Origin of the sequence: Mongoliibacter ruber (genome assembly GCF_003003005.1) — a bacterium.
In the GTDB taxonomy this organism is placed as follows: domain Bacteria; phylum Bacteroidota; class Bacteroidia; order Cytophagales; family Cyclobacteriaceae; genus Mongoliibacter; species Mongoliibacter ruber.
The window spans coordinates 57,672-173,014 of record NZ_PVTR01000002.1; the positions used below are offsets into that span (position 1 = coordinate 57,672).

Annotated in this window: 89 protein-coding genes (2 of these 89 cut by a window edge); 54 read left to right on the plus strand and 35 right to left on the minus strand. The window is 39.6% G+C overall.

From position 1 onward, the window contains the following. A protein-coding gene (locus CLW00_RS03585; RefSeq protein WP_106132662.1) for a ribosome maturation factor RimP crosses the window boundary here: on the minus strand, positions 1 to 470 show its 5' portion. Its footprint begins 1 nt before the window's first position; 470 of the gene's 471 nt are visible here — the first part of the coding sequence; the start codon lies at positions 468 to 470; the stop codon is cut by the window's left edge — 2 of its three bases fall inside, at positions 1 to 2. 221 nt (positions 471 to 691) lie between these two features. On the opposite strand from CLW00_RS03585, the gene CLW00_RS03590 reads away from it, so the two are divergent. Genes CLW00_RS03590 through rodA form a run of 5 tightly spaced genes read left to right on the plus strand, consistent with a single transcriptional unit; the run spans position 692 to position 6,150 of the window. Next, on the plus strand, positions 692 to 1,720 hold the full coding sequence (locus CLW00_RS03590; protein WP_106132293.1) for a rod shape-determining protein: 1,029 nt from the start codon (positions 692 to 694) through the stop codon (positions 1,718 to 1,720). A gap of 7 nt (positions 1,721 to 1,727) precedes the next feature. Next, entirely contained in the window at positions 1,728 to 2,561 is an 834-nt protein-coding gene (gene mreC, locus CLW00_RS03595) for a rod shape-determining protein MreC (protein WP_106132294.1), read from the plus strand. Next, complete coding sequence (locus CLW00_RS03600) at positions 2,554 to 3,075, plus strand: rod shape-determining protein MreD (RefSeq protein WP_106132295.1); 522 nt, start codon at positions 2,554 to 2,556, stop codon at positions 3,073 to 3,075. Before mreC ends, CLW00_RS03600 begins: the two co-directional genes overlap by 8 nt. Next, a complete protein-coding gene (mrdA, locus tag CLW00_RS03605) occupies positions 3,075 to 4,874 on the plus strand; it encodes a penicillin-binding protein 2 (protein WP_106132296.1) in 1,800 nt (599 codons plus the stop codon). The genes CLW00_RS03600 and mrdA overlap by 1 nt, the downstream gene beginning before the upstream one ends. A gap of 1 nt (position 4,875) precedes the next feature. After that, positions 4,876 to 6,150, plus strand: a complete 1,275-nt coding sequence (rodA, locus tag CLW00_RS03610; RefSeq protein WP_106132297.1) for a rod shape-determining protein RodA — start codon at positions 4,876 to 4,878, stop codon at positions 6,148 to 6,150. Between the two features lie 158 nt (positions 6,151 to 6,308). On the opposite strand, the gene CLW00_RS03615 is transcribed toward rodA, so the two are convergent. Next, positions 6,309 to 7,436 (minus strand): hypothetical protein, encoded by a 1,128-nt coding sequence (locus tag CLW00_RS03615; protein WP_106132298.1) that lies wholly within the window; start codon positions 7,434 to 7,436, stop codon positions 6,309 to 6,311. Positions 7,437 to 7,474: 38 nt separating this feature from the next. Between CLW00_RS03615 and CLW00_RS03620 the strand changes: the two genes are divergently transcribed. The 6 genes from CLW00_RS03620 to CLW00_RS21330 all read left to right on the plus strand — a co-directional run bounded on the left by CLW00_RS03620 (position 7,475) and on the right by CLW00_RS21330 (position 15,186). Continuing rightward, the gene (locus CLW00_RS03620; RefSeq protein WP_106132299.1) at positions 7,475 to 7,801 is read left to right on the plus strand and encodes a 2Fe-2S iron-sulfur cluster-binding protein; all 327 of its coding nucleotides are present in this window, start codon (positions 7,475 to 7,477) and stop codon (positions 7,799 to 7,801) included. Between the two features lie 3 nt (positions 7,802 to 7,804). Further along, positions 7,805 to 8,392 carry a thymidine kinase gene (locus tag CLW00_RS03625; protein ID WP_106132300.1) on the plus strand — a complete coding sequence of 196 codons (588 nt, stop codon included), beginning with the start codon at positions 7,805 to 7,807 and terminating at the stop codon, positions 8,390 to 8,392. Positions 8,393 to 8,396: 4 nt separating this feature from the next. Further along, a complete protein-coding gene (locus CLW00_RS03630; protein WP_106132301.1) occupies positions 8,397 to 10,616 on the plus strand; it encodes a PorZ beta-propeller-like domain-containing protein in 2,220 nt (739 codons plus the stop codon). Then, a complete protein-coding gene (gene recO, locus CLW00_RS03635; protein ID WP_106132302.1) occupies positions 10,616 to 11,302 on the plus strand; it encodes a DNA repair protein RecO in 687 nt (228 codons plus the stop codon). The genes CLW00_RS03630 and recO overlap by 1 nt, the downstream gene beginning before the upstream one ends. A gap of 267 nt (positions 11,303 to 11,569) precedes the next feature. Then, positions 11,570 to 13,375: a transcription termination factor Rho gene (gene rho / locus CLW00_RS03640; RefSeq protein WP_106132303.1), complete on the plus strand. Its 1,806-nt coding sequence runs from the start codon at positions 11,570 to 11,572 to the stop codon at positions 13,373 to 13,375. A gap of 413 nt (positions 13,376 to 13,788) precedes the next feature. Further along, a complete protein-coding gene (locus CLW00_RS21330) occupies positions 13,789 to 15,186 on the plus strand; it encodes a glycine-rich domain-containing protein (protein ID WP_170073163.1) in 1,398 nt (465 codons plus the stop codon). Positions 15,187 to 15,237: 51 nt separating this feature from the next. On the opposite strand, the gene CLW00_RS03655 is transcribed toward CLW00_RS21330, so the two are convergent. Together CLW00_RS03655 and CLW00_RS03660 are read right to left on the minus strand one after the other, a co-directional pair. Beyond that, the gene (locus CLW00_RS03655; protein ID WP_106132305.1) at positions 15,238 to 16,761 is read right to left on the minus strand and encodes a P-loop NTPase family protein; all 1,524 of its coding nucleotides are present in this window, start codon (positions 16,759 to 16,761) and stop codon (positions 15,238 to 15,240) included. Between the two features lie 2 nt (positions 16,762 to 16,763). After that, positions 16,764 to 17,864, minus strand: a complete 1,101-nt coding sequence (locus tag CLW00_RS03660) for a vWA domain-containing protein (protein WP_106132306.1) — start codon at positions 17,862 to 17,864, stop codon at positions 16,764 to 16,766. A gap of 61 nt (positions 17,865 to 17,925) precedes the next feature. Between CLW00_RS03660 and CLW00_RS03665 the strand changes: the two genes are divergently transcribed. After that, entirely contained in the window at positions 17,926 to 18,132 is a 207-nt protein-coding gene (locus CLW00_RS03665; RefSeq protein WP_106132307.1) for a hypothetical protein, read from the plus strand. A gap of 160 nt (positions 18,133 to 18,292) precedes the next feature. Continuing rightward, a complete protein-coding gene (locus CLW00_RS03670; protein ID WP_106132308.1) occupies positions 18,293 to 18,559 on the plus strand; it encodes an acylphosphatase in 267 nt (88 codons plus the stop codon). 2 nt (positions 18,560 to 18,561) lie between these two features. Here the strand turns inward: CLW00_RS03670 and CLW00_RS03675 are convergent, their stop codons facing one another. Next, on the minus strand, positions 18,562 to 18,807 hold the full coding sequence (locus tag CLW00_RS03675) for a Kazal-type serine protease inhibitor family protein (RefSeq protein WP_106132309.1): 246 nt from the start codon (positions 18,805 to 18,807) through the stop codon (positions 18,562 to 18,564). Between the two features lie 135 nt (positions 18,808 to 18,942). On the opposite strand from CLW00_RS03675, the gene prfA reads away from it, so the two are divergent. Next, positions 18,943 to 20,019, plus strand: coding sequence for a peptide chain release factor 1 (gene prfA / locus CLW00_RS03680; RefSeq protein WP_106132310.1), 1,077 nt, complete (start codon positions 18,943 to 18,945; stop codon positions 20,017 to 20,019). Between the two features lie 82 nt (positions 20,020 to 20,101). Next, complete coding sequence (locus CLW00_RS03685; RefSeq protein WP_106132311.1) at positions 20,102 to 20,641, plus strand: GNAT family N-acetyltransferase; 540 nt, start codon at positions 20,102 to 20,104, stop codon at positions 20,639 to 20,641. 62 nt (positions 20,642 to 20,703) lie between these two features. Here CLW00_RS03685 and CLW00_RS03690 read toward each other — a convergent pair whose 3' ends face one another. Both CLW00_RS03690 and CLW00_RS03695 read right to left on the minus strand, forming a co-directional pair. Next, positions 20,704 to 21,954 carry a cystathionine gamma-synthase family protein gene (locus CLW00_RS03690; protein ID WP_106132312.1) on the minus strand — a complete coding sequence of 417 codons (1,251 nt, stop codon included), beginning with the start codon at positions 21,952 to 21,954 and terminating at the stop codon, positions 20,704 to 20,706. A 204-nt stretch (positions 21,955 to 22,158) separates the two neighbouring features. Further along, positions 22,159 to 24,966: a YCF48-related protein gene (locus tag CLW00_RS03695; RefSeq protein WP_106132313.1), complete on the minus strand. Its 2,808-nt coding sequence runs from the start codon at positions 24,964 to 24,966 to the stop codon at positions 22,159 to 22,161. Positions 24,967 to 25,142: 176 nt separating this feature from the next. On the opposite strand from CLW00_RS03695, the gene CLW00_RS03700 reads away from it, so the two are divergent. The 12 genes from CLW00_RS03700 (at position 25,143) to CLW00_RS03755 (ending at position 43,270) form a co-directional block, all read left to right on the plus strand. Continuing rightward, positions 25,143 to 25,799, plus strand: a complete 657-nt coding sequence (locus CLW00_RS03700) for a Tll0287-like domain-containing protein (RefSeq protein WP_106132314.1) — start codon at positions 25,143 to 25,145, stop codon at positions 25,797 to 25,799. A 249-nt stretch (positions 25,800 to 26,048) separates the two neighbouring features. After that, positions 26,049 to 26,684, plus strand: a complete 636-nt coding sequence (locus CLW00_RS03705; protein WP_106132315.1) for an RNA polymerase sigma factor — start codon at positions 26,049 to 26,051, stop codon at positions 26,682 to 26,684. A gap of 69 nt (positions 26,685 to 26,753) precedes the next feature. Continuing rightward, entirely contained in the window at positions 26,754 to 27,785 is a 1,032-nt protein-coding gene (locus tag CLW00_RS03710; RefSeq protein ID WP_106132316.1) for a FecR family protein, read from the plus strand. A gap of 542 nt (positions 27,786 to 28,327) precedes the next feature. Further along, entirely contained in the window at positions 28,328 to 31,429 is a 3,102-nt protein-coding gene (locus CLW00_RS03715) for a SusC/RagA family TonB-linked outer membrane protein (RefSeq protein ID WP_106132663.1), read from the plus strand. A 14-nt stretch (positions 31,430 to 31,443) separates the two neighbouring features. Next, on the plus strand, positions 31,444 to 33,300 hold the full coding sequence (locus tag CLW00_RS03720; protein WP_106132664.1) for a RagB/SusD family nutrient uptake outer membrane protein: 1,857 nt from the start codon (positions 31,444 to 31,446) through the stop codon (positions 33,298 to 33,300). A gap of 294 nt (positions 33,301 to 33,594) precedes the next feature. Further along, positions 33,595 to 36,729, plus strand: a complete 3,135-nt coding sequence (locus CLW00_RS03725) for a VCBS repeat-containing protein (protein ID WP_245917161.1) — start codon at positions 33,595 to 33,597, stop codon at positions 36,727 to 36,729. Continuing rightward, positions 36,719 to 38,074 (plus strand): vanadium-dependent haloperoxidase, encoded by a 1,356-nt coding sequence (locus CLW00_RS03730; protein ID WP_245917162.1) that lies wholly within the window; start codon positions 36,719 to 36,721, stop codon positions 38,072 to 38,074. The genes CLW00_RS03725 and CLW00_RS03730 overlap by 11 nt, the downstream gene beginning before the upstream one ends. Before the next feature lie 14 nt (positions 38,075 to 38,088). Beyond that, a complete protein-coding gene (locus CLW00_RS03735) occupies positions 38,089 to 39,060 on the plus strand; it encodes a formylglycine-generating enzyme family protein (protein WP_106132319.1) in 972 nt (323 codons plus the stop codon). Between the two features lie 18 nt (positions 39,061 to 39,078). Continuing rightward, on the plus strand, positions 39,079 to 40,398 hold the full coding sequence (locus CLW00_RS03740; RefSeq protein WP_106132320.1) for a Gfo/Idh/MocA family protein: 1,320 nt from the start codon (positions 39,079 to 39,081) through the stop codon (positions 40,396 to 40,398). Positions 40,399 to 40,400: 2 nt separating this feature from the next. After that, the gene (locus tag CLW00_RS03745) at positions 40,401 to 41,321 is read left to right on the plus strand and encodes a hydroxypyruvate isomerase family protein (RefSeq protein WP_106132321.1); all 921 of its coding nucleotides are present in this window, start codon (positions 40,401 to 40,403) and stop codon (positions 41,319 to 41,321) included. After that, positions 41,318 to 42,352 (plus strand): WD40/YVTN/BNR-like repeat-containing protein, encoded by a 1,035-nt coding sequence (locus CLW00_RS03750; RefSeq protein WP_106132322.1) that lies wholly within the window; start codon positions 41,318 to 41,320, stop codon positions 42,350 to 42,352. The genes CLW00_RS03745 and CLW00_RS03750 overlap by 4 nt, the downstream gene beginning before the upstream one ends. A gap of 177 nt (positions 42,353 to 42,529) precedes the next feature. Then, the gene (locus CLW00_RS03755) at positions 42,530 to 43,270 is read left to right on the plus strand and encodes a 1-(5-phosphoribosyl)-5-[(5-phosphoribosylamino)methylideneamino]imidazole-4-carboxamide isomerase (RefSeq protein ID WP_106132323.1); all 741 of its coding nucleotides are present in this window, start codon (positions 42,530 to 42,532) and stop codon (positions 43,268 to 43,270) included. Between the two features lie 60 nt (positions 43,271 to 43,330). On the opposite strand, the gene CLW00_RS03760 is transcribed toward CLW00_RS03755, so the two are convergent. The 4 genes from CLW00_RS03760 to aspS form a co-directional block, all read right to left on the minus strand. Continuing rightward, positions 43,331 to 44,593, minus strand: coding sequence for a serine hydrolase (locus CLW00_RS03760; protein ID WP_106132324.1), 1,263 nt, complete (start codon positions 44,591 to 44,593; stop codon positions 43,331 to 43,333). A gap of 19 nt (positions 44,594 to 44,612) precedes the next feature. Continuing rightward, positions 44,613 to 45,698 carry an aminotransferase class I/II-fold pyridoxal phosphate-dependent enzyme gene (locus CLW00_RS03765; RefSeq protein WP_106132325.1) on the minus strand — a complete coding sequence of 362 codons (1,086 nt, stop codon included), beginning with the start codon at positions 45,696 to 45,698 and terminating at the stop codon, positions 44,613 to 44,615. 342 nt (positions 45,699 to 46,040) lie between these two features. Further along, positions 46,041 to 48,896: a carboxypeptidase-like regulatory domain-containing protein gene (locus CLW00_RS03770; RefSeq protein ID WP_106132326.1), complete on the minus strand. Its 2,856-nt coding sequence runs from the start codon at positions 48,894 to 48,896 to the stop codon at positions 46,041 to 46,043. 280 nt (positions 48,897 to 49,176) lie between these two features. Then, positions 49,177 to 50,934 carry an aspartate--tRNA ligase gene (aspS, locus tag CLW00_RS03775; protein WP_106132327.1) on the minus strand — a complete coding sequence of 586 codons (1,758 nt, stop codon included), beginning with the start codon at positions 50,932 to 50,934 and terminating at the stop codon, positions 49,177 to 49,179. 314 nt (positions 50,935 to 51,248) lie between these two features. Between aspS and CLW00_RS03780 the strand changes: the two genes are divergently transcribed. After that, entirely contained in the window at positions 51,249 to 52,529 is a 1,281-nt protein-coding gene (locus CLW00_RS03780) for a peptidoglycan DD-metalloendopeptidase family protein (RefSeq protein ID WP_106132328.1), read from the plus strand. Between the two features lie 129 nt (positions 52,530 to 52,658). On the opposite strand, the gene CLW00_RS03785 is transcribed toward CLW00_RS03780, so the two are convergent. Both CLW00_RS03785 and CLW00_RS03790 read right to left on the minus strand, forming a co-directional pair. Further along, positions 52,659 to 53,627, minus strand: a complete 969-nt coding sequence (locus CLW00_RS03785; RefSeq protein ID WP_106132329.1) for a PorP/SprF family type IX secretion system membrane protein — start codon at positions 53,625 to 53,627, stop codon at positions 52,659 to 52,661. A gap of 12 nt (positions 53,628 to 53,639) precedes the next feature. Continuing rightward, complete coding sequence (locus CLW00_RS03790) at positions 53,640 to 55,661, minus strand: T9SS type B sorting domain-containing protein (protein ID WP_106132330.1); 2,022 nt, start codon at positions 55,659 to 55,661, stop codon at positions 53,640 to 53,642. A gap of 436 nt (positions 55,662 to 56,097) precedes the next feature. On the opposite strand from CLW00_RS03790, the gene CLW00_RS03795 reads away from it, so the two are divergent. The 5 genes from CLW00_RS03795 to CLW00_RS03815 all read left to right on the plus strand — a co-directional run bounded on the left by CLW00_RS03795 (position 56,098) and on the right by CLW00_RS03815 (position 64,402). Next, positions 56,098 to 57,531 carry an aldehyde dehydrogenase family protein gene (locus tag CLW00_RS03795; RefSeq protein WP_106132665.1) on the plus strand — a complete coding sequence of 478 codons (1,434 nt, stop codon included), beginning with the start codon at positions 56,098 to 56,100 and terminating at the stop codon, positions 57,529 to 57,531. A 144-nt stretch (positions 57,532 to 57,675) separates the two neighbouring features. Continuing rightward, positions 57,676 to 58,959 carry a TolC family protein gene (locus tag CLW00_RS03800; RefSeq protein ID WP_170073164.1) on the plus strand — a complete coding sequence of 428 codons (1,284 nt, stop codon included), beginning with the start codon at positions 57,676 to 57,678 and terminating at the stop codon, positions 58,957 to 58,959. Next, complete coding sequence (locus tag CLW00_RS03805; RefSeq protein ID WP_106132332.1) at positions 58,956 to 60,068, plus strand: efflux RND transporter periplasmic adaptor subunit; 1,113 nt, start codon at positions 58,956 to 58,958, stop codon at positions 60,066 to 60,068. The genes CLW00_RS03800 and CLW00_RS03805 overlap by 4 nt, the downstream gene beginning before the upstream one ends. Further along, a complete protein-coding gene (locus tag CLW00_RS03810) occupies positions 60,065 to 63,223 on the plus strand; it encodes an efflux RND transporter permease subunit (protein WP_106132333.1) in 3,159 nt (1,052 codons plus the stop codon). The genes CLW00_RS03805 and CLW00_RS03810 overlap by 4 nt, the downstream gene beginning before the upstream one ends. 36 nt (positions 63,224 to 63,259) lie before the next feature. Beyond that, positions 63,260 to 64,402 (plus strand): P1 family peptidase, encoded by a 1,143-nt coding sequence (locus tag CLW00_RS03815; protein ID WP_106132334.1) that lies wholly within the window; start codon positions 63,260 to 63,262, stop codon positions 64,400 to 64,402. A 3-nt stretch (positions 64,403 to 64,405) separates the two neighbouring features. Here CLW00_RS03815 and CLW00_RS03820 read toward each other — a convergent pair whose 3' ends face one another. From CLW00_RS03820 to lysA, 5 genes are all read right to left on the minus strand, one after another. Further along, complete coding sequence (locus CLW00_RS03820; protein WP_106132335.1) at positions 64,406 to 65,935, minus strand: cryptochrome/photolyase family protein; 1,530 nt, start codon at positions 65,933 to 65,935, stop codon at positions 64,406 to 64,408. A gap of 88 nt (positions 65,936 to 66,023) precedes the next feature. Beyond that, positions 66,024 to 67,052: a PorP/SprF family type IX secretion system membrane protein gene (locus tag CLW00_RS03825; protein ID WP_106132336.1), complete on the minus strand. Its 1,029-nt coding sequence runs from the start codon at positions 67,050 to 67,052 to the stop codon at positions 66,024 to 66,026. A 2-nt stretch (positions 67,053 to 67,054) separates the two neighbouring features. Continuing rightward, entirely contained in the window at positions 67,055 to 68,836 is a 1,782-nt protein-coding gene (locus tag CLW00_RS03830) for a T9SS type B sorting domain-containing protein (protein ID WP_170073165.1), read from the minus strand. A gap of 434 nt (positions 68,837 to 69,270) precedes the next feature. After that, on the minus strand, positions 69,271 to 70,317 hold the full coding sequence (locus CLW00_RS03835; protein ID WP_106132338.1) for a PorP/SprF family type IX secretion system membrane protein: 1,047 nt from the start codon (positions 70,315 to 70,317) through the stop codon (positions 69,271 to 69,273). Positions 70,318 to 70,713: 396 nt separating this feature from the next. Further along, entirely contained in the window at positions 70,714 to 71,946 is a 1,233-nt protein-coding gene (gene lysA, locus CLW00_RS03840; RefSeq protein ID WP_106132339.1) for a diaminopimelate decarboxylase, read from the minus strand. Between the two features lie 245 nt (positions 71,947 to 72,191). Between lysA and CLW00_RS03845 the strand changes: the two genes are divergently transcribed. From CLW00_RS03845 to CLW00_RS03855, 3 genes are read left to right on the plus strand one after another with little or no spacing between them, the layout of a single operon-like run. Then, positions 72,192 to 73,889, plus strand: a complete 1,698-nt coding sequence (locus CLW00_RS03845) for a sensor histidine kinase (RefSeq protein ID WP_106132340.1) — start codon at positions 72,192 to 72,194, stop codon at positions 73,887 to 73,889. Further along, positions 73,886 to 74,578 (plus strand): response regulator transcription factor, encoded by a 693-nt coding sequence (locus CLW00_RS03850; protein ID WP_106132341.1) that lies wholly within the window; start codon positions 73,886 to 73,888, stop codon positions 74,576 to 74,578. Before CLW00_RS03845 ends, CLW00_RS03850 begins: the two co-directional genes overlap by 4 nt. Next, the gene (locus CLW00_RS03855) at positions 74,575 to 75,804 is read left to right on the plus strand and encodes a sialidase family protein (RefSeq protein WP_106132342.1); all 1,230 of its coding nucleotides are present in this window, start codon (positions 74,575 to 74,577) and stop codon (positions 75,802 to 75,804) included. Before CLW00_RS03850 ends, CLW00_RS03855 begins: the two co-directional genes overlap by 4 nt. Here the strand turns inward: CLW00_RS03855 and CLW00_RS03860 are convergent. Continuing rightward, the gene (locus CLW00_RS03860) at positions 75,801 to 76,631 is read right to left on the minus strand and encodes a hypothetical protein (RefSeq protein ID WP_106132343.1); all 831 of its coding nucleotides are present in this window, start codon (positions 76,629 to 76,631) and stop codon (positions 75,801 to 75,803) included. The genes CLW00_RS03855 and CLW00_RS03860 overlap by 4 nt on opposite strands. 96 nt (positions 76,632 to 76,727) lie before the next feature. Then, positions 76,728 to 77,201, minus strand: coding sequence for a 23S rRNA (pseudouridine(1915)-N(3))-methyltransferase RlmH (rlmH, locus tag CLW00_RS03865; protein WP_106132344.1), 474 nt, complete (start codon positions 77,199 to 77,201; stop codon positions 76,728 to 76,730). 234 nt (positions 77,202 to 77,435) lie between these two features. Here rlmH and CLW00_RS03870 point away from each other — a divergent pair, with 234 nt between their 5' ends. The 4 genes from CLW00_RS03870 (at position 77,436) to recG (ending at position 81,547) form a co-directional block, all read left to right on the plus strand. After that, positions 77,436 to 77,936 carry a fasciclin domain-containing protein gene (locus CLW00_RS03870; RefSeq protein ID WP_106132345.1) on the plus strand — a complete coding sequence of 167 codons (501 nt, stop codon included), beginning with the start codon at positions 77,436 to 77,438 and terminating at the stop codon, positions 77,934 to 77,936. Between the two features lie 52 nt (positions 77,937 to 77,988). After that, entirely contained in the window at positions 77,989 to 78,177 is a 189-nt protein-coding gene (locus CLW00_RS03875; RefSeq protein ID WP_106132346.1) for a hypothetical protein, read from the plus strand. A gap of 243 nt (positions 78,178 to 78,420) precedes the next feature. Next, positions 78,421 to 79,290, plus strand: coding sequence for a histidinol-phosphatase (locus tag CLW00_RS03880; protein WP_106132347.1), 870 nt, complete (start codon positions 78,421 to 78,423; stop codon positions 79,288 to 79,290). 163 nt (positions 79,291 to 79,453) lie between these two features. Then, entirely contained in the window at positions 79,454 to 81,547 is a 2,094-nt protein-coding gene (gene recG, locus CLW00_RS03885) for an ATP-dependent DNA helicase RecG (RefSeq protein ID WP_106132348.1), read from the plus strand. Positions 81,548 to 81,750: 203 nt separating this feature from the next. Here the strand turns inward: recG and CLW00_RS03890 are convergent, their stop codons facing one another. Further along, the gene (locus tag CLW00_RS03890; RefSeq protein ID WP_342747897.1) at positions 81,751 to 82,128 is read right to left on the minus strand and encodes a GxxExxY protein; all 378 of its coding nucleotides are present in this window, start codon (positions 82,126 to 82,128) and stop codon (positions 81,751 to 81,753) included. 903 nt (positions 82,129 to 83,031) lie between these two features. Further along, positions 83,032 to 84,135 carry a Gfo/Idh/MocA family protein gene (locus tag CLW00_RS03900; protein ID WP_106132351.1) on the minus strand — a complete coding sequence of 368 codons (1,104 nt, stop codon included), beginning with the start codon at positions 84,133 to 84,135 and terminating at the stop codon, positions 83,032 to 83,034. A gap of 117 nt (positions 84,136 to 84,252) precedes the next feature. On the opposite strand from CLW00_RS03900, the gene CLW00_RS03905 reads away from it, so the two are divergent. The 3 genes from CLW00_RS03905 (at position 84,253) to CLW00_RS03915 (ending at position 86,862) form a co-directional block, all read left to right on the plus strand. After that, positions 84,253 to 84,714: a GlcG/HbpS family heme-binding protein gene (locus tag CLW00_RS03905; protein ID WP_106132352.1), complete on the plus strand. Its 462-nt coding sequence runs from the start codon at positions 84,253 to 84,255 to the stop codon at positions 84,712 to 84,714. 10 nt (positions 84,715 to 84,724) lie between these two features. Then, positions 84,725 to 85,678, plus strand: a complete 954-nt coding sequence (locus tag CLW00_RS03910; protein WP_106132353.1) for a proline iminopeptidase-family hydrolase — start codon at positions 84,725 to 84,727, stop codon at positions 85,676 to 85,678. A gap of 272 nt (positions 85,679 to 85,950) precedes the next feature. Next, the gene (locus CLW00_RS03915) at positions 85,951 to 86,862 is read left to right on the plus strand and encodes a sterol desaturase family protein (protein WP_106132354.1); all 912 of its coding nucleotides are present in this window, start codon (positions 85,951 to 85,953) and stop codon (positions 86,860 to 86,862) included. Between the two features lie 245 nt (positions 86,863 to 87,107). Here the strand turns inward: CLW00_RS03915 and CLW00_RS03920 are convergent, their stop codons facing one another. The 6 genes from CLW00_RS03920 to CLW00_RS03945 all read right to left on the minus strand — a co-directional run bounded on the left by CLW00_RS03920 (position 87,108) and on the right by CLW00_RS03945 (position 94,039). Continuing rightward, positions 87,108 to 87,530, minus strand: a complete 423-nt coding sequence (locus CLW00_RS03920; protein WP_106132355.1) for an Ohr family peroxiredoxin — start codon at positions 87,528 to 87,530, stop codon at positions 87,108 to 87,110. Positions 87,531 to 87,543: 13 nt separating this feature from the next. Further along, positions 87,544 to 87,960, minus strand: coding sequence for a MarR family winged helix-turn-helix transcriptional regulator (locus CLW00_RS03925; RefSeq protein WP_106132356.1), 417 nt, complete (start codon positions 87,958 to 87,960; stop codon positions 87,544 to 87,546). 312 nt (positions 87,961 to 88,272) lie between these two features. Further along, positions 88,273 to 89,472, minus strand: coding sequence for a redoxin domain-containing protein (locus CLW00_RS03930; RefSeq protein WP_106132357.1), 1,200 nt, complete (start codon positions 89,470 to 89,472; stop codon positions 88,273 to 88,275). An 11-nt stretch (positions 89,473 to 89,483) separates the two neighbouring features. Next, positions 89,484 to 91,856 (minus strand): alpha-L-rhamnosidase-related protein, encoded by a 2,373-nt coding sequence (locus tag CLW00_RS03935; RefSeq protein WP_106132358.1) that lies wholly within the window; start codon positions 91,854 to 91,856, stop codon positions 89,484 to 89,486. Positions 91,857 to 91,858: 2 nt separating this feature from the next. Continuing rightward, positions 91,859 to 92,719, minus strand: a complete 861-nt coding sequence (locus tag CLW00_RS03940; protein ID WP_106132359.1) for a TIM barrel protein — start codon at positions 92,717 to 92,719, stop codon at positions 91,859 to 91,861. 12 nt (positions 92,720 to 92,731) lie between these two features. Further along, complete coding sequence (locus CLW00_RS03945; RefSeq protein WP_106132360.1) at positions 92,732 to 94,039, minus strand: Gfo/Idh/MocA family protein; 1,308 nt, start codon at positions 94,037 to 94,039, stop codon at positions 92,732 to 92,734. A gap of 189 nt (positions 94,040 to 94,228) precedes the next feature. Between CLW00_RS03945 and rbsK the strand changes: the two genes are divergently transcribed. The 5 genes from rbsK to CLW00_RS03970 all read left to right on the plus strand — a co-directional run bounded on the left by rbsK (position 94,229) and on the right by CLW00_RS03970 (position 100,313). Beyond that, positions 94,229 to 95,137 (plus strand): ribokinase, encoded by a 909-nt coding sequence (gene rbsK / locus CLW00_RS03950; RefSeq protein WP_106132361.1) that lies wholly within the window; start codon positions 94,229 to 94,231, stop codon positions 95,135 to 95,137. Positions 95,138 to 95,171: 34 nt separating this feature from the next. Beyond that, positions 95,172 to 96,647 (plus strand): hypothetical protein, encoded by a 1,476-nt coding sequence (locus tag CLW00_RS03955; RefSeq protein WP_211300144.1) that lies wholly within the window; start codon positions 95,172 to 95,174, stop codon positions 96,645 to 96,647. 75 nt (positions 96,648 to 96,722) lie between these two features. Next, on the plus strand, positions 96,723 to 98,252 hold the full coding sequence (locus tag CLW00_RS03960) for a nucleoside hydrolase-like domain-containing protein (protein ID WP_106132666.1): 1,530 nt from the start codon (positions 96,723 to 96,725) through the stop codon (positions 98,250 to 98,252). A 27-nt stretch (positions 98,253 to 98,279) separates the two neighbouring features. Continuing rightward, complete coding sequence (locus CLW00_RS03965; RefSeq protein ID WP_106132362.1) at positions 98,280 to 99,311, plus strand: nucleoside hydrolase; 1,032 nt, start codon at positions 98,280 to 98,282, stop codon at positions 99,309 to 99,311. A 3-nt stretch (positions 99,312 to 99,314) separates the two neighbouring features. Beyond that, on the plus strand, positions 99,315 to 100,313 hold the full coding sequence (locus tag CLW00_RS03970) for a GRP family sugar transporter (RefSeq protein WP_106132363.1): 999 nt from the start codon (positions 99,315 to 99,317) through the stop codon (positions 100,311 to 100,313). Here CLW00_RS03970 and CLW00_RS03975 read toward each other — a convergent pair. The 3 genes from CLW00_RS03975 to CLW00_RS03985 form a co-directional block, all read right to left on the minus strand. Further along, positions 100,310 to 101,347 (minus strand): ABC transporter ATP-binding protein, encoded by a 1,038-nt coding sequence (locus CLW00_RS03975; protein WP_106132364.1) that lies wholly within the window; start codon positions 101,345 to 101,347, stop codon positions 100,310 to 100,312. The two genes, CLW00_RS03970 and CLW00_RS03975, sit on opposite strands and share 4 nt — an antisense overlap. A gap of 11 nt (positions 101,348 to 101,358) precedes the next feature. Beyond that, a complete protein-coding gene (locus CLW00_RS03980) occupies positions 101,359 to 102,942 on the minus strand; it encodes an ABC transporter permease (RefSeq protein WP_425437939.1) in 1,584 nt (527 codons plus the stop codon). A 61-nt stretch (positions 102,943 to 103,003) separates the two neighbouring features. Continuing rightward, on the minus strand, positions 103,004 to 104,068 hold the full coding sequence (locus CLW00_RS03985; RefSeq protein ID WP_106132366.1) for a Fe(3+) ABC transporter substrate-binding protein: 1,065 nt from the start codon (positions 104,066 to 104,068) through the stop codon (positions 103,004 to 103,006). Between the two features lie 102 nt (positions 104,069 to 104,170). On the opposite strand from CLW00_RS03985, the gene CLW00_RS03990 reads away from it, so the two are divergent. The 3 genes from CLW00_RS03990 (at position 104,171) to CLW00_RS04000 (ending at position 108,176) form a co-directional block, all read left to right on the plus strand. Next, on the plus strand, positions 104,171 to 105,103 hold the full coding sequence (locus CLW00_RS03990) for a hydrogen peroxide-inducible genes activator (RefSeq protein WP_106132367.1): 933 nt from the start codon (positions 104,171 to 104,173) through the stop codon (positions 105,101 to 105,103). 80 nt (positions 105,104 to 105,183) lie between these two features. Next, a complete protein-coding gene (locus CLW00_RS03995; RefSeq protein ID WP_106132368.1) occupies positions 105,184 to 106,314 on the plus strand; it encodes a BamA/TamA family outer membrane protein in 1,131 nt (376 codons plus the stop codon). A gap of 725 nt (positions 106,315 to 107,039) precedes the next feature. Further along, entirely contained in the window at positions 107,040 to 108,176 is a 1,137-nt protein-coding gene (locus CLW00_RS04000) for a DUF4221 family protein (protein ID WP_106132369.1), read from the plus strand. Between the two features lie 159 nt (positions 108,177 to 108,335). Here CLW00_RS04000 and CLW00_RS04005 read toward each other — a convergent pair whose 3' ends face one another. Continuing rightward, positions 108,336 to 109,346 carry a dipeptide epimerase gene (locus tag CLW00_RS04005; protein ID WP_106132370.1) on the minus strand — a complete coding sequence of 337 codons (1,011 nt, stop codon included), beginning with the start codon at positions 109,344 to 109,346 and terminating at the stop codon, positions 108,336 to 108,338. Between the two features lie 89 nt (positions 109,347 to 109,435). Here CLW00_RS04005 and CLW00_RS04010 point away from each other — a divergent pair, with 89 nt between their 5' ends. From CLW00_RS04010 to CLW00_RS04020, 3 genes are all read left to right on the plus strand, one after another. Further along, positions 109,436 to 110,908: a M14 family metallopeptidase gene (locus CLW00_RS04010; RefSeq protein WP_106132371.1), complete on the plus strand. Its 1,473-nt coding sequence runs from the start codon at positions 109,436 to 109,438 to the stop codon at positions 110,906 to 110,908. 185 nt (positions 110,909 to 111,093) lie between these two features. After that, the gene (locus CLW00_RS04015; protein WP_106132372.1) at positions 111,094 to 111,825 is read left to right on the plus strand and encodes an SIMPL domain-containing protein; all 732 of its coding nucleotides are present in this window, start codon (positions 111,094 to 111,096) and stop codon (positions 111,823 to 111,825) included. Positions 111,826 to 111,830: 5 nt separating this feature from the next. Continuing rightward, the gene (locus CLW00_RS04020) at positions 111,831 to 112,292 is read left to right on the plus strand and encodes a YehS family protein (RefSeq protein WP_106132373.1); all 462 of its coding nucleotides are present in this window, start codon (positions 111,831 to 111,833) and stop codon (positions 112,290 to 112,292) included. Between the two features lie 320 nt (positions 112,293 to 112,612). Here CLW00_RS04020 and CLW00_RS04025 read toward each other — a convergent pair whose 3' ends face one another. The 3 genes from CLW00_RS04025 to CLW00_RS04035 form a co-directional block, all read right to left on the minus strand. Then, complete coding sequence (locus CLW00_RS04025) at positions 112,613 to 114,184, minus strand: Rne/Rng family ribonuclease (RefSeq protein ID WP_106132374.1); 1,572 nt, start codon at positions 114,182 to 114,184, stop codon at positions 112,613 to 112,615. 184 nt (positions 114,185 to 114,368) lie between these two features. Continuing rightward, complete coding sequence (locus CLW00_RS04030; protein WP_106132375.1) at positions 114,369 to 115,187, minus strand: tetratricopeptide repeat protein; 819 nt, start codon at positions 115,185 to 115,187, stop codon at positions 114,369 to 114,371. Positions 115,188 to 115,207: 20 nt separating this feature from the next. Beyond that, on the minus strand, positions 115,208 to 115,343 hold the 3' portion of the coding sequence (locus CLW00_RS04035; protein ID WP_106132376.1) for an HU family DNA-binding protein. Its footprint extends 173 nt past the window's final position; only the last 136 of its 309 coding nucleotides appear in the window; its start codon lies off the right edge, out of view; its stop codon occupies positions 115,208 to 115,210.

Here is a 115,343-nt window from a genome sequence, read left to right on the forward strand (position 1 = left end):
TATTTAAAAGAGACTAACACAATTGATTTTTTAATCTGGTCAAAAGCTATTGAGAAGGTTTCTTCAGTAGCTTTCTTCCCTTTTCCTTTTACTTTAATCTTGAGCTGAATGGCTGTAGCTTCTACAGCTAATAGCTCTCCCTCAATATCCTTACCGTCTTCTAAACTTACCTTGATTTTTCTTCCAATATTTTTCTCATATTGCCTTCTGGAAGAAAGAGGGAAGTCCAGGCCCGGTGAGGAAACTTCCAGTATGTAAGCTTCATCCAATAATTCCTTGGCTTCTATTTCTTCAGCAACTTGCCGACTGACAATAGCACAAGTATCAATATTAAGCCCGGCATCAGCGTCTATAAGAATTTTTACTTGGGATTTAGCTCCCTTGTCTATAATCTGAACTTCTACAACAAAGTGACTTTCATCCGGTAGATGTTTTTCAACTATTTCTTCTATAACTTGCTTAGTACTCATAATGATATTAGGTAATAAACGAAAGAGGGGACTCATGTCCCCTCCCGTTACCTTGGATAATACAATGCAAAGGTAACAAAATTATTACCACAAAAAAAAACAGCATTCTTGTAATAAATTGACAATTAGATAATAATTTTGCCGACCCACGTTGAATGTTCTGCACATATTGTGCTAAGTTTGACCATTAATTCAAAGACAAATTCTATCAAAATACTATAATGGGATTATTCGATTTTTTTTCAAGTGATATTGCTATTGATTTAGGTACAGCCAACACGCTGATCATACATAAAGATAAAATAGTCGTGGATGAACCATCCATCATTGCAATAGACAGGACTACCAACAGGGTTCTGGCTGTAGGCAAAGATGCCATGAACATGCACGAAAAGACCCATGAAAACATCAAGACCATCCGACCTCTCAAGGACGGAGTGATTGCGGATTTTTATGCAGCTGAGCAAATGATCAGAGGACTGATCAAAATGATCCCAGGTCATAAGAAAAGCATGTTTCCCAAGTCTCACCGAATGGTGATCTGCATTCCTTCAGGTATTACTGAAGTGGAAAAAAGAGCAGTAAGGGATTCGGCTGAGCATGCAGGAGCCAAGGAGGTATATATGGTGTATGAACCAATCGCTGCTGCAATAGGTATCGGGATAGACATTGAGAAACCAATGGGATCAATGATAGTAGATATCGGTGGTGGTACAACTGAAATTGCCCTTATCGCGCTTTCAGGGATTGTAGCTGACCAGTCTATTCGCGTAGCTGGAGATACATTTACCAAGGATATTCTTGATTATATGAGAAGGCAACATAATCTTCTTATCGGTGAACGTTCTGCTGAAAAAGTGAAAATTGCCATCGGTTCTGCATTGACAGAACTAGATGATGCTCCTGAAGATTACGAAATCAGAGGAAGAGATTTGATGACAGGTATCCCTAAAGTCATCAAGGTATCTTACTCAGAAATCGCATTTGCTTTGGATAAGTCTGTATCCAAAATAGAAGAAGCAGTATTAAAAGCTTTGGAGATTGCACCACCGGAACTTTCTGCAGATATTTATGATAATGGAATACATCTAACCGGAGGAGGAGCATTACTTAAAGGTTTGGACAAAAGATTGCATCAAAAAACTAAACTGCCGATTCATATAGCAGAGGATCCATTGAGAGCTGTGGTGAGAGGTACTGGCACCGCATTGAAAAATATTCATAATTTCAGAACCGTTTTGATGACCTAATGTTTGAATGCAAAGCATTTTATTATTCCTATACAGGCTAAGAGCTTTCTTATTATTCATCTTTTTGGAGGCAATCGCCATATGGCTGATTGTCTCTTATAATTCGCAACAAGGTTCCGCTTTTTTCAATAGTGCCAATCAACTCAGTGGCTCTGTGCTTACCGCCCAAAATAATGTGGCGGAGTACTTTTCATTGGCTACTGTGAACAAGAATCTGGTGGAAAAAAATGCAGAACTCCTTGCTGAACTTGAAAAGTACCAAAAACCTGCAGATAGTGTTTTTATCGAACTGGATAGCGTTCTTCTCCATAGTTTCCAGTTTAAAGGTGCAAAAGTGATCAATAATTCGATCAACCTATCCCAGAACTTTATCACGCTTAATAAAGGTGCAAACCATGGCATCAAAGAAGGAATGGGCGTTTTTAACGAGGAGGGAGTAATTGGTAGGGTAAAAGGGGTTACGAGGAATTTTGCTTCGGTTATTTCAATTTTACATACTGACTTGTTGATTTCTTCTAAAATAGCTTCTACTGAAGTTTTTGGATCTACCAAATGGGATGGTAAAGATTCCAAGTACGCAAAACTCCTTTATGTTCCCAGGCATGTGAGTATTCAGAAAGGCGATCAGGTGGTTACTTCAGGATACAATGCTGTGTTTCCTGAGGGGATTCCCATAGGCCATGTTTCAGAAGTCAAACAAGGCTCTGACACTAACTATCTAGACATTACAATAGAGCTTACCGCAGACCTCAGTCGTGTCTCTTATGTTTATTTGGTAGAAAACAACCAAGAGGAAGAACTGAACGAACTCTATCAATCTAACGGAATCAGTAATGAGTAGCGGACGTTTATTTTTGTTGTCAATAGGCTTTATACTTTACCTAATCATCCAGGTGCTTCTGTTGAAAAACCTCGTTCTTTTTGGTACAGCGTTTTGCTTTTTGTACGTGCTTTATATTTTGCTTTTACCTGTAGATCTCAAAACTATTCCCTCTCTGCTGATTGCCTTTTTCTTGGGAATCGGTGTGGACTTGTTTTATGATACGCTAGGTATTCACACTGCCAGTATTTTAGCTGTAAGTTTTGTCAGAGCAGGATGGTTAAAAATTCTGACACCAACGGGCGGTTATGATGATGACCTACAGCCTTCTATGCTCAATATGGGCTTTGGGTGGTTTTTGACATACAGTTTGCCTTTATTTTTACTTCATCATTTTTTATTTTTTTATATCGAAAATTTAGGCACTAATTTATACTTACCTGTCGTTCAAAAAATTGTATTCAGTACTATTTTTGTCTTTATAATGAGTATTATTGTTCAGCTGTTATTTTACAGGAGAAGAAGGGGAATTTAATGAACGAACAGAGGCCGATTACCATCATTATTGCCATCATTTTGGTAGGTATGGTATTACTGACCAAATTATTCTTGATTCAGGTTGCAGACGATAGCTTCCTGAAGAGAGCGGAAAGAAATGCCATCCAAAGAGTAGTTGACCATCCTTACAGGGGACTGGTAAATGACCGTAATGGCAACATTATGGTTTACAACAACCCTATTTTTGACCTAATGGTCATCCCTAAAGAATTCAACATAAAAGATACTGTCAGATTCTGTGAAATTTTCCAAATTAGTAAGGAAGATCTTATTGAAGGCTATACCGCTGCCAGAAAGTATTCCAGTGTCAAACCATCTCCTCTGATCAAACAGATTTCAACATCTGAGTTTGCCAAAATACAGGATTACTTGATTGATTATCCGGGACTTTTTGTCATGACCCGAGCGGTCCGCTCTTATCCTCAACCGAGTGCAGCCAATGCTCTTGGGTACATTGGGGAAATAAGTGCCACACAACTAGAGCGCGACACTGTAAAATATTACCGTCAAGGAGACTATGTGGGACTTAGCGGTATTGAAGGTTTTTATGAAAGAGACTTGCGAGGTGTAAAAGGGGTCAAGTACAAAATGGTGAATGTAAGGGGTATAGACAAAGGATCCTTTAAAGGAGGTGAATTTGATACTGCTTCTGTAGCAGGAAAGAATTTAACGTCTACGATTGACATTGAACTCCAAAAATACGGCGAGATGCTGATGGAAGGAAAGAGAGGCTCTGTAGTAGCGATAGAGCCTAAAACTGGTGAAATCCTTTCTATGATTTCAGCACCAAGTTATGACCCAAATGTACTGACCGGTTCCAAATTCAGCAGCAATTACTTACTCCTAAATAGAGATGAAAGTAGGCCTCTTTTTAACCGACCCATAATGGCCATGTACCCTCCTGGGTCAATCTTTAAAATTGTGCAGTCATTGGTAGGGCTTCAAATGGGTGTTTTGACACCAAATACCACCTATGCCTGTAACCGGTCTCTAGTGGCATGTCACAACCACTCCAGCCCTGTCAACCTATTTGGTGCCATCCGAAATTCCTGCAACCCCTATTATCATCAGGCATATAGAGCCATGATCAATAGAGAGGTTTCCAGCAGCACTTTCAAGGATACCGAAATCGGTTTGAATGCATGGAGAGAATATGTTCTAAAATTTGGACTAGGAGGCCCTCTTGGGGTAGACTTGTTCAATGAAAAAGGTGGCTCAATACCTTCCAGTACCTTGTATGACAGGGTGTATGGATCAGGTAGGTGGAAGTACTCTACCATTTATTCCTTGTCTATTGGACAGGGAGAAATGCTAGTCACCCCACTTCAGATGGCGAACTTGGCAGCTATTTTTGCCAATAAAGGTTATTATTATGTCCCTCATCTAGTCAAAGCAATTGATGGAGACCCAAGAAGAATCCCTGAAAAGTACAGAACAAAAATGGATGTTGGTGTCGAATCTCATCACTTTGACCTGGTACAAGATGCCATGGCCGAGGCTATCTATGGCACAGCCGCCCGTGCTGCAATAAAAGATATCACCATTGCAGGGAAAACGGGTACCGCCCAAAACCCCCAAGGTGAAGACCATTCTGTATTTATTGCATTCGCTCCAAAAGAAGATCCCAAAATCGCCATAGCTGTATATGTAGAAAATGCAGGCTGGGGCGGTCGAGCCGCTGCAAGTACGGCCAGTCTAATGATCGAAAAATACCTGCGCGGTGAAATTACGCGCCCGTCCCTAGAAGAATACGTGTTGGCAGGAAAATTTATGTAAAGTGAGACAGGACGATTTATACATCAATAAAATTGATTGGATTACAATAGCTATCTATGCTGTATTGTTGCTTATTGGCTGGTTTAATATCTATGCTGCAGTATATGATGAGCAATTCCCAAAAAGTATTTTTGACTTATCGATTAACTCCGGCCAACAACTGGTTCGTATAGGTGTCGCAGTGCTAATAATCCTACTGATTATGGTAGCTGATTATAGATTATTTGAAAACCTCTCATGGATATTGTATTTCCTGTTTTTAGGTTTTCTGATCATAACTCCTTTTATAGGAAAAGAAGTGAACGGTCAAACCCTCTCAATCGGATTTGGATCTTTAAGGATTCAACCCGCTGAATTTGCTAAATTCACCACAGCTCTTGCTTTGGCCAAATTTATGGAAAGACCAAGCTTTGATCTCAGCCAAGTCAAACACCAACTACAAGCTTTGGCAATCATTATGTTGCCCGTCTTTTTCATCATGTTGCAACCTGATACCGGTACTGCTATGGTGTTTTCTGCGTTTTTTATAATGTTCTACAGGGAGGGTATGCCTCAAAGATACTATGTCCTAGGTCTGACTTTTATCGCCATTTCATTATTGGCATTGGGTATAGAAAACAATCTTTACTTGGTAGTAGGTGTAGCAGCAGTTATTTTCTTGCTTATTATGATAGGCAAAAAAAAGATATCCAGAATTATAAGTTTTGCAATCCTAGGAATCGTCATTATCGGCTACAGCTATAGCTTGGATTATGTAGTCTCTAAATTGCCCGAACATCAGCAAAACAGGATCATGGTCCTTTTCAACCCAGATCTTGACCCCTTAGGGGCGGGTTGGAATGTGACACAATCAAAGATTGCCATCGGTTCGGGAGGTTTTCTGGGAAAAGGATATCTTGAAGGTACTCAAACCAAATTTGACTTTGTGCCGGAACAACACACAGATTTTATCTTTTGTACATTAGGGGAAGAGTTTGGCTGGCTTGGAAGTCTTATAGTTGTTACGCTTTTCTGTGCACTACTTGTTCGATTAGTCATGCTGGCAGAGAGACAAAAAAACCGTTTTTCCAGAGTATATGGTTACTGTGTAATTTCGATTCTCTTTTTCCATTTTATGATCAATATCGCCATGACTATTGGCTTGTTTCCTGTGGTAGGTATCCCCCTTCCTTTCTTTAGTTATGGAGGATCCTCACTTTGGTCATTTACCATTTTACTGTTTATTTTCATCAAATTAGATTCGCACAGAATTCAATTGCTTGGAAGAATGGGCTAAATCATCCCAAAATAAAAAGCTATTTTCAAGATTCAAGTCATAAATTCTCTTCGATATACTCTTTTGCTCATGGCAAGTCCTTTTACAATTTTTAGGCTTCCATATATCGCTGTTGAAAAAAATTTCGATTGCATATTTGATATAAAAAAAGGGGTTTGTTAACCCCTTTGATCAAATTTCCGAAATACAACTTGAAGAAATTCATTTACAGGTTCTGAATCTTTATCCCAATTCAACTCCGAAACATAGCGCTGATTGATCACTTCTATTGCATCTACAAAATTTTCACACTTGTCAATAGACTTCAGTGCATGTTTTAACAAATCTGGGTTTCCTTCAAAAAGCTCCTTGGTGAACATGATCTTTTGATTGATACCCAAGCTTTCTGAAAGTTCTTTGATAGTACCTTTCATAATGCTGTACTCTTCATTTTCAAATCTAGCCCAAGCTTCAAGTGGGTCTATACTATCTGTTTGTTTATAGGAAGCAACTTTCATGGCTTGAGTTTCGATGACATTTACCTCTTTGACTACATCTTTCGTGTCCGATTCAATAATTTCTTTTTTGACGTCCGGTTGATGTACAACAACCTCTTTTGGTTTGGATACTTCTACATCTTCAATGGGAGTTAAAACATCATGTGATCTCTCTTTTTTCAATTCATCTCCAATTCTTAGCTTGGAAAAATCCAAAGGCAGGATATCATTCATCCCTTGAAGCAAAGATTCCGCTGATTCCAGGTTTTCTTCCTGTTGCTCAAAATTATGAGCTACTGCAGACTTGTAGGCCTTTACAGAATATCCTAATCCAGCTCTATCTACCAGGTCATTGACCAAAGAAGAATGCCATTTGAAATATTTCTTATTTTCTCGGATGTAATTGGGCAAATGCTGTTCAGGAGTTTTATCAAATTCTTCGCTGAAATATGCGACAGGATCAACTGCTAATAAAATTGAATATGCGGCTGCCTCTGCTAAAAGCGGTTCGAAATACTCTTTCTCTATCTTAATCGTTCGGGAAAGGACATTCATAAACTCCTTGAGCGCCTCGTGAACATTTTTATCTCTGTAATCAAAATAAGGATTGCTTTTAAGCTTCTCCAGCTCAAGCTGCCATGCCTCAAACAAGGTTTTGATTACAAAAAAATTAACCTGTGAAGAATTGGTCAGCTGCAGGATCTCCTGCCCTGTCATGTACTTTTTTTGAGAAAAATAACTATCACAGATTTTTTGTGAGTACTGTACTGCGTAGCTTTCTACGTATTGGCTGTTTAACTTAGCGTTCATTGCTTGAAGATAGTTTATACTAATCAGACACGAAAATAATGCCGAAAATTATTATAGAGAATCTTAATCACTTGGAAATTAACACCAATGAAAGGGAAAGTAATGTAATTGAATTGATTCACGGGAATTTTATAGACTGGATGCATGCCTGCGGCAAAAAGGGGCGATGTACTACTTGTAAAATGATTGTAGTCGAAGGGGCGGAAAATCTTTCAGCGCAAACAGAACGGGAGGAATTTTTCAGGTCGAAGGGCAGGTTAAACAATTCCGAAAGATTATCTTGCCAAGCTAAATTGAAAAAAGGAGAAATTACCATCCGTGTGGCTGACGAAAACAAGTTTCCACATATGGTTTACAGCGAATAATATATGTTTATTGAACCTTCCATAGGTAAATCCAACCCAAAAGATAAAAAAGGACATATTGAAGTAATATGTGGGTCTATGTTTTCGGGAAAAACAGAAGAGCTTATCCGTAGACTAAACCGGGCCTTGATTGCAAAACAAAAAGTAGAAATTTTCAAACCTTCCATTGATAAGAGATACCATGAATTTGATGTGGTTTCACACAATGAAAGCTCTATAAGGTCTACTCCTGTACAGTTTGCCGAGGATATTATTCTACTGGCAGGTAATTGTGAGGTAGTGGGAATAGATGAAGTACAGTTTTTTGACAACAGGATCGTGCATGTCGCAACAGTCCTGGCCAACTCAGGAAAAAGGGTAATTCTTGCCGGTTTGGATATGGACTTTGAAGGGAACGCATTTGAACCTATGCCACAGCTCCTTTCTATTGCTGAATATGTTACAAAAGTTCATGCTATTTGTATGAAATGTGGAGACCTGGCTTCTTATTCCTTCAGGTTAAGTGCCACCAAGGATAAGGTGCTTTTGGGGGAAAAAGAAAGCTACGAGGCCCGCTGCAGAAAATGCTTTTTTGAAGATAAAGACAAATAAGCTCATGGTAAAAAGCTGTCAAGTGGGTTGCTGTTTGTTTTTTGATAATTGCCGCTTTTGGGCATTAGCTTTAATCTCGACACTGACTTGCCAATTTTCATTTTCACAATCCAATATACCAGTTGGGACTTGGCAGATTCACAATTCATACCTTGACAGCGGAATACTTACAGGATCTGAAACATCCATATTTTCAATCACCGGCAATGCTGTTTTTTATTTGAATGTAAATACGAGAGAGGTAAATACTCTTACGGTGCTAGATGGGCTCTATGATCAAAACTTTACTACAGGCACTTTCGCTCCAAATTCAAAAAAACTTATCCTCTCTTATCCTGACGGTAGCATTCAACTGATAGGAGAAAGAGAAATCAGCACCATCACACCCTTAAGGGATAACCCCCAAATCAACCAAAAGAGGATCAATTCCATTAAAGTAAAAGGCAATTTGGCTTTATTATCCGGGGCTTTTGGGATGGCTGTGTTGAATGTTGGTAATGAAACTTTTGAGGCTTCGTTTACCAACTTGGGAAAAAACGGAGATGCCTTAGAAATTTTTGACCTGACAGAAGATCCGTCAAGATATTATTTGGCTACCGCAAATGGCCTTTTGATAGGAAATAAATCCCGCAACTTGAACGACTTCCGAAATTGGGAAAGAGTGGCTGAAACAGGAAATTCCCTAATTGAAACTGAAACAATAGGTAGCCAAGTATTTACGATTGACGAAAAAGGAACACTTTCCCTTTTTAATAGAGAAACCTTTGAGTTGGAGAATATCATCGGGATCAGTAAAGCTAAAAACTTACATTTTTTTGGAGAAAGGCTTTTTTTTCAAATGGATAATAGTGTCTATTCAATAAACGAGAATGGATCATGGAACCTTTATTATAATAATGAAGCCCAGAATATTTTTTCAGATTACTTCATTTCTAACTCCGGTTTTTTCCTTCAGATCAAAGGTGAAGGAATTGTCACAGGAGATGGCTCCACTTTTTCACCAAATGCACCACTTGCTCAGATCAAAAACTTCCTTCCAAGCAGGGAGGGTTCATTTGCCATCCCATATTTTCAAAACTTACAAGGAGAGATCAAATTGGCCAACAGACAAATCCTAAGTCGCCTTTTTCAAGGAAGGTGGGAGAAATTGGTATCTCCGGAAGAAATATTGACAATAGCTCAGATTGGATTTGACATTTACTTTGGAACAAATACTGGATTGTGGAAAAAGACAGGCAATAACCTCATAGGAGTTACACTGCCAGGATTGCAAGATCAACCTTCGGTAAGCAGTCTCCATGTAGACCAAAATGCAAATCTTTGGATTGGTCTAGGAAATGGTGATTCAAAGCTTTACAAATTGACTCTAAGAGGTGAATTGGAGCAAGTAAATGTTCCCGGTTTAGCAATCCCTTACAAAATCATTTCAGATCGGGCTTCAAATTTATGGATACTCCAGAGAAATCAGTCTGGCAATTCCAGTCTTCAGGTTTTCAATGAGAATTCAGGATTGAACAGAATGATCGGCACAGTCAATAGTACTGGCGGATTGGCTAATGCTAATCTTCTTGACATAGATATTGATTACAATCAGCGTGTTTGGATAGGAACAGAAAATGGTGTTGCTTACATTCCCAATGCCAATACCATCAGCAATAGCAGCACAGTCAATACGATAGTCCCCAATTATTTGGGGAGGCCATTATTGGCTGGGGTTATTGTTTCCCAGGTGAAAACAGCCCCGGATCAGACCAAATGGTTTGGTACAGAAAATGAAGGAATATGGAGGTTTTCGGAGTTTGGTGATGAGCTCATTGAGCAATTTGGAAGGAACAACAGTCCCTTGGTTTCAAACCGAGTGGAGAACTTGAATCTAGATCCGTCTTCCGGAGAATTGCTGATTGTTCAAGAGAATGCATCATTCTCCTACAGGACTTCTGCCATAGAGTCCTATGCATCATTGGAAGAACTCAAAATCTTCCCAAATCCGGTAAGGCCTGAATTTAATGGGCTCTTGAGTATTGAGGGACTCACTGATTTTGCTCAGGTAAAAGTAACCACCTCGGCAGGAAGAGTGGTTTATTCTGCGGAGATCAGAGGAGGGAAAGCAACTTGGAACCTACTGGCACTTCAGGGAGGCAGGGTGCAGCCTGGCGTGTACTTGGTATGGGTCATGGATGAATCGGGAAAAGAGCGGGTCTCAGGTAAATTTGTTGTTTTGTAATGCTAAAAAAAACTGACGGGATAGTTCTTTCCTACCTGAGGTATCAAGAAACCTCCATAATCACTAAGGTTTTTACACGAGATTTTGGGCTCAAAAGCTACATTATCAATGGTGTCCGAAGCAGCAAAGCCAAAAGTAAAATGGCCTTGTATCAACCTTTGACTATCTTAGAGATGGTGGTTTATGAAAAAGAAAACGCCAATATCAACAGAATTTCAGAAGCCAAACTTCGACAAGCATTTCAGACAATCCCATTTGATTTCTACAAATCGGGCATTGCTATGTTCATGGCTGAGGTGCTTTCAAAGTCAATTTATGAAAGTTACCAAAATGAAGACCTTTTTGATTTCCTTGTTCAAACCATTGCATTTTTGGATAGTGAAGAAGTATACCTGAGTCATTTTCCGATTGTTTTTTTATGGGAAACTTCCAAGTACTTGGGCTTTTCACCGGACAATGCAAGGGGGTTTTTTGAAGAAATACAGGAAAACATTACCAATCAAATGGATTGGGGAAAAGAAATGCAGTCCCTAAATATGATCATCGATCAGTCATTTGCTTGTCGGGAAAAGATTCCCTCCAAAACCCGAAGAGATCTTCTTGACCATATGCTATTACTTTACAGCAAGCATTTGGATTTCAATGGAGACTGGAAGTCAGTAAAAGTCTTGCGCCAACTGATGTAATAAGCGCCTTGATTTTGAGAATGTTCGGTCAAAAATCGATGATTTAAAGAAAACATTGTCAAGTAAACAGGTATTGGCAGTGATAAGGGAATAAAAACTTGCGTATTAAGTATTGAACAGTTAATATTGTGACATAACAGTATTTGAAGAATCCTCTCCCCGGGGATTTTAACTATCCTGAATTTCTTTTTACTTCAGTTAAATAGTAATCAATACATCATCATTTCAATTTACATCACAGTATTAATTTAATTTCGTAAGCTTTTTATGTATAACATAGAAGAATTAAGGATCAGACTTCTATCAGAGTTGAAGGAGATCGCCGAGGAGTTGGGAGTAAAAAACTTCAAAAATCTCAAAAAAGATGACCTTGTATATGCCATTCTGGACCAACAGGCCATCACTCCTGAACAAGCACTCCCAAAAAAGAAACCTTCTGTCACTGAAGACGAACCAAAGAAGGAAGAAAAAAAGACGGAGCCCAAAGCAAACTCACCCAAAGCTGAAGCTCCTGAAAACAAACCTGCTTTTAAAAGGCAAAATGTAACTGAACTTCCAAAGGATGCACCTAAAGAGGAGTCAAGACCGAAAAAATCTGAAGCTTCCAAACCTACACCAAAAAAAGTAGAGCATAAACCTAAAGGAGAATCAGCGCCTAAAAGGGAATCTCCTTCTAAAGCGGAATCAGCACCTAAGGCAGAGTCAGCGCCTAAAGTGGAGCCAACAAAAGAGGAAAAAAAACCTATTCCTCCACAACCGGAAGCTGATGAAAAGCCAAAGTTTATCCGACCTAGAAGAAAAGTGGTGGAAGTAGAACCTACACCAGCACCGGAAAAGCCACAAGAACAGGAAATAGAAATCCCTAGGAGAAAAAACATAAGGGATACAGAGGAAGCGCACATTCCAGCCGCTGAAGTCGTCTCTTCCAGAAAAAAACCATACGTAAGTCCGAAAGAATTTGAAGGTATTATAGAAAATGAAGGAGTACTGGAAATCATGTCCGAAGGATATGGCTTTATGAGGTCTCTTGATTACAATTACCTTGCTTCACCAGACGATATATACGTATCCCCATCTCAAATCAAACTTTTTGGACTGAAGACAGGAGATCATATCAAAGGCTCTATCAGACCTCCTAAAGAAGGCGAGAAGTATTTTGCCCTTCTTAAAGTAATTACCGTAAACGGGAAAACAACCGAAGAAATCAGAGATAGGATTCCTTTCGAATACCTCACTCCATTATTCCCGGAAGAAAGACTAAACCTTTCTACAAAGGCAGACCATTACTCTACCCGAATCCTAGATTTGTTTGCTCCAATCGGTAAAGGACAAAGAGGTATGATTGTAGCGCAGCCAAAGACAGGTAAAACTGTATTGTTGCAACAGATTGCCAATGCCATAGCGGAAAATCATCCTGAAGTACATTTGATGATTCTACTGGTAGATGAAAGACCTGAAGAGGTTACTGACATGGCACGTTCTGTAAAGGCGGAAGTAATATCTTCCACATTTGATGAACAAGCTGAACGACATGTAAAGGTTGCCACTATTGTACTCGAGAAGGCCAAAAGAATGGTAGAGTGCGGTCATGATGTAGTAATACTTCTTGACTCCATCACCAGACTTGCCAGGGCTTACAATACCGTAGTGCCATCATCAGGAAAAATCCTTTCCGGTGGTGTGGATGCCAATGCATTACACAAACCGAAGAGATTCTTTGGTGCGGCCCGTAATGTAGAAAATGGAGGTTCATTGACCATCATTGCTACAGCATTGGTAGAAACAGGTTCTAAAATGGACGAAGTGATCTTTGAAGAATTCAAAGGTACTGGCAACATGGAATTGGCACTGGACAGAAAACTATCCAACAGAAGAATCTATCCAGCCATCGATGTACCTGGTTCAGGTACAAGAAGAGAGGATTTGCTCATGGACAAAGAAGAAATGCAAAGGGTGTGGATCCTGCGCAAGCTTATGTCCGACATGACTTCTCAAGAAGCAATGGAGTTCCTATTGCAAAGAATGAAAGGCACAAGAGACAATACCGAGTTTTTGATATCCATGAATGGGTAACAGAAAGTCTCAGATAAAATAAAAAAGCCGGTCAAATGATCGGTTTTTTTTTTACCTGCTCCGGTCAGACATATTTCTTTATCCTTCTTTGAAAGTATTTTTTTTGTAATTAAGCCAATTCAGATGGCATAATTTAAACTATATCTCAATGATACCTACCCTAGATAGTTCTCATCATACAAATTAGAATGGCGTTTTTAGGGTCTATTTTTCCTACTAGAATAGGCATTTGAATAAGGTTGTTTTTTGAAACTAATCGAATCCCTAAAACTCTATTGTATTCGAAATACATAAAGTTTAATACAAAAAACATTATTTATTTTTTTATAAAAACTCTTTGACTTATTTTTGCGCTGTCAATCAGATTGATACGCCCCGAATATTTATGAACACTTTTATACTTTAATCATTTCATGGTTGAATTCAGGATAAACAATAGAATAGTATTTCTATTGGTTTTTACATTAGCTTATTTTGGATTAAGCAATAGTATTTTTGCTCAATTGTATAATTCCCCAGGAACATTTACTTACACCGTACCCACTTATTCAGGTCCAGATCCCGGACCGAATGAGATACTAGAACTTAGTATTCAAGTTACAATTGTTGGCGCTGGTGGTGGTGGAGGAAGAGGCAATGGCGCTGGAGGCGGCGGTGGAGGACAGGTTATCACAATTACAAGAATCGTAAATGAAGGTGATGTATTTAATGGTATTGTAGGTACCGGAGGAGCTGGTCGAACAGGCAGCAATGGAGTTGGACTAGCAGGCTCGAATTCTGTGTTTGATGGAATTGTCGCAGCAGGTGGGTCTGGAGGCGGTGGGGGAGATGCTGGAAATGGAGGAAATTCGGGAAATGGCAATTTAGGTGGAACTGCGGCTATACCTGTTTCAGGGAATGCATCTGATTCAAGAAATTCAGGCGGCGGTGGCGGTGGCGCAGCAGAAATAAATGGGAATGGAGCCAATGGCGTTTGGTCAGGAAATAACGCTAATGGTGGAAATGGCGGTGAAGGAATAGACGGATTTGGAGGAGGAGGAGGGGGAGCATCAAAAGGTCAAGGTAATGGAAGTAATGGTACAGGTGGCCAAGGGTTTGATGGAGGAACTGGTGGTTCCAGAGGTGTTGCAATAGATGCAACAAATGGAGGCGGTGGCGGCGGAGGCGGAAATGGCGGTGGTCGCGGTGGACACGGAGTTGTGATAATTACCTTTCAAGCAAGAATTCTTCCCGTAAAATATACATCTTTTCAAGCTACATACAACCTTGAAAACAGAGCTTCTGACATCACCTGGACTACAGCCAAAGAATGGGAAAACTCTCATTTTGAAATTGAAAGAGCTATAGGTCAGGTAAAGGATTTTGAACTTGTAGGCACAGTAGAAGGTATGGGCTTCTCTGATGAACCCATAGATTATGCCTTCTCAGATAAGAAATTACCATTGACAGGGGGTGTGGCCTATTATCGTCTGAAGCAGGTAGATTTTAACGGTAATTTCCAATACAGTGAAGTTTTAAGTGTAAGAATCCCATCTACTCAAGTACAATCGGGTGTCTGGAGGGCTTACCCTAATCCTTCCAAAGGGCAGAGGCTAAATCTAGATTTGGTCAACATACAGGAATATAACAATGAGCCTATAAGTGTAAGGATAATATCGCCATTGGCAGAAAACTTTATGATTGATGGAAGCAACATCAGAGATGTATCAGATAAATTGTCCGAAAAAATTCAAAGCTCAACGAATGGACTTTACATCCTAGAAGTCTATTGGGGTCAAAAGCGAGAATACATTAAAGTATTAAAAAATTAAATGCATTAGAAAAAAAGGGTCAACAATAAAACTGTTTGACCCTTTTTTCATTTACATATCATCATCCTCAAAATCTCCTTCATCTGGCGCTCCCATGTCAAACATACTGCTGAACAAATCCTTGAACTGTAACCCGGTATCAAGTAATTTTTTACTCAGTTGACTATACTCTGCAAGTCCATGCAACAAAAATTCCATGAAGAACTCCTTCTCTTTTTCTGGCAGATTTTTGACCATTTTGGTGACCAAGTCCTCCAGACCAGGTACTTGGTGTAGCATGGATTTATACTCTTTATCGGATTGGGAAGCTACGATGTCCAGCTCATTTCCTTCACCAAACCAAGACAATGGCAATACATATGGATTGCCTTCTTTTTCTTTTTTCTTTTGTTCAGGCGAAGGGAAATAATTCACAAATTGTGAGCGGATAGCCTTTCCGATCAAGTTGTAGGCTACCAGGCCGGCGCCTTCTTGTTCACCTTCATAGACGAGCTCTACTTTTCCGGTAATAGCAGGAATTACCCCTATCAAATCCGCTACCCTAGCTACTGTGTTTTCCTCTTGATTCAGGTACAACCTTCTTTCTGCAGCTGATACTAGGTTTTCATATGCAGAAATGGTTAATCTGGCAGACACTCCACTTTTTTCATCTACATATTCACTGCTTCTCGCTTCTACAGCGATCTGTTCTATCAGATCTTTGAGGAGCTCAGGAATATGAATTTTATCGACAGGCTTCCCTTTAAGTTTGGCTTCCTGTGCAGTGATTCTTTTTCCGATTTCAATAGACTTAGGATAATGTGTAATGATCTGGCTTTCTATCCTATCTTTCAATGGGGTCACGATCGAACCCCTGTTAGTATAATCTTCTGGGTTTGCGGTAAACACAAACTGTATATCCAATGGCAACCTCAACTTAAATCCACGAATCTGAATATCGCCTTCCTGAAGTATATTGAATAAGGCCACTTGAATTCTTGCCTGAAGATCAGGTAACTCGTTAATCACAAAAATAGACCTGTGAGACCTAGGCACTAGACCATAATGTATAACCCTTTCATCATTGTATGAAAGCTTCATTGTTGCAGCTTTGATCGGATCTACATCCCCTATCAAGTCAGCTACTGACACATCTGGAGTGGCAAGTTTTTCGGTATAGCGGTCTTCTCTATGCCACCAAGAGACAGGGGTCTGATCCCCTTTTGACGCTATCAAGTCATGGGCAAAAGAAGTCAATGGTTGCAAGGGATCATCATTTAGCTCTGAGCCTTCCACCACCGGTACATACTCATCCAAAAGCTTGGTCATCATCCTGGCTATTCTTGTTTTGGCCTGACCTCTTAACCCAAGCAAATTAATGTTGTGTCTTGAAAGTATCGCCCGCTCAATGTCAGGAATAACAGTATCCTCAAATCCCCAAATTCCTTCAAAGACATTAATTTTCTGATTGATTTTTTTTATCAGGTTTTGCCTGAGTTCTTCCTTAATGCTCTTGGCTTGGTATCCACTTGCTTTAAGTTCACCAAGGGTTTTTATTTTCAATAATTCGCTTGCTTTCAAATTTTCGTAATTCATTATCAAAATCTTTTAGTACGGTTTTTTCTGTAATCTTCAAAAATCAAATCTCCCAGACCTTTCAAGTTACTGTAATAGGCATTTCCATTGTTTACTTTGGTAAACTCTTTTACAAACTCCTTCAAATAGGGATCAGATGCAATCATAAATGTGGTCACAGGGATTTTTAGTTTCCTGCATTGTGCAGCTAGCTTAAGCGTTTCTGAAAGTATTTTACTGTCGATTCCAAAAGCATTTTTATAATACTTGATACCCACCTTGAGACAGGTTGGTTTCCCATCAGTTATCATGAAAATCTGCTTGTTTTGATTTTTTCTCCTTCTGAGTAGATCCATTGCCAATTCCAATCCGGCTACGGTATTGGTATGGTATGGCCCCACTTGGAGATATGGTAAGTCTTTAATTTCAATTTGCCATGCGTCGTTGCCAAAGACAATCACATCCAGCGTATCTTTTGGATACCGGGTTTTTATTAATTCGGCTAGAGCCATTGCCACTTTTTTAGCTGGTGTGATCCTGTCTTCACCATACAAAATCATAGAGTGACTGATATCTATCATCAGAACGGTAGAAGTCTGAGTTCTATACTCATTCTCTACCACTTCAAGATCATCTTCAGTCAATAAGTAATCTCCACCAAAACCGTGGTTTACTTGCGCATTGCGGATTGAATCAGTGAGTGCTATCTGATCCAGGTTGTCTCCAAAGGTATAAGGCCTTCTATCAGTGCCCTTTTCATCGCCCGGGCCTGAATGGGTAGTTTTGTGCGATCCTCCCTTACCTCTTTTGAGCTTCCCGAAGATCTCTTCAAGAGCACTCTTTCTGATAGTCTGTTCTGCCTTCCCTGTGATCTTGATTTCTCCTTTGGCATTTTCTTCAGTCAAGTAGCCTTTGGACTTGAGGTCATCTATAAAGTCACCTATTCCATAAGATGGATTGGTAAGATTATGCCTTTTGTCCAGATTGCTCAACCAACTCAAAGCCTCTGCTACATCTCCACCTGTCATTGTCACCAATTGCAAGAAGATATTCAACAGATTATCAAAGGTGTTTTTCTCAGGATCATGGGGTGGTATGTACTTGGTAAATCTAAATCCTTTCATACAATGGGTAACAATCTGAAAGCTAGAGTAGTTTATATATTATCACTAAATAACTGAACCAATGAAAGATTACTTATTTCCAGTGTACCTAGCGACGGCATTTTTGATCGTTTTTGTCACTGCCATTCACGCCGGAATCAATACCGCAATAATCCTGTTTATGTTCTCAATATCGCCTGCAATAGTCATCTGGATGGTATACAAAGTACTGACAGCAGATGTAGAAGTCGATGATACCTTTGATGACAAATGGTACCAAGATCAGTAGTAAGATCATCACGATCAACTCGAAAGTATTCTGTCTGTTTTTAAATAGAAATTATAACACAAATATTATCTTTTCCGTCCATAAATTGTACTCACCGAACACGTATAGTAGTATAATTATTTAAATTGTGGAATGTAAATTCATCCAAAATCAACTGTTCATGAACCGACAAATCAGGGTAAGCGGCAAAGTGCAAGGAGTCTTTTTCAGAAAAAGCACTCAAAAAAAAGCGCTTGAGTTAGGCTTGACTGGTTGGGTAAAAAATGAGGAGGATGGAACGGTATTGGTAGAAATCGAGGGAGATTTGCCATCAATTTTAGCCATGCAGAGTTGGCTAAGACTAGGGCCTCCAAATGCTGTAGTAGAGAATCTTGACATTATCACCGGAGAAGAAAGAGCCTATGAGGACTTTTTAATACTTGAATAAAATCAGTCACATTCTCCCTCAGTGAATTTCACCACACCATTGTTTCTTGCTATACAATCATTGGAATAAGTCACTCCATTACATCCGCATACTGGCTTGTAGATCATATAACATGCTGCATCGGGATTGATCTTACTTCTATCGATACAGGTTTCGTCTACCACTTCACGAGGCACGTTGTCTTCACACTGAAAACCAGAAAGACCAAATACCATTGCGAAGAGAAAAGTAACAGCTGATTTTTTCATAATCTTTTCATTTACAATACTAAGACGGAGGTTTGGACTTAAAAGCTACAAGTAAGGTAAAATTTCTTTTCAATTGAACCAAAATGTGCTTCCCGGAAATTTTACTAATTTTGCCAACCTAAAAATTAATACAACATGCTTGACAAATTACAGGCGCTCAAAGATAGATTTATAGAAGTGGGTCAATTGATCATCCAACCAGATGCAATGACCGACATGAGTAAATACACGAAGCTGACCAAGGAATACAAAGATTTAGAAAAAGTGGTGGAGCTTTATGACCAATATAAACTGATCATTGATAACATCAAGAGCACGAAAGAAATATTGGATAAAGAAAAAGATCCGGATTTCAGGGAAATGGCTAAGTCAGAACTTGATGAACTTCGCAAGAATGAAAATATCTTAGAGGAGAAACTCAAACAGCAATTGATTCCAAAGGATCCCAACGACTCAAAGAACTGTATACTTGAAATCAGAGGTGGAACCGGAGGAGATGAAGCCGCTATTTTTGCAGGAGATCTTTTTAGAATGTATGAAAGATTCTGTGAAAAACAGGGTTGGAAACTTACGGTACTGGATTTGACCTTTGGATCTTCGGGTGGATACAAAGAAATCATCAGCACTATCACAGGAGCTGATGTATATGGTATGATGAAATTTGAGTCTGGCGTACACCGTGTACAAAGGGTTCCTACCACTGAGACACAAGGAAGGGTACATACATCAGCTGCATCAGTAGCTGTCCTACCCGAAATGGATGAAGTCGAAGTAGATATCAACATGAATGATGTCCGAAAAGACACTTACTGTTCATCAGGACCGGGAGGTCAATCTGTAAATACCACATATTCGGCGGTGAGGCTGACACATAATCCATCTGGACTTGTAGTGACTTGTCAAGATGAAAAATCTCAGATCAAAAACTTTGAAAAAGCCCTAAAAGTACTTCGTTCAAGACTCTATGAGATTGAACTCGCAAAGCATAATGATGCTGTGGGGGCGCAACGGAAGTCAATGGTTGGTTCTGGAGATAGATCTGATAAAATCAGAACCTATAATTACCCACAAGGTAGAGTCACAGATCACAGAATTAATAAAACTGTCTATAACCTTCCCAATGTCATGGATGGCAACATTGAAGAATTTATTTCAGCCTTAAGACTGGCCGAAAATCTTGAGAAAATGAACACTTCGGGTTTGGAAGAATAGTTTATTTACAAAAAACCGCATTTCTTTTTATGGATTCTCGTAAAAAGGGCGTTACCTTAAGGTTAAGAAACCTGATTTTTACATGAAGATAAGCGGAAAGAATAATATTGAGCTGGTTAGCTGGAATGAAAAGCATTTTCACAATCTCTACCCATTGGCAAATAACCCAAATATTGCGAAGAATCTTCGTGATAGTTTCCCCTCACCTTATACCATTCATGATGCCAGACATTGGATTGAACACAATCAAAAATTCAATCCTGCACAGAATTTTGCAATAGAATTTGAAGGTAATCTCGCAGGTTCTGTAGGCTGCGAAATTGGCAAAGATGAACTCCGAACAAATATGGAGATTGGTTTCTGGCTAGGGGAAGCTTTTTGGGGAAAAGGCATTGCCACAGAGGCTGTAACTTTGTTTACAGAGTATGCACTAGATAAATTCCCTGAAATCAAAAGGATATTTGCTCAGGTTTATGATTCCAACGTAACCTGTATGAGAGTACTCGAAAATGCAGGATTTGAGCCGGAAGCAATTATCCGCCATGGATATATAAAACATGGCAAAGTGGGTGATCTATTCCAGTATGTTATCATTAGAGATGAAGTAGAAAAATTTGATTAAACCTGATGCTTCGCTCTACACTTTAAAATAGAAATGGCCTCCAATCATAGAGGCCATTTTTATTAGCACTTTTCGAGGGCTTGCTCAATGTCCCAGATTATATCTGAGGGATGCTCCACCCCAATGGAGAGCCTGACCAATTTTTCAGTAATACCAATGCTATCCTTATCTTCTTTAGACACATCACTGTGGGTCATGGTAGCCGGATGTTCTGCCAATGACTCTGTGCTACCCAAGGATACCGCCAGCTTGATCAATTTGAGGTTGTTCAAAAATTTGAATGCTTCAGCTTCTCCTCCTTTAATATCAAATGAAAGCATGGCTCCTGCACTGGAGTGCTGCTTCTTGTAAATAGCATATTGCCTACTTCCTTCCTCAAGGTGCCCCAAATAATAGACTTGTTCAACCTTAGGATGTTGAGAAAGGTATTGAGCAACTTCTACCGTATTTTCCGCCTGCTTGGACATCCTGACTTTCAAAGTCTCAAGACTTCTCATCAATAACCAACCTGTCCAAGGGCCCGCCATATTTCCCAAAAAAGTACGCAAGGTCCTTACTCTTTTCATATGCTTAGACTTCCCCAATACAGCGCCTGCTATCAAATCTGAATGGCCACCAATGTATTTGGTCGCAGAATAAACAACCAAATCCGCTCCATGCTTCAAAGGATGCTGCCATAATGGTCCCATATAAGTATTGTCTACACATACCACGACTTCTTTATCTGAAGTACTTAACCTATCTGCTATTTTTTTACACTCTTCCAAATCAAAAAGCGCATTGGTCGGGTTTGCCGGTGTCTCTACATATACCATTTTTACTTTATGCTCTAAACCCTTTCCTTTGAGGTCTTGAAAAACCTCTTCTTCACTTTGGGTATTGGTAAAGCCATGACCTGTTATTCCGTACTCCGGCAAGACTTTATTGATAAAATGATCTGTTCCTCCATATACAGGCTTGCTATATAAAATCGCATCTCCTGGACGTAAAAACTCCAGCATGACTGTTGAAATCGCCGACATACCGCTCTCAAAAACAGCACATTCATCTGCTTCATCCCACAGACATAACCTTTCTTCCAAAATCTGTAAATCAGGATTATTTAACCTTGAATATATCAGGCCAAGCTCCTCATTAGGCTCTTTTTCTCTTTGGCCATACGCAACCTCAAAAAAAGCTTTCCCCTCTTCTGCGGAGTTGAAAACAAAGGTTGAAGTCTGGAAAATCGGGCATTTTATTGCTCCCTCTGACAATGCCGGTTTGTAACCATGGGACATCATCAGACTTTCGGGTTGGAAATATCTATTGTTCATAATATTTGGGTTTTATCAGTACAAATCAGCACAAAACCTTAACAATTAACAAGACCGAAATAAAAATAATATTTTGTAAAAAAAGATACTACCTATAGGATATTTTTTGTTCTCAAAACAAAATACATCCTATTCAAATTCAGTAAAACATTATATTGAAATTTTTCAAAAAATCCTGTTTTCGATTCAAGAAATTAGGCCACTCTATTTTACCAATATTTTCTTAAAAATTTCTTTGTCTCTTGTTTGTATACTGATGGTATGTAAACCTTTGGGCATATTGTCAAATTTAAATTCAAACATACCCTCAACAGGTACCACTTCATTTAAGGTTTGCCCCAAAGCATTGTGAATACTGATCTTACGAATCCCTGATATACCTCTCAATTTTAAGTTAAACTCACCTGAAGAAGGGTTTGGGTATAAGCTTACAGACTCCGTTTCAAAAGGTCTTTCGACAATAGAGGTAATAAGGTTGACATTGACTGGCAAAGTTCTGGTTTCACCTTCATCACAACCATTTTCAGGAGTAACAGAAATGGTAAAATCACCCTCTCGTTCCCATTGAACAGTAACCTGACTTGTTCCTTGTCCATCCACTATCCTTCCGCCTTGCCCACTGATTTGCCATTGATAGTTTACTTCAGCCACATTGACTACGGAGTACTCTTCCTCTGTAAGGCCTACCATTTCCGGTCCCGATATTACAGATGGCATTTGAGGTGGTGTCTGCACCATAATTTCTTTCACAAAAGTCTCCCCATTTCCACATGGATTACTTGGGGTCACACTTACCGACTGGTCACTGACATTGATCCACCTTACCAAAATCCTATTGGTACCTTGACCCTCAGTAATCAGTCCTCCACTCACTTCCCAAATAAAATTAGTACCTGGAATATCTTCTATGCTGTACTCCATGAAGCTTTCTAAACATACCGCACCTTCGCCTTCTATTTCGTCGATCATTTCCGGTTCAGTAGACACTAGCACCTCTAAACCTGTAGTTCCGCCGTTGCCACAGAAATTCTGCCCCCTCACCAATACAGCATTTCTTCCGGGTACATCCCAAGCTACTACAATTCTTGTAGTGCCCTGACCTTCCAAAATCGTCCCACCATCTACTCTCCATTCAAACTCTGTATCCAATTCAACTGCCTCTTGAACAGTATATACTTGCTGACTCAAGCAAATATTATTTTCTCCAAAAATCACCGTTGGAGTTTCTGGCACCTGACAATCATAATTAAACAAACTGCCTTTTTCCCCTACTGCAAAACCATTACTGAGCGTCCCAAAGCTGATTCCAGTGAAGTCCTGGAAAGTTGAAGTAACCAATCGCTCCCAATTCTCCCCACCATCCTTTGTTTGGATAATCAAACCTCTTTCTCCAGCAATAAAACCGACCGACTCATCCAAAAACTCAATTGCACTTAGATTTTGATTAAAAGTGGTATTGATCCTTGTCCAGGTAATTCCTTTATTTTCAGTCTTAATAATTGCCCCTCCACTACCGATGGCTACAGCTGTTTGTTCGTCAAGCATTGCAAGACCATTGAGGTTTTGATTTGTACCTGAAGTGATTCTCTTCCACTCTCCATCCTCTAATACAGCCACAAAGCCACCTGAACCTATCACGATCCCAGATTCTGGATCAAAAAAAGCAATTGACCTAAAATTAAAATTACTGTTGCCTATATTGATTGTTTCCCAATTGACACCTGCATTTTCTGTCCTTGCCAAAAAACCAGCATCCCCCACTGCATAGCCCAGATTGTTGTTGAAAAAGAAAAGACCATTAATGTTGTTATTAGTACCTGGATTCAGTGAGGTCCAATTCCCACCAGAGTTGGTCGTCCTGAGGATATTCCCATTTTCACCAGCGATATAACCAAATGCATTTGTAGTGAAAAACAAGTCATTAAAAACTACCGATAATGGTCGAGACCTGTCTACAAGCGTATTTCCTCCATTATTGGTTGAAAAAACCCTTCCATTTGGCCCTATGATATAACCTAAAGTGGCGGTCCTGAATTGGGTTCCTGTGTAATCTATCTCCCTTCCTGATAACCTCAAGGACCAACTTTGGCCGGAGTTGGTGGAAGAAATGAGAAAACCATTGCTACCGACAGCAAACACAAGATTTGAGGTAGTCCTAAAACTGGCATCAACATATGTCTCCGAATTATTGATATTGATTCCATCAAAAGTAAGTCCGGCATTGGTAGTCCTCATCAAGGTGGCATTTTCACCTGTGATGGTCCCAAAATTCGTATTTGTCCTGTTAAATGCTACTGCCAAAAGATTCCTTTCAGTTCCTGAATTGATCCTCTCCCATGAATTTCCTGCATCTGAGGTTTTCAAGATGGTGCCAACATTTCCAACAGCATATCCAACTTTCCCATTTACAAAATGAACGTCATTAAGGGGCGTATTTTGATTGGTATTGCTTACCGACCAGTTATTCCCACCATTGAAAGTTCTAAACACCTGACCATTTTCAGCGGCGACATAACCTGTATCTGAATTGGCGAAGTAGAGAGAATTTAAGTCTGCAGTAGTACCGATATTTTGTCTGGCCCAAGACTGTCCTCCATTGGTAGACCGGTATGTTTCTCCATTTTCCCCAACTATATAAGCCCTATTTTCACTTAGAAATTTTACTTTTTTAAGGCTTACAGAAGATCCAATATTAACTAATTGCCAAGAATTGCCCCCATTGCTAGTTCTATAAACTTGACCTTGTTCTCCTACCATTAAGCCTAAGCTTTCATTGGCAAAATCTACTGCCATCATACGGTTCTTGGTAGGAGCTTCTTGTTCCGTCCAGCTAAGGCCGCCATCAATGGTTTTTAGTATTACTTGGTTTCCTGAAATAAAACCCACCTCTTCATTGACCCAGGCAACACCAGTGAATTGATTGCCCCAACCTCCTACTCTTCTCCAAGACTGCGCAAGGGTTATTTCCTGAAATAGAAAAAAAACTAAGAGAATACAAAAAGCTTTTTTCATGGGGTATAGATGAGGGGCATGCACAAAAATAAGATTAATTGGCTAAAATGAAACAGCTTGGATATAATGGTTTTACCTCCCCATCTATATCACTTGTAGATTTCTTTGACAAAGAACAAATATCATTTTAGAAACTCCCAATTAAGACCTATTTTTAACAAAAGAAGAAAATCGCCATGAAAAAAATAATTTACCTAATTCCAGTATTTTTCGCAATTCTTTCTTGTGGATCGAATGAAAGAGTAAGCAGGGAAGTTTTTGATGAGGTCAATAAAAGCATGAAAGTGACCAAAGTCAATGAAGCTGAAATGATACAAGCTGCAATGAAATGGGGAAATGAAATCAGCCAAGAAGCACAGGATGCTCTGATCGGGACCCTTCAGGAAGCCATTGCAGAAAAAGGTGTTACTGGGGCTATTGAATTTTGTAACGTAGAAGCACTTCCAATACTACAAGAGGTAAGTGACAAATACAATGTTGAGGTACGCAGGGCTTCTTTCGACTACAGAAATCCTGTAGATGCACCGAAGGAATACGAAGCTGGAATTTTGGACACTTATGTTTACAATATGGAGAACAACCTTGAAAGCGAGCCAAGTGTCCAGAAATTTGAGAATGGAGATGTGTTACTTTACACGAAAGCCATCAAGATTCCTGGAGGTCTCTGCCTGAATTGTCATGGCGAGCCAGGTAAGGAAATCGCTCAAGAAACCTTGAACAAAATAGATGAACTTTATCCAGAAGACAAAGCAAAAGGCCATCAAATCGGTGACCTAAGAGGAATGTGGAGCATAAGGATGACCAAAAAAGAAGTAGTAAAAAGGATGGAGTAGACATTCAAAGAATTTCAGGGATTGTTTCTTCGAAAAAATTTATTTTTTTGAGGTAAAAATCAACATAACATTTACATTTTTTTTCTGGTCTCTATGTTTTTTATGTGTTTCAAACTTATTTTTTACATTTTATAACCAATTATTATTCTGTCAAAAAATTATAATGAAAAATATTCAAGGTTTCTTGGGGTCTTTCTTAATTTTTTTGACTCTAATATATAATAGCTGTAGAATAACCACCAATCCAGAATGGCAATTAACCCCAAAAAACCAACCACTTCAGCTAGTTTATCTATTAAGAACAGTGATATCCTCCGGATATACGGAAAAAAGTCTGATCCCGAAGTTTGGGAAGCTTTTGATTATGGAGATGAACTTGCTTTTAATTATTTATACAGGATCTATGTACCTGTTTTATTTCGATACGGAACACAGCTTACACGAGATGAGGCAGTGGTTCAAGACTGTATCCAAAATATTTTTATTTCACTTAGAAGTAAACGTGGCACTCTTACAAAAGTGAATTGTATCAAGGCTTATCTATTCAAAATCATGAATAGAGAAGTCTTAAAAAAACTATCCAAATACAAAAAACTGGAATTTAAGGATACCAATGATCTAGAAGGCAGCTTTTTGATTGAGGTTTCTTCTGAATCAAAAATGATTGAATCTGAGTGCTCTATAGAAATAAAAGAAAAATTAGAAACTGCCCTTAATCAGTTGACATCTAAACAAAGACTTGCCATACTTCTACTTTATCAGGAAGGCCTGAGCTACAAGCAAATTGCTGAGGTATTTGATTTCAATGAAGTAAAAACAGCAAGAAAATTAGTTTACAGAGCCCTTAATAGCATGAGGAATATATTGAAAGATAAAAACCAGTAATGATTAAGAGGTTGTTTTCGGCAAAAAACCAACCATCACCTTCTTAAACATAAATTTGATAAAAATTGAATGAAATACGAAGATTTTGATATTGACGACTTTCTAAAAGATGAATTTTTCATCCACTGGGTGAAAAACAGGGATGAAGACACCGTACATTTTTGGGAAAAATGGATTCAACAGCATCCAGAAAGAAAACATATTGTATTTACTGCAGCTGATATAATAAAATCTATTCACTATAAAGAAAAGATCTCCATAAGTGATCGGCTCTATCTTGAAACATTTGAGAACATTTTGCAAGCTGAAAATAATCCAGTAAACAAACCGCATAAAAAAACCTGGTGGAGTATTTTTCAAATAAGGAATGTTGCAGCTGTTTTCCTCATTACCGTCCTTATGTGGCTTTCGTGGGATATGATTTTTGTTCCCCAACAAACTGAGGAACTGAATTTACAACCAATAGAATGGGTAACTAAAATTGTTCCAGGTGGGAAAAAGTCAATCGTTACACTTTCCGACGGAACGAAAATATTTATGAATTCCAATAGTGAACTGTCTTATCCAAAAACATTTTCAGACTCATCAAGAACAGTAGCTATAAAAGGTGAAGCTTTTTTTGAGGTTCAAAAAGAGGATAGACCATTTATAGTGAGTTCCAAGGGTTTAAAAATAAATGTATTAGGAACTTCCTTTAATGTAAAAGATTCTGAAGATGGTAAAGTTGCAGTAGCACTCATGAGTGGAAAAGTTCGCATTAATGACAATTCGGGAAATCAAGTCAATCTTCTTCCCAACGAAATGCTGGTCATAAAGGAAAATGGACCCTTTATAAAAACCGGGTTCGACTCTTTAGAAGTATTGGGCTGGAAAAATAAATACCTCATTTTTAAAAAAGAAAATTTTTACTCAGTAAAGAAAAAATTAGAAAACTGGTATGGAGTAGAAATTGAAATTAAGGGTGCAGTAAACCCAAGATGGACATATTCAGGGGTTTATCATGATGAAATGTTGGAAAACATTCTAAAAGGGATGAGCCACACATCAGGGATTTCTTACACTATCAAAAATAAGAAAGTAATTATATCCAATATCGAATAAACTCATGATGATCACAAACAACACAAGTTAAAAAAAGAAGCAGAAAGTGTTCTGGGGGGAACAGCTTTCTGCTAGAAAGTCCTAGGCAAAGATTGTATAAGCTGCCTAGGAGACAGTTCAAGTTTCAATCACTTAAACCACTCAATCTTATGAAAAAAAAATTACTCAGACAACTTATTATGCTGTCGAAAAGATTATTGTATGGTTTCGCGATCCAGTTATTTATTTGCACAGTTCTAATTGCAAAAAATAGCAATGCGCAAAGGAAGACCATCGAAGACGTCAAAGTAACGCTCAATTTGAAGGATCAGCCCATAAAAAGAGCTTTCCAAGAAATTGAAAACAACACCGAATTTAGATTTACTTACAATGATAATTTGGTCGATGTAAGCGGTCAGGTTACTATTGAAACAAAAAACAAACCAGTAATCGAAGTTTTGGAATCAATTTCCAAGCAAAGCTCACTGCAATTTGTCCAAATCAACGACAATATCCATGTCAAACCAGCTTTCAATATTACTAAAAAAGAAAGGGTTCTTGTCATGGAGGAAGCCGATTATAAGGTAATCACGGGGGTCGTACGAGATGATGAAGGAGAGCCACTTCCAGGCGTTTCTATATTAATCGAAGGCACAACCAACGGTACCATTACAGATATTGATGGCAATTTTTCCATTGATGCCGCAGAAGGGTCTATACTAGCGTTTTCTTTTATTGGATTTGAAACTAAAAAAATCCAAGTCTCAAGCAGCAATGTATATGATGTAGTTTTAAGTACTGATCTAAAATCTTTGGGTGAGGTAATAGTAGTGGGTTATGGAGAGCAAAGAAAAGAAACAATAACAGGATCTGTTGCCACTGTAAAAGGAAATGAACTTGTAAAATCTCCAGCCATGAACCTTTCAAATTCTATAGCTGGTAGAATGGCAGGGGTAGTTGCTGTCAATAGAAGTGGTGAGCCGGGGTTTGATGGTTCAGGTATACGAATTAGAGGCTCTAACACCCTTGGAAACAATGATGCATTAATAGTTATAGATGGGATTCCCGCCAGAGCTGGAGGTATTGAGAGATTAAATCCAAACGATATCGAATCCATTTCAGTACTTAAAGATGCAGCGGCTGCAATTTATGGAGCGAGGGCAGCTAATGGTGTTATTTTGGTCACAACAAAAAGAGGCCAATCCGGAAAGCCCGAACTCTCATATCAATTTAACCAAGGGTTTGCACAACCTACAGTAATCCCAGCGTTGGCTAATGCTGCACAATACGGTGAGATGTTAAATGACCTGAGTGTATATGAACTACCTGTTAATGAGTGGCAAGCGGCCACAAATGCTTTCCGAAATGAGAGTGTCTACACACGTCCAAATGGTCAAGTCAGAACTGCTCCTTTTAGTCAAGAAGCTTTAGCCATGCATAGAGCTGGGACCGATCCTTGGAATTATCCAGATACAGATTGGTTTGCAGCCACATTGAAACCGTGGTCCCCTCAGGTTAGACACAACTTGCAGCTGAATGGAGGAAATGATAACATCAAATATTTAGCATCTATGGGCTATCAAAATCAGGATGCTTATTACAGAAATTCAGCTACTGGCTACCAACAATATGATATGAGATTAAACTTGGATGCCAAAATCAATGAGTATGTTGATCTTCAGCTTGGTGTCTTAGGACGGCGAGAGTCCAGATTTTTCCCAACAAGGAGTGCCGGAGCAATATTCAGGATGCAAATGAGAGGTAAACCTCATGAGCCCGCATTTTGGCCTGATGGAAGACCAGGGCCAGATATAGAAAATGGTGAAAACCCAGTAGTAATCACTACGAATGCAACAGGATATGACCGTGACACAAGAGATTATTTCCAAACCAATGGAGCTTTGAATATCAAAATCCCTTGGATAGACGGGTTGAAGTTTACAGGTACTGCAGCGGTGGATAATTTGAGTAGGTTTGTAAAAAGGTGGGAAACACCTTGGACGCTGTATCAAAGAGGAAGTGGTTTTGAAGCTGATGGAACTACACCTATTCTAGTACCTACCGAAAGAGGGCCAGCTGAACCTAGGCTAACCCAATCCAATAATAACCAATTGAATATACTACTCGGTGGTGTATTCTCATATGATAAACAATTTGGAGACCACGGACTGCAAGTACTCGCAGGAACTAACAAGGAAACCGTAAAAGGTGATGACTTTTGGGCCTATAGGAGATTTTTCATTTCAACTGCCATAGATCAGATGTTCGCCGGAGGTGATGATGAAAAGAATAATGGGGGTGCGGCATTTGAACAAGCTCGTCTCAATTATTTTGGAAGAGTAGCCTATAATTTTAAAGAAAAATATCTTTTGGAATTCCTTTGGAGGTATGACGCATCCTACATATTTCCAAAAGAAACAAGGTATGGATTCTTCCCTGGTGTAATGGCAGGATGGGTTATTTCGGAAGAAAATTTCTGGAAAAATAATTTCAGCAATTTTGATTTCTTTAAAGTAAGAGGTTCGTGGGGACAGATGGGTAATGACCAAATCTTTTACGATGGCGTTTTCCAACAATACCAATTCCTATCTACTTACGGATTTAGAAGCCACATTTTGGAAGGTCAGGAAGCAAAGACATTATTTGAGACCAGAGTGCCAAATGATATGATTACATGGGAAGTAGCTAATAACTCAAACCTCGGAGTAGAAGGCCAATTATTCCAGGGTAAAGTATTCTTCGAATTTGATTTGTTCTACAATAAAAGGACTAATATTCTTTGGCGAAAAAATGCCTCTGTCCCTCAAAGTACAGGTCTTTCATCTCTATTACCCGCAGAAAATATAGGTGAAGTAGAGAATAAAGGTTTTGATATCAATTTGGGATATAGGGGTCAAAAAGGAGAATTCAGATACGCTGTGAGTGTAAATGGTGGGTATGCAAAAAATAAAATCCTTTTCTGGGATGAGCCTCCAGGTGCTCCAGATTGGCAAAGATCTACTGGAATGCCAATGGGTTCTCCAGGTCCAATATATGTATATGATGGTGTTTTCAAAGATCAACAAGATATTGATAGCAACACTCTTGATTATTCTGCAATTACCAATGAGCTTCGCCCTGGCGATATGAAATTCAAGGACGTGGACGGTGATGGAGCGATAACCCCTCTTGATAGAATACGATTAGACAGAAATAATATCCCAAGATTCCAGGGAGGCATGAATTTCAATGCAAGTTGGAAAAACATCGATGTCTCGATATTATTTCAAGGAGCTGCAGGCGCTATGGCTTTAGTTAGTGCAGGAGAATCAGGAAACATCGGTAACTACCTTTTGGATTTCTATGAAAATCGATGGACTATAGACAACCCAAGCAGTGTACATCCAAGAATTGCCAACAGAAGTGACCAATACTTTTCTTCTGGCAACACTTACTGGTATAGAAGCACTGATTACATAAGGCTTAAAAATATGGAAATAGGCTATACCCTTCCTGAAACTCTTACTACCAGACTGGGGATGAGCAATGTCAGGCTTTACATGAATGGGTTGAATTTATTGACCTGGGATAAACTTAAAGTATATGACCCTGAGTCAGATAACTCAACAGGTCAATATTACCCTCAAGCAAGAGTTATTAATGGTGGTTTTTCTGTGACATTTTAATTATGAACATTACCATGAAAAAATTTAATATTAAAGCAATACTTATCTCCTTGATTTCATTGTCAATATGGAGTTGCAATGATGATTTTCTGAATACTGTTCCACTCGGAGAAGTGTCCGAATCAGCAGTTTGGACTGATGCTGGATTGGCTGAGGCTTTCGTAACAGACATTTACGGAGGACTTGTCTGGGGAGGCTTTAATGAACAAGCCTTGGCGTCTTTGACTGATGAGGCTATCTTCACTCACCCGGGACGGAATATAAACACGGTAACAGAAGCAAGATCAAATCCCCAAAACCCAGGCTGGATTGATGATTCTAGGGGCTGGGCCAACCTTTACAACAGGTTACGTGCAGCAAATATTGCTATAGAGAATCTATCAGACCCAAAATTTGATAACACATCAGGAATTGCAGATAGACTTTTGGGGGAAGCGATATTCATGAGGGCATATTTTCACCATCAGTTGTTGAGGAATTATGGATCATTTCCAATAGCTGACGGAATGACTACTTTAAGCGATGATACTTTTGAAAAGAAAAGAAACACTTTTGAAGAATGTGTTGATTTCATTATCAACGATTTAGACAGATCTGCTCAATTACTTGAAGGTTTAAATCTTCAACGAGGTCGTGCAAATGAGGTCGCAGCATTGGCCCTTAAATCTAGGGTATTACTCTACGCTGCAAGCGATCTTCATGATATGCCGACTGCATCAGCAAAATCTTCTGTGATTTCTGGCTATGAAAACAAAGAGTTGATCGGTTATACTTCCGGAAACAGAACTGAAAGATGGCAAAAAGCAAAAATTGCAGCTAAGGCAGCCATGGATCTTCAATCAGGTAATATGCTCAATCTTTCTGAACCTTTGGACCCTCAGGCAGCTACTGATATCTATATCAACAATTCTATTTCTAGGAATGGTGGAGAAAATGAGATGATTTTCGGAAGATATTATTTAAACTCCAAACCTGAATGGGGTGGACGTCAAGGCTTGTTTAACGGTCCCAATGGATACAACAATTGGGCTGGAAATACTCCAGTTTCTCTGCTGGTAGATGATTATGAGATGATGGATGGAAGCAAATTTGATTGGAATAATCCTGAAATTGCTGCTAAGCCCTACGAAAACCGTGACCCAAGGTTTTATGGTACTTTTCTATATGAAGGAGCCCAATGGAAGCCTAGATCCCCCGCCAATCAAGCAAGGGATCCGCTTGGCCAAATTCAAACTGGCAGCTACGAAGTTACCAATGCTACAGGTCAAAAAGTCACTCATTTCGGTTTGGATACGAGAAACAGCCCAATAGAAGATTGGAACGGCTCGTACACTGGATATTATGTGCGGAAATTTGTAGAACCTGACCCATCACACGTGGATCAAAATACATGGCAGGAGATTCCTTGGCCAGCAATTAGGGTCACAGAAGTTGTACTCAATTATGTAGAAGCTTGTATCGAATTAGGTGAATATGAGGAAGCAAAATCATATTTAAATAGAATCAGATATAGAGCGGGTATGCCAGCCATTACTTCTACAGGAGATCAGTTAATCGCAGATTATCGAAATGAAAGAAGGGTCGAAATGGCTTTTGAAGAGCAGCGCTATTATGATACCAGAAGATGGATGATTGCTCCGGAGACCTTGGGAAGGCAAGCCAATGGTATTCAGATAAGGGGTACCTTAAAGCCGGGCAAGTCCAATGTGACATATAGATATGATACCGAATTGTACGATTATTCCTATTCTTTAATTGATATAGATCCTGGAAAAGAAAATAGATTATGGCTTGATAAAATGTATTGGATGCCAATAAGTTTTGATGAAATGAACAGGAATTCTCTTCTGATTCAAAATCCCGGTTACTAATTATTAATTGATCTGGAAATCAAGCAGCTTAGCAGACATCTTCGGGTGAATCAGCTAAGTTGCTTCTTTTTGTTTAACGCTACCAAATTCCGCACCATGTACAGATCATTGTACCAATTACTTCTGATTACCATTGTCCCTCTTTTGTTGCTATTTTCTTGTTCAAACACTAGCAATGAACCATTGGATGGATCAAGCAGGGAGAATTTCAGACTTTTCGATTTATTGGAGCCTGATGAATCTGGAGTGACTTTTAGAAATCAACTCACGGAAGGACCAAATACAAATGTATTGATGTACGAGTATTTTTATAATGGCGGTGGTGTCGCTATTGGCGATCTTAACAATGATGGCCTAGATGATATATATTTTTCCGGAAACATGGTATCGAATGCTTTGTATTTAAACAAAGGAAATTTAAAGTTTGAAGACATAACAGCAAAAGCTGGAGTACAAGGCAGAGAAGGTCCATGGACAACAGGCGTTTCCATGGCCGATGTGAATGGTGATGGTTGGCTTGATATCTATGTGTGTTATTCAGGCAATTTACCATCTGACAAAAGGCGAAACCAATTGTTTATTCATCAAGGTCTAAATGATGAAGGTATTCCTTTTTTCAAAGAAAAGGCTGTAGAATTTGGTCTTGACATAGACTCATATTCTACTCAAGCCTTATTTTTTGATTATGATTTGGATGGGGATTTGGATATGTTTTTACTAAACCACAATCCCAAATCAATACCTGTATTAGACGAATCAAGTACCAAAGATTTATTGAGTAAAAAGGATGCTTCTGGATCTCAGTTATTCAGAAACGATAACGGGAAATTCGTTGAGGTGACAGAGGAAGCTGGTATTCAGAACTCAGCACTTTCATACGGCTTAGGCATAGGAGCTGCTGATCTAAATGGAAATGGATATCCAGATTTATATGTAAGTAATGATTACACCGCCACTGACTATCTGTATTTCAATAATGGGAACGGAACTTTTTCAGAAGGGAGCAAAACTTCATTAGGTCATATTTCTCAATTCTCTATGGGAAATGAACTGGCAGACTTTAATAATGATGGGTTCATTGATATTTTCACACTCGACATGTTGCCCGAGGATAATAAACGTCAAAAATTACTGATGAGTCCTGACAATTATGAAAAACACCAATTTATGGTCAATGCAGGGCTACACTATCAATATATGCGCAATATGCTACATCAAAACCATGGTAATGGTAGATTTAGTGAAATAGGTCAGATTGCTGGAATTTCTAATACGGATTGGAGTTGGGCAGCATTATTTGCAGACTTTGATAATGATGGATGGAAAGATTTGTTTGTCAGTAATGGGTATAGAAAAGACTATACAAATTTAGATTTTTTAAAGTACATGAGCGATTATGTTCAAAATCACAGAGGAAATCTAAAACGGGATAATATTCTAGATTTAGTATCTAATATTCCTTCCTCTGATATCTCAAATTATGTTTTCCAAAATAATCAGGCAGGAGGGTTTAATAATGTAACTTCCGAATGGGGCCTTTACAAACCCATAAATAGCAATGGAGCTGCTTACGCTGACTTAGACAATGACGGTGACTTGGAATTAATCATTAATAATATAGATGCCACTTCTTTCATCTATAAAAACAATAGCCAAGAAACCAAACAAAATAACTGGATACAAATAAAATTGAAAGGTGAAGGAAATAACCCTGATGGTATAGGTGCAAAAGTATACATCTTTAACAGCAATGGTATTCAATTACAGGAACAAATGCCTACAAGAGGTTATCAATCGAGTGTTTCTTTCAAGCTGCATTTTGGTCTTGGGAAGATTAACGAGATAGATTCTCTAATGATAATATGGCCAGGAGGAAAATATCAAAATATCAAAAAGCCGAAAATTAACTCATTGCTCATTCTGGATCAAGAAAACAGCCAAGAACAGGCGTTTTTAAGCCTTCCTAAAAATAATCAAGCTATTTTTAAAAATACAGGTGAGCTGGGAGAACCTACTTTAAAATCAGAGTTTAATGATTTTAAAAGACAACCATTGCTACCCAATCCTATTTCAGGTGACAAGATCGCATTGGTCAAAGGAGACCTAAACGGAGATGGTTTTGATGATGTGTTTGTGGGCGGCCTTTTCGGACAAGCACCGCAAATTTTGTTTCAAAACAAAAATGGTGATTTCACGCCAAAGGAACTGAGAAATTTAGAAGAAACACTTGATTATGAAGATGTCGATGCCGCCATCTTTGATGCAAACGGTAATGGTTTCTTAGATATCTACGTAGCGAGTGGAGGATATGGGAATTTCATAAAGGGTGATAAAAGATTTCAAGATCGGCTTTACTTAAATGATGGCAATGGTGGATTTGTTTGGAGCAAGAATGCCCTGCCAGAAAATTATTACCCTACCACAACAGTAGAATTCAATGATATAAATGGAGATGGCTACCCAGATTTATTTGTTGGTTCTGGCGCAATACCAGGCCAATATCCCCATTCTGAAACTAGTGTAATTCTTATCAATAATCAGGATGGAAGTTTTAAAGATATGACCTCTAAATATTTTCCTGAACTGGCTGATATTGGAATAGTAAAAGACGCCAAATGGGTAGACTTAAATAGAAACGGCCAAAAAGAATTGATTCTATTGGGTGAGTGGATGCCAATCAGCATTTTTGCCTTAAAAGATGAAAAGTTTGAAAATGTCACAGATCAATACTTTACTCACGAAACCACAGGTTGGTGGAATACAATTCAATTAGAGGAAATCGATGGGAAAATAGTACTTATCGCTGGTAATTATGGATTGAATAGCCAAATAAAAGCGAACACGAAAGAACCAGTTGAGCTATACTTCAAAGACTTTGATGATAATGGGTCGGTAGATCCAATATTAACCACTTTTATTCAGGGCGTTTCTTACCCTTATTTAACGAGAGATGAATTTTTGGATCAATTCATATATAAGAAGTCAGGATTTACCACCTATGAGAGCTATGCAAATGCTAAGATAGAAGATCTTTTTACACCGAATGAATTTAAAGACTATGGATACCGAAGAGCCTTATCCCTCGATACAAAAATGTTTGTTCTTGACAGCAAAGACATATTTGAAGAAGTTGAACTTCCTCTTGAAGTTCAATATTCCCCAGTTCACAAAATCTTGTTTATAGAACATGTCTCTAATCGATATTTACTTTTCTTTGGAAATCAAGAAAACTCTAAATTAAGAATTGGTAAGCAAGATGCAAATCACGGAGTCTTAGTCAAATTGAATGACCTGTCAAAACCTGAATACATTCCTCAATCCATTTCTGGGTTTAATATTATTGGTGATTCTAGAAATGCATTAAGAATTGGGGAGAAAAAAATTATTGTAAATATTATGGGCCAAGCACTTCAGGTTTATGAATATTAGATTTCAAAGTCTCGGTGATTTACAAGTATTACATTTACTTACTACGATTATGGTGTGTATTTTGTCTTCATGCCATTTCGGAAAAGAGATAGAGAAATATACGAATAAAGATATTGCAAACATTATGGGGGAAGTCACAGCTGTTATGGTACATGATGTAACCAACCCTCCTTTGGCAAGTAGATTTTATGCATATATAAGTCTTGCAGGTCTTCAGGCATTAAATCCAGACTTTGGGCATAATATATTTGAATCTTTAGAAGAATATAATAGGCCTACAGATATATTAGACAATGAGGATGTAAATTATCAGCTGGCAGCTATTTTATCAATGACTCAAACCGCTAAACTACTTCTACCATCCGGGGATAACTTGGAAAAGCATCTAGATAACATTAAAAAAACAGCTCTTTCAAAAGGTATCTCTAAAAAAATATTGAGATCCACTGATTCTTATAGCAAAGCTATCGCCATGCATATAATTGAGTATGCCAATACAGATGGGTATAGACTAATTAGCTCTTTGCCCAGATACGAAACAAGTTCGCTACAAGGAAATTGGGTTGCTACCCCTCCTGGATATTTCCCCGCTGTAGAACCATACTTTAACACTTTAAGGCCTTTTTTTCTTGACTCAGCAAATCAGTTCGTACCCGAGCTACCAGTTCCCTATGAAGAAGAAGCTGAGAGCAAATTTTTCCATTTAGCATTAGAAGTATATGACCAAAATTTATCAGAAGAACAATTGTTGATCGCTGCTTTTTGGGATTGTAACCCTTTTGCCTTAGATGAAAATGGGCATTTGTTAATTGGGTTAAAAAAAATCTCACCTGGCGCCCATTGGATAGGAATTGCCAATATTGCATGCAAGCTTGCAAATTTAAGTTTTGAAAAAACTATGGAAATTAATGCAGTTTTGTCCATGACGATATTTGATTCTTTTATTGCTTGTTGGGATGAAAAATATCGAAGTAACCGAGTAAGGCCTGAAATTGCAATAAGAAAACTTATTGATCCTGGTTACAAACCATTTCTACAGACACCACCATTTCCAGAATACCTAAGTGGCCATTCTGTTGTTTCAACCGCTTCAGCTGAAATACTAACAAAATTTTTTATGGAAAATTTTGCATATGTCGATACAGTGGAGGTTGCATACGGACTGGATCCAAGAAAATTCAATTCCTTTAAAGAAGCTGCGCAAGAAGCATCGTTTTCTAGGCTCTATGGAGGAATACACTTCAAAGATGGTATCGTAGAAGGCCAAGTTCAAGGCAAAAAGATAGGTTCTAACATAGTCAATAAATTAGGTCTAACCGAAGTTATAATAGCTGACAATAATTAAATTCTTCATTAAAAATGGTAATCAAAAAAAGCATTTATTTATATACACTGGTACTATCGCTTGGAACTATTGCTTTGGTGTCAGGTAAATTTATTGACTTTTCACCCTACACCCAAAAAATCCCTGATACGAGCACTTCTTTTGAATTAGTACCGATCCCTGGTGGCAAATTCAAATTAGGCAGCACTTTAAATGAAGATGAAAGACCTGTTCATGAAGTAGAAATTTCTCCTTTTTGGATGGGAGCCCATGAAATTACCTGGGATATTTTCGAACTTTTCTTAGATAAGGATTATGAGGAATCTATCGCAGACAAGCCGCTTCCTGAGGGTGTAGATGGACTCACAAGACCAAGTATTCCTTATTTGGACATGACTTTCGGCATGGGAAAAGAACAAATGCCAGCAATTGGAATGACTCAATATGGAGCCATTCAATTTTGTAAATGGCTTTATTTAAAAACAGGCGTGTTTTACCGACTTCCCACTGAAGCAGAATGGGAATATGCCGCTAGGGCTGGCAGCAATGATAAATATTTCTTTGGAAATGATGAAGGTCAGTTGGAAGAATACGCTTGGTTTGCGAAAAATAGTAACCAATCCACTCATAAAGTCGGACAAAAAAAACCAAATCCTTGGGGATTATATGATATATTAGGGAACGTAATGGAGTGGACCTCTGATCAATACCTTGCAGATGCCTATGCAAACAGGGTGAAAAACAAAGACCCGAAAGTCCCAAACCAAAAATTATATCCCTCAGTCATCAGGGGTGGTCACTATGATAGTCCCGCTGACGATTTAAGGACCGCAAAAAGATTTGCTTCCACTCCTGAATGGAAAAGAATAGATCCGCAGATCCCGAAAAGCCAGTGGTGGTTTCCAGAAGCACCATTCCTTGGAATAAGAGTGGTAAGGCCTCTAGAAACACCATCTGAGGCAGAGATCTGGGCTTATTACAACAAAGAACCTATCGCAGATTATTAACTATAAACACTAAAACCCATGAATAACCAAAACTCAAACCGAAGGAGGGATTTCATCAAAACCTCCGCCTTGGTCACAGGAGGTCTCATCCTCCAACCTTGGAATATCCCTGGAGCCTATGCTTCAGGCACAGATGAAATCAAACTTGCTGTCATTGGATGTGGAGGAAGAGGTACTGGCGCCGTTTTTCAAGCATTTGAAACTGGCCATAATATCAAACTTGTAGCTATGGCGGACGCTTTCCGAGACAGAATTGACAAAAGCTACGAACCTATTTTGGATAAATATGGAGCTGACAAAGTAGATGTGCCCGAAGAGAGAAAATTTGTGGGTTTTGATGCATATAAAGAAGCCATCAAACTCGCCGATGTAGTAATCCTTGCAGCACCTCCGGGATTCAGACCTGATCATTTTGAAGAATCTGTCAAACAGGGGAAACAGATTTTTATGGAAAAACCCGTAGCAACAGATGCCGCTGGCATCAGGAGAGTACTCGCTGCCGCCGAAGAGGCCAAAAAGAAAAAACTCAATGTAGTCGTGGGGCTTCAAAGACACTACCAAGACAATTACCGTGAAACCATCAAGCGTATTCATGATGGTCAAATTGGAGATATAGTAGGTGGACAGGTATACTGGAATGACGGGGGAGTATGGGTCAATGCCCGGCAACCTGGTCAGACTGAAATGGAATACCAAATGAGGAATTGGTATTATTTCAACTGGCTTTGTGGAGACCACATCACGGAGCAGCATGTTCACAACATAGATGTAGCCAACTGGGTCAAAAAAGGCCATCCTGTGAAAGCATATGGTACAGGAGGACGTCAAGTAAGAAGAGGAAAAGACCATGGAGAGATTTTTGATCACCATTCAGTTACTTTCACCTATGATGATGGAACTGTTATTTTTAGCGAATGCCGGCATTTTCCCGGTGCAGCCAATCGGGTCGATGAAACCTTTCAGGGAACAAATGGCTCTGTATATTTGAGTGCTGGCAACCATGGGATTCTAACTGACCGCTCAGGCAAAGAGCTCTACAACCATGACAGACAAAACAACAGGAACCCATACCAAGTAGAGCATGATGAACTTTGGGCAGCAATAGTAGAAGGCGAGTACAAGTTTGCTGATGCAGAAAATGCAGCTCATAGTACCATGACCTCAATTATGGGCAGGTATGCGACATACTCAGGTAAAGTAGTCACTTGGGATGAGGCTATCAATTCAGAAGTTGATCTGATGCCAGAAACATTGGCTTGGGATGCCATGCCAAGAGTACTTCCAAATGAAGATGGCTACTACCCACATGCAATTCCTGGAAAAACTAAAGTGTTTTGATCATGAGAAGAAGAAACTTCATCAAAAATTTAAGTTTGAGTGGGGCAATAGCATCTATAGCAGGAGGCGCTTCCGTTTCAGCCTTTGCTAAAGTTAACAAACCTTCAAACACCTTTAATTTGGACTATGCTCCTCATTTCGGGATGTTTAAAGGACATGCAGGAGAAGACTTGATAGATCAGCTGAAGTTTATGGCTGACCAAGGATTTCGCTCACTGGAAGACAATGGTCTTTTAGGGCGGCCGATAGATGTGCAGAATAAGATTGGTGAAAACTTGGAAAAGTTAGGCATGAGAATGGGTGTCTTTGTAGTGGATGGAGGAGACAATTGGAAAGTCTCCCTGACCACGGGTAAAAAAGAATTCGTAGACACCTTTGTCAAAACTTGCCGTGATTCTGTAGAGGCTGCCAAAAGAGTAAATGCTAAATGGGCTACTGTGGTACCGGGTTTTTTTGAAAGAAATCTACCCATGGGAATTCAGACAGGTAATGTAATTGAAGCATTGAAACGGGGTGCAGAGGTATTTGAACCACATGGCTTGACCATGGTTTTGGAACCTCTGAGTGATACTCCGGAACTTTTCCTCAGGTATTCCGATCAGTCATATGCTATTTGCAAAGCTGTAGGAAGTCCTTCATGCAAAATCCTCTATGACGTATACCACATGCAGAAGAATGAAGGTAACTTGATTTCTAATATGGAAAAATGCTGGAACGAAATAGCATACATACAAATTGGGGACAATCCTGGTAGAAAAGAACCTGGAACCGGAGAAATCAATTACCTTAAGGTGTTTGAATACATCGATTCCAAGGGTTTTGAAGGGATACTGGGTATGGAGCATGGAAACGCCCTTCCTGGAATAGATGGAGAAAAAGCACTTATTGAAGCATATCGAAAAGCAGACAGTTTTAAATCATGAAAAATCCAGTCTTTTGGTCATTTGTTTTATTACTCTTGTTTTCCTGTGAAGAAAACAGAAGAATCAAAACTGTAGAAAAACCAAAAGGCTGGATAATTTTAGACACCCAAGTGGACGCCTCTCTTAGAGGGTTGTCTCCAATTACAGAAAATATTGTTTGGGCAAGTGGTTCCAATGGCACTTGGTTGAGAACCTTGGATGGAGGTATCAATTGGGATTCAGGCGTCATCAATGGTTTGGATTCAGTGGATTTTAGAGATATTGAAGGAATTGATGCGTCGACAGCTATCGCCATGTCATCAGGCCAGCCAGCATTAATTTTCAAAACTTTAGACGGAGGCAAGACTTGGGAGAAAAAATTCGAGGGATCTGATAAAGATTTTTTTGATGGCATGTATTTTCAACGTAAAAAGGGAATTGTCTTGGGTGACCCTGTTGACAATTATTGGAAAATCCTGACTACAGACGACCTAGGAGAGACTTGGAAGGTAAGTGAAAGATCTCCGAAAGCTAAAGAAGGCGCTGGATCTTTTGCAGCAAGTGGATCAACGGTCATGAGGGATAATAACAGGATTTGGTTTGCTTCAGGAGGGCTGAGCAGCGATATTTTCTTCTCTGACGATGATGGCATGCATTGGAAAATAATTTCTACCCCCATTTTACAGGGAGAGCCATCTCAGGGTATATTTTCTTTTACAAAAGTGAGTGATCAGGTTTTAATTGCGGTAGGAGGTGATTATTTAAAATCAGATTTTGCAGAAAAAAATGCCATTATCTCAACAGATGGAGGCATGAGTTGGGAATTGATTGAAGGAAATTTACCCAAGGGCTATCGTTCTGGTATAAGCTATTTTCCACTACATCATTGGCTGATTTCAGTGGGCCCGAGTGGTTCAGATTATTCGAGAGATGGAGGCATAAATTGGGAGAAATTTTCAGAAGAAGGTTTTCACGCTATTTTTCGTGACAAAGCACAAAGCAGTATTTGGGCTTCTGGTAGCAAGGGCAGGATTGCCAAACTGGATTATTGACAGCAAAACAGATTGCCCCCTAAAAATGAATTCATGATTTTTTTAAAGTATTCACACTAGCATTACCAAATGCACCCATCTTATATTATATTTATTATTCGGACAATGGCACATTTATTATTTTAGTTATATTGTCATCTTAATTGTCTTACTCAACACCAAAAAAATCTAAAGGAAATGTTTGATATCATTCCATCCATATGGCTCATTGACGGGAAATGTGTTCGCCTTAAGAGAGGTGATTTCGCCACTCAGGAGGTGATTTCCAACAATCCTGTCGAAATTGCCCAAGCTTTTGAAGATCATGGTATTCGTTGGCTTCACTTAGTGGATCTTGATGGAGCGAGAAGAGGCGAACCAAAAAACTACCACATCCTGGAACTTATCGCTGGATATACCAACCTCAAAGTAGATTTTACTGGAGGAATATCTACAGATGGTGATGTGTTAAAGGCATTTGAAAATGGTGCTTATGCAGTTACAGCAGCATCCGTTGCAGCCACGTATCCAGAGCGTTTTTCACAATGGATCATGTCTTATGGAAGGGAAAAAATCTTTATGGCTGCAGATACCAATCCTGCTGATAATAAAATCAAAGTGCGAGGCTGGCTGAAAAAAACGGAAATAGACCTGTTTGACCATATCGAATTCTTCTATGAAAGAGGACTCAAGTACCTAAAGTGCTCCGATGTCACCAGAGACGGAGTAATGGAAGGCCCTAACCTGGAACTATACAAGAAAATCGTCGAAAAATTTCCATCAATTCGACTGGCTGCAAGTGGTGGCGTGAGGAATATAGAAGACTTCAAGCAATTGAAAGACAATGGAGTAACCTCAGTAGTTTTTGGCCGGGCATTTTTCGAAGGGATTGTCACCCTCAAAGACCTAGACAAATTTATGGCCGAACATGGCCAATAGCAAAAAAGCCAGTTCTAAGAGCTGGCTTTTACTATTTTTGAGTAAGGGTAATTTATGAAACTATTCTAAAATTTTTGCATCATACTCTATCCTCAATGCATTCAAATCGGGCTTCCTTTCTTTTTCCCTCTTTAACTCAATTTGGTAAAGGTATTCACCCAACTCGGAGTAGAAAGGAAAAGCCACTTCGTCAAATTCGTATTGGTTGTCATTGAGCGTTTCGTTTTCATTCACATAGATTACAGCTGTCACAAAAAACTCCACGCCATTTTCGAAGTCAACAAAATAAGCCCCGTCTAATAAGTGTCCATAGGCCATGCCTGTCTTATTGAATATTCTGAACTGTGCAGGGATTGGCTCCTTTCCTGTACCGAATTTGAAAAATTTAGAATAGCTGTCGTAATACTCTGGTAATTCATACTTGGGAAAATCACTCTCCCCTGGAAGCATTGACATATATTTTAAAACAAACTGTCTATCTTCCTCCGAGAGGTCAAACCTTTCAGATGATTGGAATTTTTCCGGAAACAAAAGCCTCATCACTGTACCATGAAAGTCCGAAAGAGAATACTTGTTTTTAAAAGTAAAGTCCATCGGTTGCTCTACTAATTTTCCCCCATCCATAAAACTTTTACCGATATCCGGTTTGCCACTAACCGAAAACACAGTTTCGGTTTCTCTGGCAGGAATTTCCAAAATCTCTTGTCCATCAAAATCAAAAAATCTGATCGGATTAAAATGCCGATTCTCTTCAGGACTCATCGGTATGCTCAGCCGGTGGTTGATAACTGTATTTTTTAGCCCTTTCCCTTCCAGTTTTTCATTGATATAATCCTGTCCAAGCAACTCATAGAGCCTGTTATAGGCATCATTGTCGCTCACTAAAAGGATTTTTTTGATGTAGTGAGCTACACTGGGCATCAGATTAGCAGCTGTACTGTCTGTAAATGCTGGGATTTGGGAAGTCCTGACGGAATCAGTTACCATCATACTTTCCTTAGAAAGGCCTCTTACATTCTGCTCACCCAACCACTCCAAAGCCAATACCGCAACTGGAAGTTTGACTGTAGAGGCTGGATAAAAATATGTCTGATCGTTCAGGTTAAACTCAAATGTTTCAAAAACAGGTTGATTGTTTACATCTCTGTTTATTTGAGTATATAGTATTTGAACTTGGTATTTTGAGGCATTGCCCAATACCTCCTTCAAGATTGGATAATCTTTTGGGATATTTTGAAATGGATCATATTCTTCTTGTTTACAACTTGACAGAAGGACAAAAAAAATAAAAAATCGGATTGTAAAGCCTTTCAAAATCTTCATATAGGATGTTTAATTTTTATCAAGTCAAAACACTGGATTCAAAAACCTGCCCTTGAATTTTTTCCAGAATCTTATAAAGTTTTTCCAAGTCTTCCTGTTCATGATGGGCAGAAAGAACGACTCTGTTGATCCAGGGGTCTGTTGGCTCCGGATATGGAAAAGAACTGATTATTACACCTTCATCCTCTAATTGGCTGACCCATTTCCTGTTTTTGAAAGAATAAACGGGGAAGCCCAAATCCTTCTCAAAGCCGGAAATTTTGTTAATTACCGAGTTAAAGTAGGTTTTATTTTTTTGTAATCTTAGAAATTGCTCTTTATATAAGTCCTGTGCCTGCAAGAACGCCCAAAGATATGCCTGAGGTGGAGGAGATGCAGATCTGAAAATTTTCCTGTTCAAAATCCCAATAAGTGGCTGTACAGGCCCCAAGGTGATTCCAGCTGGCATTCCGAGTGCTTTTCCCAATGAGCCCGAAACCAATAACTCGACAGGCAGATATTTCCACCTGTTGTAAGTCCCATAAATATCATCTCCCATCACACCGAATGCATGGCTATCATCTACAAGAAATGTGTATTGGTGCTTCCTAGGCAAGTAACCCATCCAGCTAAAGTCATGGATAGCGGGCTTAAGCGGGTCTACTGCATTTGCCAAAATCAAAATCCGCTGTGCTTTGAGCGTTTCGCACATTTCTTTGACGTGCTCTTTCCATTCTTCAAAGTTCTGATTTGGGTCTGGACTGAGTTCCTCAGGAAGAATTGCAGGATGTGTGTCCGGTGCAATAAAAATGTAATCCGTGTGATCCAATAAATAATTGACCGTGGCATATCCAGCCAAATATCCGCTACTCCAAACCAAGGCTTTCTCAGCTCCCGCTTTTTCAGCAAAATAATTTTCAAACTGTTCGAAAATATTGAGTCGAACATTATTGATTCTACTGAGCCCATGATTTAGACCTAGATTTCTGATACCTCTGATCACAAGATCTTCATACTCCTTTATCGCTGCCATTCCCAAATAATCGGTGCCACTGAAATACAGATACTCTTTATTGTCCCTTAGTATATGGCGACCGATTTTGGTTTGGATGTGAAATAAACTCATTTGGAAGATGTTGGGTGATAGCTTGATACAAATATAACTATTTGTACTCTTCAATTAATCCATTCATTTTCAAATTTCCAAAGAATCTCTAGATAAAATCTCATCATGCCTGTATTTAATCCATTTTTTTAGCAGTAATCTACACTTTTTAGAATAAACCACCTTAAATAACTGTCGTTTAGTGTTTTGCTTCCTACTTCCAAAAGTATTATGATAACAGCTTTCATACCAGAAGAATCTAAGTAATAGCATTAACCTGTAATTTCAAACCAACATAAACTGGCCTCATAGAGCCTCATTAGCAATTGTTAAATCTTGCCAATTCCCACTGTGCTAAGTTTCTTACCAAGTTCTTCCTCCTCCACCCCAAGGTCTTCCCCCCTGAGGTCTCTGAGTGCTTTCTTGTTGTTTGAAATTCCCGATGATATAAGTAAATGAAACAAGCCCATATCTGGTCAAAACCCGAGTAAATGTATCCTCAATGGTCACGTCATTGACAGTTCTCCCAATGGCGTTGTTTTGATTCAGTAAATCAAAAATACTCAACTTAAATTCGCCTTTGTTGTCCTTCAAAAATCTATATCCCGCTTCTATATTCCATAGCCAAACAGACTGATCTAATTCTGCGGAAAGTCCCCTATAAAGGGCATTGTTGACCACATTTGATACAAACAACTTACCATTATTAGGGCTATAGTAAAACCTGATATTTGAATTTTGTATATAGAAATTGTTGCTGAGGTTAGACTGTAAACTACTGTTTACAATTGTATATGTCCCTGTTGTAGACAAAGTAAAATCCAAATCCTTACTGATATTGCTAGTCAAAGTAAGTCCTTGGCTCAGGTCCAAGTTGTCATTGAAGTTTTTCTGCCCGTTGATAAATCCAGGAGTTCTGTTCATGGATACACTGGAATTAAGATTGAATTGGGACTTTAGCTTTTTGATAGGTGTACCATAAGTCACAAATAAACGAGACCTAAATTGCCCGGATAAATTTTCGGGCCTACTTATCTGAGCTCCTGGCCTCAACAATACCTCTCCGTTGATAAGGGTATCTGTTTGGGCTACAAAAGTGCTATTCCCGATAAAATTGTCTGTCACAGACAAGAAAAGGAAGGAGAAGAATGTCCTTGATTTCTCAAGATTGATTTTGGAAAAATTCGTAAACACTGTATGGCTATAAGCTTGACCTAAATCTGGATTTCCAACAGAAAGCTGCAATTGATTCTGATTGTTGATTACATTCTGAAGCTGATTGACTGCAGGTTCCTGTGTATTCGTTCTATACCTCATCCTAAATGAGGTCCCTTTTTCTCTGTTCCTATAAGAGGCATTCATGCCAGGAAGAAGGTTGCTGAAAGACCTATTAAAAGTCTGTTCCCTTGGGAAAAAACTCTCATTGTCCTGGACCGCATATTGGTAATCAAGATTGGCATTTACATTCCAATTTTTATAGTTGTAGCTATATCCTGCACTTGGCCTTTGGACGATAAATCTATTGTCAAATACGTTACTCAAAGCGGTATCCAAAACCATCATACCCAATTCAGGAACCAAAGCAAAAGTTTGCTGATCAGCGGTAGTTTTGTTGTTTCCAATTTGGTAGGACAAGGTCAGAAGTGATTTTTCATTTACTGGCTCCGTCAATTGTACAGTTGCCCTATAGTTGAAGCCATCGGATAAACCAATTGTTTCTTGGTCCAGGGTATCCCTTATATCTCTGATAAAATCCCTGTTTGCGGCAATCAGTTCAGACAATTGATCTCTCTTATTCCAAGCGGTAAACACAGTAGTGGATACAGTCCTTCCAGGTTTGTCAAACTTGTACCTGTACACGAAATTATTGGAGATATTGTAGCCTTCTGTCTCAGCATCAGATATGGTACGGGTACTGCTAAGCGGATCCCTTATACCTGAGAAGTTTATCCCGTCACGATCTAAAAATGTCCTGTTATTTTGAAAATTCAGAGAAGGAGTCATGATGATGGCATTTTTTTCATCAATATCATATTCAATTCTACTGTTGACCCGATGGTTATTATTGCGAACAGTATTGATCAAGGTCTCATCATAGAATTGTCTATTTTCTTCTGAAAGTATCAATTCCCTATTTGTCAGTCTGAATACATTATTGTTGGTAGAATTGAAAAAATATGATGTAGTCAGATTCATTTTACCGCCAATTTTATCACTGTAGTTGAGGCCTAGACTATTGGTAGTGATAATTCCCTGATCTTGACCGACCAAGAAATTGTTGTTGCCACCGCCTCCTGGTCTTCCACCACCGCCTCCACGTCCACCTTGGCCTCCTCCTTGGCCCCCGGTGACCCCGACGAGATCTTGTGATGAGAAATTTTGCTGGTTGATATTGTTGAACAAACCTATGATGGAGATCCTTTTATCACCTTTGAAAAGATTGAAATTTCCCCCAGCGGCATACCTATTGTCTGATCCTCCCCCAGCATACAGCCTTCCAAACTGACCACTGCGTTTGTCAGGCCTAGTCACAATATTGATAGTCCGGGCATAGTTCCCGTCATCAAAACCAGTCAACCTGGATTGATCTGACCTTTGGTCTAGAATCTCCACCCTATCTATCACATCAGCTGGTAAGTTTCGAAGAGCCAAAAATGGATCACTCCCAAAAAACTCCCTGCCATCTACCAAGACCTTCTGAACCTGTTCCCCTTTTGCTTGAATTTCTCCATTTTGTATCGTTACCCCTGGAATCTTCCTGACCAAATCCTCTGCATCGGCATTCTCTCTTGTCCTGAATGCATTGGCATTAAATGAGGTAGTATCACCTTTTACTTCCCCCACAGGAATCTGTCCCTCTATCACCACTTCTCCAAGCAACTTGCTGTCTTCCACCAATACCATGGTGCCCAGATCCATTCTTTCACTGATATTATGGTTTCTGACTATTTTCTGATAGCCTAGATAAATGATTTCCAATTTAACATCAGGAATGTCAGCACGTCTGATTTCGAAAGTTCCACTTGCTCCCGTTACGGTAGAAGTCAATAGTGAATCCGTTACTGTTTTCAGTAAAACATTGGCCCCAATCATCGGTTCATTGGTACCGGATTCTATAACCTTGCCTTTTAAGATCAAGTCACCACGCTGAGCCGATGCCTCCCATGAGACAAAAATCATAGAAATAAGAAAAATCCAAGTAAGTAAATTTGAACGCATATAAGCTTAGTTAAATCGAGTCTTAGACCATCATTGGCTACAAAAAGTTTAATTGAAATTCAGCTAAGTTTTAAGTGGGAATTTTCAGGGTCTAAAAGGTCAAAAACCCCTTTTAACAAAAGATAGACATAAAAAAAGCCGATAGAGATAAACACGCTATCGGCTTCAAAACTAATTTGCTCAAGTAGACTCAATACCTAAATCAACTGTACTTAGAGGTATTTCGCCTAAAGGAATAGGTGATTCGAATATCAACCAATATCCTCATATCAATTAAAATCTATGAGTCTTTCAAATTGACTTTAATAGACAACTCTTTCAATTGATCCTCAGCGATGGTACTTGGAGAATCTATCATCACATCCCTTCCAGAATTATTTTTAGGGAAAGCAATGTAATCTCTGATAGAATCAGAGCCTCCAAAAATTGCACAGAACCTATCAAACCCAAATGCAATCCCTCCATGAGGAGGTGCTCCATATTCAAAAGCCTCCATCAGGAAGCCAAACTGCTTTTGTGCTTCTTCATCAGAAAACCCAAGATGCTTGAACATCAACTGTTGGGTAGGCCTATCATGAATCCTAATAGAACCACCACCGATCTCTACTCCATTGATGACTAGATCGTATGCATTTGCTCTAACTGCACCTGGATCTGATTCCAACAATGGGATGTCCTCTGTTTTGGGTGAGGTAAATGGATGGTGCATGGCATGATACCTTTGTGTTTCCTCATCCCACTCCAACAATGGAAAATCAACCACCCAAAGTGGTTTGAAGACATTTCTATCTCTCAATCCCAGGTCTTCACCCATTTTCAACCTCAATTCAGACATTTGCTTTCTGGTGCTCTTTTCGTCACCACTCAAAACCAATAGAAGATCGCCAGGTTCAGCACCCATTGTATCTGCCCATGCCTTAAGGTCATCTTGGTTGTAAAACTTATCCACCGAAGACTTGAAAGTACCATCAGCATTGCATTTGACATACACCAAACCCTTGGCTCCGATTTGAGGCCTTTTCACCCAATTGGTCAATTCATCTAACTGCTTTCTGGTGTACTCTGCAGCTCCTTTTGCACAAATACCAAGGACTAATTCTGCTTGATCAAAAATAGCAAAACCCTTGTTTTGGGTCAATTCATTCAACTCTGAAAACTTCATGTCAAACCTCAAATCCGGTTTGTCATTACCATAATATTTCATAGCGTCAGCAAAAGTCATTCTTTTGACTTCTTCGAGTTCAATACCCTTAACATTTGTGAAGAGATGTCTTACCAAACCTTCAAATGTGTTCAATATATCTTCTTGGTCCACAAATGACATTTCGCAGTCAATTTGTGTAAACTCAGGCTGTCTGTCAGCTCTTAAGTCTTCATCTCTGAAGCACTTTACAATTTGAAAATAGCGGTCAAAACCACTAACCATCAACAACTGCTTGAATGTCTGAGGAGACTGAGGCAAAGCGTAAAACTCACCTGGATTGACACGAGACGGTACGACAAAATCTCTGGCACCTTCAGGAGTAGATTTAATCAACACGGGTGTTTCTACCTCAATAAAATCCTGAGCATCCATGTATTTTCTGGTTTCCTGCATCATCCTATGACGGAGTTGCAGTTTTTCTCTGACTACATTTCTTCTCAAATCAAGGTAGCGGTACTTCATCCTCAATTCATCACCTCCATCAGTTTCATCTTCTATAATAAAAGGAGGAACTTTGGCTACGTTGAGTATCTCAAGATCCGATACTTTGACCTCGATGTGTCCAGTAGGGATTTTATCATTTTTAGAGGTACGTTCGATCACAATCCCTGAGGTCTGTACCACAAACTCCCTTCCCAAGGAAACCGCTTTTTCTAAAAGTTCCGGCGCTGTAGATCCTTCTTCAAAAATCAATTGGGTGACACCATATCTGTCCCTAAGGTCAACCCAGACCAGTCCACCTTTATTTCTTACCCTTTGAACCCAACCGGCCAAAGTTACTTTTTCATTGATATTTTCTAATCTTAACTGTCCGCAAGTATGAGTTCTTTGCATGATTTGGCTTGGTATTTTTTAAAGTGGACAAAGATAAACAAACCTTGCAGAGATTGCTAAGTAGCATTAAAAGAATGGCTTGAAACTTCAATAATCAGCAAAAAAACAGCTCATTTTATCAATATGGCCTATGAATTTTTCGATTTTATTGAAAAAATCCACCAAACAGCAATCATAAAACATCAAAATAGGCGTTAGAAAAAAGTGTGGACAAATGTTAAAATTCAAAGATACATTCCACAATGTTTGCAATTTGACCGGAATTTAAATTTCTTTGAAGTAATCAGCCCAAAACTAAAATTTCAAAAGCAATAATGGTAAAAAAGTGGATAGGCATCAGCGCCTTGGTGTTCGCCTTAATCGGAGGTTATTTCATAGTAGAAAATAGGACTTCAAAAGCAAAAGAATTGGTAGCCGAAGAACTTATAATTGAAGAAGAGGTAGCAATAATCGAAGAGGAAAACCTGCTTTACGGCATCAGCATCAATGGTTTGCAGATTACAGAAGGAGTCGTCGGAAAAAATCAAACCCTGTCCTCCATCCTCAGCCCTTTCAATGTCCCTTATGAAATCATCGATCAGATAGCCAAAAAATCCAAGGATATATTTGATGTCAGAAAAATAGCTTTCAACAAAAAATTCACCATACTTACTCCGGAAGACTCCTCCCAAGCCCAATTTTTTATTTACGAGCCCAACCCATCAGAATATGTAGTTTTTAAACTTGATGAATTGGAAATTTATAAAGAAGAGAAACCTGTAGAATTACGCCATGTAGAAAAAGGAGGCATCATTTCCAACAATCTTTCTTCCAATATGGGTGAATTGGGCATTACAAATGACATGATTGACCAGTTTGCGGATCTCTTTGGCTGGTATGTCAATTTTCAAGGTCTTCAAAAAGGTGATGTTTTTAAAGTTGCTTACAAAGAAAAAGTGGTCGAAGGCAATGTAGTAGGTGTCACGGATATCGAAGCAGCATATTTCCAACATAAAGGACAGGAGTACCACGCCATACCCTTTGAACAGAATGGTGAAGTAAATTTCTTTGACCAAGAAGGTCACAGTTTCAAAAAGTCATTTTTAAGAGATCCAGTAAAATACACAAGAATAAGCTCAAAATATAACCTGAAAAGATTTCACCCGGTACAGAAAAGGTACAAGCCGCATTTGGGAACTGATTACGCAGCCGCGACAGGAACTGAAATCAGAACCGTGGGAGATGGCACAGTAGTAGAGGCGCGATTCACAAGTGCCAATGGAAATTATGTCAAAATCAAACACAATGACACTTACACCACACAATACCTTCACATGTCCAAAATTGCATCAGGCATGAAGCCAGGCACCAGGGTAAAACAAGGTCAAGTAATTGGATTTGTGGGTAGCACGGGATTGGCTACCGGTCCTCATCTTTGCTTCCGATTCTGGAAAAATGGCAAACAAGTAGATTGGCTTGCAGAAAAACTTCCTCCATCTGACCCTATTTCCCAAGCAAACAGAGAGGCTTTTGAAAGAGTCAAGTTTGAAAAAATCAAGCAAATCACTGCAATAGAAATTACCGATAAAAGAGAACCACTACTCGCGGAAAAATAATTAGAATAAGAAACCTCCTCACTTGGAGGTTTTTTTGTTTTGGATAGGATTTGATTTTAAATGAGTAAATCGGCCAAAAAGTAATCGCTCAAGCAAAATTCTACCTCTTTTTCCTTGAAAATTTATTCTTTAAAACCACCTGGAATTTGAAATCCTTGAAGATTTTGAATTCAGATAGTAACCTATTGAAATCTCATGTGAAGAATTTTGATAAGTTTCCAGGGCATTCAGGTTGTGGTCATACGCGTATCCGATTCGAAGATTCTGAGTTGCAAAAATTTCCGCAAGCATTGCCGCAGAAGTCCTATTGTGCAGATTTCCCTCAAAATTATCAACGCCCAATCTCAAATTAGACCGGTAAGAAGCCCCCAGCCAAAGTCTTTCCATAAACAAAAACATAGAATTGATATCGTAGCTTGTGGGTGCGCCTTGTAATTCACGGATGAGGAAACTCGGTTTGAAGGTGACATTATCTCCCAATGGAACCATCATGCCAGCTGTGAGGTAAAAGTGAAAGTCATGAAATGCAAGGGCGATATCCTCTCGTTCTAAGGCCTTTTTTCCCACCATATTAAAAGCACTGAAGCCAGCATAAAACTTACTGGTGTTGAAAAAAAGTCCGGCATTCATATTTGGGGTAAAAGTACTTAACCTTCCCTCAGGGATACTCGGGTCATTTGGATCGTTGTATTCCCAATTCCCATCAAGTACATATTGACTGGCACCTGCACTTACCCCTAAGGAAAGAAAACTCTCTTTTCCCGTCTGAATCCTGTATGCATAAGTGAGCAAACCTGTCGAAGTAGTAGTCGGTCCAATCTGATCTGATAATATTGAAACTCCAAATCCCATCAGCCCCTCTTTCGCACTTAGGTCAGCTGTAACGGTAAAAGTTCTGGGTGCGCCAGGCAAGTTGACCCATTGATCGCGGTAAGTACTTTGGATATACCCTTGACCTTTGTATCCAGCATATCCTGGATTGATATGCAAGCCATTGAAAATATATTGACTGAATTGTGGAAGCTGCTGTCCCGAAACAATTGTCACGGAGAACACCATGACTACAATCCATCCATATGTTTTCAATACATTTTTCATTTCTATTAGGTCTTAATCTTTTATCACCTGCACCCAGCCCTTGAACTCATGCGTCTTACCTCCTGCATCTTCCCCTTGAAAAATATAGTAATAAGTACCCGCTACCTGATTGGGTGCGTCCCAATTGTTATCGTAATTGGCTCTTTCATACACATGATCTCCGTAGCGGTTATAAATGAGTATGTTGTTAGCCGTGAATTTGCTGATTCCCCTGATTTCAAATGCATCATTTTTATTGTCTCCATTGGGAGTGATCACATTTGGAATAAAGAAAGGGTTCACCACATTAAAATCAGCGGCGGTGTTGTTACTCATATCCAAATCTTCCTCAGCTGAACTCACTGTTGCCTGATTGGAAATCGTTAGTGGGTTTTGGCCGGAAATTGCATCTGCCTGTACCAGAACAGTCAAGGTCAAAATGACGCCTGCAGGCAATTCAGGAACGGTATAAACGATTTTGTTTCCCTCTACTGTGGTATCAAGTTTTACACTTTCGTCAGTGGCAATGAAGGTTGTGTTGATATATGTAAGCCCTGAATTAAAAAAGTCTATGATTTCTACGTTGCTGGCATTGGTTCCGCCAAGATTGGTAACTGTGATGGTATACTCAAACTCGTCCCCTTCAAAAATTTCCACATCATTGGACGTTTTTTCTATTGCCAGATCTACATTGTCTGCAAGCAAAGTAACAGTCACAGTAGCTTTGTCAAAAGTATCCGGGAATCCATTTTCCCTCAGCACATATTCCAATTGATAGGTTCCGGGAGGATTGATACCTGGAATCAATAAGATCAACTCACCTTTTTCATTGATATTCAAACCAATCAAGCCATCCAACTCTGTAAATTCGACTTCAACCTTTTCTGGGTCAACAGGATTTCCTTTGATGACATCATTGTCTAAAATGTTTCCAAGTGGTTCCAGAGTACTTGAAAAATGCTCTCCTATTTCATCATCATTGGCAATGATTTCCACCAATTCTTCCCGACACCTGACACCAAATAGAATATCTGAATGATGTCCTACACTTCTTGATAATTCTCTTTCCAGCAAATCAGAGGTAGTAAGCCCACATTGAATATCCATTCTAATGTTATTGAAATCTTCAATTCTCAGGTTAGGAAGTGTTTTAATCAAACCGGTTTCACCCACGTTTTTGGCCGCCTCATTGAGGAAACTATCCATTTCCAAGCTAGCTGAATAATTACCAAAAGCGGTATTGTGATCAAAAGTCTTGCTCCAATATCCCGTAAGGTCAATCATGGCTTCATAAGATGGCCCTTCGGCACTCTTTACCTTGATATTTGAAGATTGAGTATTGCCAAAACCTGCAATATTCAACTCGCCATAGTTCTCAGGTCCGTCGTATCTGCCATCCCCGTTCAAGTCAAACCATTCCCATTTATTTATCTCTACAGCGCCATTGGACAGATCATTTAGAGTGACTCTTCCGTCATCATTAGCATCAAACCATTCGTCTTGAACACCATTTCCATTGGCATCATACCAGACTCTCCCTGAAAGAAAAAGGGGATTATTGCTGCCATAAACAAAGTCAGAAACATCCACTGCACATTCCTCGAGATTAACCTGCACCTCTGATGTCTCTGAAGCAAACAATCCTCTTACCACATTCAAATTTGCGTCCTGAACCTGAATCAAATATTTGCCAAAATTTAGGCCTTCAAAAAAGTAACGACCATCTGCACCAGTAACAGTGATCAATTTTGGAACATCATTTTCACCAACAGAACTCAATACGACAGGAACCCCACTTATCGGTTTCCCGCTTTGTTGATTGACAATTACACCTGATATATCACCTTGATCAATACACAAAGCTTGATTTGTTTCTTGACTTGGAAACATCAGTTCTCCCTTGAAGCTATTGCCATGCAGATTGAATGCGAAGACAGAAGGGGATATTAGAAACAAAAAGAAAAATGATAGGACCTTAAAGCCAGCCAAAACCGCCTGCACCGCAACAATGTGTGCTGAAAAATATGGCTGAAAAAGGCTATAGAAACGCTTCATGCTTGATTTAAAGAGTAGTACGAGGAGATTGAATGGGGTGATTAAATCTTTATACTGTTTTAATTGCTGTAAACATACAATTATTTGCTCTTCATAAAAAATATATTCAGTAATAAATTACTGATAAAATGCATTTTATTTATGCTAAAAAGTATTTCTGAGGAAAAAGCACAAAAAAAGGAGGCCTCAGCCTCCTTGCTTTTTAATTTGTTTTTCTGTTTTGAGATTCTTAATGTATTCTTTAATGACTCTCATTTTTTGATTATTCCCCAAAATCCCTTTGGGAATAATCCTTTCCAAACTCCAATACATAGTTTTAATTAGTGGGTGATGTATATAAAACGCCAATCAAAGGTTTTAGTTTAATCCAATCAAAACAATCATTCCCTTTTTGTTTTTTATGGGTATATTCAATTATCATAAAAATTTTACAAATATGGAAACTATAACCTTAGAAAATATTCAATCAGAAATTGACCACACTTTTTTGCTCCAGAAAAAACAATCTATTCAAAACAGAACCCAACCGGTGCAGGAAAGGAAAGTACTTCTGGAAAAACTACTTGCTTGGATCAAAAACAACCATTCGGATATACAAAAGGCCATACATGCGGATTTCAAAAAACCTTATCCTGAAATAGATGTCTCTGAGATTTTTGTGGTCACTTCTGAAATCAAGCATGCCATCAAGCACATAGACAGCTGGGTCAAGCCTCAAAAAGTATCCACTCCCATGCCTATGTTGGGTACAAAATCTTACATCCACCATGAACCTAAGGGTACAAGTTTGATTATTGCCCCTTGGAATTACCCATTCAATTTGGCCTTAGGCCCATTGGTTTCGGCTATTGCGGCTGGTTGTACCGCCATCATCAAACCCTCAGAACTCACACCTCACAATTCGGCTTTGTTGAGACGATTGGTTGAAGAAACCTTTGACAAGAGTCAAGTGGCTTTGTTTGAAGGGGAAATAGAAGTGGCTCAAATGCTTTTGGCCAAGCCTTTTGACCATATTTTTTTTACAGGCAGTCCAGCAGTCGGAAAGATCATCATGAAAGCAGCCGCTGAAAATCTGAGTTCCGTGACATTGGAGTTGGGCGGAAAGTCACCTGCAATTATTGATGCAAATGCTGACCTCAAGGATGCCGCTGGCAAAGTTATCTGGGGCAAATTTGTAAACTGTGGACAAACCTGCATTGCACCGGATTACATCATGGTCCACCACACGATCAAAGATGAATTCCTGAAAGAGCTTAAAAGCCAGATTGAAAAAATGTATGATTCCTCCAGAAAAGGAGTTGAAAAAAGTAAAGACTATGCTAGAATAGTCAACGGCAAGCACCTCAAAAGACTTAAAAACCTACTGGCAGATGCTGAGCTAAAAGGTGCAAATAAATTCTATGGTGGCTATGTAAATGAGGAAGAAAATTTTTTCGAACCTACCATCCTTACTGATCTTTCTGAAGAAATGGAGGTAATGCAAGAGGAAATATTTGGACCCATTCTTCCCCTCATCACCTTTGGAGATCTTGAAGAAGCCATTCATTACATCAATCTCAAACCTAAACCTTTGGCTCTTTATGTTTTCTCTAAAGACAATGATAACATCAAGAGAATTTTTAAAGAAACCTCATCGGGCGGAGCTGTGGCTAATGACTGTGTACTCCATTTTCTCCAAAATGAACTTCCGTTTGGAGGAGTCAACAATTCAGGGATAGGCAAAGCTCACGGGCACTATGGATTTTTGGCTTTCAGCAATGAAAAAGCGGTACTACATCAAAGGATCGGTCTGACCGCTACAAAGCCCCTTTATCCTCCCTATGGCTTTGCTGGCAAAAAAATTATTGACAGTTTACTGAAATGGTTTTAACTTAAAAAAGCGTAAATGATAAACAAAAACAGGTATGAATAGTTGAAATATGGTATTCCATCAGATTTTTCAACTTTCATCCTTTCCCTAATGGTCTTGAAGAAATCCTGCATTTTTATTCTTTTTTTTATACCTGCCATCCTGATGGCTCAGGAAAATCAGAAGTTGACATTAGATGACTTGATTCAAATAGCCTATCAAAACCAACCTGTCCTCAGGATGACCATGATAGAGCGGGAAATAATCGACAACAATGTCAAGTCATCTCTTTCAGGATGGCTCCCACAAGCTGGACTTGAGGCTGACTACTTCCGTTATTTTGAGCAACCGGTGGCTATTTTCCCTGACTTTAACAACCCTGGATCTGGTAATGTGCAGGAAGTTCGGACCGGTGTTCCCTTCAATTCAAACCTTAATTTTTTTGTAAACCAATCTATCGTAAATAATGACCTGTTCAGGGCAAAAGGCCAGGCCAACTACCTGAGGGCTTCGGCTGAGCAAAACTTAGAGCTCGTGAAAATCGAGCTAAATGTGAATACAAGCAAGGCCTTTTTTGAAGCCTTACTCAGCCAGGAAGAAATCCGAATCAGAGAGGAGGATATCCAAAGACAAGAAAGGCAGTTGAAAGATGCAAGGTCACTCTATGAAGCGGGTATAACGGACAATATTGATTACAAAAGGGCAAGAATCGCACTTCAAAATTCCCGCTCAGCTCTATTTCAAGCTCGAGAACAGTATCAAGTCAGTATGGCCAGACTCAAAGAATTGGCAGGGATATCAGGAGCAGCACAAATAGAATTGGATTATGAATTGAATGAGCTTATAGAACAGGTTCAACTTGACACCCTTGAAGGGGTGGATTATGGCAAAAGGTATGAGAGTCGGTACCTCATGTCCCAAAAAAGCATTCAAGAAGCGGAATTGGCATTTTCGCGAAGAACATTTCTTCCAAATATCGATGCATTTTTCAATTACAATATCATCTATCAAACACTCGACGGAAGTCAGCTTTTCAATACAGCCTTCCCAAATTCACTTGCCGGCTTTAGAATGGCCTTTCCTATTTTTCAAGGAGGAAGAAGAAATTATGAAATCAGGGCGGCAGACTTGCAATTGAAACAGCTTGAAGTAGCACAAGAGGAACTTCAACTTCAGATCAATCGTGAGCATCAGGAGGCATTGAGTGCTTACAAAGCATACCTCTATGAATGGAAAATTCAAGAAGAAATAAAAGACACTGCTGAAGAAATCTACAACACCATCAGCCTACAATATGAAGAAGGGGTAAAGAATTTCCTTGAAGTCATTCAGGCAGAAACAGACCTGAGAACGAGTAGAATCAATTATATCAATGCCCTTTTCAGGTTGATGGCAAGTAAAATGGATTTGCTGAAGGCAAGAGGAGAAGTTCAAACGGAGGAATTATGAGACTTGAAAAATACATACCGATCTTTCTGATGTACCTAATTCCAATGGTGCTTTTTTCCTCATGTGCCGATGAAAAAGACCAAGAAGAAAAGGAAAAAGTTACGGTTTCGGCTGCAATTGAAAAAGAGATCAGATTTTCCCGTACCTATCCTGCCACAGCGGTGGCACTAGAAGAAGTGGAGTTACGGGCAGACGTAGTTGGCTACGTCACAGGAATTTTCATCAAAGAAGGACAGGAGGTCAAAAAGGGCCAACTTCTTTATCAGATTGACCCTACGCGGTATGAAGCCAGACAACAACAAGCTGCTTCCGCTGTTTCTATTGCTGAGTCTAACCTTGAAAGAATAAAAAAAGACTTCGAAAGATATGAAAGGCTAAAAGCCGAAGATGCCATCGCTGCCCAAATTTATGACAGTGCGCTCAATGAACTCCGCAATGCAGAACAAGAACTCAATGCGGCAAAGTCAGAGCTGGAAAACACGAGCATTGACCTTCAGTATGCCAGTATCTATGCTCCTTTCAACGGAACGATAGGCTTCAGTCAGGTAAGAATGGGCAGTCTCGTAAACCCTGGAGAAAGTCTATTGAATATCGTCTCAAGGGACGATCCCATGGGTGTGGATTTTTATCCAGAAGAACGCTATTTGAATAAATTTTTGGAGCTTTCAACTTATGAAACCACTCTGGAAGATTCAGTATTCACTCTCAAATTGAGTGATGGCAGCATTTTCCCTCATCCAGGAGAAATAGAAATCCTTGATAGAGCGGTAAATAGAAACACAGGAACAATTCAAATCAGGGTGAAATTTGATAATAAAGAAAGGAAACTCAGGCCTGGAATGAGTGCAACTTTAATTGTCAATGAAACAGAAAATGAAAGCGTCATCTTGATCCCACAGTCTGCCATCAAAGAGCAGATGGGTGAGTTTTCAGTCTTTGTTGTGGAAAATGAGGAAGTCAAACAAGTCAAAGTAGAAACTGGAAGGAATTACCAGGATAAACGAGTCATTAAAGAGGGTTTGGAGCCGGGACAAAAAGTAATAGTCAAAGGGATTCAAAAAGTACAAGACGGTGATGTGGTAGAAATAATAGAGGAAAAAGAATCATGATAGCAGATACTTTTATCCAAAGGCCCAATACCGCCATAGTCATTTCGCTATTTATTTTATTGCTTGGCATTTTGGCCATCAACACTTTACCTGTATCCCAATATCCAAACATCACGCCCCCGGTGATTCAAGTGACTGCTACTTATACAGGTGCAGATGCCGAAACCATAGAGCAAACGGTCATGACGCCACTGGAAACCGAAATCAACGGTACTCCTGGTATGGCTTATATAGAAAGCACTGCAAGTAGTGAGGGTAGGTTGACCATGAACATCACATTTGAAGTAGGCACTGACATTGATGTTGCAGCTGTAGAAGTTCAAAACAGGATTTCAGTCGCAGAACCCCTATTGCCAGAAGAAGTGAGGAGACTTGGCATTGTGGTGAGAAAAAGAAATCCCAGCATCCTGCTTATTGTATCAATATTGAGTCCTAATGGCACCCATGGAATTGATTTCTTGAATAACTACACCAATATATTTGTAAAAGATGAACTCTTAAGAGTGCCAGGTGTCGGAGATATTTTTGCCAGAGCGGAAGACTTCAGTATGAGAATCTGGCTAAAACCGGACAGGCTTTCACAACTGGGAATCACCGCCAACGAGGCTATTGCAGCTCTTCAAGAACAAAACTTGCAGGTGGCAGCTGGAAGAATAGGAGCTCCTCCACAGACAGAATTCCAATCCTTTGAATACACTGTTTTTACAAATGGCAGGCTACAAACAGTAGAGGAATTTGAAAATGTCATCCTGAAAAACAATCCTGAAAACAATGCCTTGGTCTACCTCAGAGATGTGGCAAGGGTAGAACTTGGACGTTTTGATTATGCTACCAATAATTTTACGGATGGTTATCCCGCAGCATACCTCTTAGTGTACCAAACTCCAGAAAGCAACATCCTAGATACAGAACAAGGAATCAGGGAAACGATGGAAAGGCTCAAAGAAAACTTTCCCAAAGACCTGGATTACATCATTCCATTTGAATCGGCATCTGTCGTATCAGAATCGATAAGCGAAGTGGTAAAAACTCTGTTTATTGCCCTCGGGCTTGTCATTTTAGTGGTGTTTGTTTTCCTTCAAAACTGGAGGGCTACCTTGATCCCAATTCTGATTATCCCCGTGTCAATAATCGGCACTTTTGCACTCTTTATTCCACTTGGATTCACTATAAATACGCTGACCTTATTCGGCTTTGTATTGGCAATAGGGATTGTTGTCGACGATGCTATTGTGGTAGTGGAAGCCACTTCAGCCATTATGGAAAAAAAGGGGGTATCTGCAAAAGAAGCTGTTACAGAAGCCATGAAGCAAATATCAGGGCCGGTAATTGCCATGTCTCTGATTGTGGCGGCTGTATTTGTACCAGTCGGATTTATTCCAGGGATCATTGGAAGACTATACCAACAATTTGCCATGGCCGTAGCTGTATCGGGATTGATATCGGGATTTGTGGCCTTATCCCTTACTCCAGCATTATGTTCTCTACTTCTCAAACCGAGCAGCATCAATGAAAAGTCAAAAGGGCTTGACAAGTTTTTTCATCATTTCAACCGGCTTTTCGATAAACTTCAAAAAAAGTACGATCGCGGGGTAGAATGGAGCTTGGGAAACATCAAAATAATTATCGCCGGTTTGATCCTTTTAGGAGCAGCGACCATCTTTATGTTTCAATTCAAGTCTACAGGATTTATCCCTACAGAGGATGAGGGTCGGTTATTTGTGACTTTTGAGCTACCTGAAGGGTCTTCCACCAACAGGACACTCAGCACCATCAACAAACTGATGGAGGTGCTCCAAGAACAAGAAGAAGTGTTGCATTTTTCAGGTGTCACCGGATTGAATGCTGTGAACTTTGCGACAAAATCGAACAGTGGAACCGTATTTACCCAACTTACTCCTTGGGACAAGAGGAAGGGAAAAGGGCAAAATGCCTTTGAGGTAAGGGATAGATTGGAAAAAATACTCGCTGAAGAAATCCCCGAAGCTGAGGTAGTCATTATAGCACCTCCGGCCATTCCAGGATTGGGGAGCACCTCAGGATTTACCTTTATTTTTCAAGAATATGACAATAGCGGCGACATTAAAGATTTTGAAGCCAATTTGAAAAATTTTATAGGTGAAATCAACGGCCATGAGGACATCGGTTCAGCCTTTAGTTTTTTCAGCGCAAGCACTCCCGCATACCAAGTCAATCTTGATAGAGAAAAAACAGCTCGACTGGGAGTAAATATTGGCGAGGCTTATCAAACTTTACAGACATATCTAGGCAGTATTTATGTCAATGATTTTATTTTGTACAACAGAAACTTCCGTGTCTTGGCCCAAGCGGATTCAGCGTATAGAGAAAGTCCTGAATCATTGAGTCAGTTCTTTTTGAGAAACTCAGAAGGCGGACTGACACCCTTGAGTAACCTTACGGAAGTGAAATTAATCGAAAATGCGCCATTGATCAGTCATTTCAATCTTTTCCGCTCTGCTACTATCAACGGTGAGGCAGCGCAGGGAAAGAGTTCGGGTGACGCAATCCGTGCATTGGAAGAAGTTGCGGACAACAGTCTTCCTTCGGGCTATGGTTTTGAATTCTCCGGTATCACAAGAGAAGAAGTGGCCACGGGAGGAAGCACGCTTTTGATTTTTCTACTTTCAATCATCTTTGTATTCCTATGCCTTACGGCTTTGTATGAAAGCTGGTCAGTTCCTTTTTCGGTTTTGATGGCTGTGCCTACTGGCGCATTTGGCGCCATCATCACACTATTATTAATACCCAGATTGGAAAATAATGTCTATGCTCAAATAGGTCTTTTGACCTTGATAGGCTTAGCAGCTAAAAACGCCATCTTGATAGTGGAATATGCCAAAGAAAGGGTTGACGGTGGTATGGATATCAAAGAGGCCGTCATAGAAGCTTCCAAACTACGTCTACGCCCCATTATTATGACCTCTTTGGCTTTTATCCTTGGAATCATGCCTTTGGTTTTTGCCGGTGGCGCCGGTGCACTAGCACGTCAGACCATAGGATGGACAGTCTTTGGGGGAATGACTATGGCCACATTGATGACCATCTTTATTGTTCCGGTACTTTTTGTATTGATTACAGGATGGGCATATTCCGAAAAGGAACTGGCGGCACTAAAAGAGAAAAAAGATTCCTGATTTTTTCTAACTTGAAAAAAATCTGCATTGGCAACTATGAAAAGAACCACACGAAGCATTTTGCTTTTTTCAATTATGGCATTTTCTACACTTTCTGCTTACTCTCAACAAAGGCCCCGTGAATTAGGAATTAAAATCGGTGTACTTCCAACAGGCGGGCTAAATGCCATTACGGATGTTTCGGGAGTAAGCGTAGGACACCTCACCAAGATAGAAGGAGATCAAATCCGCACAGGAGTCACTGCCATAATTCCCCATCAAGGAAACCTTTTTCAACAGAAAGTTCCTGCTGCAATCTATGTGGGAAATGGTTTTGGAAAACTGGCTGGAAGCACCCAAATACAAGAGTTGGGCAATATGGAGAGCCCTATCATTCTAACCAATACCCTGAGTGTTGCTGCAGGGATTACTGGGGTAGTACAATACACTTTACAACATGACGGCAATGAATCTGTCCAGTCCGTGAATGCAGTAGTAGGAGAAACCAACGATGGCTATTTGAATGATATACGAGGGCAGCATATAAGCCCAGAAGAGGTACAAAAAGCCATTGCCACTGCTACCGAATCGAATGCTGAAGAAGGAAATATCGGGGCTGGTACCGGTACCGTATGCTTCGGGTTCAAAGGTGGGATAGGCACATCCTCTAGAAAACTCCCTGAGAGTCTAGGAGGATTTACAGTAGGAGTGTTGGTGCAGACTAATTTTGGTGGCGTATTGCAAATCAACGGTGTTCCGGTAGGACAGGAATTGGAACAATATACCTTCAAAAATCAACTCGAGTCTGCCGATGGGTCTTGCATGATTATCGTCGCGACTGACGCTCCTGTAAATGAAAGAAACCTTCGAAGAATTGCTGAAAGAGCAATGTTGGGATTGGCCAAAACCGGCGGCATAGCATCCAACGGCTCCGGTGATTACGTGATAGCCTTTTCCAATCATTCCGACAACTGGGTTCCACATCAAGCAAAGTCTCTTGAAACGAGCAAAAACCAACATTTAAGAAATGATGACATGACTGCACTTTTTCTCGCTACGATAGAGGCCACTGAGGAAGCTATCATCAACTCCCTATGGGCAGCTGAGGATATGAAAGGAAAAGATGGAAGGGAGATAAAGGCACTTCCAAAAGACAAGGTTTTGGAACTGATGGACAAGTACCAGAGGTTATCTCAATAAATTTTATAGCGAATCAAGATCGTTAAGGTATTTCTCTGCCTGTTCAAGGATTTCATCCTTATTCTTCATCTTGGCCAAAGTCCTGTAAGCCATTCCAATTCTTGGGTTTTTGGCGAGTTTGTCTTCGTTTCTATTATAAAAATGCCAATATAGACTGTTAAAGGGGCAGGCTTTATCTCCTGTTTTTTTACTTTTTGAATAATGGCAGCTCCCACAATAATTGCTCATCTTGTCAATATAGTTGGAAGAAGCTGCGTAAGGTTTGGTGCCTACGATTCCTCCATCAGCAAACTGACTCATACCTCGTGTATTGGTGATCTCTACCCATTCTATGGCATCTATATAAATTCCCAAGTACCAGGCATCTACATCATCAGGTTTAATTCCTGCAATCATAGCAAAGTTTCCAGTAATCATTAGCCTTTGGATATGGTGGGCATACGCATGGTCCAATGACTGACCAATAGCATGTTTGAGGCAATTCATTTTGGTATCTCCGGTCCAAAAGAATTCAGGCAATTTCCTCTGATTACCGAAGAAATTAAGGTTTTGGTATTCTGGCATTTTGGCCCAATAAACCCCTCTCATGTATTCCCTCCAACCGATAATTTGACGGATAAATCCCTCCACTTGCGCTATATCGATTTGATTTTGGTGTTCATACCAGTATTTTTCAACCTTTTCCACTACCTCCAATGGAGAAATCAATTTGGTATTCAAACTAAAACTCAACCTACTGTGAAAAAGAAAAGGGTCTTCAGTATGCATAGCATCCTGATACATCCCAAAATTGGGTAAGAGTTTTTCACAGAAATAGTCCACCAAAGCCAAGCTCTCCCTCCTTGAATGTGGCCATGAAAAATTTTGAACATCTATATTGCCAATGGTCTTGACCTCTGCCTTTTCAATCATGTTGACCAATTCAGAAACATCACGGCTTTTTAACAATTGCGGTTCCAGAATAGAAGTGTCTTTTAATTTATTCCTATTAGCTTCATCATAGTTCCACTTGCCGGTCAAGGGTTCTTTTCCATCCATGAGAATGTCGTATTTCTTCCTCATTTCCCGATAAAAGGATTCCATTAGGTAGCTCTTTTTTCCTTTGAAAAAGGTTTTTAAAAAATCTCTATCCGTCAAAAAATGCTCTGTATCATATGATTTGGAAGATATACTAAATGAGCTGCAAATTTCTCTCAACTGCTTATCAAGCCGGAATTCATCAGGCAGCATATATTCAAAGTGGTCGAAACCTTCCTTTTCCACTAGCCTATTCAGGTTTTTTTTGAGGTTTTGTTCATTTCCTGCATCATCCAATTTGATGTAGATCAGCTTGTGACCTCTATCCTTAATTTCCTCAGCAAAAGTTCTCATCACCTGAAAGAAACCTACAACTTTCTGAATATGATGCTTTACATAATCAGTTTCTTGCCTCATTTCCATCATAAGGTAAGTAACAGAATCATCTTTTTTCTCAAACCAAGAATGCTTGCTGTTGAGCTGATCTCCTAGAATCAATCGAACAATTTTTGCCATATCTTAGAAATCAATATCCCATCAATATGTTTCAAATTAAAAAAACATTGAGCAATTGAGATAAATAGGGCTGAGTTAGCTAAAAGTTTTAATATTTGAAACAAGGCATGCTACTTGGCCTCCTTCCATCACCGCCGTTGTTTTTTCCTAATAAAAAGGAATAGCGCATAGAAATCTCATGGGCGCCTCCGGTATTGGCTTGTCCTAGTTGCGATAAGGTAAAGTCATAACTATAGCCAATATCTATACCGCTCTGAAGGGAAAAACCAACCAAACCTATAATTGACTCGGTATTGGGCAAGGCAGTACTTTTGGTGGGCAAGCCTCTGTACCACGCTCCAATGACCAAGGGTTGCAGATTGACCTGCATCCCCAGATCCAACTGATTGAAAACATCTTGATGCTTGTAATTGAAAGCAAAGACAATTTCTCTGGTATTTTGAGTATTCATCAAACTACTTAGTGCTCCTTCTGATAGGTCTACCTTCATCCCACCGTGGAGTGATAATTTCATCGGCCACTGAGCTATTTGATCATCAATGAAAGATATATTGGGTTGGCTGACATGGTGGGCAGAAAAACCTAACCAGCCCCACTGATTATTGTAAAGCATTCCAAAGTGAAAATCTGCATACCTATGCCTCATATCCAAAACCAAGGATTCACCGCTATGGTCTCCGATTATTCCGCTGTCAGGATCAATCTGACTACCAAAGACCATATGATTGAGATTGGCATCCCTTGATACAAACGACCCCTGCATTCCAAACCTGAGAAAGCTATCCAATCCTAACCTCAACCTGTAAGAATATGCCAAACCTATTTCAGAAGTACTTAAACCCGACATGGTCTCATCCATGCCGTTCACAATCAACGCTACCCCACTGTTTGTCCCAAAGAAGTAATGGTCAAAATAAGCTGAATATGCATTGAGTGAGTGATCTAGACCAGGCCATTGGTTTCTGTAATTGACACCAAATCGCGTCATCTCTGCAGAACCTGCAAAAGCGGGATTAAGATAAATAGGAGCAGCATAGAATTGAGAAAACTGAACATCCTGTGCCCGGATAGAGAAGCCTAGAAAAACAACAAATAAAAAGGTAACTAGGGCTTTCATATTTACCTGATTAAAGTTATCGAACCGGACTTTTGCAATTTATCCCCCTGAATATTGGTGAAGGAGATTTGATACACGTAGCTGCCTCTTGGCATTAATTTCCCTTTATAGAAACCGTCCCATCCTTCACTTTCGAGTCCAGAGGCTGCGAATATTTGCTCACCCCAATTGTTAAAGATGTTCATTTCAAATTCGATTACCCCTTTAATAATGGGCTTGAAAGTATCATTCAATCCATCTCCATTGGGTGTAAATGCTGTAGGAACAGTCATCCATGCTTCATTATCGAGCACGCTGACCACTTTTGTTTCTACCGAAGAACAGCCATATATATCATAAGCGGTCAAAGTCACATCAAAATCACCCCAAGCATTGTAACTGTGGATGGGGTCTTTGTCAGAAGACATTTGACCATCACCAAAATCCCAATGCCAGGCGATAAACTCTTCAGATATTTGACTTTCAAAAATCAATTCCTCCGACATGTATACTTGATCCAATGCGTTGATTTCAAGTTTTCTAAAATTGAAATCGATTCTTAAGCTTGATTCCTTGTCAAAGGAATTAACCCTTACCTTTTCAAGCACACTACAGCCATCTGCATCGATCACCTCCACACCGACTTCCTGCTCGTTTAGCAATTCAATTTCTTTTACATTGATAGAACCATCTGACCATTTGATAGCATATGGGCTTTTTCCTCCTTCGATTTTTAGCCATGCTTGGACTTTGAAATCTCCTGTACTGCAATCCAGCTCCAAAGAAGTATCAATGTGAGCAACCATTTTTTCAGGTTCTTGTATGGTAATTGACTGATTGACCGAGCAGCCAGTTGCATCAGTTACCTTAACAGAATAGATTCCTGCAGTCATCCCAACTATACTGCTGGACTTTTGTCCATTATTCCATTGAATGCTATAAGGTGCTACACCACCGGAGATCTCAAGATCAACTTCTCCATCCTCAGCTCCTGCACAAAGATTATGTTGTATCCTGTTCACTTCTACTATGATATCTGATTGGGCCGAAAAAACCTCAAAAGACCTGTAGCTACTGCATCCCTTTTCATCTTTTACCAATACTTCATAAATACCAGCATACAATCCGGAGATATCTTTGGTGGTTTCTCCATTTGACCATTCAAAAGAATAGTTGCCAGAACCACCATCTACATCAAGAAAAATAGCTCCAGTTTCATTGCTGCAATCTATGTTTTCGATCCTTTCATTGATTTCAATACCAGGACCATCTCCTAAAATCTCAAAGGAAATACTTGTGTCACAATTAAAATGATCTGCAATAGTGACGGTGTAGGTACCAGGCAATAGATCGGCTGCCTCCCATTTGTCTCTCAGGCCATGGGACCACTCAATTTTATATGGTTCACCTCTTCCAAACTTGACTTCTAGCTTTGCACTCCCATCAGCACTGCTTCCACATGTAGCATCTTTTTTTTCTATCAAGTCTACAATCAAAGGAAAGGGGGGCTGAATTATGATCTTTTCGGTATGTTCCTTTCCATTGGCATCAGTAATAAAAACTGTGTAAGTACCTGCAAACAGATTATACCTATTTTGAACAGTTTCATTATTGTTCCACCTAAAAGTATATGGTGCTTTGCCTCCTGTGACATCAAGTATAATATGGCCTTTATCCTCATGTGAACAAAGGGCAAGTTGACCTGAAATAGTAACTGAAATATTCTCAGAAGGGTAATTATCGGTTTTTTGATATTCTATAGTGTTGACTCTTTTGTCTATATCCTGAGCCAAAGCATCTTCCATAAAAAATATGGTTAGTACACCCAAAAAGAAGTGTTTGCAAATTGACAAATATCGCTTTCTAGTCCCCATGGCCTTGAATCAATACTGAAAATAACTAGTTGATTTGCATACTGTTTTTTGCATTTCATACAGAGATTAAAGATCTACAGTATTTAGAATATTATTTTATGTATTACGTATTATGCAAAATGATAATCTTATTTAACACGTATTACAAGTAATAAATGAATAAAATGCTGTTAAAAAAACTTTCTAGTGGATATTTTCACAGACAGAAAATATTAGAATATTTATATTTTGATATAAAAAGTTTAATATTCAAAATAGCGTTTAAATAGTGCTTTTTAATAGGTATAAAATCAAAATCAGCTATAAAATAAATTTTAGCTATCAACAAAGACCTAATAATGTTTTACAATAAAAAACTTGCTGAATCAGTAATGGAAACAAGGAATTGTCCGTGCTTTTTGGTTTCGGTTTTTAGGATCTCCCCACAAAAAAGAATAACGCATAGAAATCTCATGAGCACCGCCACTATTTCTAAGGTTCAATTTGGAAATCGTAAAATCATAACTGTATCCGATGTCTATTCCAGTAGGTAAAGAAACTCCTATCACTCCAATAATAGCTTCGTTATTTGGCAACCTATATTTTGTTGGAAGTCCTCTGTACCAAACACCTACGACAAGTGGGTCTAAAAAAAGCTGTGCTCCTACATCCAATTGGTTAAATGGTGCCTGCTGCTTGTAATTGAAGCCTAGAGAAAGTGAGCGTTCCTGTCTGGTATTTGAAAAGGTATTGTTGATACCTCCATAGCCAAGTTGGAAGCGGTAACCACCATGAGCGGAATACCTCACCGGCAAAGCGCTGATTCCTTCATCTACAAAAGACACATTAGGTTCAGTAATATTATGAGCTGAAAGTCCAAGCCAAGCATTTTTGGTCGTAAACATGGTGCCAAAATGGTAATTCATAAACCTGTAGTTGTAATCCAAGGCTATTCCTGACAACTCATCTGTAATTACACCTATACTACCGCTGCCGATATCTATCATGGATCCAAAAATCAGGTCCCCAAAGTAAGCATCCCGAGAGATAAAACTCGCCTGACCACCAAACCGCCAATTGATGTCATCAGTAAGTTTGAGGTTATAACTATATGCTAACCCAACTTCATTTGTAGCCAATTGTGCGAGGCTTTCTCGATTTCCATTGATTATCAATCCTATCCCACTATTGTAGTCAAAAACATAGTGGTCAATATAAGCTGAATAGGAATTAAATGAGTGGTTAAGGCCTGGCCATTGGTTTCGATAGTTGAGACCTACACGTGTGAGTTCGGATGCTCCTGTCATGGCCGGATTCAAAAAAATTGGGGCAGCATAGAACTGGGAAAATTGAATATCCTGAGAATAAACTTCTCTGGTACTCAAGATTCCTAATATCAATAACGCTAATAAACGTAGGTAATTCTTAGCCATAATAGCCTCTGCCTATTTCAGTTGTTTTTCAACAACATTTACTCAAATTAAATGTGTAGATATTATTGCAATTACTAGGGCGAGGTATGGGCGTATACAATGGGTATTTTCCAAACACAATCTTATCAAACATCACATTCTGACGTGAATATAAATTGTTTTTTAGAAATTGTGGGATTTTTTTGACCAATATTTATAAACCTCTTCTCACATAACTTTTAATCTCCAATTTCATGCCAAGGAAAAGACCCGGCCAAAGACCGGGTCTTTTGAAAATAATTACTACTACTAGGGTTTACCGCTAACCGCTTTCTATCCCTGTAGCAAATGTACTTATTTAGTGTAATTCTATCAATATTTTTCTCAATTATTATATTGATAATGAATATCTTACATTTATATTCCAATGTCTACTTGATGTTTTAAAATATCATCAAAAGACTCTCTTTTGCGAATTAAATGGGCTTTACCATCCAAAATCAAAACTTCTGCAGGTCTCAATCTTGAGTTATAATTGGAAGCCATACTGAAGCCATATGCTCCTGCATTTTTTATTGCAAGAATATCACCCTCTTGAACCTCTTTCAATTTTCTGTCAGCTGCAATTGTATCTGTTTCACATATATATCCAACGATAGTATACACCCTTTCTGGTCCTTCTAGCCTTGAAATATTTGCAACACTGTGATATGCGTCGTACATCATTGGACGTATAAGGTGGTTTAACCCCGTATCTACACCTACGAAGGTAGAAGCAGGAGTGGACTTGATTACATTGGCCTTAGTCAATAAAGTACCTGCTTCACTTACCAGGAATTTTCCGGGTTCAAACCATATTTCCAACTCTCTTCCATATTCCTTGCAGAAATTTTTAAAAGCCTCAGAAACTCTCTTTCCGACATCTTTGATATCAGTAGAAATGTCTCCCGGCTTGTATGCCACCTTAAATCCTCCACCAAAATCCAAAAACTTCAAACCTTTGAATTCTCGGGCTGCATCAAACAAAATCTCTGCTCCTTTTAAGAATACATCCGCATCCAAAATGTCTGATCCTGTGTGTACATGTAGTCCAGTAATATCAAGTTCATATGCTTCTACCACCTTGTGCACATGCTTCAATTGTAGAATAGAAATCCCAAACTTGCTGTCGATATGGCCTACAGAAATTTTGGCATTACCACCAGCCAAAATATGAGGGTTGAGTCTTATACACACTGGAATAGAGCTGCCATATTCCGTCCCAAAATGCTCAAGCATGGGGATATTGTCAATATTAATCATTACACCAAGTCCAACGGCTTCCTTGATTTCTTCAAAAGAAACGCCATTTGGGGTATACATAATCTCGTCTGGACTGAAACCGGCATGAAGACAAAGTTTTACTTCTTCTATAGACACAGCGTCTACTCCTGTTCCTGACTTTTTCATCAATTTCAGGATGTTGATATTTGACAAGGCCTTGGTAGCGTATTTAATTTTCAGCTTCACCGTTGAAAATGCATCCTGCAGTTGCTTTACCTGCCCTTGGATTTTTTGCCCATCATATACGTAAAGAGGCGTGCCATATTCTTTGGCCAAATCAGTGAGGCCAATACCTTGAATCTGATAATTTTGATCTTTGATCTCCATGCGTGTTAAATTAAGCGACAAAGATAGGGATAGCTCATCAATAAAAAAGGGAAGCTTTCACCTCCCTTTTTATCTACTTTGCGTAGTTATTTGTGTATAAGTAATCAAGAAACAAACATTGTTTCCAAAGGTAAAGAATGGTAAAAAACCGTCAAAACCCCTCCCTTCAAAAGCCTGTTAAATATTGTTAAGTTGCTTAGAAGGGGGTTTTTATAGTATAAATTTGTAAAATGTCTAAAACCCGAATGAAATTAATAATACTTCTAATGACCTTTGCCAGCCTTGGTTTGGTAGGGTTCCAGTATTATTGGGTAAGCAATGCGCTGAGCATTAACGAGCAAAGATTTGAGCAAAACGTCTATCAATCTCTTTCTTCGGCTATAGGACAATTGGAAAAGGAAGAAACCAAGGACCTGTTTCTCTCCATTTTGAATACCGATACTACACTTCAGAAATCCCTTTTTCAAAAAATAGAACCAATAGCTGTGCAGGTGAGGCAAAAGCCTGTCAATAATAGAAGACGTCCTTCTGTAATGGATACTATGATGAAACAGCCTCTGCCTCAGCTTAGCCAAAGATTTCGCAGGCTGGTGGAGGCACGCGGTGTGGATCCTGATGTATTTATGGATTTGGATAATTTCTTCACCTACCTGACAGCAGATATAGCAGGAAAAATATTCACACCTGATGAAATGGAGATTCTCCTTCAGGAAAGACAAAGGCAATTGCAGTTTTTGGATCAAACAGAAGCATATTTCAGAAACCGACAGAACCTGCCTGAACCTGAGTATGTGGAAGAATACAATATCCCAAGAGATGCTTTTGAAAAAATCAGGTACACCAACCTGAAAATCGAGGCTATGAACCAGGTGATGGAGGAGCTTTTGGAAGGTCAGAAAGACATACTGGCGCGTGTAGACACATCACATGTCAAAAATCTTGTCAAAAATCACCTGAAGGAAAGGGGAATAGCACAAAATTTTGAATTGGCCATAATAAATGACAAGGATGAGATGATTCCTATTTCAAGAGCAGCAGATTTGGTGAAGCTACGCTCAAATGGCGTGCAGGCAAGGCTTTTTCCTTCTGACATCCTCGGGAAGGAAAATCACCTTCTGATTAATTTCCCCGCTAAAAGGGCCTATATCTTGCAACAAATATGGCTTCCTGTACTAAGTTCTCTTGTGTTTATAGGTATAGTGATTTTCTGCTTTATCTATGCAATCAAAGTCATCATAAGACAAAAAAACCTGTCTGACATCAAAAATGACTTTATCAACAACATGACTCACGAGTTCAAGACCCCAATTGCTACTGTGAGTTTAGCCATTGAAGCACTACAAGATCCGGACTTGATGAGTCAGGACTCTTTTAGAAAGAGATACTTGGGCATCATCAAAGATGAGAATAAAAGGCTCGGTACACAGGTCGAAAAAGTACTGCAAGCTGCTACGCTGGACAAAAAAGAATTCAAACTCAAAATGGAAACCTTGGACCTGGAAGAGGTATTGGTCTCAGCCAAAGACCACATAGAATTACAGGTGGAAAGCAAAGAAGGAAAGATTTCATTTGAATCTCATCTGAGTGACCCGATTATCGAGGCAGATCCGTTTCACTTGACCCATATTGTGAACAACTTGTTGGACAATTCTGTAAAATATTCCAAAGAAAAGCCAAACATCCTTCTGAAATGCTGGGATCAAAACGGTAGCGTATTCGTCTCAGTAGAGGATAATGGCATAGGCATGACAAAGGACACGGTCAAAAAAATATTTGATAAGTTTTATAGGGTACCAACTGGAAATATTCACGATGTGAAAGGTTTTGGCTTGGGACTTGCCTATGTAAAAACAATGATTGAAGCACACAGTGGAGAAATCACCGTAAGCAGTGAATTAGGAAAAGGAAGTATATTTACCATCAAACTCCCCAAAAAGCAATGAGCAAATCCAAACTTTTAGTAGTCGAAGATGACCCAAATCTAGGAGATATTCTCCAGGAATACCTGAATATGAAAGGTTACGAAACCACACTATGCAGGGATGGAGAAGAAGGCTGGTCAAAATTTAAAAAGGACAAGTACGACCTGGCTATCTTGGATGTCATGATGCCTAAAAAAGATGGCTTCACCCTTGGCAGCGAAATCAAAAAGGTCCAAGAAGACCTTCCCATCATATACCTTACTGCCAAAAATCTGAAAGAAGATATCATAGAAGGATTGAAAATCGGCGCGGACGATTACATCACCAAGCCTTTTAGCATGGAAGAGCTGCTGCTTAGAATTGCAGCAATCCTAAGAAGAACACAGAAAAGCGAAGAAATTCAAGCGCTTAAAGTCTATAATTTCGGAGAGTTTGAACTCCATTACGACCAGCAATTTATCAAAGGGCCAAGTGGTGACCACAAACTCACTTCAAAAGAAAATGAACTTCTCAGACTTTTAGCTTCTGAGGCAAACAAACTTGTCAACAGAAGTCATGCGCTCAAGCAGATTTGGGGTGATGACTCCTATTTCAATGCTAGAAGTATGGATGTATACCTCAGTAAAATCAGGAAAATTCTGAAAGATGACCCAAAAGTTCAGATCATAACCGTACATGGAGAAGGTTTTAAGCTGGTAGTAACAGGATGATCCGATCAAATATCCCCTTATTCTTCGTCTTGTTGGCCTACACAATGCTGTTTACTGCCTGTACTTCCAACTCAACCATCGAGCAGACCAATCAGGCACTCGAGTTTACATTTGAAAGCCCAAATGCTCATATAGAAGAACCCTTTTTAACTGTAAATTCAAATGGGCAAGTTTTGCTTTCCTGGATAGAGAAAAGGGAAGATCTGAATCAATTGAAATTTGCAAAGTGGGATGGTAAAACTTGGAGCGAAGAGAAACTCATTGCCTCTGGAGAAGATTGGTTTGTCAATTGGGCCGATTATCCTCAGATCGCAAGTTTTGTAGATGGAAGCTTGATGGCTGTTTTTTTACAAAAAAGTGGCCCAGGAACTTTCGCCTATGACGTGATGACGACTTTTTCAGTAGACGGTGAAGACTGGAGTCAACCAAAAGTCTTACATGATGATGGTACCCAGACAGAACACGGCTTTGTTTCGATGAAGCCTTGGGGAGAAAACATGTTGGTCTCATGGCTGGATGGCAGAAATACCGCAGGTTTATCGCATGACCACGGAGACCATGACCACAAGGGACAGATGACCCTAAGAGCGGCTGTTTTAGATAGTCAAGGAAATAAGATTGATGAATGGCAGCTCGATGATCGTGTTTGTGACTGTTGTCAAACAGGAGTTGCCATTGCAAATGACAATCCTGTAATCGTATTTAGAGACCGATCTGAAACTGAAATAAGGGATATTGGAATGGTAAGGTGGGAAGATGGTAAATGGACCGAGACAGAACCAGTCTACATGGATCTTTGGGAGATTGCTGCCTGCCCTGTCAACGGTCCAAGAATTGCGACCAAAAACAATAATTTAGCCATTGCCTGGTACACGGCAAAAGATGGAAACCCTGAGGTGAAATTGATTTTTTCGGAAAACAAGGGTCTTGATTTCAAAGATCCAGTAAAAGTAGACCTAGGAAAAACGCTCGGAAGAATAGGTTTGGAATTTATTGGTGATGAAAACCTTTTGGTCTCTTGGATGGAAAATAACAGAATCATGGCAAGGACTGCAAACATGGACGGTAAGTTGGGCAAACCATTTGAAATTGCCAGCTCTTCAGAAAAAAGGTCAAGCGGATTTCCACAATTGGCATATGATGGCAATCATTCATGGATGGCCTGGACAGATGATCAGACTGATCTCAAAAAAGTGAAAGTCAAAAGGTTTGCAGACATTGACTAGTCCGCTGATTCATTTACATGCGATTGCAATAAGAGGGTGATCTTCTGTTTCAGTTCTATAATCCTTTCAGAAGGGTACAAAAATTCTGCCTTGAGCAATTGTGTGTAAGTCCCGGTATAGTCTTCCTCGAAAAACTTCTTGATAGCATCATTGTAATACTGCAATCCTGCCAATTCCCGAAGACCAATCACGGTATGGAAACTTTCGGTGAATCCGTTTTCTTCGGTTTTCCCAAGATAGTTAGGAATAGAGCCAGCCCCTTGATTCCTACGAATGAACTTTTGTTCGAATGCACTGACCTCATTTTCCCCAAATATCAATCCGCCGGTGGGAAAGGTGCTTTCTAACAAAAAATGATCTTCATCAAGATTTCCCTTTATGTACACATGCGCATCTGTTTCAATAATCTGGTATTCAATCTGAAATTCATCCAAAAGCAAGGCGTACAACCCCGACCCTGTAACACAATCATATATGCCTTCCTGTAGTGTTTTGGAAAAATAAGCATGTTCTTCGTATCTGGTCAATATCAACTGATGGGCAGAAAAGTAGATCTCCTCCAAAAGCCTTCTTTTATCCGAGCTGCTAATCTTGGAAGCTCGCTTATGAAGCTTATTGACCAATTTTTCAAATATAGGGGACTCTAGACTCGCACCGGGATTGAGCGATTGCAATAAGAGAAAAGGTTCTTCTTGATACCTGGTAAGTAACAGTTCTTCTACCTCATTTTCAAAGATACTGACTCCTTGTTCAACACGAGCTTCCTGTGCCAAAGCTGTGAAGCTGAGTGCCAAGAAAAATGTCAAAAACCTGAAAAACAAAGTCATTACTCCTCAAATGTCAAATTGAAACTTAATTAAAGTTAACAATTAATTAACATTAGAGAAATAAATAAAGTTTTTGTTAACATTAAGTTAACATGATTACTGATGGTGGTAAGGTTCGTTGCGCAGGATGGTGAATGCACGATAAATTTGCTCGATAAAGAAAACCCTTACCATTTGATGGGAAAAAGTCATTTTTGACAGGGAAATCTTTCCATTTGCTCTTTGATAGACTGCATCAGAAAAACCATAAGGCCCACCGATCACAAAAATCAAGTTTTTCAATCCTGCATTCATCTTTTTTTGGAGATAAACAGAAAAACCCATCGAAGAAAACTGTTTTCCGTTTTCGTCCAACAAAATCAGCTCATCAGAAGTCTGGACTTTTTTTAAAATCAACTCACCTTCCTTTTCCTTTTGGGTTTTCTCATCTAGATTTTTAGTGTTTTTTAGGTCAGGCAAGATTTCCAAAGAAAACTTCACATAGAAGCCAAGCCTTTTGCTGTATTCATCAATGAGTACCTGGATAGACTGATGATCGGTTTTTCCTACTGCCAATAGTGTGATCTGCATCAGACAAAATTAAATTCAATTGTTTCCAAAAAAAATCTGATTTGGTACGAAAATCAAATTTTTGTAAATAATCGATACATAAACATGAGATATACAATCCAAACGAATCATTTTTATAAATGAACTACCTGTTTTTAGAGTTGAAAAATAATGTTGAATATTTTATAACTTTTTGATAAACAAAGGAATATGTTTTGGACTTATACTTACCTAAACAATAAACTATTATAGATCATGAAAAAACTATTCACCTTTGCATTGCTTGTAGCATTTTTCGCAACCAGTGCATTCACCGCAAACAAAAACGCTTCAATTTATGAAGAAAATGACATTGTAGATGTAGCTGTAGCCACAGATTTTCTATCTACTCTAGTAGCTGCAGTACAAGCTGGAGATTTGGTAGACGTATTGAAAGGAGATGGTCCTTTCACAGTATTTGCTCCTACCAATGATGCTTTTGCTGCACTTCCTGCAGGAACTGTAGAAAACCTATTGAAGCCTGAGAACAAGGCACAATTGGTAGCTGTACTAACCTATCATGTCGTACCTGGAAAAGTGTATTCTAAGGATTTGAAAGATGGAATGAAAGCTAAAACAGCTCAAGGATCTGAAGTAACAATTACATTGAAAGATGGAAAAGCTATGGTGAACAACGCCACAGTATCTGCTGCAGATATTGAAGCTTCAAATGGCGTAGTCCATGTGATCGACACTGTGATTTTACCTCCAATGTAATTAAAGAATAAAATTTACGAAGCCCTCAAATTAAATTTTGAGGGCTTTTTTTATGTCACACATTGACAGGTTTATAGGGTTCATCACCCTAAGTGAAGTGAAAGTATGCCCCGATCCGATATCAGGATTCGGTGGATATCCAACCTTGATAGGAGGAGGTGCTTCAACTCCGCAAGCCTACCTACACGAGATAGGCTCCGTTCAGCATGATCCAATGTTAAAATCGCAGGACGACACCTAATTAATTAATATTTATATCCGTTTTCATACCAATAGAATTAACCTGTGATTTCGAACAAATATCAAATATCTACTAGTATCTCTTCGCCAAAAAACCCTCGTTTAATTGATTAGTTGCGTGATTGCGGACAATCATGTTATTTAAATATTCAAAATACAATTCCATTTAATTATTGAAATAAACCTTTTCTGATAAATTCTGAATTTGCATTTTTATCCAGGCAACATCAATTCTTTTTAAATAATGAAAGGCTGGACCAATTATCACAATCATAGCTATTTTTGCGACGGTGTAGAACCCTTAGAAGAGCATGTCATTGCGGCAATTCAACAAGGTGTACTTCATTTGGGTTTTTCATCTCATTGTCCTTTACATTTTACCAACCCATGGTCAATGTCTAATCAGAGGATTCCCGAGTACGTCTTGGAAATCGACAGGCTGAAAGAAAAATACCATCACAAAATCACTTTGTACAAAAGCCTTGAAGTGGATTATTTTCCAGATGGGAACTTTCACAATCAGTATTGGAAGCAAAATACAGGGCTTGATTATACCATAGGGTCAGTTCATTTTATTGATCAATTCGAAGATGGACAAGCTTGGGAAATTGACGGGACATTATCCGTTTTCAAAAAGGGCCTAGAAGAAATTTTTCACAATGATATCAAAGCCGCAATACTTCGCTATTTCGAAATCTTCCATCACATGCTTGATCAAGACTGCCCGGATATGATCGGACATTTGGATAAAATAAAAATGCACAACAGCAAGGAACCATTCTTTGATGAAAATGCTGAATGGTACCAAAAATCTATAGACCAAGTCTTGGTTCATGCTGCAGAAAAAAATGTCATCATTGAAGTAAATACTCGTGGTATCTATAAGAAAATCACAGCCGAACCATATCCCAGTATTTCAATTCTCCAAAAAATACAAGCACTCAAAATCCCCATTTGTCTTAATTCTGACGCACACCATCCCAAAGAGGTCATCGCAGAATATGGGAATGTTTCAAGATTACTCAAAGAACTGGGCTTCGATCATTTGATGGTTTTCGACAATGGGGTTTGGTTGGATAGGAAGTTTGATCACACCGGGATTTTTTTTGATTAAAATCTTTGAAGGACTTAAGAACTCAAAAGCTGTTAAGAATCGTAAAGACCAATTTGGAACAAGATACACTGTGAATATCAAAATTCGTATATTTGGAAAAGAAGTGATTTATTACTTTTACATTATACCTTGGTACCTTCCTCTAAACAGATCAATATAGCTCTTGTCCTCTTTTTTCGATACCAAAATTGAATTCCTCCGCGGCATGGGCCCGCAAAAAGCCGCTTTGGTTAACAAAGAGCTGAATATTTTCACCTATGGGGAATTGCTCCAACATTACCCCTTCCGTTATGAAGACAGGACAAAGTTTTTTAAAATCCGTGAAATCAGCGAAGATGTAGAAAACGTACAGCTCATTGCCAAAATCCGAAAAGTGGAATCCATTGGAGAAGGTAGGAAAAAGAGGCTCGTAGCCCATATTTTTGATGAAACTGGGGAAATGGAACTGACTTGGTTTAAAGGTGCACAATGGGTGGTCAAAAAACTTGTACCCGGAGTTCCTTTTGTGTTTTTCGGCAAACCCAACCGCTATGGGCGAAAAATCAGCATAGCCCACCCTGAAATGGAGCCCCTAAGTCAGGTACAGGAAGAGAAAAGTTTTTTTCAGCCTGTATATTCCACAACAGAAAAACTACGCGCCCGATACCTGGACTCAAAGGGAATATCCAAGATCATGGAGGGTCTTGTGCAGGTTTCGATGCCTCAGATCCAAGAAACGCTTACTTGGGATATCCTTCAGCGCTTCAACCTGATGGGAAAAAAGGATGCCATCAGGCAAATTCACTTCCCCGAAAATCCAGAACTGTTGAAAAGGGCTAGATTCAGGTTGAAGTTTGAAGAATTCTTTTATGTACAACTGAGGCTCTTAAAGCTCAAGCTCACCCGTACAGAAAAATCCAAAGGTCAAGTATTGAATCAGACCGAACTGCTGACCAAGTTTTATAAAGAACATATTCCATTTGAACTGACTGAAGCTCAAAAAAGAGTGGTGAGGGAATCTTATGCGGACATGAAATCAGGCAAGCAGATGAACCGTCTGATCCAGGGAGATGTCGGCAGCGGCAAAACCATGGTGGCTTTTATTTGTATCCTGATTGCCATCAGTTCAGGGGCACAAGCCTGCCTGATGGCACCAACTGAAATCCTCGCCAACCAACACTATGAAGGATTGAAAGAATACGCCGACCTCATGGGCTTAAACATCGCCTTGCTGACCGGTTCAACAAAAAAATCTGCCCGCAAAATCATACATGAAATGTTGCTCTCAGGTGACCTCCACATCATCATTGGGACTCATGCATTGCTTGAAGATATCGTTCAGTTCAAAAACCTCGGATTGGCAATTGTAGACGAACAACACCGATTTGGAGTCGCTCAAAGGGCTAAATTATGGGGGAAAAACGAAACATTTTTTCCCCATATCCTGGTCATGACGGCAACTCCCATTCCAAGGACACTTGCCATGACTTTGTACGGGGATCTTGACATTTCAGTCATTGATGAGTTGCCCGCTGGAAGAAAACCAATTCAGACTGTACACCGCTATGACAAGGACAGGCTGAAAGTATTCGGCTTTATCCGCAAACAGGTATTGGAAGGTCGGCAGGTGTATATAGTTTATCCATTAATAGAAGAATCGGACAAAATGGACTTGAAAAGTCTGATGGATGGATACGAAAGTATTTGCAGGGCTTTCCCGGAATTTCCAGTGAGCATTGTCCACGGGGATATGAAAGCAGCGGACAAGGATTTTGAAATGCAGCGCTTTGTAAAAGGAGAGACAAAGATCATGGTAGCGACCACTGTGATAGAAGTAGGTGTCAATGTACCAAATGCATCCGTAATGATTGTGGAAAATGCAGAGCGTTTTGGTCTGTCCCAACTGCATCAACTCAGGGGAAGGGTAGGTAGGGGCGCAGACCAGTCTTACTGTATTTTGATGAGCAAGTACGAACTTTCAAAGGACAGCCGAGTCCGGTTGGACACCATGGTGCGTACCAATAATGGCTTTGAAATCGCAGACGTTGACCTAAAGCTCCGTGGACCCGGTGACTTGATGGGGACGCAACAAAGTGGCATCGCAGACCTGATGATTGCGGATCTGAGCAAGGATGCATCGATTCTGACCTTGGCCAGAGACGCAGCAGAGCTTCTTCTTCAGAATGATCCAGACTTAAGCGCCCCAGAAAACTCGATGGTCCTCCGCCAAATCAAATCCCACAAAAAACACCAGATGAACTGGAGTAGGATTTCTTGATATTTTTTCTCCCGCTGAATCCGCTGATAGACGCAGATGAAATTCCATACTAACAGACTTTAAGGCTCGGATCTTTTCTTTCAATAAGATATAAAAGATAAGAATTAGAAATAAAATCAGGTACCGGAGGTTCTGCGAAATTCTGCGTATTCTGCGGGACAATTTTTCCTCCCACTGAATCCGCTGATAGACGCAGATAAATTTTACAAACCATTCACCTTCCTAAAGATTCCATCTGAAATATTTTCGACATTAAAATTAACCAAGATTCCAAGTTTTAATCCGCTAAGCTTTAGATAGGAAATCAGTTGTTTATGGTGAATTGGCATCAATTCACTTACTGATTTAATTTCCACTATTACTTTGTCATTTACCAAAAGATCTAATCTAAAAACCCCAAGTTCAGTTGCTCTATAATAAAAGGGCAAAGAAACTTGCTTTTCACATTTTAGCCCCTTTTCTCTCAGCTCAAATTCTAATGCCAATTCATAAATTGATTCTAAAAACCCTGGACCAAGATTCTTGTAGACATTAAAAATAGCTCCTCTAATTAAATAAGATATTTCATTCTCGTCCATCATAAAAATCCTTGAAATTAAAAACTTGAAAGCTGACTTCTAATTTAGCAACCAATTAGTCAAATGAATACTAAAGGCTTAAAAATCTTCTATATTCTATGAATTCACGGGAATATACTACTCCCGCTGAATCCGCTGATAGACGCAGATGAAAACCCAAACTAACAGACTTTAAAGCTCGGATCTTTTCTTTCAATAAGATATAAAAGATAAGAAATAGAAATAAAATCAGGTACCGAAGGTTCTGCGAAACTCTGCGTATTCTAAGGATCCGTTTTTCCTCCCGCTGAATCCGCTGATAGACGCAGATGAAAACCCAAACTAACAGACTTTAAGGCTCGGATCTTTTCTTTCAATAAGATATAAAAGATAAGAAATAGAAATAAAATCAGGTACAAGAGGTTCTGCGAAATTCTGCGTATTCTGCGGGACAATTTTTCCTCCCGCTGAATCCACTGATAAACGCAGATGAAAACCCAAACTAACAGACTTTAAGGCTCGGATCTTTTCTTTCAATAAGATATAAAAGATAAGAAATAGAAATAAATCAGGCACCGGAGGTTCAGCGAAATTCTGCGTATTCTGCGGGACAATTTTTCCTCCCGCTGAATCCGCTGATAGACGCAGATGAAAACCCAAACTAAACGTTAAATTCTGACTGAGACATTTAACTCTAAGTACACAGAATCTCGTATCTCGCTTCTCGGCTCTTTTTCTTGTCATATTTTTTTCATCCCTCCTCCTTCATCCTTGCTCTCCTCTCGCTTATCTAAACAAGAATCTTGGAGGTTAAAAAACCCCGATATTCTTATCGGGGCTCAAAGGTCAACATCAACCCATCTTAATTCTTGCTTCTTGTCTCTAACCCCTCGTTTCTCGCTTCTCGTCTCTCATCTCTCGCTTCTCTTATATCATCACCCTCTCTCCTGTTTCGGAGGATTTTAAAATCGCCTGTACAATTTTTATATCTCGAAGTCCCTCTTCTCCAGGTACGGGCATAGGACCACCACCCATGATCGCCAATGCATCCATATCCATTTGATTGGCCTGCTGCCATGGAATCTCGTAAGGGAAATTAATTTCACCCAAAGGACTTTTACCTTTGATTCCGGCATAGGCAGAAAAAGGCTCAATTTCAATTTTTCCTTCTTCACAGGTCACTGTCAAAAAGTTAGTATTCTCGTAAAAAGAAGTCTTGATTTTCCCAATTACCCCTCCCGGAAACTCCAACTCAGCCTCTACCACTTCTCCCAAACCATCTTGGTAAATTTCCGGTCGCTCAGCCCATATCTTGGCAGAATTGACTGCAATAGGTTCCATATTGGACCCTAGTCTGGCACCCTGAATAGAATAAACCCCCATATCATAAATCACGCCTCCACCCATTTCTCTTTTTTGTTTCCAGTGGTCAGTCCTGTTTTCCCTATATCCCGCAGCACAATCTACAGCCAATACTTTCCCTAATTTTTCATTTTTCACAATATCCTGATATGCCAAGGTATTGGGTTCATGTTGACAGCGATAACCAATTGACAAGCTTACGTTATTCCGATTACAGGCATCTATCATCGCTTGGCACTCTTCCGCAGTCACTGCCATTGGCTTTTCGCACCATACATGCTTACCTGTATTGGCAGCCTTAATGGTGTATTCCATATGCATAGAAGGTGGCAGCACGATATAGATTACATCTATGTCATCATTGTTTGCAATGCCATCCATGTTTTCATAATTGTAAATATTGGCATCGGGAATATTGTACTTTTTCTTCCATTCTTCAGCTTTGGAAGGAGTCCCAGTGACTATCCCGGTGAGTTTGCAATGTTCGGTGATCTGCAGTGCAGGGGCTAGCAAATCTGAACTGTAATAGCCCAAACCTACCAAAGCAACTCCAAGCTTCTTGTCCTGACTAGCTTGGGTACATGAAAATAGGTTTAGTGGCGAAAGCAAACCGAGGCCAGCACCAAGGGTGATGGTCTTGAGAGAATCTCTTCTACTGTAATTTTTCATTTGAAAATAGGTTTTGGTTTGTAAAATGGCTTAATCATTGAATTTAGGGTTTTTAGGAAGGTCATCAAAATATTCCTTAAATTAGAAGTCTATCATTATTCACCAAACAAAACAATCATGAGACTTTTACTATTGAGCACTATATGCTTTTTAATGACTTTCACAGTCTTTTCCCAACAGCAACCCTATCTGAGTCTGGCTGAAGCCAAAAGAATAGCCGATGCCGCTGAAAAAAAAGCTGTTGAAAATGAGTGGACTGTGGTCATTGCCATATTGGATGCAGGAGGGCATTTAATTTTACTAAGAAAAATAGATGGAACCCAAATCGGAAGCGTGGAAGTAGCGCAAGCCAAGGCAAAATCTGCAGTCTATTTCAAGAGAAGCACTAAGGTATTTGAAGATGGAATCGCTGATGGAAATAATAGGTTAATTACTTTACCAAATGCGGTTGCTTTAGAAGGAGGTCTTCCAATATTTCGAGACGGGCATTGTATAGGTGCTATTGGTGTTTCTGGGGTCCGATCAGATCAAGATGGCATCATTGCAGAAGCAGGGCTTTCAGTATTAGAATCAAATTAACTCAAAACGCATGAAAAATCAGTATTCAAATTACCTCGTCTTTATATTTTCATTTTTTATCTTCTACTCTTGCAGTCAGCCTGACACCAAAAAGCTGGGTACAGGTGAAGGCTATGTCGAAGTTGACGGTGGGAAAGTATGGTACGAAGTTGTTGGAAATGGGGACAAATTACCTGTGTTACTGCTTCATGGGGGACCAGGAGGTACAAGTTTTGGGTTTGAGCCTTTGAATGAAATGGGATATGATGGCCCTTTGATTTTTATGGATCAATTAGGTTCCGGAAGGTCATCTGCAATTTCAGATACCAGTCTAATGACCGTCGAAAACTATGTAGACCAGGTAGAGAAAGTAAGAAAACACCTCGAGTTAGATGATTTTATTCTTTACGGTTCATCGTGGGGCACTATGCTAGGTATCGCCTATTATGCCGAATACCCCGAAGCTGTAAAAGGCATCATTTTCAGTAGTCCATTGTTCAGTACCGATATGTGGATCGCCGATGCAGACACCTTAATCGCAACATTACCTGACTCTGTTCAGCAAGTTATCCGCTATCATGAAGAAATGGGAGAGTTTGACAATCCCGATTATCAGGAGGCTGTTACATTGTATTACAGCCTTTATGTACGTAGAAAAGAAAGTCCAAAAGTTGACAGAAGCCACATGAACCTCAGTTCAGGTAAGGAAATCTACAGCTACATGTGGGGTCCAAGTGAATTTACCTCTACGGGCACATTACGCTCTTTCGATAGGCTAAATGATTTGGGAAAAATAACTGTACCAGTGTTGCTTTTTACAGGAGAATATGACGAAGCTCGACCAAACACTGTGGCTTATTATGCCAGTCTGATTCCAGATGCCAGATTCGTTACAATTCCGGATGCGGCACATGCTACTCTAAATGACAATAAGGAGTATACATTGAAAACCGTTAAGTCATTTTTGGATGAAATAAATGATTGAAAAATAATTTTCGATAAATACCCAGTTTCGAAAATTATAAACTGCAGAACACTCTTTAAAAGTTTTTGGAACCTTAACGGTGTTGCGGAAAGGGATTTGGAGTAAAGGATGATGGATTAGAGTTTTTTGCTCAACGCTTAGCCAAACTTTAATACATACAACCCTCGCCTAAGAATACTGCCGCTCAGAACTTATTTCGAGGAATTTTAGTTATTTATAGGTAGCTTGACGTTACAAGAATAAGAGTAAATTCAAATTAGCATACCATTTTTATGAATAAAGAAACGTTAACCTTTGAGCAGATCACAAATATGGATCTGCCTAACATCATCCTTTACGCTGCTCCTGTAATGATAGCTCTTGTGGCTTTTGAGTGGTATCTTTCGTATCGGCAAAAAAAGGATTTCTATGATGGGAAAGACACTGTTGCCGCACTGGTAATAGGATTGATCAATGTGGGTATGAGTGCTGCTATAAAAGTAATCACCTTTGGCATAATACTTTTCTTTTATAACCTAGTTCCTTGGACCATCCCCATGACTTGGTGGGCCTTTATTATCTGCTTGTTCTGGTTGGATTTCTGGAGGTATTGGGCGCATAGAATAGCGCATGAAAACCGTTTTTGGTGGGCTACTCACGTCACCCATCACAATTCAGAAAAGTACAACTGGTCAGTATCGTTCAGATTAAGTTGGACACAGCATATCAAAATCATTTTCTTCATACCAGTGGCCTTAGCAGGATTTCATCCTGTAGTTTTTTTCATTGTCCATCAGCTAGCAGTCCTGTATCAATTTTGGATCCATACTGAGTATATCACCAAATTGCCAAGACCAATAGAGTATTTCTTTACCACTCCTTCTCATCATCGTGTGCACCATGCCACGAATGAAAAATACTTGGACAAAAACTATGGTTCAACTTTTATCATCTGGGACAGGATTTTCGGTACTTTCCAACCCGAGGAAGAAAAACCAAATTATGGATTGACCACTCAGGTGAATTCGTACAATCCAATTACCCTCAATTTTCATGAGTGGTCTGACATTGTAAGAGATGTGAAAAATTCCCGTTCACTCAAAGAAGCCTATGCAATGGTATTTACAAGACCAAGTGAGCTGGAAGCAAAGAAAAAGGAATTTGAGGCAGCCTATGAGAAATCAAGGTTGAAGGTCAACGGATAGAACTTGTTTTTGCTGAATCATTGTTTTGATTGCATGTATATCCGCTTTAAAATCAGTGGAATCTTTAAACAAGAATTAACCTGTGATTTAGAAGCAATATCAATAAGTAATTTGTCCGCATCGGCGGATCCAACTCGCCTCCTAGAGTGAAGGTATCCTTTAGTATCAGTTTGCTAAAAAACCATCGTTTAATTGATTAGTGGCGTGATTGCCGATAGTTCTATTAGATTATGTGCACTTAATACTCAGGATACAGCTTTGATATGAACTTCAATATTGCCTCTGACTGCCTTAGAATACATGCAATGCTTGTTAGCCAATTCAGCTAGCTTTTGAGATTCTTCCAAAGAAGCTGCCTGAGGAATTTTGACTAATATGTCAGCAGCCAAGCCATAACCCCCATTTTCTGCCTCTCCAGAATGTACTTGCACACTGATTTTGGCATCTTCTGTATTGACTCTCTTGGATACAGCCCCCAATGCTCCTGCAAAACAAGCTGCCCAAGCGGCTGCAAAAAGCTGTTCCGGATTGGTTTTACCTCCTGCTCCCCCTATTTCCTTTGGCATTGCTAAAGATAGTTCCAAGAGACCATCATCTGTTTTTACTTGCCCGTTTCTTCCACCAGTATTGGTTGCTGTGGCGGTATAGCTCTTATTGATCTTTTCCATTTTATTCTGCAGTTTAAAATTCTGAAATAAGTCTATCCATCAAGGATTTCAATGTTTCAAACTCTTTATCTTCCCAGTTGTTGAAAATCCCTTCCACTTTTTCATTTATGCCTTCAGCTTTGTTTTGTAGAGACTTACCGGGATAGGTCAGTTCTATCTCAACCCTTCTTTCATCAACTTCTGACCTGACCCTTTTGATAAGATTGATTGCTTCAAGTCGTTTGAGCAAAGGTGTAAGAGTTCCAGAGTCTAATTGTAATTTTTGACCTATCTGTGATACCATCTGCCCATCTTTTTCCCAAAGCACCAACATCACCAAATATTGTGGATAAGTCAGTCCAAGCTCTTCCAAAGGAGCCCTGTAAACCTGTGAAAACAAACGTGAGGCAACATAAAAAGGGAAACTAGGGTCTTCTGATAAATTCGGCATGGCTCAGTCTTTTACTTGTATACAAATAAATCTACAAAAATTAAATTCTCCCGCCAATAAATTATCGGGCTATTATTTTGCTCATGCCTATGGCATTGGGACATCATAAATAAACACAGTGAATCAGGGACATACATTACTTCATCATCCATTATTCATCATTCGAAATTCGAATTTTTTTCAATTCCGCGTTCCTAATTCAATCAGCCATCGCTCCGGTTTGCCCCTCGTAATTCGTAAATCAATAGACCTCACCTTTTCATCCCTCATTCTTCATCCTTTCTTCCCGATCTCCTCCACCTTCTCTCGCCTCTAATAATACCTCCCTATCATCGGGTGATCTACAATCGCACGCTTGAGCTCCAGAGATTTGATCTCACCCATGACTTTATGAGCAATGTTTCCGCCCGGCTCTATCAACAATGTAATTGGCAAACTACCATCCCAATCTTTTCCCACTACATCGATGACGGCATATTTGTCCTCGGTATCAATCAGGTAATTTGGAACAGCGGAGTATTTACTTTTTAGGAATTTCAAAACCTTTTCCTCTTGATTGGGATTGTCCATGCTCAGACTTACAAACTGAAAATCCCTGTTTCCATACATTCTCTGAATTTCAATAAATTCAGGATATTCCACAATACAGGGGCCACACCATGTTGCCCAGAAATTGATCAATAAAAGCTCATCCGTCTCATTCTTGAGAAGTTCAGCCAAACCCTCAGGGGAAATTTTCTCAATCTCCACAGGTTTCTTTTTCCATTCCTCGTTTGTTTTTTTGGTGTACTCATTTTTCCAAGCCCACTTAGTAGAACATCCAAATGCCGGTGTAATGGCTTTGTCGGGATCCAATGCTTCACCTGAGAGTGTTTTCTCTATGGCATTTCTCAAGTCTTCTGCATTTGCCGTACCTGGCTTTTCGGAAGCATCCAAACGACCTGAATAAGCCAAAGCCCTTTCCTTGTCAAATACAAATACATGAGGCGTAGCTGTAGGTCCGTATGCAAGCGAGTATTCATGCACATCCCCATCATAGAGGTAAGGGAAATTATAGTTCATGTCTTTGTAGCGGATTTGCATTGCTTCAAAATCATCGCTGAGATCTGTATAGCCCAATTCCTCTGGCAAAAGGCCTATTGGACTATTGGGTGAAATTGCCACAAAAGCAACACTTTTCCCCTCATAATCATCTACCAAATCAATAAACCTTTCTTCATAGGCTTGTGCTGTAGGGCAGTGATTACAAGTAAAATTGATTACAAGTACATCTTTGTCCTTAAAGTCATCAATTGACACATATTTTCCATCTACGTTTGGCAGTCGGAAATAAGGAGCCTTATCACCTATAACCAATTTTGGGACTTCCTTTTCAGGCATTTCCTGAGGATTTGGTATAAATTCATCACTCTCAGCTGTTGTCGCCTCTTGTTGATTAGACTCCTGTTGTCCGCATGCAAAGACAAACAGAGAAGCCATGAGGACAAATGTGGATAACTTTAGATTTTTCATAGTTCTAGGGTTTACCAAGTTATATGTTGTGTTCCGGGTTCTATGGAATAGGACTTTCCTTTCCATATAAATTCTCCATCCAAGCCATCAGGAAGATTAATTTGGGCAGTTCTATTTTCAAAATCATATCGAACCGAAATAGCACCTTTAGGATGAGGCATTTTTCCTTCAAATTGATTCAAATCTCCGGGATTGGGAGAAATCAGCACTTTTTGGAAGTATTTTTCCGCTGGCTGAATCCCGCAGACCGTGTGGATAAACTCAAAATTTGGACTTGCACTCCAAGCATGGCAATCCGATCGGGTTTCCTTTTCATGTTCCGCGAAAGTAGTAAGCCCTTCCGCTAACATGTCTTCCCAAGTATTCAGGTTGTTGATAAAGTAATCACCATTCCCTGATTGTTGGGCAGCTCGAGTCAAGTAAAACCGAAAATAGATATTGGCCTGTGCCAATTCTTCTTCGCTGATAATCCTATCGAATAAATCACTTTGTGCTGACTTATCCACAGTATTTGTCAAGATAGCAAAAATATTGGCGTGTTGGCTAAATGTCTCCTTGGAAGTCTTGTCTGCAAAAAGTTGCCTATTTTGATCCCAGGCATTCTCTCGAATATTGGATTTGATTTTTGTGGATAAGTCACTAAAGTGATCGGCAAACATATCTTTCCCAAACTCCTGAAACAGAGGAATGGCTTCCTGAATGGCATACAAAAATTGTAAGGTCATGACCACAGATCCCCCTTCCTTGAATCCTGGAGGAGAAGACATTTCCCAGCCTGCCACATCTGTGTAGGACCACCAAGGCATAGAGCCAAGTATGTAATCGTCTTCAAGTTTGTTTTCAAACCAAAATAGTATAGATGCAATCTGAGGAATATAACTTTTGATAAATTCCGGGTCTTCCCTGTGCATGTAATAATCATGCATCATATTGATCCAAAAAAGCGAATAGGGAGGAATCATCTGTCTTAAATTGGAAGGGTATCTGCTTTGGGCAATCCCTTCATCAGTTATAGAATGGGCAAACTGTCTTAATGCATTCTTCATCAAGCGATCGTCCCCAGCTGCATATAAAGATATCAATGCCTGCACCCGCGTATCTCCTATATATTGCAACTGTTCATAATAGGGACAATCCATATAAGTCTCATCCGCACAAAGTAAAGCCGTTCGCCATCCTACATCCCATATTTCATCGTGAAGGGTGAATGGGGTTTTGAAATTCCCAGCTTCCTGAAAAGGATAAATAAATTTGTGTGCAATATAATTGTCCCAATGCAGTTCTTTCGCTCCTGTTTTGACTTTCACTTGGATATAGCGCCAAGTTCTCGGAAGCAGCTGGGAATATTCTTTGTTTTCTCCCCCATCCAACAAATACCTGTCTGTCTGCCCGATGAATTTTTTACCTTCTATCTCATTTCTGTTTCCTTGGGTATTGTCTTCATAAAAAAGCGTCTCTGCATAAGCTACTTCAACTTGACTCCCTTCACCACCAGAAAAAGTAAAATGAGTATGTCCTTTGGTCAAGTACTTTTGGTCTAATAAAATGATTGTTTCAGAATTTGGTGCAAAGATCAGTTTTTCACCCGAATTCCATTTTTGAAGATTGTCAACCTCCCAGTTTCCGGAAGTTTTTCTGATAATAGGCTTTGACTCCTTTTCTTCATTCATCATGGGAATTTCTCTCGGATTTAGGCTGATTTCGGCATGGCCATAGCTATGAGTATGTCCATAAGGAACACCTCTGTCAAGCACCTTAGGGGAGTGCCACTTATCAGCTGCAAATCCTACCTGATTCCAACCCCAAGGATATTCCTCACCTTTGATTTGCTCTCCTCCACCCATCGCAAAGTACCCCAATACCTCGAAGTCTTTATCTCTAAAAGTTGCCTCGTATGATTTGTCTATCCAAAGTTTCCAATTCCCTGTTCCTGTGTTCAGACTTTCTCCCATCTTATCATCCTGTGATTTGAGAATAAAGCGCAATCCCAAATCATGGTATCGGACCGGGTTCATTTCTCCCAATGAAAACACTGTCAAACCGATGACATTATTCCCTTCTTTCAAAAAAGGTGCAATGTCATAGGTATCAAAGCTATAGTGTTCCAAGTCATTGTTAGCTGGCCCTTGACCCAGGTACTCGCCATTCACATAGAGCTTGTACCTAATCACGGCCGATAAGTCTATCGTCAAATCTCCAGGCACAGAAGTGATGTTAAATTCATTCCGGGCATGCACTACCGCATAGTCTGGCAAATCGGATTGAGAAAGACTTAACCATCGTGCATTCCAAAAGTCCTGAGACTGAAGATCAATTGGATAAAAACAAAACAACCCTATCCATATGAACAGGGTTGATCTGAAAGTGCTGAGTTGGGTTTTCATGTTTATTTGACAAATGAAGCATTATCTAAATATTGAAAGCTTTTTTGAACACTTTCTATGGGCTCGTAATTGTACCGCTCTACTTCGACAAAATAGTCCTTCATACCATGATTGTAAGCGGTTTCAAAGATTTCTTTGAAATCCATTGTCCCGCTGGCTCCAATCTCTTCCTCATCCTTGATATGCAAGACGGGAAATCTTTTTGGGTATTTGTTGATATAGTCAACAGGATCCTGCCCGCCCTTTTGTGCCCAATACACATCCAATTCATAGAAAACGAGTTTTTCATCTGTGTTTTCTATCAGGTAATCCATCATTATTTTCCCTTCGATCTGCCCAAACTCACGGGCATGGTTATGAAAACCAAACATCAAGCCTCCTTTTTTGGCTACTTCTCCTATGGCATTGTAATAATCACACCACACATCCAATTCCTTCAAAGTCGTCGGGATAGGCATAGATGGTTTGATGATGTATTTGGCTCCAGTGGCTTTATGATCAGCTACGGCTTTTTTCCACCAATCAAGCGCTTCTTCTTTTTTGCTTCCATCATATTGCGGACCGCCTACATGGGCACTGCGCATTTTCAAACCCAAATCTTCAATATACTTCCTGAAAAAAACAGGCTCCATGCCATATATCAAGCCCTCATTATAATTGGCAGTTTCCAAGCTTTTGTAGCCAATAGAAGCCACAAGCCTGAGGGTATTCTGAGGATCTTCACGCATATCAGCACGCAAAGAGTAGAGTTGAAGTCCTACTGGTTTTTTAGCCAGTGCATCGGCAAATAATCCATGTGGAGTAAAGGCAGCAGCAAGGGCAAAAGCACCTGATGTTTTAAGAAAATTACGTCTGTTTTGCATAATGGCTATGGGTTAGAGTGAAAATCCGTTTTCGTAATTGTAATGAATTTTAGACTGGGCTTCCCAGTCATTTGGAAATGACTGAGATACTGGATCCCAATCCAAAGGGCGCCCCAAAACATCTGCTATATTGCCAATTGTACAGATGACACAGGTACTATGCCCGACCTCGACAGGTACTATAGGGTCTTTTCTTTTGATCACAGAATCTATAAAGTCCCAATAGTGTGGTGGATAGCCTAAATCTGGCCTTTCCATGGTTGGGAAAAGACTTTTGTCAGAGGCATCAAACTGTCCCCTTGAAACTTTAATCCAACCTTTATCACCAATAAACTTTACTCCCTGCCTTCCTTCATCAAAAGGACCAACAACCATTTCTGCACCATTGGCATACTGATAGGTTAATGGGCTGTTACTTGTGCCGGGTATCACTTTCACTGGTCCGCTGCGATCCATACCCAATCCCCACTGGGCTATATCAAACATATGTGCTCCCCAATCTGTCATATACCCTCCACCTGTTTCTCTGTACCACCTCCATGCTCCCCAGAATTTTTCATTTTCTTCTGGACTCAGTGAAATAGATGGAGCCAGCTGTTCATTGTAGTGCATGTATGAAAGAGGACCTAACCAAGCTTTCCAGTCAAGCCCATCAGGCAATGATTGTTCTTCCAAATCGTAAGGTTTGGGGTGTTCGGGCTGACCTACATGGACCAGGACTTTTTCCACCTTCCCGATTTTTCCTTTTAAAGTCATTCGTGCAGCATGCTGAAAATTGATATCAGATCGCTGTTGACTGCCTACGGCTAGGACAGCCCCATTTTTCCGAACGGCCTTGATCAGCTCCTGCCCTTCTTTGATGGTAAGCGTTAGGGGTTTTTCCAGATAGACGTCCTTGCCTGCATTGCAGGCATCTATGGCCATTAGGGCGTGCCAGTGGTCAGGTGAAGCAATGACCACTGCATCGATATCATCTCTCTTGAGCAGCTCTTTGTAATCGGCATATAGGTCTACTTTGGAAGAGCTTTTGCCAATATCACCGCTGATTTTATCTACTCTTTTTGAAAATCTTTCTCTTTTGATCTCATAGACATCCGCACAGGCTTTGACTTCCACTCCTGGAATTCTCATCATGCCATTGAGGATGCCCATGGCTTGTCTTCCTACTCCTATAAAGCCCAGACGAACCTGATGGATGTCTTCAGCCGAAACCGGACTGGATGCAAAACCGGTTTTGGGTAAAAAGGAAAGCCCCGCGGCGCTAAGCAAAGATGCGCCAATAAATTTCCTCCTGGAAAAATTGTACTTTTTGGTATTCATGCTACAATGGGTTTAGGTTAATTGTTTTATCACTTCCAAAGTCCTCTCATCCTATGAATATTTGCTACTTTGGAAACAGTACCATATAATATTACTTCAAAAAGTGCTTTATTGAAAATTAATAAACCTAAAATGGACAAGGCTAAGGACACAGTTTTATAAATGGCCTTAATCTTTATTTGTAAGGTAATGGAAAACTCCCCTCATATTCTCGTCATTGGCAGTGCCAATATGGACATGGTCATTCAGACCAGCCACTTCCCTTCACCGGGAGAAACCATCATTGGTGGTGATTTTTCTCTGATACCTGGCGGAAAAGGAGCGAACCAAGCTGTAGCAGCTTCAAGACTCGGTGGAAAGGTGTGTTTCATCAGCCAATTGGGAAAGGATCTTTTTGGCAACAATAACTTAGACAATTTCAAAAAAGAAGGAATTGATACCAGTCAAATCAAACAGAACGATGAACAGCCATCTGGAGTGGCTTTGATTACAGTGAATCAAGAAGGTGAAAACACCATTATTGTTGCACCTGGTGCGAATCATTTCTTGAGCAAAGAGGACCTATTGAAAGCAGAATCAAAGTTTGCTGAAGCTGAAATCCTGTTGATGCAGCTTGAAATCCCACTTGAAACGGTCTTGGCAGGCAAGAAACTAGCTAAAAAATTTGATAAGAAAGTAATATTAAACCCAGCGCCTGCCTCGGATTTAGGTGAAGAATTTTACAAGGGTTTATACCTGATCACTCCAAATGAAACAGAGGCAGAATTGCTTTCAGGTATCAAGGTGATCGATGAAAAAAGTGCGCATGCTGCCGCTTCTGAATTGGCTTCCAAAGGAGTAGAGAATGTTATCATCACCTTGGGTGCTTCAGGAGCATACGTTTTTTCTGAGGGATTTAAAGGAATCATACCTACAGAAAAAGTCAAGGCCATCGACACTACCGCAGCTGGAGATACCTTCAATGGAGCTTTGGCCGTGTCATTGGCAAAAGGCAAAAATCTAAAATCTGCTGTGGTTTTTGCGCTCAGAGCTGCAACCTTGTCGGTACAGAAGTTAGGGGCCCAGTCCTCCATTCCTACTTTGGAAGAACTGAGCTAAAAAAGAAATTCATTTGTCATTACAAATTCAAAAAATGAAAGATTCACTCAATGCCATTATCAGGATTCTTTCTTTTTCAGTCTTTTGTCTATTTATCCAAAAAACTCAAGCCCAGACTTTTGCCTTGGATCATGCTGAAGATAGGAAAACTAAGGTTTCGATTGTAGGCGATAAATTCTTTATTAACGGAACCCCTACGTACCAAGGTCGCTTTTGGAGCACTTCTGATGGGCAAGAATATCCAATTGAAGGACTTTTGTTTAATTCCCGAATGGTGCAAGGCGTATTTGATGATCTTAATCCAAAGACCAGAAGTCAATGGGCCTATCCAGATATTGAAGCATGGGATCCTGATCGGAATACCGAAGAATTTGTCCAAGCCATGGCTTCATGGCGCGTCCATGGATTGCTTGGCTTTACTCTCAATTTGCAGGGAGGATGCCCCTATGGTTATTGCAATACTTTTCCATGGGACAATTCTGCGTTTGAAAGTGATGGATCTTTGAGAGCAGCGTTTATGCAGCGAACTGAGCGAATTCTCAACAGAGCCGATGAATTGGGAATGGTGGTGATTTTGGGCTTGTTTTATTTTGGTGAGGACCAAAACTTAGCTGATGAAACGGCAATTAACAATGCGGTAAAAAATGCCGTTGAGTGGGTCCTCGAAAAAGGATTCACGAATGTAATAATTGAAATCAACAATGAGTGCTCCGTTGGTTCTTATGATCATGCAATTTTGAAATGCGATAGGGTGCATGAACTGATTACAATGGCCAAACAAATAACTAGGGATGGGGCAAGCCTCTACGTATCTACATCGCTGGCAGGTGGACATATCCCAACTGACAAAATTGTAGAAGCATCCGACTTTATACTTATCCATGGCAATGGTGTTAATGACCCTTCAAGGATCACTGAAATCTCTGAAGAGATCAGAAAAAAAAGTGTTTACAGCTCAAAACCTCTTGTAAACAATGAGGATGATATCCCATGGAAAAATACTGATCAAGGTTGGGAAGAGCAGGGAAACAATTTTGTATCAAGCGTAAAGTCATTTACGAGCTGGGGATTTTTTGATTTTCGTCAACCAAATGAAAATTTGGATTACAATTTAGGCTTCCAAGGTGTTCCCGTTAATTGGCAAATAAGCTCTCCCAGAAAGCGTGATTTTTTTAGGCTGCTTTCTGACATTACCGGAAGTGAAGGGTCTCCTTCTTTAGAGCTGGTTTTTTCAAAAGAAATAGGTAATGTGATAAGCGTCAATATTGAAGGCGGTCCAAAGGAAATTAAAGTGAACAAATTCGAATGCATTGTAAACAACAGATCAGTTTTGAGTGCTGAAAAAATACTGGAGGAAATAGATTTCAAGGGGTTTGCCAATGATGTTTTATCCCAAAATCATTGGATTAAAGTAAGGCTGACTTATGTATGGGACGAAAAAGAGGTAGTGGTAGAATCTCCCTACTATAGAAATCCATGGTGGCCTTATGGAGGTTTTTCCAAGGATTAAAATCACATATAATAAAACAATGACACCAGAATCCTTTATGCATATATAACCACAAGAAGGACTAAAATGAGAAACATGGATAACAGCAAAAAAGGATTGAGTTTTGGCGATCAGCTTACGTCTAAATTTGTGGCCAAAAATGTGGCTTACCTCACTTTATTGGTTTCAATTTGTTTTGGATGTCAATTAAGACCTTCTGATGAAGAATCTACTGAACATGAAAAAATCAGAACTATCATACTGTCGGATATGACTCATGATGATGGCAATTCTCTGATCAGGTACCTTTATTATTCCTCTTATTTTGACCTTGAAGCACTGATTGTGACCAATCAGCTTCCCGACTTTAATTTTGATGACCAAGGACCTTGGGATAAGGCCATGTCTATACTTAAAGCTTACAAGGAAGAGTTGCCCCAATTGCGCAAACATGATCCAGGTTTACCGGATTATGAAGATTTGATGGCAATTACCAAGCGGGGCCGAGGTGCCCTTCCGATCATTTGGTTGACCAATACCTTGGAGTTTTCTGATAACATTGCAGATAGGTATGTCACCAGTTCTTGGGATTCGGTTTATTTTCATGACTGGATTGGTGAAGGAATGACACCGAAAGGAGAGCCAAAAGATTCTGAGGGTAGCGACTTTTTGGTGGAAATTTTTGAAAAAGATGATAAGCGGCCCATTTTTATTCAAGCTTGGGGCGGTACCATTACCTTAGTACAGGCACTACACCGTTTTAGAGAAAAGCATGGTCAGGAAAAGTTCCTGCAATTACTTCCCAAAATTCATTTATTCGGAATTCTGTTTCAGGACATCACTTTTGAATTTTTTGCAGACTTTGTCAAAATGCAGGAAAATACCTGTGCAGACTTTGGAACAGCTATCCCTACTTATGGAGAGGAACCTGTAAGCTTGGGAAAAGTACTTTATGACAATGGTCACTTCTGGCATTATGTCTGGAGCCGTGATCCGGATTGGAAAAAGCCCATAGGGCCCGCTGATGTCAACGGGCATGGCCCAATGTCTGAGATTTATGACAATGGTGGAGAAGGAGACAGCCCTTCTTTCTTTTATCTATTGAGTTCGGTTTTTGGCTTGAATGACCCTTTGGATCCTACACAGGGGAGTTGGGGCTCGAGATTTCAATCTATGGGAGAAGGGTTCCCGGATTCCTATTTCTATACCTGTGGGATAGAGCAAACAGAACTCAGCAGATGGGATGAGGCAGTGAGCAACAATTTCAAAAACCGACTCCTATGGTCTACCAAAGATCGTGGAGAAGTCAATAGAGAACCGAAAGCTGTGGTCAATGGAGACACAACTTCTAAAGTATTGAGGGTTACTGGAGAGCCAGGTGAAAAAATAACCTTTGACGCTTCAGCTTCTTCAGACCCTGATGGAGATACACTTTCTTTCAGATGGTTTAGATACAAAGAAGCAGATACCTATCTAGGGGATTTTCAGATGAGCAACACAACAGACAAAAGCTTGGAATTAGTAATTCCAAATGATCTTAAAGGATATAATATACACCTGATTTTAGAAGTAAGTGATTCAGGTACTCCTTCACTACTTACTTACAGAAGGATTATCTTGGAATAAAAAATTATCAACAAACCCAATAACACTATGAATAAGCCCATTTTCCTAACAATTTTCTCCTTGGTGCTTTTGTTTTCATGCAAACCTGCGGAAGAGGAAAACAAAGCGCAAACCGCAGACTCAGTCCAGCCAATGATTAGGGTGCTTTATGACACTGATGCCAATAATGAATTGGATGACCAATTTGCCTTGATGTACATTCTAGTAAACGGCTCCACTTTTGACCTGGAAGGTGTAACTGTGAATGCGACTCGCAGCGGTGGAAATATTGATGAGCATTACGAGGAGGCAAAACGTATCCTTCAACTTGGGCAGCGTTATGGACAGATTCCTTTGCTGAAAGGGGCAGATGGCTCATTTGAAGAAATCAGACCTAATATCCAAGAATCTCAATATGATGGTAAAGATGCCGTAGATTTTATCATTGAGCAAGCAAATACGTCAGGTGAGGAGCTGATTCTATTGGCTGTAGGCAAATTGACAAATGTGGCATTGGCCTTGGAAAAAGATCCAAGCATCGCGGAGAAAATGCGTGTGGTTTGGCTTGGTTCCAATTACCCAAAACCTGGAGAATATAATCAGGACAATGATACTGTCTCCATGAATTACGTGCTCAACACAAAAGTACCTTTTGAAATGGTCACCGTCAGGTATGGAGAGCCAAGCGGGACAGATGCAGTGAAAGTAACCCAACAAGAAATCAATGAAAATATGCCTGGAATGGGACCAAAAATTGATGAAGCCATTGAAGGTCGTCACGGGGGTGAATATAGTACTTTCGGTGACTATGCTGTGAGTTTATTTGAACACATTGATTATCATGATGACTCAAAATCAAGGGCTTTGTTTGACATGGTGGCAGCAGCTGTTCTGAAAAATCCCAACTGGGGTGAAAAATCTGAAGTTCCAGCTCCAATACTTATTGACAATCAATGGGTAGAAAGACCTGAAAATCAAAGAAAAATGTTGTTGTGGGAGAACTTTGACGCTGATGCGGTCATTGATGATTTTTACACAACATTAAAAAATTATGAACTCGTCCTACCCAAAAAGCCATAAGTCATGTACATCATAGAATCGTATTCTCTTGCGGTGGTTTTCTGCCTCATCACCATGTTGTGCTGGGGATCATGGGCCAACACACAGAAATTGGCTGGCTCCAAATGGCGCTTTGAGTTGTTTTATTGGGATTATGTGATTGGCATTGTCCTGCTGGCTGTAATTTTTGGATTCACTTTAGGCAGCACAGGAGATGCTGGCAGGAGTTTTTCCGAAGACCTTTTTCAGGCAGATTCAAAGAGCTACACCTTAGCTTTTATAGGTGGCGTAATTTTCAATTTGGCAAATATCCTAATCGTAGCTGCCATTGCTTATGCAGGGATGTCGGTTGCTTTTCCTGTAGGAATAGGTCTTGCCTTGGTGTTGGGAGTGGTTGTCAATTATATTTCCGAGCAAAAAGGGGATCCCATATTGTTGTTTTTGGGAGTGGCTTTGGTCGTAATGGCGATTGTAATGGATGCATTCGCTTACAAAAAGCTGGCTCAATCTAAGCAAAAAAGCCCGAGAATAGGTTTGATTCTGGCATTGGTGGGTGGGTTTTTGATGTCCTTTTTTTACTTCTTTGTCGCCCAATCTATGTCTTTGGACTTTTCCCAACCTGAAGGCGGTAAGTTCACTCCTTACGGAGCTGTGTTCGTTTTCTCAATAGGAATATTATTGAGCAATTTTGTTTTCAACACCATTTTGATGAAAACCCCGATAGAAGGTAAACCACTAATGGGGTCTGATTATTTCAAAGGCAGTCCATTTGTTCACTTAGTAGGGATTTTGGGGGGTGTCATTTGGTGTGTGGGGATGTCATTTAGTATCATCGCAGCCGAAAAAGCAGGCCCTGCCATATCTTATGGATTAGGCCAGGGAGCTACTATGGTTGCAGCCTTTTGGGGGGTGTTTATCTGGAAAGAATTTAAGGCTGCGCCAAAAAGCACTAATGTTTTGCTAGGAGGTATGTTTATGCTGTTTATAATCGGGCTATCCTTGATTGTCTATGCAGGAGCTTAAAAAGCCTCCTCTATATCGTATTTCCATAGGTAGAAAAATGATCTTTCTACCCCATCGAATGACCGTCCCGGATTGGTACGAATGGTGACCCTTTTGCCTTCATCATCAGCTAATTTCACCATTTGATGACTGCCAAAGTATGAGATTTTGACTATTCTTCCTGTCAGCTGCTGGCCATCACGCTTCACCACTTCACCATGCTCGGGCCTGAACATTAGCTTGACTTTGTTCTTATACTTCTTGGCTTCAGTATCTGCGATAAATCCAAAAGTAGTATGCCATCCTTCTTCGAGTGGGGTGGCTATTATCTCATTTCTTTTCCCAAAAAAGTTAGCCACATAAGGGTTGACGGGGCTTTCATAAAGGTGCTTGGGAATGTCAATCTGCTGCAAATATCCCTTATGCAAAATGGCTACACGATCCGCAGTTGATAAGGCATCTTTGGTATCATGAGTGACAAAAATAGCTGTAATACCTGTTTTTTTGATGATTTGTCGGATTTCTTCTCTCACCTGATCTTTTAGCATAGCGTCAAGATTGCTGAATGGTTCATCCATCAAAAGTATTTTCGGGTTTGGGGCTATTGCCCTTGCTAAAGCCACACGCTGCTGTTGACCGCCGGAAAGTTGGTGAGGATATTTTTGATAATCTTCAGATAATCCTACGAGATTGAGTGTGTCCTCCGCTATTTTGGTTGGATTTCCAGCACTTTTTTTCAGTCCGAATTTTACATTTTCCAAAATAGTAAGGTGTGGAAACAGTGCATAGTCCTGAAACACCATCCCTACTTGCCTTTCATTTGCGGGGACTGATTGTTTACCGGAAACTATAATGTGTCCGGAAAGAGAAATGGTACCGGAATCAGGATGTTCAAGTCCGGCTATGAGTCTGAGTACAGTAGTTTTACCTGACCCACTTTCACCGACCAATGCTAGAATTTCACCTTCTTCTACATCAAATGACACGTCATTTACTGCAAAATCCTTTGCGTCCTGATACTTCTTATGAACATTCTGGAGTGATAAAATCTTCATCCTATTTCAGCCTAAGGCTCTCTTTTTTTAATCAGTTTGTTAAGGAAAATTATCGGTATAATCCCAGTCAAAATAATAATCAAAGCGGCATTGGCCGACTCTGCGATCATTTCATTGGTAGCCATATCAAATGCTTTGGTAGCCAAGGTCTGATAGTTGAATGGCCGAAGAATTAAAGTTAAGGGTAATTCTTTCAATACGTCTACAAAAACCAACAATATCCCTGATATAAGGCTGGTCTTGATAAGCGGAAGGTCGATTTTCCACAAGGTCTTTGTACTTCTTGCACCAAGCAACCTACTCGCTTCATTGACATGCATGCCTATTTTTTGGAAGCCAGCTTCTACCGGATTGTAACCTACAGCCATAAACCTGACGATATAAGCAAATATCAGGGCCAATAAAGTTCCCGAAAAAAACAATCCCGCAGCTTTTGCTGAAATAAAAGTGGTATAAATCCACTTGTCCAAAGACAAAAGCGGTATCATAATCCCTACCGCTATGACTGCACCTGGAATGGCATAGCCCAAGGTGGCCACCTTGGTAATGTTTTTGACCCATCTGAATGGGCTGAGTCTAAGCGTATACAATAAAATCACAGATAATGCGACTACTACAGCACCACTGACAGCTGCAAGGACAAAACTCCTGTAAACCAAGAGCCAAAAATCAGCATTGATCACTTTGGAATACGTCATACTCACCCAGTGCAGAAGCTGAAGAAAAGGGACGAAAAAACTAACCAGGAAAATAATGGTGCAAATTGAAGTGTAGAGGATCTTTTTGCCAACCGTGGGGATGGTACGGATAAGGGGCTTTTGAACATCTTTGGAAGATGCATATTGGCGATTTCCCCTTTGTGCGGATTCCATATACAAAATGACAAAAACAAATACCATCAAAATAGCAGCTAAATAAATGGCTGTGGAGGCATCTCCCAAAGAAAACCATGCCCTGAAAATCCCGGTCGTAAATGTATTGACTCCAAAGTATTTTACCGTTCCATAGTCATTCAAGACTTCCATCGAAGCCAATGCTATTCCCGCCACTATTGCCGGCCTTGCCATCGGAAGCGCTACCTTAAAGAAGGTCTGCATCCTGTTTTTCCCTAGGAGAAAAGAAGCTTCTTGTAATGTTTTGGACTGTTGGACAAAAGATGATCTTGAAATCAAAAACACATATGGAAAAAGTGTGATTGACAAAATGAAGATCGCCCCGGGCAGGTTCATAATGTCCAGTAAACTCCCCCTCACTTGGATATCAAAAGTATTTCTCAAAAACACCTGAATAGGCCCTGTGTAATCCAAAAGACCAACATAAGTATAGGCCATGATATACCCTGGGAAACCTAAGGGCAATATCAATAGCCATTCAAAATACTTTCTTCCGGGAAATTCATAATTGGAAACCAGCCATGCTGTACTCACTCCCAATAGAAAAGTCATGATGGCTACACCTATTAAAATCAGAATGGTGTTTTGGAAATAGCCAAAAAGGAGATTGTTGACGATATGCTGCCAACTATCTCCTGGTTTGTCAAATAATTTAAAGAAAATTGTGAATAGAGGTGTGGCTATCAACAGCAAAATCAGCATTGAATAGCCAGTCCATTTATTCCACCAATAGTAACCTTTTTTTGCTATGTTCAATGCTTTATTATTTCCAGCCTACTTTGTCAAAAATGACTACTGCATCACTGTTGTTGTCTCCCAAAACGGATAGATTTAGGTCATCTGATTTGAATTCACCCCAGCTTTTCAACAGGGGAGAAAACTCAACGTTTGGATTAACAGGGTATTCAAAATTGATATTTGCTAAGAGTTCTTGAGACTCCTGATTGGACAGGAATTCTATTAATTTAACAGCATTATCCTTATTTGGTGCATACTTGGTCACACCCGCTCCAGAAATGTTGATATGTGTACCCCTGTCATCCTGATTTGGAAAGAACAAAGCTATTTTTTCAGCCGCTTTTCTCTCTTCTTCATTAGAATCATTGAGCATAATTCCTATATAATACGTGTTGACTATAGCCACATCGCCCTCACCGGCTGCTACAGCTTTTACCTGATCCCTATCAGAGCCCTTTGGACTTCTAGCCATATTTGCCAAAAGTGCGGAAGCCCACTGTTCTGCGCCCTCTTTGCCATGGTGGGCAATAATAGAAGCCAGTAGAGATTGGTTGTATATGTTCTCTGAAGATCTTGTCAAGACACGACCATTCCACTCCTCTTCAGTAAGGGCTTCATAAGTACTTAGCGTCTCGGGATTGACTCTTTCTTTGCTGTATGCAAAAATCCTGGCCCTATATGTAAGCCCGAACCAATAACCTTTTGGATCTCTAAATTTAGAAGGGATATTGGATTCCAATGTCGACGAACTAACTTCTTGTAATAGGTCTTTGCTCACAGCCCTGTGCAGTCTGCCTGCGTCAACAGTGATCAAAACATCTGCAGGAGAACTTGCACCCTCCAGTTCCAGCTTTTGTATGAGTTCGTCTGCTGAAGCTGACACTACATTCACCTTGATGCCAGTGGCTTCAGTAAACTTGTCAAATAATTGCTGATCGGCTTCATAATGCCTATGGGTATACACGTTGACTACATCTTCCTGGGAACCGTCTCCGCAGGAAAAAAGAAGTCCTCCAAATAATAAAACGATTGTCGATTTTAGGATTGATTTGATCATTTTTTTTCTTGATTTGGATGCGAAATTAATCATTATTTAAATCAAATCTAAATAAAAAGAAAAAGATTTTTATATTTGCTCAATGTCCATTTTATGGGTTTTTAATCGTTTTGAGAGGTTTTTGTTTTAGGTAAAATGACAATTCAACAGCTTGAGTATATTATCGCGGTAGACAAGCACAGGCATTTTGGTCATGCTGCAGAGTCTTGCTTTGTGACACAGCCTACATTGAGTGCACAAGTGAGCAAATTGGAGAGAGAATTGGACGTCATTCTCTTTGACAGATCCAAAATGCCCGTGATACCAACAGAAATCGGCATTCAGGTCATAGATCAGGCAAAAAGGGTAGTATCAGAAAGTAAAGGAATTTATGAGCTTTTGTCTCAGCTCAAAGGGGATGTAAGCGGGGTGATAAAGGTTGGCATTATTCCTACTCTAGCACCTTATTTATTGCATAGGTTTATCAAGTCTTTTTTGGAAAAGTACCCCAATGTCAAACTTCAGGTGGAAGAAACAGTCACTGAGGAAATCCTCAGAAAGCTCAAAAACGATGAACTGGATCTGGGTATCGTAGTGACACCTTTGGCAGAAGCGGGAATTCTGGAAAAACCTGTTTTTTATGAAAAGTTCTGTGCTTATCTGTCCAAGGATCATGAACTCCTTAAAAAAGAAAAAATATCAGTTGCTGATTTGGAAACTGAGGACCTGTGGGTGCTTCAGCAAGGCCACTGCTTCAGGGATCAAGTGCTGAATTTATGCCATCAGAATAAGTTTGAACGCATGAACTTTCATTATGAAAGTGGTTCTTTGGAAGGTTTAAGAAATATGGTAAACCAATATACAGGGATTACACTCCTGCCAGAGTTGGCTACTTTTTCTCTGAATGAGGAAGAAAAAGGGAGACTTAGGAAATTTGAAGGAGAAGAACCAATAAGAGAAGTCAGCATTGTGCTGACAAGGAGCTTTTTGAAGAAAAAACTAGTAGAGTTATTGTATCGGGAGATCTCAGATACCATTCCGCAAGAAATGACTTCCAAAGCACATGGTAAAATAGTCAGGTTCAAATGACAATCAGAATGATCTTGATAAAAGTGGTATATTTTAGTGCTATTCAACTTTAATGGGTTCTTTCTTGTTTGAAGAATATTATGTACAAAAAGCTGATTTGTTCACTCGCTCTTATCATACTGAGTCAAGGTGATGTTTTTTCTCAAAATTTTTTCACCAGGTATCTTTCCAATTTACTCAATGATACCTCGGAAGTAAGCAGGCCCCAATTTTTGGTATATCCTACCTTGGCCTATGCACCCGAAACAAGTTGGGAAATTGGCTTTTCTTCACTCTATGTCTATTATGCAAACCGGGATACAAGCAATCGCTTGAGTGAAATCAATGGTTTCACCTTTGTCACTTTAGAAAATCAATTCGGCATCTGGTTTGACCACGCAAATTACACAGATAGAGACAAGTGGTTTTTTTTGGGACGCTTGAGGATACAGAGCTTTCCTCTCAAATACCATGGCATAGGTATGGAAGCACCGGAAGAATACCTTTCTCTTGTAGATGCCAATCAGATTATGCTTAAAGAGAGGGTGCTGAGAGAACTAAGGAAAAACCTCTATTTCGGATTGGAATTCGATTTCCAACGCATGTCCGGAGTCTCTTTCAAAGATTCGCCTGAAGCTCCTGTATTTGAAAGGCCATTGGGAAGTGAGGGCTCCAATAACCTGGGCATAGGCGCTGGCCTGGTCTATGATGACCGCCATAATGTACTCAACGTACGCAAAGGTAATTTTTCTGAATTGGCCCTCCTTCGATACTCGGGAGCGCTGAGCACATTTGACTTTACCACGGTGATATCTGATACGAGAATATTCCGGCCAATAGGGAAGACCAATGTATTGGCTTTGCAATTCTTAGGGCAGTTCAATTGGGGAAATGTCCCCTTCAATCAGATGGCCCTGATGGGTGGGGACAGTATGATGCGCGGCTATTATCTTGGCAGGTTTAGGGACAATAACCAGTTGGCTACCCAAGTGGAATATCGGTTTTTACCACTTCCTCTTGGATTTACAGACAGGATAGGAGCAGCAGCTTTTGCAGGAGCAGCTACTGTCTTTCCGGATTTTTCAAAAGCCTCCATACACAAAGTAGTATGGACAGCAGGAGGAGGATTAAGATTTTTATTATTTCCCCAAAAAGACATTTACACGCGCTTTGACGTGGCTTTTACTCAGGAGGGATCTGGGTTTTATTTGTTTATAGGAGAAGCTTTTTGAGGAAAGATGTGGGATAAAGGATGAAAAAAAGAAGCGAGAAACAAGATACAAGACAGAGGTTTTGGGAAAGTTTAGAGCTTGGTGTAATGTAAACAGTTCTAGAGGTCATTTCGAGATTTTAAAAATTGGCATTTACAGAAAGGGAATGACAGTTGTTTTCTCGCGGCGGCCGCTGCGAAATCGCTGCGAGCGCTGCGTGAAATATTTAATACGTCATTGGTTACCGGAGCCTACCTCGTGTAGGCAGGCTTGCGGAGTTGAAGGATCTCCTACCGTTTATGCTAGGAGACCCTGTGCTTCACTCAAAGTGACGCCCACACAAATCTGTCATTGGTACGCAGGAGAAATCTGATGGAAAGTAGATTGAAGGGGGTGCCAATTTTTAACACCTCCAGTGTTAAAATCAGCAAGGGTATTTACCCCGAGTGTAACTCGGAGGCAGTGCACCGTGAAATTTATGTGAAGTCCAACCCCGAGAGGGGTTGAAGGAAACATCATTATATAAACCTTTGCTTCAATATCTTCAGACTTTGACTAAAAATTACTGTTTTTTTAACGCGATTTTAAAGCATATAAATTTTTTGAACTAAAAGATCTTGGATATTTTATAGATTTAGTTTAATATAGATGGGTATTTAGTTGAATCCTCTTCTCTAATCAAAGAATAGTACATATTGGATAAGCACTTGATATAATTCTTTGTAAAAAATATAATTATGATAACTATGAAAAAGCTGGTTTTTGGATTCTTGGTTATTTTTTTGGCCTCATGTGGAGGGAATGATGATAAGAAATCTTCAAACATGTATGCTGACTTTTCCATCTCTATGGACACAGTGATAGTAGACTCCAAGAATGAAATCTTGATGGCAGCAGCCACAGGAAGCTCAGCAATAGCGGTTTCCAGTAATCAAAACCTTCTTTTCAACTGGGATACGAAAGGTGCAAATCTTGAGGTAATTGATCTTGAAAAAATGGAGCTTTCCGAAAAGATCAAAGTAGAAAAAGAGGGGCCTGAAGGGGTCGGTGAAAACGCTTATATGATCAGGCCTGTAGCTGAGAATAGATTGGCTTTTCTTGGCTGGGAAGGAAAGATCAGCATAACTGATTTCCAAGCCAATATTTTGGAAAGAATCAATCTCCGGGAAGATTGGATGAGTGAAGGTATAGATGAAAAAGGACAGTTGAATTTTCTTGGATTTTCCAAAGATGGGAAAAAACTCTATTGCACTTTTATGGCATTTAAAAAGCTGGATTCAGATATTTTAGAGTTGGATTTGGAGCAAAAAACCAAAAGGGTAATCGAACTGCCAAATTTTGAAGATAGGGATAAATATAGGGTTACTTGGCAGATAGAAGGTGGAGGGATGTCCGCTACTTTTCCTTCCCAAGACTTTACCTTGTGGAAAGACGATATCTTGCTGGCTACCAATTACACAAATAGCATTTACCATTTAAACTCTGAAGAAGACACGTTAATTTATAGGCAATATGACAATGCATTGACGCCAAACTCCAAGTCAGGAAGTTACCAGAACAATGTTGACTCCCGGGAAGAATTACAGAAAGTTGCCACTCAAATCAGAGAAGAGATAAATTTTGGGAATTTATTATGGGATGATGTCAATAAGGTTTTTTACAGATTCTCTTACAAAGCTATGCCGAGGATTGATGGTGAAGAGTTAAGACACAAAACCTATCTCAGCATTTTGAATGAGGATTTTGAACTCGTAGGGGAAAAAGAAACTTCAGACCTGATTTCCAAAATACCCAATCCTCAATTTGTGAAAGATGGGAAAATTCACCTGTTTCTCAACCTAGATGATGAGCTGGCATATGTAAGATTGACAATAGAGAGTTAAAAACCCAATGGTCCCGCAGTCCATCCGCATGACAACGCTCCCACTTTACCACAATCCTGACTTTTAACCTTTAACAATTCTATTGGAAGTTAATCAATCCTACCTAAGGCAGGCAAGTACACAGTTCCACAATTCATCAGTTCGTCAGTTCATCATCTCTCAAACCATCTCCGCACCTATCCCATTTCCTTCAGGGAAAGTGACCTTATCGGGCGTGATGACAACACCCCTGGCAATGTCTTTAGACAATAGCATGGCTCCGTCCATATCCACATAATCTAGTAAAGGGGCGATATGTGCTATGGCAGTGATGCCAACAGAGGATTCTGTCATACAACCTACCATGCATTTCATGCCCAGACTTTTGGCTTCTTTTATCATCCTTAAAGCTGGCGTAATGCCGCCTGCCTTCACCAATTTGATATTGATTCCGTGAAAAAGCCCTGAACATTTCTTCACATCAGATTCGACAATACAACTTTCATCTGCAATTACAGGGAGTTTGGAATACTTAAAAACTTCCTTCATTCCTTCCAAGTCATCTTTCCCCAAAGGCTGCTCCATAAATTCCACATTGAGTTTCAAAAGCTCCTCTGAGTAAATAATTGCTTGCTCTGCAGTCCATGCGCAGTTGGCATCTATTCGAAAAACTGCTTCAGTATGCTTTCGAAGCTCTCTGATGATTTCCAGATCATGGTCTGTCCCCAGCTTAATTTTATACAAGGGCCATTCTACTTCCTTCATTTTTTCAACCATCTTTTCAATAGTATCAATGCCTATCGTGAAATTGGTGGTTGGTATATTTTCTGGACTTAAACCCAAATACTCATACAGTTTTTGTCCTTTGGACTTGGTGTAAATGTCCCATGCTGCCAAATCCAAAGCGCATTGAGCAAAGGGATTTGCTGAAAAGTCATTGCGACACATTTCCCAAAGCTCTGATGGAGATTCCCACGTATTTCCCTCTACTTTGCTGATTACTGATTCTAGGTTTTCGCAGATATTTTGTGCGGTCATTCCATAAAATGGATTTGTAGTTGTCTCCCCTAGACCATACAGACCCTCATGTTCAAGTTTTACGATGACGGTGTCTTGTACATCTCTGCTTTGATGGGCAATGGTAAAAGTGTGTTTGAGTGGCAAATCCTTGACAAAGAATGAAAGCTTCATGCGCGTTATTTTTGAGTTTAAGGCAAAAGTAAATTTATTTTAATTGCCAAGTTCATAACTTAGGGCATTAAAATCAAGCCAGACAGTTTATGAAAACTCCCTTTTACCCTTCGGTAATACTAACAATTCTTTCTTTCTTATTGATACTCACCTCATGTAAACAAGAGGAAAGCTTTCCGGAACTATCTACAACACAGCTTTCTGAAGCATATGAAAAATATAAAGAGAAAAGTATTTCTCAAAGGCGTTTCAAACACTCGGACGTCATTCACCTGGTTAAGGATAGAAAAGGAGAGTTTCAGACCGAAGAAATAGGCAAATCCGTAGAAGGAAGAAGCATTTACCAAATGACATGGGGAGATGGCCCAATCAAGGTGATGTTGTGGTCTCAGATGCACGGAAATGAAAGTACCGCGACCATGGCACTATTTGATCTTTTCAATTTTATAGAAGGAAATGAAGATGACTTTGATCAAATGAGAGAATTTTTGAAAAGTCAACTTACCATCCGTTTTATCCCTATTGTAAATCCTGATGGTATGAATAGATGGATCAGAAGAAATGCCCTCGATATTGACCTCAACAGGGACGCCATTCGCCTAGCCTCACCTGAGGCAGTACTTCTCAAAAATGCTCGTGAAAGCTTCTCACCTGAATTTGGTTTTAACCTCCACGACCAATCCACGTTTTATACCGTTGGTGATACCGAAAAACCGGCTACAATATCAGTTTTGGCTCCAGCATATAATTACGAAACAGAAGTCAATGATATCAGAAAAAGAGCCATGCAGGTGATTGTGGGCATGAATGAAATGCTTCAGGAAGTAGTGCCTGGACAAGTTGGTAAATATGATGACGCCTTTGAACCAAGGGCTTTTGGGGATAACTTCCAGAAATGGGGTACAAGTACTATTTTGATCGAATCCGGAGGATATTACAAGGACCCTGAAAAACAGGAGATTCGAAGACTTAACTTCTTGGCTATGTTGAATAGTTTGCAGCAGATAGCCAATAAAAGCTATGAAAAGCATAGTCTTGATGCTTACTATTCAATCCCAGACAATTCCTTTCGTTTGATGGATGTGGTTATCCGCAACCTTAAGCTTACCAAGGGAGTCTACGAATACCCTACTGATATTGGAATCAGGAGAAAAGAAACAGACTTGGCTGGAAGCTTTTTTGTGACAGGAGCAATTGAGGATATAGGAGATTTGTCTATATTTTATGGATACGAAGAACTGGATGCAGAAGGAATGGAAATCGTGGAGGGGCTAATATATGAGGAGACTTTTGAATCAGTCGACGAAGTAAGTGTTGAAGAGGCTTTTGATCTTTTAAAAAAAGGATACCTAGCCATCCAGGTGAAAGAAGGAATGGGACTTCATAGATTGCCGATTATGGTACTGAAAAACCAAAACAGAATACCATCCATGATCAATACCGGTAAGGTGCCAAATTTCTTCCTTGCCAAAAATGGAGAATTGAAATATGCGCTGGTAAATGGCTACCTGATTGACTTGGAAAATCCTAAAGACATGGATTTTAAACAAAGATTGATGTAAATTTAAATTAAAATATATGATTATCCGCAATCATGCCACTAACCAATTAAACGAGGGTTTTTGGGCAAAGGGATACTAATTGATATTGGATATTTATCGATATTGGTTCGAAATCACAGGTTAATTCAATTATTTAGATTCTACATGTATGAAAGCGGATATACATATTAAATTATCTCCAGTCTATGAAAAAACACCTTTCCCCATTTATCTTTTCGCTTGCCATCATCATAGCATCTGCACTGCTTGGCAATGCGTTTATCAATAGGCATCAGAAATCAGGCACCATTGATGTTACCGGACTCGGGCAACAGAATTTTAGTTCTGACCTTGTCGTATGGGAAGGTAATTTCAGCAGGGAAAATTATGATATCAAAAATGCTTACGCAGACCTTGAAAAGGACAGAAAAGCGGTGAGTGATTATCTTGTTTCCAAAGGAATTCCCAAGGAAAAGATTATTTTTAATGCCATCAATACCAATCCGGTTTATGATCAGAATTATAGCAGTTCGGGGAATTATATGGGTCAGACCTTTAAAGGATATCAACTTAACCAATCACTGCAAATTGAATCTCAGGAAGTTGATAAAGTTGATCAGATTTCCAGGGAAATAACAGAATTGCTTCTACAAGGCGTGAAATTTTATTCCCAGCCACCACGCTACTACTATACCCAACTAGAAAGTCTGAAAATAGAGATGATTTCTAAAGCAACAGAGGATGCAAGGTTGAGAGCGGAAAAGATTGCTGAAAACTCCGGAGCAACTTTGGGCAAACTGATTTCAGCCAATATGGGGATTTTTCAGATTACCGGTCAAAACTCCACAGAAGACTATTCTTGGGGAGGAACATTCAATACAGGGGCAAGGGAAAAAACTGCATCCATCACCATGCGTCTCAGTTACGCAGTCAGATAAAGTCTATGAACAACAACGACATAATAAGATCACTCAGGTATACATTTGATTTGGGCGATGATCAGATGATCAAGCTCTTTAAAAATGGAGGCAGAGAAACCACGCGGGAAGAAGTAAGTAACTGGCTTAAGAAGGAAGAGGATGAAGATTACAAAGCTATATACGATATAGATTTGGCAGCTTTTCTGAATGGCTTTATCATCAAGCACAGGGGAAAGCAGGAGGGTAAAGATCCTGTGCCTGAAAAGAGGCTGAATAACAATGCCATATTTAGAAAAATAAAAATCGCTCTCTTACTCAAAGATGAGGATATTTTGGAAATGTTGGATGAAGTAGATTTTAGATTTTCAAAACACGAGTTGAGCGCGATATTCAGAAAACCGACACAAAGCCAATATCGAGACTGCAAAGATCAGGTCTTGAGGTATTTTTTGAGGGGATTGCAGGAGAAATATAGAGGCGACTAAAAGTTGAGTATTTCAGTATCATTATTGATTTCGAAACTGGGAAACTTAGGTTAAAATCTAATTCTAATAAATAACATTTAATTAGTTTCCACAACTTGCGAATTGAAGCATAAAAGGAGTGATTTTTACCATAAAAAACAATAGTCACATAAGTTGATAGAGGGACACCTTTGACTAAGCCATAATAACAAAACTCCAATCTGTAAATAGTAATAGCATAATACCTTTAGATTATCGGTATCTCTGATACAATTTGGGATTTTAACTTTTCCAAAGTTTACAATTTTATTGTAAAAGCCATAAACCAAAAAAAGCGAGACCTATTCGGTCTCGCTTTTTACTGTAAGTTCTATTTCTTCTCCTGAATCGTCCAGGAATCTGTATTCCGTCACAGGTAGGGAAGAATCTTTTATCAGCTTTACCCACTTAAAGTATTTGAAAAACCACCTCACCCTTGGTGAAATCAGCCCATTGGTAAAATAGGCAAAAAGGTAAGGGTGTAATCCGATGTGGATGTTAGAAACATTTTGGATGGTAGCGATATGCTCGAGGTCTTTTTCCAATTGATCAGCCACCAAAATGGAGGCTTGGATCTTACCTGTACCATTACATGAAGGACAGGTTTCTTTGGTGACAATGTTGACTTCAGGTCTTACACGCTGTCTAGTGATCTGCATTAGACCAAATTTGGTCAAAGGCAACACCGTGTTTTTGGACCTATCATCTTTCATTTCATCCTTCATTGCATCAAAAATGGCCTTTTTATTATCGGCTTTTTTCATGTCAATAAAGTCAATGACGATGATACCTCCCATATCTCGGAGGCGCAACTGTCGGGCAATTTCTTTGGCTGCGACCAGGTTGGTTTTTAAGGCCGTCATTTCCTGTTCGCTTTCTTGGTTTGACTTGTTTCCACTGTTTACGTCTATGACGTGAAGGGCTTCGGTATGCTCAATAATGAGGTATCCGCCCTGTGGAAGACTTATCGTCTGACCAAACAAGCTTTTGATTTGCTTTTCAATTCCAAAATTTTCAAAGAGCTTAGCTTTTCCGTTGAAAAGCTTGACTATTTTTTCCTTTTCAGGGGCAATAGATCTGATATAAGACCTGATTTGATCATAGATCAATTCATCCTCTACGGTGATTGCATCGAATGATTCGTTGAGAAGGTCCCTTATGATAGAGGAAGCCATACTCATCTCTCCGATAATTTTTTCGCGGCTTTTTGCTTTGGGTAGTTTTTTCATTCCCTCTTCCCAAGTGGTAAGAAGGTTTCTCAAGTCTTTGTCTAGTTCGGTTACGGACTGACTTTCTGCGACTGTTCTGATGATTACACCAAAATTGGCAGGCTTGATAGAAGTAATAAGTCGTACCAATCTTTTTCTTTCTTCTGCACTTCGTATCTTTTTAGATACATTGACAGTGTCGGAGAATGGTACCAATACCAAATAGCGACCCGCGATGGAGAGCTCGCACGATAGTCTCGGGCCTTTGGTGGAGATGGGCTCTTTGACCACCTGCACCAGTACCTGATTGTTTTTAGAAAGTACATTGGAAATTTTCCCAAGCTTTTCTATGTCAGCTTCTTTCTCAAAACCTTTAAGGTTGACATTTTGGTTATTATTGTTGCGGACGAGCTTTGAAAATTTATTGAGGCTGTTGATCTGAGGACCTAAATCCTGATAATGCAAAAATGCATCTTTCTCATAGCCCACATCAATGAATGCTGCATTGAGCCCATTGACGATTTTTCTTACTGTCCCCAAGTATATGTCACCAACTTTAAACTGATTTTCTCCACCTTCTGAGTGAAGTTCCACCAGGTTTTTGTCCTTGAGAAGTGCTATTCGACTACCGCTTTGAGTAGAATCAATTAATAATTCTGTGCTCAATCGTGTCTGTTTTTATAATATAAATGAACGTGTTGTGTAAAAACTCAAAAAGAAGAAGTAATTATTACTTCTTCTTATGTCTGTTTTTTCTAAGTCTCTTCTTACGCTTGTGCGTAGCGATCTTATGTCTCTTTCTTTTTTTACCGCAAGGCATATTTTTAAAGATTTAAAGTGGAACAATTATTTATAATCTTTCAAGGTAGCTTTCAACACTCGCCAAAACCATCGGGTCTTGAGTCATGTTTTTAACATCTTGAAATTGCTTTTTTGCTTTGTTGTTTTGCTTGGACTCAAAGTAACTTACCGCTAAGTAGAACTGTCCCTGCAAGTTATCAGGATGAAAACGCACCAGTTCTTCAAAACGTTCAGCTGCTCTCTTGTATTGACCGGATTGCATGGATAGCACTCCCATATTGAAAAGACCATCTTCATTATTTGGGTCTATTTCAAGGATCTCCCTCAGCATGGTAATACCCTGCATTGGGTTGTTGGAAGACACATATGTCATAGCAACCTTAGTCTTCAAATCCAGTCTAGTCGGATCTTTATCCAACACTTTATTCAAATAGCTTCTCGTCTTATCGGCAAGATACGCTATTTTTTGCTCGTTTAGTGCAAATGTATAAGCCTCATAATATGCAGTACCTGTTTTTTCCCAGAGTTCAGCATTGTCTAATTTAAGAGCGGCCTGTTCAAGGTAGTAGGCAGCGGAGTCAAATTTGCCCGCCTGTGTATATTCTGCAGCTAAGGAATCTGCCAAAGAACTGATTTTTCCCTTATCTTCTTCTATACTCATTCTCTGAGAAAGTGAAGAAATCTTATTTCGAACGGATTCAGAAATATCAGCATCATGAAGCTCGGCAGCATCTGTGCCAGCTTCATCAGCCTCTGCTCTGATTTCCATATTCCCTTCATCATTATCCACAACAACTCTAGGCAACGAATACAGCACAATAATACTGACGATACCAATGACGAGAATAATGATCTGGGATTTTTTCATAAGGAAAAAAGCACTCAGGATTAATCCTGAGGTGCTAGTTCTTTAATTTTTTTACTGTTTTTGATTTTTTCGATGAAAACTTTCGATGGTTTGAAGGCCGGTACGTAGTGCTCATCAATAACAATTGCGGTATTTTGAGAGATGTTTCTCGCAATT

Bases quoted from the DNA above. Each gene is read 5' to 3' on its own strand.
- CLW00_RS03590 (WP_106132293.1), top strand. From the start codon at position 692: ATGGGATTATTCGATTTTTTTTCAAGTGATATTGCTATTGATTTAGGT.
- mreC (WP_106132294.1), top strand. From the start codon at position 1,728: ATGCAAAGCATTTTATTATTCCTATACAGGCTAAGAGCTTTCTTATTA.
- CLW00_RS03600 (WP_106132295.1), top strand. From the start codon at position 2,554: ATGAGTAGCGGACGTTTATTTTTGTTGTCAATAGGCTTTATACTTTAC.
- mrdA (WP_106132296.1), top strand. From the start codon at position 3,075: ATGAACGAACAGAGGCCGATTACCATCATTATTGCCATCATTTTGGTA.
- CLW00_RS03615 (WP_106132298.1), bottom strand. From the start codon at position 7,436: ATGAACGCTAAGTTAAACAGCCAATACGTAGAAAGCTACGCAGTACAG.
- CLW00_RS03620 (WP_106132299.1), top strand. From the start codon at position 7,475: ATGCCGAAAATTATTATAGAGAATCTTAATCACTTGGAAATTAACACC.
- CLW00_RS03625 (WP_106132300.1), top strand. From the start codon at position 7,805: ATGTTTATTGAACCTTCCATAGGTAAATCCAACCCAAAAGATAAAAAA.
- CLW00_RS03630 (WP_106132301.1), top strand. From the start codon at position 8,397: ATGGTAAAAAGCTGTCAAGTGGGTTGCTGTTTGTTTTTTGATAATTGC.
- recO (WP_106132302.1), top strand. From the start codon at position 10,616: ATGCTAAAAAAAACTGACGGGATAGTTCTTTCCTACCTGAGGTATCAA.
- rho (WP_106132303.1), top strand. From the start codon at position 11,570: ATGTATAACATAGAAGAATTAAGGATCAGACTTCTATCAGAGTTGAAG.
- CLW00_RS21330 (WP_170073163.1), top strand. From the start codon at position 13,789: ATGGTTGAATTCAGGATAAACAATAGAATAGTATTTCTATTGGTTTTT.
- CLW00_RS03655 (WP_106132305.1), bottom strand. From the start codon at position 16,761: ATGAATTACGAAAATTTGAAAGCAAGCGAATTATTGAAAATAAAAACC.
- CLW00_RS03660 (WP_106132306.1), bottom strand. From the start codon at position 17,864: ATGAAAGGATTTAGATTTACCAAGTACATACCACCCCATGATCCTGAG.
- CLW00_RS03665 (WP_106132307.1), top strand. From the start codon at position 17,926: ATGAAAGATTACTTATTTCCAGTGTACCTAGCGACGGCATTTTTGATC.
- CLW00_RS03670 (WP_106132308.1), top strand. From the start codon at position 18,293: ATGAACCGACAAATCAGGGTAAGCGGCAAAGTGCAAGGAGTCTTTTTC.
- CLW00_RS03675 (WP_106132309.1), bottom strand. From the start codon at position 18,807: ATGAAAAAATCAGCTGTTACTTTTCTCTTCGCAATGGTATTTGGTCTT.
- prfA (WP_106132310.1), top strand. From the start codon at position 18,943: ATGCTTGACAAATTACAGGCGCTCAAAGATAGATTTATAGAAGTGGGT.
- CLW00_RS03685 (WP_106132311.1), top strand. From the start codon at position 20,102: ATGAAGATAAGCGGAAAGAATAATATTGAGCTGGTTAGCTGGAATGAA.
- CLW00_RS03690 (WP_106132312.1), bottom strand. From the start codon at position 21,954: ATGAACAATAGATATTTCCAACCCGAAAGTCTGATGATGTCCCATGGT.
- CLW00_RS03695 (WP_106132313.1), bottom strand. From the start codon at position 24,966: ATGAAAAAAGCTTTTTGTATTCTCTTAGTTTTTTTTCTATTTCAGGAA.
- CLW00_RS03700 (WP_106132314.1), top strand. From the start codon at position 25,143: ATGAAAAAAATAATTTACCTAATTCCAGTATTTTTCGCAATTCTTTCT.
- CLW00_RS03705 (WP_106132315.1), top strand. From the start codon at position 26,049: ATGGCAATTAACCCCAAAAAACCAACCACTTCAGCTAGTTTATCTATT.
- CLW00_RS03710 (WP_106132316.1), top strand. From the start codon at position 26,754: ATGAAATACGAAGATTTTGATATTGACGACTTTCTAAAAGATGAATTT.
- CLW00_RS03715 (WP_106132663.1), top strand. From the start codon at position 28,328: ATGGAGGAAGCCGATTATAAGGTAATCACGGGGGTCGTACGAGATGAT.
- CLW00_RS03720 (WP_106132664.1), top strand. From the start codon at position 31,444: ATGAAAAAATTTAATATTAAAGCAATACTTATCTCCTTGATTTCATTG.
- CLW00_RS03725 (WP_245917161.1), top strand. From the start codon at position 33,595: ATGTACGAGTATTTTTATAATGGCGGTGGTGTCGCTATTGGCGATCTT.
- CLW00_RS03730 (WP_245917162.1), top strand. From the start codon at position 36,719: ATGAATATTAGATTTCAAAGTCTCGGTGATTTACAAGTATTACATTTA.
- CLW00_RS03735 (WP_106132319.1), top strand. From the start codon at position 38,089: ATGGTAATCAAAAAAAGCATTTATTTATATACACTGGTACTATCGCTT.
- CLW00_RS03740 (WP_106132320.1), top strand. From the start codon at position 39,079: ATGAATAACCAAAACTCAAACCGAAGGAGGGATTTCATCAAAACCTCC.
- CLW00_RS03745 (WP_106132321.1), top strand. From the start codon at position 40,401: ATGAGAAGAAGAAACTTCATCAAAAATTTAAGTTTGAGTGGGGCAATA.
- CLW00_RS03750 (WP_106132322.1), top strand. From the start codon at position 41,318: ATGAAAAATCCAGTCTTTTGGTCATTTGTTTTATTACTCTTGTTTTCC.
- CLW00_RS03755 (WP_106132323.1), top strand. From the start codon at position 42,530: ATGTTTGATATCATTCCATCCATATGGCTCATTGACGGGAAATGTGTT.
- CLW00_RS03760 (WP_106132324.1), bottom strand. From the start codon at position 44,593: ATGAAGATTTTGAAAGGCTTTACAATCCGATTTTTTATTTTTTTTGTC.
- CLW00_RS03765 (WP_106132325.1), bottom strand. From the start codon at position 45,698: ATGAGTTTATTTCACATCCAAACCAAAATCGGTCGCCATATACTAAGG.
- CLW00_RS03770 (WP_106132326.1), bottom strand. From the start codon at position 48,896: ATGCGTTCAAATTTACTTACTTGGATTTTTCTTATTTCTATGATTTTT.
- aspS (WP_106132327.1), bottom strand. From the start codon at position 50,934: ATGCAAAGAACTCATACTTGCGGACAGTTAAGATTAGAAAATATCAAT.
- CLW00_RS03780 (WP_106132328.1), top strand. From the start codon at position 51,249: ATGGTAAAAAAGTGGATAGGCATCAGCGCCTTGGTGTTCGCCTTAATC.
- CLW00_RS03785 (WP_106132329.1), bottom strand. From the start codon at position 53,627: ATGAAAAATGTATTGAAAACATATGGATGGATTGTAGTCATGGTGTTC.
- CLW00_RS03790 (WP_106132330.1), bottom strand. From the start codon at position 55,661: ATGAAGCGTTTCTATAGCCTTTTTCAGCCATATTTTTCAGCACACATT.
- CLW00_RS03795 (WP_106132665.1), top strand. From the start codon at position 56,098: ATGGAAACTATAACCTTAGAAAATATTCAATCAGAAATTGACCACACT.
- CLW00_RS03800 (WP_170073164.1), top strand. From the start codon at position 57,676: ATGGCTCAGGAAAATCAGAAGTTGACATTAGATGACTTGATTCAAATA.
- CLW00_RS03805 (WP_106132332.1), top strand. From the start codon at position 58,956: ATGAGACTTGAAAAATACATACCGATCTTTCTGATGTACCTAATTCCA.
- CLW00_RS03810 (WP_106132333.1), top strand. From the start codon at position 60,065: ATGATAGCAGATACTTTTATCCAAAGGCCCAATACCGCCATAGTCATT.
- CLW00_RS03815 (WP_106132334.1), top strand. From the start codon at position 63,260: ATGAAAAGAACCACACGAAGCATTTTGCTTTTTTCAATTATGGCATTT.
- CLW00_RS03820 (WP_106132335.1), bottom strand. From the start codon at position 65,935: ATGGCAAAAATTGTTCGATTGATTCTAGGAGATCAGCTCAACAGCAAG.
- CLW00_RS03825 (WP_106132336.1), bottom strand. From the start codon at position 67,052: ATGAAAGCCCTAGTTACCTTTTTATTTGTTGTTTTTCTAGGCTTCTCT.
- CLW00_RS03830 (WP_170073165.1), bottom strand. From the start codon at position 68,836: ATGGAAGATGCTTTGGCTCAGGATATAGACAAAAGAGTCAACACTATA.
- CLW00_RS03835 (WP_106132338.1), bottom strand. From the start codon at position 70,317: ATGGCTAAGAATTACCTACGTTTATTAGCGTTATTGATATTAGGAATC.
- lysA (WP_106132339.1), bottom strand. From the start codon at position 71,946: ATGGAGATCAAAGATCAAAATTATCAGATTCAAGGTATTGGCCTCACT.
- CLW00_RS03845 (WP_106132340.1), top strand. From the start codon at position 72,192: ATGAAATTAATAATACTTCTAATGACCTTTGCCAGCCTTGGTTTGGTA.
- CLW00_RS03850 (WP_106132341.1), top strand. From the start codon at position 73,886: ATGAGCAAATCCAAACTTTTAGTAGTCGAAGATGACCCAAATCTAGGA.
- CLW00_RS03855 (WP_106132342.1), top strand. From the start codon at position 74,575: ATGATCCGATCAAATATCCCCTTATTCTTCGTCTTGTTGGCCTACACA.
- CLW00_RS03860 (WP_106132343.1), bottom strand. From the start codon at position 76,631: ATGACTTTGTTTTTCAGGTTTTTGACATTTTTCTTGGCACTCAGCTTC.
- rlmH (WP_106132344.1), bottom strand. From the start codon at position 77,201: ATGCAGATCACACTATTGGCAGTAGGAAAAACCGATCATCAGTCTATC.
- CLW00_RS03870 (WP_106132345.1), top strand. From the start codon at position 77,436: ATGAAAAAACTATTCACCTTTGCATTGCTTGTAGCATTTTTCGCAACC.
- CLW00_RS03875 (WP_106132346.1), top strand. From the start codon at position 77,989: ATGTCACACATTGACAGGTTTATAGGGTTCATCACCCTAAGTGAAGTG.
- CLW00_RS03880 (WP_106132347.1), top strand. From the start codon at position 78,421: ATGAAAGGCTGGACCAATTATCACAATCATAGCTATTTTTGCGACGGT.
- CLW00_RS03890 (WP_342747897.1), bottom strand. From the start codon at position 82,128: ATGATGGACGAGAATGAAATATCTTATTTAATTAGAGGAGCTATTTTT.
- CLW00_RS03900 (WP_106132351.1), bottom strand. From the start codon at position 84,135: ATGAAAAATTACAGTAGAAGAGATTCTCTCAAGACCATCACCCTTGGT.
- CLW00_RS03905 (WP_106132352.1), top strand. From the start codon at position 84,253: ATGAGACTTTTACTATTGAGCACTATATGCTTTTTAATGACTTTCACA.
- CLW00_RS03910 (WP_106132353.1), top strand. From the start codon at position 84,725: ATGAAAAATCAGTATTCAAATTACCTCGTCTTTATATTTTCATTTTTT.
- CLW00_RS03915 (WP_106132354.1), top strand. From the start codon at position 85,951: ATGAATAAAGAAACGTTAACCTTTGAGCAGATCACAAATATGGATCTG.
- CLW00_RS03920 (WP_106132355.1), bottom strand. From the start codon at position 87,530: ATGGAAAAGATCAATAAGAGCTATACCGCCACAGCAACCAATACTGGT.
- CLW00_RS03925 (WP_106132356.1), bottom strand. From the start codon at position 87,960: ATGCCGAATTTATCAGAAGACCCTAGTTTCCCTTTTTATGTTGCCTCA.
- CLW00_RS03930 (WP_106132357.1), bottom strand. From the start codon at position 89,472: ATGAAAAATCTAAAGTTATCCACATTTGTCCTCATGGCTTCTCTGTTT.
- CLW00_RS03935 (WP_106132358.1), bottom strand. From the start codon at position 91,856: ATGAAAACCCAACTCAGCACTTTCAGATCAACCCTGTTCATATGGATA.
- CLW00_RS03940 (WP_106132359.1), bottom strand. From the start codon at position 92,719: ATGCAAAACAGACGTAATTTTCTTAAAACATCAGGTGCTTTTGCCCTT.
- CLW00_RS03945 (WP_106132360.1), bottom strand. From the start codon at position 94,039: ATGAATACCAAAAAGTACAATTTTTCCAGGAGGAAATTTATTGGCGCA.
- rbsK (WP_106132361.1), top strand. From the start codon at position 94,229: ATGGAAAACTCCCCTCATATTCTCGTCATTGGCAGTGCCAATATGGAC.
- CLW00_RS03955 (WP_211300144.1), top strand. From the start codon at position 95,172: ATGAAAGATTCACTCAATGCCATTATCAGGATTCTTTCTTTTTCAGTC.
- CLW00_RS03960 (WP_106132666.1), top strand. From the start codon at position 96,723: ATGGATAACAGCAAAAAAGGATTGAGTTTTGGCGATCAGCTTACGTCT.
- CLW00_RS03965 (WP_106132362.1), top strand. From the start codon at position 98,280: ATGAATAAGCCCATTTTCCTAACAATTTTCTCCTTGGTGCTTTTGTTT.
- CLW00_RS03970 (WP_106132363.1), top strand. From the start codon at position 99,315: ATGTACATCATAGAATCGTATTCTCTTGCGGTGGTTTTCTGCCTCATC.
- CLW00_RS03975 (WP_106132364.1), bottom strand. From the start codon at position 101,347: ATGAAGATTTTATCACTCCAGAATGTTCATAAGAAGTATCAGGACGCA.
- CLW00_RS03980 (WP_425437939.1), bottom strand. From the start codon at position 102,942: ATGCTGATTTTGCTGTTGATAGCCACACCTCTATTCACAATTTTCTTT.
- CLW00_RS03985 (WP_106132366.1), bottom strand. From the start codon at position 104,068: ATGATTAATTTCGCATCCAAATCAAGAAAAAAAATGATCAAATCAATC.
- CLW00_RS03990 (WP_106132367.1), top strand. From the start codon at position 104,171: ATGACAATTCAACAGCTTGAGTATATTATCGCGGTAGACAAGCACAGG.
- CLW00_RS03995 (WP_106132368.1), top strand. From the start codon at position 105,184: ATGTACAAAAAGCTGATTTGTTCACTCGCTCTTATCATACTGAGTCAA.
- CLW00_RS04000 (WP_106132369.1), top strand. From the start codon at position 107,040: ATGAAAAAGCTGGTTTTTGGATTCTTGGTTATTTTTTTGGCCTCATGT.
- CLW00_RS04005 (WP_106132370.1), bottom strand. From the start codon at position 109,346: ATGAAGCTTTCATTCTTTGTCAAGGATTTGCCACTCAAACACACTTTT.
- CLW00_RS04010 (WP_106132371.1), top strand. From the start codon at position 109,436: ATGAAAACTCCCTTTTACCCTTCGGTAATACTAACAATTCTTTCTTTC.
- CLW00_RS04015 (WP_106132372.1), top strand. From the start codon at position 111,094: ATGAAAAAACACCTTTCCCCATTTATCTTTTCGCTTGCCATCATCATA.
- CLW00_RS04020 (WP_106132373.1), top strand. From the start codon at position 111,831: ATGAACAACAACGACATAATAAGATCACTCAGGTATACATTTGATTTG.
- CLW00_RS04030 (WP_106132375.1), bottom strand. From the start codon at position 115,187: ATGAAAAAATCCCAGATCATTATTCTCGTCATTGGTATCGTCAGTATT.